This window comes from Mesorhizobium shangrilense (assembly GCF_040537815.1).
In the GTDB taxonomy this organism is placed as follows: Bacteria; Pseudomonadota; Alphaproteobacteria; order Rhizobiales; family Rhizobiaceae; genus Mesorhizobium; species Mesorhizobium shangrilense.
Map to the genome: position 1 here is coordinate 1 of NZ_JBEWSZ010000003.1, position 113,176 is coordinate 113,176.

The window sequence follows — 113,176 nt, forward strand, 5'->3', positions numbered from 1 at the left end:
GGAAAACCTGCAAAAGTCGCCATAACCGCAATCATGCGAAAGCTTGTCGTCCTCGCAAACGCACTCATCAGGGACGACCGAAAATGGGCTCCACACATTCCTTGACCAAGACGGATACTCTAGTCTAGCCTAGCCTAGCAAGCTATTTCTAAGTGCCGGATTTCCTTGTGGAAATGGCACGGGCAGCAGGGCTCGAACCTACGGCCTGCGGTTATGGAGTAAAAGGTGCTTAAATGCGAGGCCTTCAAAAAGCTCGGGCGCTCCATGCTTGTATGCCGCCTATCTGCTCGACAGTCGTGGAGGCAAATCGCAGCTTCGTCGCTCCAGGAAGGGAAGCAAGAACATCGCGAAGCAACTCTGACGCGGTCCCTGCACGAACTGCGGTCGAAGGCTCCTCCATACGTCTGCTTCATGTATGCTTGAAGTGTGGCATCGAGTATTTACATGGATCTGATCACGTCAATCAGTGGATCATGCGGAAGGGCGGTCGATTCTATTGTGCGCGAGAGAGTCTTTCCGTGATGTGAGAGGCTTGCTCGCATTTCGCGATCTGTAATTGCCAGCTCTAAGACCGACGCCAACTCGGCCACGTTGTTGGGGTCTTCGGCGCGCAGGGCGTTTGTCCGATCCGCCAGCTCGGGGGCGAAAGACACCTTCGACCAAATTTCACCGCTCAATATCAGCGGTGTACCACATGCCAGCACCTCACGCGGTATCTGAGGCCCATGAAAGGCAATTGGAAAATTGTTTTCCAGGAACGTGATCACCGAGCAGGACCTTATGAAAGCCGGAACTTCCCACGGAGGAAGCGGTGGCAGAATGATCGTTCGACCCCGCAGCTGTTTCTTTGACGCAAGGTGGTTGAATGCATGAGCAAAGCGATCAGGCGCGGCACTCCACAGAGCGCGATAAGCGACCGGGACGTTTCGATCCGCGAGAAGGTCCAGCGCATCAATTAGGCTGTAGGTTCCTTTCGCTATCCCGATTTTCCCGTAACTGCCGACAATCGGATCTGAGCACCTCAACCCTTCTCTATTCCAATCGGTCAGCATCTTCAGGAAGTCGCGTTCGAAACCGTAGTTGCTGAAGAAAGCCTCCGCCTCTTCGACAAGTGCCTCAAAGTCAAATCGGGCAGGCTCCCAGAAGGAATCATCGAGTCTCCTGCCGCGAGCTTGGACAAGGCTTTCTCGTCTGACGCCCGCATCCAAGACAATCTGCAACGCATCCTGCTTTTTGCTCGCCATCACACGGCTTGCGGACGATAGGCAGTGGTCATAGAGTGGCCCTAAATCGGCAACTTTCCTCAATCGACCCAGGTCGCTTCCGGCATGCCGCAATATGACTGGTGTGTCGGCCAATCGACCAAAGATCGAAGCCGCAACGCCGTAGGGCTCAAGATACCATCCAATCACCAAGTCGGGCGCACGCAACTTTGCGGCTGCCATGGCGTTTCCTAAAAATTGGCTGAGGTACGGCGGTGCCCATGGAATGTAAGAGAGCCGTGGCACCGCCTCAAGCTGCCGAATCTCAAGCTTTCCCGCGAAGCCAGCAACCGTCGCCTCTATGCTGGATGTCGATCCCATTTGCCGGAATCCGTAACCCATACTGTTGGCGTTCGAGATGATGGTTACCGTATGGCCGGCGGTCACAAGATCGGTTGCCGCTACCCAAGTTGCCTTGGAAACACCCCCCTGGATAGGAGGCATCTTTCCGAACATCAAAATATGCATGGCTCGTCCCCCTCGTTCTCAGCTGAGTATTCGGACGAATGGCTCGGCCGATCTGGGGCCGAGCGATTCGACGCGCTCCTTCTAAAAGTGTTGCTTCAGGTAACGCATGCTGCATTGCAGCCGTTGCAGCCGTCGCAGGAACCATCTGTGTTGTGGGGTGAGCGCTTCGGGTTGGGCCAATACGCTGGGGGCGGCGCTTCCCCGTAGACCGTTCTGTAGTCCTCCAGGAAAGCGAGGTACCGGTCGATGGTACCCTGCGTAGCTACGCCATGGGGTTCCGGAATATGGTGCAGGAACATGCCCGCCACCTCTTCGCAAAATCGAGCGTAGTCTCGAGTGAAGATGACGAACATGTGCCACAGCTCATCAACTGCGCCCATCATCCCGTATGAGTGGCCATACTGTCGGGCGGTCGCGCAGAGTGCCAAGAAACGGACGAGTTCGCGTCGATGGTCCTCTGCGACCGCTTGTGAGAAGCCGTACTGTCTCCGGTACCTCGCGAGCACAACAGAAAGATCGAATCGTTCCGCGACTGCGGTTCGACGCAAGGCGCCTTGGATGAACCCGCCCTCTTGGGCGTATCCGTGCGGAGCGCCTGTGGCGGGTTCGTCGTCAATTGATGGCGATTGCTGGACGGCCGCGATGGTTGACACGCCACCTCGGCCTGTAACGAGTGTTGCTTCAGTCATGAAAGTCTCCTTTTCGTCGTACTCTGTTCGCACTCGACGTGTCTGTGAGAACAGCTCTTGATCTGGCGACAGCATCATCGCCGGATGGGTGGCCTCTGACGTCCCTGCAGCGCCTCCGGACCCTCGTACAGATCACAAGCAAGGAATGGCCCAGCGAAGAGTTCAGTACTTTGGGGGGCGCTCTGCGTGAGCGAAGCACGACCCAGCCGTGCATTCTTCATAGGCAGGATCACATCCGCCTTGGCAGTGCCGATCGCCTCGTCGGACATCTGCTTGTAGCCAGAGAAACCCTTGCCCGTATTGACCGCTTGATGATGCCGTCGCCTGCCGTGTCGCTGCCCGCGGCAAGGATCTTGCTGCCAAGTGTCGACAGCACGAACAGGATGCGCTTGCGCTCCTTGATCGTGGCCGTCTGCTTTTCGGCCGCCGTCACCTTTGCATCCATCTCGGCCGCGAACTTTTGGGCTTTGGCATCGACGCCGAGCTCTTGCCGACGACGCGGATCTTTCGAGAATGCCTTTATGGCGGTGGTGCCCCGGCAGCTCGATTAAGGGCCCGTTCGATTTCTTCAACACATCGGCCGCTTCTTTCGCGCCGCTGCCGTGCAAGGCCAGCATGTTGGACGGATTGACCGACAGAACACCCTCCGCCGGCAGCTGACGCATGTAGGCGACATCGGTCACCTTTAGCGCGGCTTTCGGATAGTAGCTCGTCGAATTGCGAGCGACGAGATGACTTTCCTCGCCAAGCGTAGACGATCTCGGTGATGGAGCCGCCGATCCAGCGATCTGTGACGGATCGGAAAAAAAAGCTACGCCCTCATTGGCCTCGGCGGGCGAAGGGGCGGTCAGCAGAACGCCGAGCATCGGCGCGAGCACGGAGCGGAGATGAAAAGCAATACGCATTGGTCTTACCTCACGCGGCGGTCGGGCTGGGAATGCGCGGCAGGTTCTCGGCCATGAACCTCCAGTCGCCGCGCTCGCGTTCGCCTTCCTGGCGCGTGCCGAAGAACTGGATGATCATCTTGCCGTCGGCGCCATAGGCTTCGAGAGACGTGACATGGCCGTCCCTGGTCGGCTTGCGCACGGCCCAGACCTCGCGGATGTTGTGGGTCCTGAGATGCAGGTGGAAGGTGTCGTCGAGGACATTGATCCTGGACCCGATCGGCTTGACCGACTTGATCGGGCCGGAATGGATCTGAATGCAACCACGATTGCCCACAAAGCACATGATCGGCATCTCGCCATCGGCCACATGTTGGAACATGGCGCCAACGGCATCATTGTCGAGCAGCCAGGCGTAATCCTGGCCGACCATGCGCATCGCCTGGCAGCGGCTGAGTTTCAGCGTCTGCAACATGTCGAAGAACTGATGCACGTCGGTCAGCCCGCTCCAGTGCTCGCGCAGGTCCTCGACCGCGGCGGCTTGGTCCGAAATCTCAGCGTCATCGTCGGCTCCGCTCGCCATAACCGAGACGATCGGCTCCTGGCTTGAGGATTCGAGTTCCGCCACCAGCTTCTCGTAGGCATAGAGGTTGGAGGCGGGCCTGAGATGCACCTTGTGCACTGCCTTGCCGGTGGCATCGAAGTATTGCAGGCTGCGGCGGATGTCGTCGCCATCGCGCTTCTCGACGGCGAAGCCATGCGCCCACGCTTTTGGGAAGATGCGCAGGTCGATGTCGTCGCCGAGCACCATGGCATGGTGGTTGCCGGTGAGCACCTTGTCGTAGACGCCGATCTTCTCGTGCACGGCACTTTCATTGCACGTCAGCGCCATCACCTCGCCGACCGCTTCGAGGCCGGTCAGCAGGTCATTGACGCGCGGCTCGATGCGCACCGCGCCGAAACCGCAATGCGCCGCAAGCAGTTCCGCTTCCGAAATGCCCAATTGAGCGGCGAGATCGCGCTCGCGTGTATTCGGAATGTCTTCCCGCGCCCGCCGGATTTCGGCCGGCGAGGGTTTCACGCGCTGGTCCATGTCGTCCACCTGCCTGTCGTCTGTCTGCTCACTTCCGTTACTGATCCGCCTGCTTGTTGAGGATCAGCTGCCCTACCGGGTGATCTTCAGCCGATAGAGTGCGCCGTAATGCTCGATCCCGATCGCGTGCTCGCCCAGAGTATTGCTGGAAAGCGTGCGCATCGCCGTCGGCACCCGCTCGAAACCGGGCGTGCGGCCTGAACGGCGAGACGCAATGACACCGACCGGCACATGCTGGTCGAATCCATCTCACGCCGGTCAATGGCCCACCAGGCGGTGGTGAGCGATTGTGGGTATCGACGCCAATCGGTCGATGGGGCATTCCGCTTTCGCGAGCGGTGCTGCTTTCCCCTAGAAAGCGGATCTGACGCCAGGCCTGACATGTTGCTTTCCTTCCTTCGTTCCATCCATCGTGAGGGGACACCCACGAGACGATTATCGGCCGGCGGTTCTTGCCGCCTCGCGAAAGGGAGCCTCAAAAGTCGTGCCAATTGCGCCGACGCAAGCTCAGAAAAAACCTTCTGCATGCCACTCAACGGTTTACGTCAGAGTGGCGCAGGAACTCAGGCCGAGCAGTCCCGTGTCGCAGACTCGACAAACCCGACAATACGTGTCGGCTGCCCGACGTCTTCCTAGCAATGGCGCACAAGATTCATTGCAGTGTTGGAGAGATCGCGCTGGTGTGAAACGGTTTTTCCATTGGCACGGTCCATGCAGGGTGATCCGCAAACCGTCACGGACTGAGGAGAAATCACCATGATTACGCTCACCGACAACGCCGTTACCGCCGTCAAGACCGCGCTTTCCCGCGCCGACGAACCGGCGGAAGGCTTTCGCATCATGGTCCAGGCCGGCGGCTGCGCCGGCTTCAAATACTCAATGGGCCTGGAGAGCGTCTCGCGCGAGGGCGACGCAATCATCGAGGCAGATGGGGTCAAAATGTTCGTGGACGCAGGCTCTCAGCCCCATGTCGCCGGCACGACCGTCGATTTCGTCACCGGACTCGAATCCTCCGGCTTTGTCTTCGACAACCCCAACGCGCACGGGAAGTGCGGCTGCGGCAAGTCCTTCAGTTGATCGCCCGGATATCGAGAAAGGCCATGTTGGACTATAGCGACAAGGTCAAGGAATACTCCTTCAGGCCGAAGAATGCTGCCGTTCTGGAAACGGCCAATGCAGTCTGTGCGGTCGGCGCGTCGCCTGCGGCAATGCGCTTAAAATGATCAGCACCGATCCGGTGACGGGAACGTTCAAAGCCGTAGAATTCCGGCACTTCGGCCGCGGCGACACTGCAGCAAATTTGACTGATCGAAGACGCTGGCGCGGGCATTGTGAATGTCGGCGGCGACCGGGTCTACGTCAAACCGTCGGCGTCTGTCTGGCCGCCTGCGTCACCAGCAGCGGCATGCGCCAGAGGCTCAATGCGACCGGCCTCGCGCCTCGCATCATTCCGGTCAACTGAGGATTTCACGCATGAGGACTGTCTATCTTGATAACAACGCGACGACACGGGTCGATCCTGAGGTCGTTCAAGCGATGTTGCCGTTCTTTACCGACCAATTTGGCAACCCTTCGTCGACGCATGGTTTTGGCGCCTCGGTTGGTGCAGCGGTGAGAAAGGCGCGACGGCAATTGCAAGCGCTGATCGGCGCGCAATTCGATGATGAGATCACCTTCACCTCGGGCGGGACGGAAAGCGACAATGCAGCGCTTCTTTCGGCGCTTGAGGGGATGCCTGATCGAACGGAGATCGTAACTTCCGCCGTCGAGCATCCGGCCGTGCTGACGCTGTGCGCGCATCTTGAGAAGACGCGCGGCGTCAAGGTGCACACAATCCCGGTGGATCGCCATGGCCGGCTCGACCTCGATGCCTACAAGGCCGCCCTCACCCCACGCGTGGCAATCGTCTCGATCATGTGGGCGAACAACGAGACCGGTACGATCTTCCCCGTGGCCCAGCTTGCTGAGATGGCCAAGGAAGCTGGCGCCCTCTTCCATACCGATGCCGTGCAGGCGGTCGGCAAGCTTCCGATGGACTTGAAATCGACCGCAATCGACATGCTGTCGCTCTCCGGCCACAAGCTGCATGGCCCGAAAGGGATCGGAGCACTTTATGTAAAGCGTGGCGTGCACTTCTGCTCGCTGATCAAGGGGGGTCCCCAAGAGCACGAACGGCGTGCGGGCACCGAGAACACGCCCGGCATAGTGGGGCTCGGCATGGCGGCGGAACTCGCGTTGAAATTCATGGACGACGAGACGACACGGGTAAAGTCGCTGCGCGACCGCCTCGAGAGCGGGGTTCTCCAGCGGATCCCGAACACCTTCGTCACTGGCGATGCGCTGGAACGGTTGCCGAACACCGCAAACATCGCCTTCGAAAATATCCAAGGCGATGCAATCCCACTTCTCCTCAGCCGCGTGGGCATCGCCTGTTCGGCCGGCTCCGCCTGTAGCTCCGGCTGCCTGGAGTCGAGCCATGTCTTGAGGGCGATGAACATGCCACACGGGGCAGTCCGCTTTTCCTTCGCGCGCGACAACGGCGAAGCGGACGTCGACCGGGCGCTCGAGGTCATGCCGGCAATCGTGGAGAGGCTGCGTGGCGTTCGCAATTCTGGGCCGGGTAAGCGAAGTGCCGAAGACCTTCAAGCGGGTCTATGCCCCGGCGCCGGAAGAACCGGCAGTCGCTCATGAACCGTCAGGTCTTTCTCAACGATACGACCTTGCGCGATGGCGAGCAGGCACCCGGTGTCGCCTTTACGACGGCGGAAAAGCTGGAGCTCGCCGAGTCTCTTGCGGCAGCCGGCGTCCCAGAGATCGAGATCGGCACGCCGGCCATGGGCGCCGACGAGATTGAAACAATTCGCGCCGCGGTCGCGAGGCGTCTCCCGGTTCGGCTCACCGCCTGGTGTCGGATGACATCGCAGGATTTCGAGGCAGCAATCGAGAGCGGCGTCTCCGCCGTCAATCTGTCGCTGCCTGCATCGGACATCCACCTCGCCGCCAAGCTCGGCCTCGATCGGACGGGAGCGCTCCAGATCATCGAGCATATGGTCGGGCGTGCAGCCGCCCGCGGCTTTTTCGTTGCCGTGGGCTGCGAGGATGCCTCGCGGGCTGATCCGGATCATCTCGCCCGCGTCATCGAGACGGCCGCGCGCGCTGGCGCGAGCCGCGTCAGGCTGGCCGACACGGTCGGCGTTCTCGACCCCTTTTCGACCTTCGAAATTGTCGGCCGGGTCGCGGCGCAGTCTCCCATCGACCTCGAATTTCATGGCCACAACGATCTCGGCCTCGCCGTCGCCAACACGCTGGCCGCGATCCGCGCCGGCGCGCGCCATGCCTCGGTGACCGTCCTCGGCCTCGGCGAGCGCGCCGGCAATGCCGCGCTGGAAGAGGTAGCCACAGCGATGGCCGTCCTCGACAGCGCAGATACTGGCATCGATCTGACCGCGTTGCCCAATCTCGCCGCCCAGGTGGCGCGGGCCGCCCGCCGACCGACGGCAGCCATCAAGCCGGTCGTCGGCGCCGATGTTTTCACCCACGAGTCCGGCATTCACGTCGCAGGGCAGTTGAAGGACTCGCGTAGCTTTCAGGGGCTCGATCCGGCTCTCCTGGGCCGCTGCCGGCGTATTGTCATCGGCAAGCATTCCGGTGCCACGGCGATCGCCCATGTGCTGAGCGAAGGCGGCCGCGATCTCGACCCGGATCTGGCAGCCGCTATGGTGGCCCGCGTCCGCCGCAAGGCGGCCGAGACCAAATCGACCGTCACTGCAACTCAACTGGTCGAGCTCTACGATAAAATGAGCAGCGAGGCATGCCTGGCTGGTTCATCCCATTTCATTCCTCCAACCGCGGATTGCGCGCAGGTCGGCCCTGCGACGAACGCGCCGACACCACAGTTTTCCGACCAGGGAGAATGCAATGAATTGTTCCGCTGACAACCGCCCCATCGATGTCACGAACATCCTCGCGCGACTGAAGGGCCTGTCGGCTGCCGAGGAGTTCTTCGCCGTCCTTGGCGTCTCCTATGACCCGAAGGTGCTGAATGTTTCACGGCTCCATATCATGAAGCAGATGGGCCAATACCTTGCCGAAGAAGATTTCTCCGGTCTGCCCGACCAGGTGATCGCCGCGCGGGTGCGCGCCACGCTGGAGCGCGCCCACGAGGACTTCGCGATTTCCTCGCCGCTCACGCACCGGGTCTTCAAGGTGCTCAAAGACCACGATCCGAACACGCCTGCCACGCCGGGCCACGCCTTCGTCCCGTTCGACGCTGTCCTGAAGCGGTTCGGAAAGGAATGAGCGCGACACGGTTGCGACGCGACAATGTCGAGAAGCCGACAGATCCCGTCATCACGACGGCGCCCTCGGAAGCAACCAACCGAATTTCTAGCAGCAGGGGTACGCAAAACAGTTGGCACGAATGATGCAACCAAGGAGATGAACTGCCAAGCCCGCATCCGGATAGGAGCCGAGAGAAACCGCCAATGCACATCGTAATCTGCATCAAGCAGGTGCCGGACTCGGCACAGATACGGGTCCATCCGGTGACGAACACGATCATGCGCCAGGGTGTGCCGACCATCATCAACCCTTACGACCTGTTCGCACTCGAAGAAGCACTCAGACTGCGCGACGCTTATGGTGGCGAGGTCACCGTGCTCACTATGGGTCCGCCCATGGCAGAGGACGCGCTGCGCAAGGCGCTCGGTTACGGCGCCGACCGCGCGGTGCTGTTGACCGACCGCTATTTTGCCGGCTCCGACACGCTGGCGACCTCCTTCGCTCTTTCCCAGGCAATCGCGAAGGTTGGCGAGACGTTCGGCACGCCAGACATCGTCTTCACCGGCAAGCAGACAATCGATGGCGACACCGCCCAGGTCGGGCCCGGCATAGCCAAGCGCCTCGATCTCCTGCAACTCACCTATGTGGCGAAGATCGCCTCTGTCGATCTCGATGCGCGCGAAATCAAGGTCGAGCGCCGCTCCGAAGGCGGCACGCAGATGCTGAAGAGCAGGCTCCCTTGCCTCATCACCATGCTGGAAGGCACAAACGAGATCCGCCGGGGCTCGCTCAAGGACGCCCTGTGCGCCGCGCGCACCCGGGTCTTGAAGTGGAGTGCGGCCGACGCCGGAATTGAGGACCTCACCAAATGCGGCCTGCGCGGCTCGCCGACGGTCGTCAAGCGCGTATTCGCCCCTACTGCGCGGGCGGAAAAGGCGGTGCAAATCGATACTGCGGAGAAGATCTTGCGCGATATCGCTGACGAACTGATCGCCGCAATCTTCACCCGCCAGCCGGCGCTGGAACATGAGCTCGCCTTCAACGGCGGCGCGTGACGGCAAGGAGCAAAACGATGTCGACCGCGAACCGAGAAACCCCTCGCCCTGCCGCCGGCCGTGCCGGCATAAAGAAGGAGCTGCCCGAGCGTTTCAAGGACTACCGGCACGTCTGGGTCTTCATCGAGCTCGAACGCGGTCAGGTCCATCCCGTATCATTCGAACTGCTCGGCGAAGGCCGCAAGTTAGCTGACAAGCTTCAGGTCCAGCTTGCGGGCGTCGTGCTCGGACCGCCGGGAGAGGCCATCGGGAGCGCTGTTGCCGAGGCCTTCGCTTATGGCGCCGACCTTGTCTACATTGTCGAGGCGCCACTGCTCGCCGACTATCGGAACGAGCCTTTCACCAAGGCGATGACGGATCTGGTCGATACCCACAAACCCGAGATCCTTCTTCTCGGTGCGACCACACTCGGCAGGGATCTTGCCGGCTCCGTGGCGACGACCTTGCAAACAGGACTCACGGCCGACTGCACCGAACTCGATGTGGATACCGACGGTTCGCTCGCCGCGACCCGTCCGACTTTCGGCGGTTCCTTGTTATGCACGATCTATACCCTCAATTACCGGCCGCAGATGGCGACAGTGCGGCCGAGGGTCATGCCCATGCCGCAGCGGGCAGATAAGCCGGTAGGGCGCGTCATCCGGCAAAAGCTGTCGGCAGCCGAGGACGAGATCGTTACCAAAGTCCTCGGCTTCCTGCCGGATAATCAGTCGGCAAAGGCAAATCTTGCCTATGCCGACGTCGTGGTTGCGGGAGGCCTCGGTCTCGGCGCGGCGGAGAACCTGCAGCTTGTCAAGAATCTCGCGCGAGCAATTGGCGCCGAGCATGGCTGTTCGCGCCCATTGGTCCAGAAGGGCTGGATGCCGGCTGATCGGCAGATCGGCCAAACTGGCAAGACCATTCGGCCGAAGCTTTACATAGCCGCCGGGATTTCCGGCGCCATCCAGCACCGGGTTGGCGTCGAGGGGGCGGATCTCATCGTCGCCATCAACACCGACCCGAACGCGCCGATCTTCGATTTCGCCCACCTCGGGATCGTCACCGACGCGATCCGCTTCCTGCCCGCACTGACAGAAGCCTTCACCCGGCGGCTGTCGCCTCACAGTCGCGATAAGCTTGCGAGCTAAGGGAGATGGACATGATCGAGGAAAAATTCGACGCCATTGTTATTGGGGCCGGCATGTCCGGAAACGCAGCTGCTTACACCATGGCAAGCCACGGGCTGAAGGTGCTGCAGTTGGAGCGCGGTGAATATCCGGGCTCCAAGAATGTCCAGGGTGCCATCATGTATGCGAACATGCTGGAGAAAATCATCCCGGATTTCCGCGATGACGCACCTCTCGAGCGGCATTTGGTTGAACAGCGGCTTTGGGTGATGGACGATACATCCCACACCGGGATTCACTATCGGTCGGACGATTTCAATGAGGCGAAGCCCAACCGTTATACGATCATCCGTGCCCAGTTCGACAAATGGTTTTCGCGCAAGGTGCGCGAGGCCGGCGCCACGGTTCTGTGCGAGACGACCGTGACGGAACTCGTCCGTGATGCCAAGGACCGGGTGGTCGGCGTCCGCACGGATCGGGCCGGCGGAGCGATCTTCGCGGACGTGGTCGTGCTAGCAGAAGGTGTCTCAGGACTGCTTGGCCCGCGGGCCGGCCTGCGCGAGATTCCGAAACCGCAAACCGTGGCGCTCGCGGTCAAGGAAATGCACTTCCTGCCCGAAGAGGTCATTGAGCAGCGGTTCGGCCTCAAGGGCGATGAAGGCTGCGTGATCGAGGCGGTGGGCACGACCTCCCGCGGCATGGCCGGGCTCGGCTTCCTTTACACCAACAAGGAGTCGATCTCACTGGGCATCGGCTGCCTCGTCTCCGATTTCGCCGCAATGATGGAGAGCCCTTACGTCCTGCTCGATGCCTTGAAAAACCATCCTTCGATCCGGCCGCTGATCGCTGGCTCGGAGGTGAAAGAATATGCCGCGCATCTCATTCCCGAAGGCGGCTACAAGGCGATTCCGCAGCTCTTTGGCGACGGTTGGGTCGTGGTCGGCGATGCCGCGCAACTGAACAATGCCGTTCACCGCGAGGGTTCGAACCTCGCCATGACCTCCGGCCGCATCGCGGCTGAGGCAATCGTCAAGGTCAAGAGCCGCAACGGTCCAATGACCAAACGGAACCTCGCCCTCTACAAAGCCATGCTGGACAAGTCCTTCGTGGTCAAGGATCTGAGGAAATACAAAGACATGCCGGCCTTGCTTCACACCAATTCCAGCAATTTCTTCACGACCTATCCCCGGTTGATGTCGCAAGCCGCGCAGAACTTCATGCGTGTCGACGGCACGCCGAAGATTGAGAAGGAAAAGGCGACCACGGCCGCCTTCATCAAGGCGCGCTCGCGCTGGGGGCTGGTCAGCGACGCGGTCCGCCTGGCATTCGCGTGGCGCTGAGGGGAGACGAGATGACGATCGCAGTGACGAAGTCACGTGTCGAGGACAAGCTTTACCAGAACCGCTACCTGGTCGATCCTGGCCGTCCGCACATCACAGTGCGACCGCACGAGAAGCCCAGCGCGAACTTGCTCGCGCTGACCCACGTCTGCCCGGCGAAATGTTATGAGTTGAACGACAAGGGTCAAGTGGAGATCACCCCTGACGGCTGCATGGAGTGCGGCACCTGCCGGATATTGTGCGAGACCAGTGGAGAGATCGAGTGGAACTATCCACGCGGCGGCTTCGGTGTCCTCTTCAAGTTCGGATGATCGGCGCGCGTCTTTTCAAGAGCGTGAATCTTACCAGACCTGAAATTTCGGCACGTCAGCCGCTGCTAGAATGATCTTTCACATTAGAAAGAAGCTAGTGAATACTGTGGTTTTGGAATTCGAATACAAAAAACGGCGCTTGGGAGGAGCCCCCTGGACGACAACCCCTGAGGTGTTTGCATGGCTCACGCACTGCGAGATCGGATCGATGAAATAGGACCTCGGAACATCCTGCCTGAACCACGGATCAACTCCATTCACGAAGCGGATATCTCGCTCAGGGGAATCTACGAGATATCGAAGGTCCTGACCGCCCCCGCCCGGCTCGAGATCACGATTGCCAATGTCGTGAATACCCTCTCCTCAGTTGTGCAAATGCGTCATGGAGCAATCGTTGTCCTGAACGCTAAAGCGGAGCCGGAGATTACCGCAACCGCCGGCAGCTCCCACCCACCTCAATCAGGAATTGGCCGCGCCATACCGCAAGCCGCGATAGACCGGATCGTCGCTACGGGGGCGCCGCTCGTCATACACGATGTTAGCAAGTCCGAACTATTTCAGGCTGACTTTCAACCGGCTTCGAGCGGCGACACAATCCCAATTGCCTTCATCGGTATCCCAGTAAAGGCTGAGCACGAGATCCTTGGGACATTGTCCATCGACCGCGTCGATGACGAGATCAGCTCCCCCTGCGACAAGGACGTACGCTTCCTAACCATCGTCGCCGACCTTATCGGCCGGACCATTCGTCTCCATCGCATCCTGAGTATGGATCAACAGCGGTTCATCGAGGAGCAGAGGAGACCGGAGAAATGGCTCGACGAGGAGAGGATCGACCCAGCCCAGCATGTTAAGGTCGACGGGATCATCGGGGAAAGTCCTGCACTCAAGCAGGTGCTCGAAACTGTAAAGGTCGTGGCAAGGACGAATTCCACCGTGCTTCTGCGGGGCGAAAGCGGCACCGGCAAGGAGTTCTTTGCCCAGGCCATCCACAAGCTTTCACCTCGGGGGAAGAAGGCTTTCGTCAAATTGAACTGCGCCGCACTGTCTGAAAGCGTTCTGGAATCAGAGCTGTTTGGACACGAAAAGGGCGCCTTCACCGGGGCTATCTCCCAGCGCGCCGGCCGATTTGAATTGGCAAATGGCGGAACGCTGCTGCTTGATGAAATCGGCGAGATTTCGCCTGCTTTTCAAGCCAAGCTGTTGCGCGTCCTGCAGGAAGGCGAACTGGAGCGAGTGGGCGGCACGAGAACGCTTCAGGTCGATGTCCGGCTCATATGCGCCACCAACAAGGATCTCGAGACGGCTGTCCTAGATGGGGAGTTCAGGGCCGACCTATATTACCGCATCAATGTTGTGCCAATCATCCTTCCCCCGCTCAGAGAGCGAGCCGGCGATATTCCACGCCTTGCGAACGCCTTCCTCGACCGATTCAACAAGGAGAACCATCGCGAACTCGCCTTCGCGCCATCGGCGCTTGATCTGATCTCGCAATGCTATTTCCCCGGCAATGTCCGCGAGCTGGAAAACTGCGTGCAAAGGACGGCTACACTTGCGCGTTCAAGGACGATCACTCCATCGGATTTCGCCTGCAAGAACAGCCAATGCCTTTCGTCGCTCCTCTGGAAGGCAGGTTACCGTTCGCATGGCCGCAATGCCGTCGACGAACTCTCCCGGCGTGACACGATGCCGGTTCGGCGCATCGGTGCCCCGGAAGGCGAGGTATCGCCCGTCAAGGTCGTCTACCCGAACGATCCCGCTTGCCCTGCAATAGGCCCGCATCTGACGGAACGCGACCGCCTGACCGACGCGATGGAGAAGGCCGGCTGGGTTCAGGCCAAGGCAGCTCGTATCCTCGGGCTGACGCCGCGGCAGGTCGGCTACGCTCTGCGCCGGCATGGTATCGAGGTGAAGAAATTCTAGGCGTCCTGATGACGTCAACCGTCGGGCCTGCGTAGTCTTCCTCACACTCCGGGTGCCCAAGACGCGGTGCCTTTCGCGAGCCGGGTCGCTTGTGCGCTGTCGGAAGCCCGACAAAATTGTGTCGGAGCAAACCGACTGATTCCGACACGGAAAGCCAATTCGTGAACTAAAACCGCTCTTTGAGCTGGCATAGCTCTTGCGCCTTGAACTGCGACGTTACCAGGAACGGAGCCGTTCGATGTCCGCACCGATAATTTCGCTTGAGGGCCTGACCAGCACGACATCCTTCGACCAGTTGCTGGCGACCGCGAAATCCGGTGGCTGCGCATCTTCAACCTGCGGCTTGTCGGGAAAGCCGGACGACATCGATCCGGCCGTCTGGGAGAAGATCAAGGATCACCCCTGCTTTTCGGAAGAAGCGCATCACTATTTCGCGCGCATGCACGTCGCGGTCGCCCCCGCTTGCAACGTCCAGTGCAACTACTGCAATCGCAAATATGACTGTGCCAACGAAAGTCGGCCTGGGGTGGTTTCGGAGAAGCTGACACCCGACCAGGCGCTACGCAAGGTGATCGCGGTCGCCAACGAGGTGCCGCAGCTTTCCGTACTCGGCATCGCCGGACCGGGCGATGCCTGTTACGACTGGAAAAGGACAAAGGCAACGTTCGAACGAGTTGCCAGGGAAATCCCCGACATCAAGCTGTGCATCTCCACCAATGGGCTGGCGCTGCCGGACCATGCCGCCGAGCTTGCCGACATGAATGTCGATCACGTGACGATCACCATCAACATGGTCGACCCTGAAGTCGGCGTAAAGATCTATCCTTGGATCTTTTACGACCATCGCCGCTACATCGGCATAGAAGCTGCCCGGATCCTGCATGAGCGGCAGATGCTGGGCCTGGAGATGCTGACCGCGCGCGGCATCCTCACCAAAATCAATTCGGTGATGATCCCCGGCGTGAACGACGAGCATCTGCTCGAGGTGAATAGATGGGTCAAGGAGCGTGGCGCGTTCGTGCACAACGTCATGCCGCTGATTTCCGAACCGGCGCACGGTACCCACTTCGGCCTGACCGGGCAGCGTGGCCCAAATGCAATGGAGATGAAGGCTCTTCAGGATCGTCTGGAAGGCGGCGCCAACTTGATGCGCCACTGCCGGCAGTGCCGGGCCGATGCCGTTGGCCTGCTCGGCGAGGATCGTGGCCAGGAATTCACGCTCGACAGCATTCCCGGCGAGGTCACCTACGATCCGAGCAGGCGCGAAGCCTATCAAGAGGTGGTCGCGCACGAGCGCCGTGATCACCTGGCGGCCAGAAGCGAGGCGATCGGAATGGTCAAGGCCGCGGGTTCCGGCAAGTCCCTTCTCGTCGCCGTGGCCACCAGGGGCGGCGGCCGTGTCAACGAACACTTCGGCCATGCGAAGGAATTCCAGGTTTATGAGGCCTCGCCGAGAGGGATCAGCTTCGTTGGGCATCGCAAGGCCGAGCAGTATTGCCGCGGCGGCCGGGGCGAAAACGCCACCCTAGACGGCGTCATCGCTGCGCTGGAAGGCATAGACATCGTGCTGTGCGCCAAGATCGGAGACTGCCCCAAGGATCAACTAGCGGAAGCTGGAATCCGAGCAGCCGACGCTTATGGCCATGACTATATCGAGACCGCAATCAGCGCGATTTACGCCGCCGAGTTTGGGGTCCAACCCCTGGCGGCGACGGCCTGAGCCGTCTCATTCCAATCGAACCAGGAGCTAAAATGACTTTCAAGATCATCGCATCCCAATGCACCCAATGCGGCGCCTGCGAGTTCGAATGTCCCTCCGTCGCGATCAAGTTCAAGGGCGAGAGCTACGTGATCGATCCGGACAAGTGCACCGAATGCAAGGAGGCCTTCGACACGCAGCAATGCGCCTCGGTATGTCCGGTGCCGAAGACCTGCGTTCCTGCCTGAATTCGGTTACCGACACGGCCGGGTTCGCCTCCGCAGGGCGCCTGGAACTCCGTTGCCGACAACCTGCAGCCTCGAGAAAAGAAGGAACGGCCATGTGGCTGGGACGCGAACAGGAGGTCGAAATCCGCAAGCCTCCACGATTTATGCCGGGTGAGCGGGTCCGTGCCACACGACACGTAAAGAATGACGGCACCTATCCTGGCAGGGAGATCGGCGAAAACCTCGTGCGGAAGGGCGACGAGGGTTATGTGCGCGACATTGGCACCTTTCTCCAGCAGTTCTTCATCTATGCGGTCGAATGGGTCGATCGCGGCACGATCGTCGGCATGCGAGCGCGTGAACTTATGAGCCTCGACAAAGTCGAGGTTCCTTGCAGTGCCGAAAGCCCTGAAAATCGAGGAGCAGCAAGATGAAAGTAATGATCCGCAGGACCGGTGCTGGCTTGTCGGCATATGTGCCCAAGAAGGACCTCGAAGAGCCGATCGTCAAGCTCGAGAACGAAGACTTGTGGGGCGGGGCCGTAACGCTCAGGAACGGGTGGCGGTTCGTCCTGCCCGACCTTCCACGGGATACGCGTCTGCCGATCACCGTCGAGGCCAGGAAGATCTCCGACGAGGTCTGATGCTGCCGGTTGATAAGGGCGTCGAGAGGAAACGAGCATGAACACCATCCTGAACTGGGGCCACCTCGTCGTCGTCCAGGACAGTTTTGCCGAAAAGCTGCTTGACCTGATGAACGAAGCGCTCGCGGCCGATGCGGTGATCCCATATCTCGGTCCGGGTCTCCTCAGGTTCAGCTGCGAGGAAACGCCTGTACCGCACCGCCCGGAAGCCGTCGCCGCGGCGCTCAACACGCGCGCGCCAGCCCCTTCCAAGATTCGCACCAATATGTGGTCGGTCGCACAGTTCATCGAACAGCGCCGGCATCGCCGGACGCTTCAAGCGTGGATGGCCGAGATATTCGCAGCGCCGGCGGCGCCGACCGTTCTCCACGCCTGGCTCGCAAAGCTGCCGCTCTCCCTCATCATCGACAGCTGGTACGACGGCGCCATGCGCGCGGCCCTCGCAGACGCCGGCCGAACGGACGTCGTCGAGATACAAGGCGTGACGCGAGCGAGCGAATTCGGTGACATTTGGACGAAAACCTATGACTTGGCCGGGAGTGAACTCGAACCCGGATCGGTGGCAAAGACGGTTCTCTATACACCTCACGGCAGCATTAGGCCGGTCGCAAATTTCCTCGTAGCAGATTCGGACTATGTTGAAGTCCTGACCGAAATCGACATCCAGACGCCGATCCCTGACGTGGTGAAGGAGCGGCGCACGAACCGTGGCTTTTTCTTCGTTGGCTGCCGCTTCAACGATCAGATGCTGCGCACCTTCGCCAGGCAGATCATGAAGCGTTCCGAAGGCCCACGTTGCACGATAATGGATGCGCAAACGCTGACCAGAAACGAAGCCCGTTTCCTTGCGGCAAGCGGAATCACAGTGATCGACATGCCCGTAAGTGAAGCCGTGGCTCGGTTTGTCGGGTCAGGCTCCGCAGCAGATGGTGGCCAGGATCAACAAACGCCTTTGATGTGAGTCGTCCGGCTTGCTTCAGAAGGCGCAAAATTCAGTCGGAACACACCCCGTGAGCAGTGATGCTGTTGGCACGACCTCTCCCATTTCGTCCGCACATGTGGAAGTGGCCCGCTTGGGGCGGGGATTGAGTACGCTACTGCGCATTACGCGCATGAATTTGCGGCACCCGCGGCAGGTCGCCTTCGCTTTCGGATCGACGATCGTAGCGGCAATCCTCCAGATCCTCATTCCCCAGCTTCTCGGCCGGGCTGTCGACCAGACCCAGATAGTCATCCGGGGCGGTGTCATGGGGACCGCTGCAGAACAAACGCTCTGGACCACGGCTCTCCTGCTGCTCGCCGTGAGCGCGCTACGCGGCCTCTGCACGATGGCGCAGAACTATTTTGCCGAAGCCGTCGGGCATCACGTCGCGTACGAACTGCGGCTCGCTTGTTACGACAAGATCCAGCGCCTCAGCTTTTCCTTTCACGACCGGGTGCATTCAGGTGATCTGATCACCCTCGGCATGCTCGATCTCGACGGCGTGCGGACGTATTTTTCCACGGCCCTGGTTCGCTTGCTACTGCTCACCATGCTGATCGGGATCGGCGCCTACACGATGATCTCAACCGACCCGGTGCTCGGCGTAGTCGCGCTGAGTTTCGTGCCTTTCGTCGCCTGGCGATCGTCGGTCACACAGCTTAGGCTGCGCGCCACCTGGCTCGAGCTGCAGGAGCGGCTTTCGCTCCTAAGCCGCGTGATGGAGGAAAATCTCGCAGGCATCCGCGTCGTGCGCGCCTTTTCGGCACAGGCTTATGAGATGCTGAAGTTCGACCGCGCCTCGAAGAACGCGCTCGACCTCGCCCACGACCAGGTTGACGTCTACGTGCCCAACACGTCGGCGATGACCCTGTCCTTCTTTTTCGCCCTGGGGTTGGTCCTCTTGATCGGTTGCAACAAGCTCATCGCCGGCGAGATTAGGGTCGGAACCCTCACGACGTTCCTGGCCTTCATGACGATCCTACAAATGCCCGTCCGCCAGGTGGGTCTGATGGTCAATGCCTTTGCCCGCGCTTCCACTTGCGGTTCGCGTATTTTCGGTCTCCTCGACCAGGATATCACGATCAGGGATGCTCCCGGGGCCAGAGCGATCGAGATCAGTGGAGGCACTCTGCGCTTCGACAATGTCTCGTTTTCATATTCCGGCACCGGAAACAGTGCCGTTCTGAAGAATATCACCTTCGAGGCCCGTAGGGGCGAGACGATCGCAATTGTCGGTCCGCCGGGTTCGGGCAAATCGACAATGGCTCATCTGATCCCCCGCTTTTACGACGTTACCGGGGGCACCATCACGCTTGACGGGCAGGACATCCGCGGGGTCACCCTCGCGACGCTTCGCAAGGCTATCGTCGTCGTACAGCAGGATGCATTCCTTTTCACCACCACGATCGAGAACAACATCGCTTATGGCGATCCCTGGGCGAAGGAACAGCGGATTGAGCGCGCTAGCGAATCCGCCCAGTTGCACAACTACATCCTCGGCCTCCCAGCAGGCTACGAGACGGTCGTCGGCGAACGCGGCGTCTCTCTGTCTGGCGGCCAGCGCCAGCGTCTCACGATAGCTCGCACCATGATGCTGCGCCCCTCAATCGTCGTTTTCGACGACTCAACGGCCGCGATCGATGCCGCCACCGAGCAGCGCATCCGCGCGACGATACGACGTCTTGCCAAGGATAGGGTGACGATCGTCATCGCCCACCGGCTCAATTCGCTCATGCACGCCGACCAGATCCTTTTTGTCGACAATGGCGAGATCGTCGAACGCGGCACCCATCAAGAGCTTTTGGCCAAGCGAGGACGCTATAAGGCCCTTTACGATCTCCAGTTGCGCTCAGGTGATGACATCGTGATCGCATATAGAGGCGCGCCCTGATGGCAAAGGGGCACGCCAGTGAATGCGAGACCGAACCCAATAACGACGGTAGACGCCCCCCGCGTGCTGTCGTCGGCTCCCATCGCATCGAGGAGGGGATGTTCGGCCGGGCTTTCGACAAGAACATCATTCTGCGCATCTGGGCCTTCGTTCGTCCCTACCGCGCCATGGTGGTCATCTCGGTTGCCGCATTGCTGATCTTCATCGGCACGCAGCTTCTCATCCCGCTGATCATTCGCTACGCGATTGACCACGCCATGACTCCGGCAGGCGTTGATCGCTCCGCGCTACTTACGGCCGCCGGCGCGTTCGCTCTCGCCATTCTGGGTAATTTCGGCGCCTCCTACGCGCAGGAAACCGTGGTGGGGAAAATCGCCGTGAACGTCCTCTTCGATATCCGCCGCGCCATGTTTGGCCATCTGCAGAGGGTTTCGCTCTCCTTCATGGACAAGACCGAGGTCGGACGCCTGATGTCCCGCCTTCAAGGCGACGTCAACTCCGTCCATGAATTTCTCGAAACCTCAATCTATTCCGTAGGCGATATTGCGCTTCTGTTCGGCATCGTTTTCGTGATGCTGTGGCTCGACTTCCGCCTGGGCCTCCTGACGCTCTCGGTCTTGCCGGCTCTGTTGATCATCCGCATCGTCTGGTTGCCGCGTGCCCGCGAAGCCTTCATGGCTGCACGCGAGACCAATTCGGTCGTCAACGGCGCGCTTGCCGAAGCCATTCAAGGCGTGCGCACCGTCCAGTCCATGGACCGCCAGCAGGTGAATTTCATTCTCTATGACGACAAGGCACATGCCGACCTCAGGGCTCACCTGATCGCTGCCAGATATGCACAGGTCATGGTGCCGATCGTCGATGGCCTCACCGGCCTCGCCATGGCCGTCGTCATCGTGGCCGGCGGCTCCATGGTCATGAATGGTCGCATCGAAGTGGGCGTATTGGTCGCCTACCTATTCTACATCCAGCGCTTCTTTGACCCAATTCGCTCACTCACCCTGCAATATTCGGTCATGCAGCGCGCCATGGCCTCCGGCAGGCGCCTGACCGATGTGCTCGACGTTAAGATCGAGGTCCAGGACAAACCGGATGCTAGGGTGCTTTCGCCGGAAATGGACGGCTCGGTCGAGTTCAGGGACGTCACGTTCGGCTACGATCCCAACCATCCGGTGCTGAGAAATATCTCCTTCCGGGTCAATCCCGGCGAGACGGTCGCATTGGTCGGGCCGACCGGCTCGGGCAAATCGAGCGCGATGGCCCTCGTCCACCGCTTCTATGATGTTCAGCGGGGGCAGGTGCTCATCGGGGGGCATGATGTGCGCGATCTCACTCAGGAATCGCTCGGCCGCCAAGTCGCCATGGTGCTGCAGGAGCCGTTCCTTTTCACCGGGACGGTGTTCGAAAACATTCGCTACCATAAGACGGAAGCCACGCGCGACAAGGTCATCGAGGCCGCCAAGGCGGTCGGCGCCCACGACTTCATCATGAGCCTTGCCAACGGATATGAAGCCCAACTCGGCGAACGCGGTGGCAACCTATCTCTGGGCCAACGCCAGCTTATCAGTTTCGCCCGCGCTCTCGTTGCCGACTCCAAGATCCTGGTCCTTGACGAGGCCACCGCCAACATCGACAGCTACACGGAAATGCTGATTCAGAACGCTCTGAGGAAGCTCCTTGAAGGCCGCACTGGCCTCGTCATCGCCCACCGCCTTGCAACGATCCGCGGCGCCGACCGTATCATCGTACTTCAGAATGGGCAGGTCATTGAGAGCGGCAACCACGACAAGCTGATGGCCATGGGTGGGCTCTATTCCAAACTCTACAATCTTAACTACGCGTCCTTCGACGACATTGCCGAAGAGAAACTCGATACCACCGCACTAGCGGGGTCCCGGACCTGATGTCTGGTCGGCCATGTTGGGGTGACCCGTTCCATTCGGTTGAGGCCAACGAGATCGTTGTAGCTTGTGTGCTTGTCGGCGACACGGTCGGCGGGCGCTACAATCGCGCACGGCCGCCCAGCCTGCCTCGCCATCCTCGTCGCGCATTACGCGATGCGTCTCCGAGCTGATCAGGCTCAACAAGAATGCTGTCCATCCCGACACTGGAGCCATGCGCGATATGTCGGCAAAGGATGGAAGGAACGATGCGCACCACTTTGCAGTCGGCGCTGCTTAAGGACCTGGCCTTCCTCGAGGCGGTGTAAGACCCGAGATTATGCCCGAATGTAAGCGGGGCGGACCCCGCAACCGGCCGCAATTGCGCGTAATTGACGGGTTGCTTTACACAGCCATTCGGCATAGCTCGGAGCGTGGCACAAACCGCCAAGTTCAACGACTTTGAACCCCTTGCACCCGAGCCGGACTTCCCACGACTGTTGCCCCTGCGGGAACATCTCGAGTGACCACGCTGCCAGCGCCCACGACCGCATCATCGCCAATCGTGACGCCCGGGAGAATGATTGCCCCACCGCCGATCCAGACACGGCTGCCAATGCGGACAGGGCGCCCGAACTGCAGCCCACTCTGCCGCTGCTCGGGATCATGCGGATGATCTGCGGTGTAGATTTGCACGGCAGGCCCAATTGCCGTTCCTTGGCCAATCATCACCTCTACCACGTCAAGGATGACGCAGTTGAAATTGAGGAAGACATGGGCTCCGAGGCGGATGTTGAAGCCGTAGTCGCAATAGAAGGGCGGACGGATGACCGCTCCGGGCCCAACCTCTCCTAGCCGCTCGGACAGGAGCGCATGCCCCTGCTCGGCGGTTTGGCCCAACGTGTCATTGTACCGCTTCAGCCAAGCCCCGGTGGCCAGCAGGTCAGCTTGGATCTCCGGATCCGCCGCACTGTACGGCTCACCTGCGAGCATCTTCTCTTTTTGACTGCGTATCATGGTTCCTCGTCAGATCGTGTCCCGTGGTGTGGTGTAGGAGTGCATGGCGGATTGCCCTCGGGAACGTTTGTGTCTTAGTCCTGCCGCGCCCCGGCTCAAAAACCGGGGCGGTAGTCTCGTCGGCGACCAGCTTCGTTCGAGCATTGCTGATGCACCGGACGTAGCTGCCAGGCGGCACTAGCAACCCAGTCGGCAAGTGTCCAGCGGTCGAGGCTCTTCCTTGCCGCTTTTGGATTTGCGCCTGACGATAGAGCGGTATGTGATCGGTGTGTGTGGATCCCAGGGCCTGGGCGACGGTCGCTTAGCCCGTCCCCTTCACCACGCTACGCTCACACATCCCAATGACAGGAGAACACCACCATCGTCGACGGCGCCGGCAAGGAGGCCGAGATCCAGGGCTGCGTCGCCCAGATCAAGCAGCAGATCGAGGAGACCACCTCGGACCACGACAAGGAGAGGCTGGAGGAACGTCTGGCGAAGCTCGCCGGCGGCGTTGCAGTCATCCGCGTCGGCGGTGGCGCGACGGAAGTCAAAGTCAAAGTCAAAGTCAAAGAAAAGAAGACCGCGTCGATAACGAAATTCTTAACCAAATTTTTTGGACCAACTGGCGATGGCAGATCAAGTCTACAGGCATTCGAAGCTCCCGGCTTCTGCCAGCGTATGATGAAGCCCTACCCGGCCGAAGCCGACATCGATCCCGGCGTCGGCGTCATGGACCGCAACCAGGCCGTTCTCACCTTCCAATGGAGACATTGAGAATACACCGGCGGAAGAGGTCAATGTGATGTCAATTGGCTCATCTTCTTTCTTTCTTTCTTTCTGAGACTCGTCAGCTTCTCGAAAGGTAACCCCCCTAGCGTAGAACCTGGATATCTAGACGGCGATGTCGCCAATTGACTGCAACGGAATTGAACGTCGGAGCGCTCGGAGCAATTTGAAATCGGGGTAGGTGGCAGCACCGATGGGTTGCTGTTTGCTATTTCCGACTTCGGCAGTCAATTCCCGCGTGAAACCTGCGCCGCCTTCGATCTGTCGGCTCTATCCCCTTGCGTCAAATCTGAGCGCGGCCGCCTAGACTTGCCAAGAGCCTAAAGTCTCAAATGGAGAGCAGTATGGATGGTTCTCATTTCAGCCCGTTGCAGTTGAGCCCCTTCGCTCCACAAGAATTCGCCCAGCAGGACGCCGACCTCCGGGCGCAGCAGCAGGCGGGGCAACAAACCGGCAACGCGAGCACGCAAGTGAGGTTTGAGCGGTGGCTTGATGAGTTGCAGTTGAGTTCCTCCGATAAGGGCTCCGCAGAGGCTGGTTCGCCAGACGCGAGTCCAGTAGAGCGCGGTGGAGCGATTCGGAGCGGGGACCTCGGCGGTTTGATCGGGGGGCCGCAGCGGGGCGGCCTGTTCGACAGCGCAGGTCACAGCATAGACATCCCTCGCGCCCACCTCGGCGGTTCAACTCAGGTGCCGTCGCGGTCCAACCTGTTCAGCAGCACGCGCTACACCTCGCCGTCTGACGTGCGACCCATAATGCAGACGAAGGATGGCGAAAATCTTGGACTGTGGTCGCGCATTAAGTCAGGGATCGGGAAAGCGTTCCGAGGTTGCAGCGAAAAATCATTCGGCGGCTCAACGTCGGACACGGTCATTTCTTCAAAGCTTCGCATGGATTTCGCCAAGCGCGGCCGCGAGATCGAGCCCTACAGGGAAGACGAAGAACTCATTTCCATGTTCAGGGGCGCAGCCGTGCGCGACCGCCTGGACCCCCGTAATGCCGCGAATACGGCAAGCCATCTTCGCGGCTTCAGTGCCTATCTTCACCTGAGGGGCTGGCCGCCGATAGCCGGCCGGCTTAACGACGAGTCGTTGGATGCCGATGCCGCGCGTTATGCGGAGATTAATCAGGAAATCAGGAGCGCATTGAGAAAGTTGCGGGCAGCCGATGCCGGACAACCGGTGACAGATATCCGACGTCGCACTATGAATTTGGGTCTTCATCCCGAAGACGCGGACTTCCTGGAGAGGTTCAAGGCTTCAGCCAGGCAGCTCAACATTCCCGAAGGGACCATCAAAGCTAATATCTCCCATGTTAAGAAATTCGCTAAGTGGCTCTGTGAAAAGAACAAAGCGTCAATGCATTCTCGGCTTCACGAGGAATCGCTAAGCAGCGATGTTCTGCAGTACAAGAACCACGGCGGTGACCCTGAGGACCGCCTCGTGTCGGCGCTGACTAATCTCCGAAGGAGTGCGCCTGGAAGTGAAGAAATCGAACAACTCGGACCTGGACCCCATTGCATGGGACGCCAGGCCCTGGATCCTTATCCCGATGATGCCCGCCTCATCAAAGACGCGACCATGCAAGCCGTGCACGACCTTGGACCCGGGACGACCGCGAAGCAGAGGATGCCCTTCAACGACCAGGCCAGCCGTTTTCGCAGGTTCAGTGACTGGCTCAAAAGGGAGGCCAAGGGGAACATATTTGACCGGATTAATGGCAGTCAGCAGCACAAAGAAGTGTTAAACCAAGATCTTCGGGATTTCCAGAAGTACCTTGGAACAAGGCGTGGCATCAATTTGTCGTTTCTTCGGAACTACCTACAAGTCGTCGAGCCCAACGCTGAGCGGCCGGGTTCGCCGGTCGGGGGTGCTTGGCAGCCCGATTCGCCGCAGAGGCCGGCCGATTCCACCTCCATATGGTCGTTGCCGTCGGTGCCATCGGATTTCGATTTCCCCGAGCTGCCAGCGCCGTCTGGCAGGGCTCCATCAGACATCTATGGCAGTCTTGAGTCACTGGTTCATCTGAATGCATCCACACCGCATGAGTTGCGTGACGATGCTCGCTCTGCGCCAGCGCCGGACGTTGCCGCACCATCGTCATCTATCAGGGCTGCAACAGGTTACACCGGTCTTGGATCATTGATCGGACCGGGGGGACGCCATACCCTGGATCCTTATCCCGACGATGCCCGCTTAATCAAAGACGCGACCACGCAAGCCCTGCACGACCTTGGACCCGGGGCGACCGCGAAGCAGAGGACGCCCTTCAACGACCAGGCTAGCCGTTTTCGCAGGTTCAGTGAGTGGCTCAAAATGAAAGGGAGGGGGAACATAGTTGACCGGATAAATGGCAGCCAACAACAGCAAGAAGTGCTAAAGCAAGATATGCGTGAATTCCAGAAAGATCTTGGAACAAGGCGTGGCATCAATTTGACGTTTCTTCGGAATTACCTGCAAGTCGTCGAGGCGAACGCGGCGCTGGAGTTGCAAGCCCGTGAGCTGCTGGCTTCGCCCGCCGGGCGCGCTTGGCAGCCCGACTCATCGCGCGGGCCCGCTGATTCGACCCCCACATGGTCGTTGCCGTCGTTGCCCTCGGATTTCGATTTTCCCGAGCTGCCATCGTCGTCTGCCAGGGCTCCGGCAGGTACCTACAGCGGTCTTGGGACATTGAGCGGTATTGGATCAATGGTTGATCTGAATGCGCCCACACCGCATGAGTTGCGTGACGACGCCCACTTTGCGCCGGCGCCGGACATTGCCGCACCATTGTCGTCTGCCGGGGCTCCGGCAGGCACCTACAGCGGTCTTGAGTCATTGAGCGGTATTGGATCAATGACTGATCTGAATGCGCCCACACCGCATGAGTTGCGTGACGACGCTCACTTTGCGCCGGCGCCGGACGTTGCCGCACCATCGTCGTCTGCCAGGGCTCCGGCAGGCACCTACAGCGGTCTTGAGTCATTGAGCGGTGTTGGATCAATCATTGATCTGAATGCGCCCACACCGGATGAGTTGCGTGACGACGCTCACTTTGCGCCGGCGCCGGACATTGCCGCACCATTGTCGTCTGCCAGGGCTCCGGCAGGCACCTACAGCGGTCTTGAGTCATTGAGCGGTATTGGATCAATGGTTGATCTGAATGCGTCCACACCGCATGAGTTGCGCGACGACGCTCACTCTACACTGCCGTACGTCCCGCCGTCGTCTGTTGGGCCATCAGCTCGCGCACCGGATTTACTCGATGTCGGAGAGATCGTCGGCGAGCACTGGCGCCACGGCTCCCAACTGGCCTCGGAGCTTCTGAGCTACATCCTGGAGAGCTACGGTCTCCTGCCGACCCGGTTCGGCAAAGCGACAACTTTCACCATCCACGGTGAGGTCTACGCAGCCAAGCTAGAGGAGGCGGACGGGCGGGTTCATCTCATCCATCATCGAGTTGGGCCGCCGACGGATGGAGGCGGATTATTGAGGCTGGGCGACGAGCAGTGGCTGGGCGACGAGCATATCGCGGCGGGTTACAACCTCCTGCACGACGAGCTGCATCCGGAACTGGCTGCCCGGACGCGACTCGTGGATCCCCTCGTAGCCCATCATCTGCGCTTAGCCGCGGGGGCCGATTGGCTACGCGCATTCCGGAGCATCGTCCATGACCGCCGTGGTGGTAGCGATACAGCCGACTACCTGTTTCTGCCAGTGAACGATGCCAGTGCTGCTGATCCTCATCGCCGCGGCATGCATTGGTCGCTGCTGCTCGTTGATCGCAGCGACCGGGAAAACCCGATCGCCTATCACTACGACTCCTACCGCCCATTCCACCGCACCATCGCAGAAGAGTTCGCGGCAAGGCTGGGCGCCGACCTCCAGCCAGTCGGCATGGCCCAGCAGCAGAACGGTTATGATTGCGGCGTCTTTGTGCTGGATGGCACGCGGGAGCTGGCTCGACGGTTGGGAGAAGAACCGCAGCCACAGCGCAGTCTCGCAAATCTCGTCACCGATCGGCGGGCACTCCAGGAGCGACTCTCGCGAATTTGATGACGCGCTCGGCGGAGCCCGCATGAGGCCCCACCTGGCCATCGTGAGGTTTGCCTGCGATTACTGAAATGAACCCGCGGAGTGGGACGGCTTGAGCCGGTTCGTTAGTTGGAAACTGACCCCTTCTGGTTACTTTCTAGCCGCTGCTAGATGGTTGATCCGGGCCGCTATTCTGGCGCGTGCCAGGGAAGGGTAAAGCTGTCGGCGCAAAGCGGCTGAATGACCAGGAAGTGGCGCGGCTGGTCAAGCCTGCAGCGTTGGCCGCCAGCGTGCGCGGTGATCTCAACGAAGGCGAGCGTGGTCAAAAGTTGTGGCCACTCGCTGCGCGCCGGCCTCGCCTCCTCTGCCGAGGTTGATGAACGCTATGTTCAGAAGCAGCTTGGCCACACCTCGGCAGAGATGACACGCAAGCACCAGCGACGGCGTGACCGCTTGCGTGTTAATCTAACCAGGGCGTCAGGATTGCGGGCGCGGCACTGCAAGAGCTTTTTGCCTACCTCATCCTCGACGCCCTCGACGAAGGTTGCGCTAGGCCAGCATCGGCACGGGCCAGGCGGTGCTGATCGCGGTCGGCACCGACTGGGACGGCAGCGCCAGATTCCGTCGAGATAGCCAATCGAGAGAACCCCCCGACGTGGAAGGATCGCTTGTCGCACTGAAGCGCGGAGCCTCAGGGGCGTCGAGCTGATCGTGCCCACCAACCGTGCCGGTGGATCGGCGATCGGCAAAATGATACAGGAATATCAATCCCGGCATTATACGCAGGGTCGTCCCGCAGACTGCACGGGGAACGTCATGGAGCGCTGCGACAACGCTTTGATCTCCAATCAGACAGCGAATTTCATGGTCAGCCGACTTGAGCCATGATTTCGGATTGAATCGTCGTTGCCGTGTATAGGGAAGCATCTAGCGGCAGATCCCCAAATGCCAGTTGACAAAGAAGGTAATTGGCACCTGCCTCTTCCAACTGACCAAGCAGAGCTTTTCGCACGGAAGCTGCCGATCCTGCTACGCACAATTCACTCTCGATTGCTGCATCGAAGGTCAGCGGCAGGTTTGGTGGAGTCGGGATGGCATTGAGATCGTAAAGGAATTTAAAGCTCTTAAGCCATCGTTCGTAAGCAGGAGCCGCGAGCGAATACGCATCTGCTTCAGAACGCCCAATCACTACCATTCGGAGCAATCCAAGAAATGGTGCTCGATCGTCCGCCTCAGTTTTGTGCTCGCGACCGGCGCGGAAGGCATCAGTAATTCTGCGAACAGAAGAGGAAGGTCCCACGCACGCGATATTTGCGCCATTAGCCGCGGCCCTGCTTGCCGGCTCGGGTCGATTGGTGGCGATCCAGGTCGGCGGATGCGGCCGCTGATGAGGTTTTAGCGTCAAAGGAACGTCATTCAGTTCAAAATGGAGCCCTTGATAAGATAGCGTGCCGCCCTTCATCGCATTCATAAGGATCTCGTTGGCTTCGGCATGCTGGCCTGGCGCCGCGTCCGCACCAATCCCGAAGTAACCCAATTCGGTGGGGAAAGAGCCGCGTCCTATACCGAGTTCGAGCCTGCCACCGCTCAATTGGTCAAGCATACAGATCTCTTCGAATGCTCGCAGCGGATGATAAAGGGCAAGTAGCATTACCAACGGGCCAACACGAAGGCGCTGGGTGCGCTGGGCGACGCTCGATAAGAACAGATTTGGCGATGGACCTCTCCCATGTGGGGTACAGTGATGCTCTGCCAGATGATATGCATAGAAACCGAGGTGATCGCACGCCTCTGCCAACATCAGGCGATCCGCGTAATGTCGGGCGATATCGCCGCCGTCCTCGTCCAGGTGATCGAAGATGCCGAAGGTCAGGGCTGAAGGAAAGGCGTTTGTCACTCGATTTCTCCAAGTTTAACGCGGGAAGTTCTCTTGCGTGCGATGATCAAGAAATTCAAAGATATAGAGGTGTGTGATCGCTTGGATTACCGCCCGCGTGGCGCGGAAGCAGAGTCTGATGCTGCCCAACGTCTGGACCTTGGCGTCTTTAAGCTCCCAGAAATATCTCGCGCGGCCGCAAGAAATGCATCCATCTGTTCTTTTGTACCGATGCTGATGCGAATGTAATTTTGCAAACCGTTGTCAGGAAAGAAGGCAACAAGGAGCTTTTGTCTTTCCAAGGCTGCTTGCCACCATAAGCCGTCCTGTCCCGATGGTACACGGGCGAGCAAGAAATTCGCATGCGAAGGTATTACGGAGAATCCAAGTTGCAACAGCGCCAAGGTCACTCGCTGCCGTTCATGCTTGATGTGTCTGTGGTTCTCCGCATAGGCGGCGCGATGCGCAAGGATGCTGATACCAACCGCATGCCCGATCACATTCATGTTGAAGACGTTCTGGATGTTGCGCAGCCTGCCAATAATTTCAGGGTGACCGAAACCGAAACCGACGCGAATGCCTGCGGCGGCATAGCTTTTCGAAAATGTTCTTAAGACCAGAAGGTTCGAATAACGATCGATGAGGCGCAGACCATTATCTGGTGCAAAGTCGACGTAGGCTTCATCCAGGACGATCAAGCGGTCTGATTGATCTACGAGACGTTCGATATCTGCTACAGGAACAAACGTTCCGGTCGGATTGTTCGGATTGGCCAACAGTATGAACTTGGCGTCTTTGGCAGGACCGAAAAGCAATTCTGCTATTGGCAAGGAAAGAGCTTCGCCCCATTCGATTTCGAGAAATTGAGCGCCCTGCAACATGGCAAGTTTGCCGTTGAACGAAAACCCTGGCGACATCATCGCCACGCTGTCGCCTGGGGCAAGGAAAGCTCTGTAGATAAGCCCGAGCAGTTCAGACGATCCGTTACCGGCGATCACCTGATCCTTGGAGACGCCGTAGGCATTGGAGGCTGCTTCCCTCAAGCTGATGTTGTCGTCTTCTGGATATAGATGCTGCCGTTCGAGGGCTGCAATCGCGCTTTGCATTATGATTGTCGGCAACGGAAATGGGTTCTCATTCTTGTTTAGCTTGATGCAACTTGCATCCGTCGCCAGCCTGCCTGACAGCAGAGCCTCTAACTGTCTCGCCACTTCCGAAAGAGACGAAAGCACACTTTGCAGTTTTGCATCGGACATATTTTTCTCCAATTTCAGCCGCGAAGGGGATCCGGCATCAGCTGATGGCTTGAGAGCAACACGGCCAACAAACCGGCGTCACAGCGCTGCTTCACGCCACCTTTGTCGGGACGCCGACTGCCGTGAGGTCGGGCGGGCTGTCCTCCATCGGATCGAATTGGCGCCGACGCGCGGTCTGCATCCCCTCGTCATCGGGCAAAGGCCTGCCAAACCACCAACGCTTGGATTTGTCCCAGCTATTCGCCTCAGTCGTCCTTTCACAGACGCTTGATCTCGATGCCGTATTTCCTCAGCACATAGCCAATCTGGCGCGGCGTCAGTCCAAGCAGGCGTGCCGCCTTTGCCTGCACCCAGCCACATCTTTCCATGGCCGCAATGACACCCTCGCAATCGATGATCCTCGCACCATTTAAGTGGGCTGCGCCGGCAGGCGCTAGCGGTGGCTGCCCAGTGATCGCTGGCGAGACTGCCACGGCGGCAGACCTGGCGGCCGCAGCCGGCTGTGTGGCCGGATTCACTGGCACCGGCACGATCGGCCCCGTTTGCAGCGCGATATTGCCCGATCTGGTCTTCCACAGGGCCGCCGCAAAGCATTGGCCGTGGCAGCAGGAAAAGTCGTTTCTCCCGATTGATGGTCCCGCCGCCATGATCGCTGTCCGGTGCACGCAATTTTCGAGCTCGCGAATGTTGCCGGGAAAATCACAGTTCATCAGTACCTCAATCGCGCTCGGATCGAAGGTCAGCGTACGGCCGTTCTCATCGTTGAAATTCTTGAGAAACTCAGCCGCGAGGAGCGGAATATCACCGCGCCGTTCGCGCAACGCCGGCACCAGCAAGGGAACCACGCTGATGCGATAATAGAGGTCAGCGCGGAACTCGTTCCGTGCAACCGCCTCTTCCAGGTTTTTGTTCGTGGCGGCAATGACGCGAACATCGACCTTAATGGTCTGGTTGCCGCCGACGCGCTCGAACTCCTGCTCCTGCAGCACGCGCAGCAATTTTGCCTGAAACGAGGCCGAGATCTCGCCGATCTCGTCCAGGAACAACGTCCCCTTGTCGGCGAGCTCAAAGCGCCCCTTGCGCGAATTGAACGCGCTGGTGAAGGCACCCTTCTCATGACCGAACAATTCGGATTCCAGGACTGTCTCTGGGAGCGCCGCGCAATTGAGCTTGATGAAGGGCCGCTTGGCACGCGGCGACAACTCGTGAATGGCCTTGGCGATCAGTTCCTTCCCGGTCCCGGATTCGCCTCGCAACAGAACCGTAATCTTCGCCTCGGCCACCACCGCGACCTTCTCGAGCAGACTGTGTAGCGCCGGACTGTCGCCAATCATCCCTTTGACGAAACCCTTCTTACGCTCCCGCGCAGGATGCTTGAGCTCGCCGAATTGCTTTTGCGGCCGCTCCTTCTCCGCCATCGATTGCTCGCGGTCGCACGCGAACGAGCGATGCAACTTCACTGTCTGTCCCACCAGGTTAGCGATCACGGGTAGCAGACGGAGGTTGTAATCGAGCCAAGATCTTGACCTATTGTCCAGCACGCGGTCGATGGTCAGCGTGCCCACGACGTTCGCATCGACGCGAATGGGAACGCCGATGAACGACACTCGGATGGAGTCGGAGGCTCCGAGCCCATCCGTGTCGGCGGCACTGAAGGCCGAATGCACCGCTATGTTCTCGGCGACGAGGGGCGTGTCCGTCGTCACAATCTGGTCGATTGCCTTCCGCGGCACGTACATCCGGCAGCGTTCATCGCAGCTCTCGCTCCAGCCGGCGCCTACGGTGATGTCCAGTTCGCCATCACCGTCGAGGAGAGAAATGATGCCGTGCCGCATCTGCACAAACGATCGCAGAAGATCGACGACCTTGGCCAACGTGACTTCGAGCCGGGAGGGGGCGGTGAGTACTTTCGATATTTCGAAGATCTCGGTAAGCGCGCTCTCGTGCGACGGCACAATGGGGATCGCGTTGTTCGTCTCGGGCTTTGAGCTAGCCCTTGTCGCGTCCTGAAGCGATGTGCAGCATGGCGGCGCCTCCCCGGCACTCTGTTCGGATTCGCGAGTATTGTCTGAGTCTAGCATGTCATCCTCGATCTCGCGCCGCGAAATCAATGCTCGCGGCATGTGCGCCTGCAACGTCGTCGGCGCGTAGACACTCTCGGCAAATGGCATTGTCGCCCGAGCGGTCGTTGACCGGCACCAGCACGAGCGTCTTCGCCCCGCAGGCCGCCGCATATTCGGCGAGCTAGCTCGCGCGTGGGCGTCTACTCATTGAATCGCTGCAAGGCGTTGACAGAGATAATCGAGACGCCGGCTTCTGTGGCGGCAGACTGGACTTCCGCCGCCGGCATGCCGCTTGCAATAGGATTGCTGAAAAGGCGGTCACGATTTGGGCGGGGGTCAGGCCCCTGGTCAGGGGCAAGCGCGAAAAATGCCCGAAGATCAAGTCGGGGCGCCGCCATGTGGTCGAGTGCAAAGCGAGGCGATACCGGACGCATGGCTTGGCTCTCCTTCCTGAGTGTGGCCGCCGTTCTAGGCTTCTGCCGGCGCAACCGTACGTTGCTTCAACAGACCGGAATGAGGGCTGCTAGTCAATCGAGCTTTCTTTCATTTGTGATAGGAAACTTGTCGCCGATGATAGAATTCCCTCAGTGCTATTTGTCGTCGAGCAGATAAAATGTCGAACAACAGCAATGTCGCCCCGGCGGATCCGCGGTCTCTGGCGCGCTGACCGTACAGAGGCGTTGCGTGCCATTCGCCATCAGCGTGAAGTGATCGGAAGCGGCAACCGCAGCCGATGACACTGGTCGGCTCTTGAACTGCACGTCGCGGGTCAGGATCACCGGAAACACTCTCTGCTTCTCGACGTCTCCTTTCAAATCGTCGGCGGCTGCGGGAGCGCGGCAAGATACGGTCGCGTAGAGAATACTCCGCACTCGTGCGGGCCAGTGCGGCCTGTCGCAAAGACGACAAAACCGAAAGGCACACCAAGAAGGCCAGAGATACGACCGGCGACCGATCTGCCAGGAAATATCAGAGGGCGTGCGGGGCGCCCCGTCCCGTCTTCTGCCATCCCATTCTTAAGACCCGACCGCTGGCGGACCTTAGTGTGCGGGATTCCGCCAGACCGAAGGTTGCCGGTGCGGAAATCCGCACAAGGCCATTGGCGCGATGCCACGGAAAACTTGGGAAAAGGCGTGGCTGGTGAATCTCCCCATTTTGGCACGGCGCTTGCGGCGGCGTTGGTGCAGCGTTCGACCGGAGCGCCGCGATGGGAGAAGCCTGGGATGGGAGGAAGAGCCCGGCCCCTATCCGGTTGGGGAGAGAAATGGTGTTAGCTCCACATGTCCGCAGCGCGAGTCGCGCGCCTCGCAAAGCCCTCTACGCCAAGCCCTACGTGCAGGTGCTTGCCGCCATCGCCCTCGGCGTCGCACTCGGCTATTTCTATCCGGCGATCGGCGAGAGCGTGAAGCCGCTGGGGGATGCCTTCATCAAGCTTGTCAAGATGATCATCGCGCCTGTCATCTTCCTGACAATTGCGACCGGCATCGCCGGCATGAACGATCTCCAAAAGGTCGGCCGAGTTGCCGGCAAGGCGATGGTCTATTTCCTCACCTTCTCAACGCTTGCACTTATCGTGGGCCTTGTCGTCGCCAATGTCGTTCAGCCGGGCGCCGGCCTCAACATTGATCCGGCCTCGCTCGACGTCCAGGCCGTGAATACCTATACCGTAAGGGCGCATGATCAGTCGGTCACCGGCTTCCTGATGAACATCATCCCGTCGACGATCGTCGGCGCCTTCGCGCAAGGCGACATCCTGCAGGTCCTTTTCTTCTCGGTTCTGTTCGGCATCGCCCTGGCCATGGCCGGAGAGACGGGCGAGCCTGTCGTTTCCCTCCTTCAGGCGCTGATCGCCCCTATTTTCAAGCTCGTCGGACTGCTGATGAGAGCCGCCCCGATCGGCGCTTTCGGCGCAATGGCCTTCACCACCGGCAAATATGGCATCGGGTCGATCGTCAACCTCGCGATGCTGGTCGCGACGTTCTATTTCACCGCCTTCCTCTTCGTGTTCGGTGTTCTCGGCGCGGTCTGCCGTTACAACGGCTTCTCGATCTTTTCTCTCATTCGCTACATCAAGGAAGAGCTGCTGCTTGTTCTGGCAACGTCCTCCTCGGAGGCCGCGCTGCCCTCGCTCATGGAGAAGATGGAGAAGGCCGGCGCCAAGCGTTCGGTCGTGGGGCTCGTCATCCCGACCGGATATTCTTTCAACCTGGACGGCACCAATATATACATGACGCTGGCGGCCCTCTTCATCGCCCAGGCGACGAACACGGATCTGTCAATTGGCGATCAGGTCCTCCTGTTGCTCGTTGCGATGCTTTCCTCGAAGGGTGCAGCAGGTGTAACAGGTGCGGGATTCATCACGCTGGCCGCTACGCTCGCCGTAGTACCCAGTGTTCCCGTTGCTGGCATGGCGCTGATCCTTGGCGTCGACCGCTTCATGTCCGAATGCCGGGCGCTGACGAATGTTGTCGGTAACGCGGTGGCATCGCTCGTCGTCGCCCGCTGGGAAGGCGAATTGGACCAAGCGCAGATGAAAGCCGCCTTCTGCGGTCATCGGTTTGCCGAGCATTAAACCGGCCACGCCCCGCCGAGTAATTCACAGCTTCGCGACCTGTAAACTCGGCGGGCTGGTCATAAGCACCAAGCGATCGACTCCCAGGCTCCAAACCGCGCCTCGCGAGGCGATGAAATCAGAAGCGCTAAATGCGATGAGTGCAAAATACGGGCTCCCTAAGCAAGCGAACTGTACATCGATACGCGCCGGGCTACGCCTGGATTGCTGTTCGTCGAATACGCCGTCGATCATGGAGTATGCGGACGTCTTCACTTTGCCGCCCGGAACCTTCGCCAAGACGCGCCGGATGACAGAGGGTTAGCCGGCGTTAAAACTAATCAGAATTGGACCCATGACCAAGCGCCCCACAATTACCGATATCGCCCGCGAAGCCGGAGTCAGCGTAGCAACGGTCGATCGCGTTCTGAACGCCCGCCATCCGGTGCGGGAGGAGACCGCGCGGCGGGTCCACGAGGCCGCACACGCCATCGGCTATCATGCTGCCGGTCTCATCAAGCAGCGCTTGCAGTGTGACCTGCCGCACTATCGGCTGGGCTTCATCTTGAGAAAACCGGCGCACCATTTCTACCAAGACTTCGCGCGCGAGGTCGAAGCGTCGGTCAGTTTGGCCCAGTCCTTCCACGGCATTCCGCTCATCGAATTCGCGCCGTCAAATGTGCCGGGCGACCTGATTGCGCGGCTCAAGGATTTGGGCGCGCGCTGCCAAGCGATTGCCATGGTGGCACCGGACCACCCGAAGATTACAGCGGCGGTTGAGGAGCTCCAGGCCAAAGGCATTCCGGTTTTCTCGCTGCTTTCCGACTTCGCCGCCGGCGTGCGTCAGGGCTATATCGGCCTTAACAACCGCAAGGTGGGGCGCACGGCCGCTTGGATGTTTTCCAAGATCGCAAAACGCCCCGGAAAGGTCGCGGTGTTTGTCGGCAGCCACCGTTTCCAGGGGCACGAGCTCCGGGACATCGGCTTTCGCTCCTATTGCCGTGAGAACGCGCCGACATTCGAGGTGCTCGATCCGCTCGTGAACCTCGAGAAACGGCAGATCACCTACGAGGCAACACTCGATCTCATGCAGCGGGAACCCGAGCTCGTCGGCTTCTATGTGGCCGGCGGGGGCATGGAGGGCGCCATCTCTGCGCTCCGGGAAGAGGGCAAAGGTCTGGATCTCATCGCGATCGTGAACGAAATCACGCCGGAGTCACGGGCGGCGCTCGCAGATAACATCATCACGATGGCTGTCGCCACGCCACTGCGCCGGCTTTGCCAGGAACTGATGACGCTGATGGCGCGGGCCATCGAGAACGGCACGGTGGAGACGCCGGGGCAGACATTTCTGCCGTTCGACATCCATCTTCCGGAAAATATATGACGCTTGATGGATTCTATCATGAACGTCGAGTTTCCTTTCACAGATGAAAGAAAGTTCGATTGACTGTTCTGCCTCATTTCGGTCTGTTCAATCAACGAGCGGTTGCCACGCGCGGCAGAAGCCGAACAGCCGAGAACGGCACGACCCCGCTTCATGAAAGGTAAAGCCAAGTCATGCGCCTGGCGTCGCCCCGTTTTGCACTGGACCACATGGCGGCGCCCCGACTTGATATTCGGGCTTTTTTCGCGCTTGCCCGCGACCAGGGTCTGACCGACGTTCTTTTCAGCAATTCTTTTGCACCTAGCATGCCGGCTGCGGACGTCCGGTCTGCCGCCGCTGAGGCGGGCGTCACGATTATCTCTGTCAACGCCTTGCAGCGCTTCAATGAGTGGACTCCCGCGCGCCAGGCCGAGGCGAGGAAGCTCGCCGATTATGCGGCTGACTGCGGGGCGAAGGCGCTCGTGCTGGTGCCGGTCATTGACCGCTCGTGGCCCGCGAACGGCGAGCGCCGCGAGAATCTGCCCGTCGCCTTAAGCGCGCTCCAGCCGATCCTCCAGTCGCGGGCGTTGATCGGTCTTATCCAGCCGCTGGGCTTCCAGACCTGCTCGCTTCGCTCTAAGAAGGAAGCGGCCAAGGCCATTGCCGCGGTTGATGGCCAGTCCGTCTTCCGCCTCGTGCACGACACGTTCCACCACACCCTCGCCGGGGAGACGTTCTTCTCCTGCGAGCTAACCGGTCTCGTGCACATTTCAGGCGTGAACGATCCGGCCTTCTGGATTTACCCGGATCGCGTCCTGGGAGGTTTCGACAATGGCAGCCAGATCCGGGCGCTGCTTGATGGCGGCTATGCCGGTCCCTTCTCGTTCGAGCTAGTTGAGGAAATCCACCTGCTAGACGACCTCGCAGGCGCACTTGCCGCCAGCATCGATCTCATCCGACGCGAGGCTATTGACGCGAGAGCCGATGTGAGGCGCTGAGCAGATCTAGGAGAGCCCGCGAGGTCCCGAGGTCTTGCTTAGAGTAGCCGTGCGAGACGCCTCTAGCAACATTATCTCCCGCATCCAGATGCTTGCCGGATCACTATTGTGAAGGGCCGGCCATTGGAGGGCCTCGGTAAATCCGGGAAGTGGCAGCGGAAGGTCGATGATCTGCAGGGGGAACGTTTTTTCGAAATGCTTGACCAGCCGCAAGGGCATAGTCGCTATACGATCTGTGCCTGAGACCATAGGCGGGATCATGCTAAATGCCTGCACGACGACCTCGACACGTCTCTTAAGACCATGCTCAAGCAAAAACCATTCCTCGATGGAGGGCTTCTGCGTACGCCCGAACTTGACCGAAACGTGCTTCATCGACATGTATCTCTCGAACGTAAGCTGCCGTGGCAGCTGTTTGGTCATGGCGCAGCCCACGCACACGAGCGTCTCGTCGAACAGCGGCATTCTTGGATGCGTGCTCGACATGAACAGTTCCGGAAGAATTAGAAAATCGACATCACCGCGCCGGAGAAGCTCATCTGGGCTGTCGTCGAGAGGCAGCAATTCGAAGCTGACGGCGGGTGCTTCCCGTGCAACACGCTCGACGACTTTTTCAAAAAACACGAGTGTGACGAAATCGGAAACAATGATCCTGAAGCGGCGGTCAGATTGAGCCGGGTTAAACGGATCCCAAGAAATAATCGAGCACTGGATATGCAGGAGAGCGTCGCGAACCGCGGGGGCGAGTGTTTGCGCACGCGGTGTCAGAATACGTTCGCGACCGCTCATCGTAAATAGTTCATCGTGGAAATAGTCACGCAGCCGGGCGACGGCCGCACTCATGGCCGGCTGACTTAGGTTGATGCGGCGTGCAGCTGCCGTGAGGCCGCGCTCGCTCAGCAGCGCGTCGAGCACGACGAGAAGGTTCAGATCAAGCCCTTTGAAACGCATGTCTTCAGCTATCCATAGCGTGAATGCGCTTCATCGAAACAAACGATTTTATCAATCTTCCTGAATCCTACATTGACGGCAGCATCTGACGCGCACCGATCACCACACTGCCTCTATCGCGTGACGAGTGCGTTAAAAAGAGCCCGAAAGGAGAAATCTTTCCATGCGCTCTGACGTGCGGTGGAGGTTGTGCTGGGAAAAATGAGTTGCAACTGGCCGACCATGTCGAACTCTCCGACTTCTTCCGAAAGACCTATGGACGGACTGGAGCCTTCGAGGAAAAGCCATTCGAAAGTGGCCGCAGTTGGGCGTGCGGGGCCAGAATTCCGTGCAATCGGCTGCGACGCGCATGGCATAGCGGCCCACATTGGCATGCCGCGCCGCTTCATCAACTGGGGTTGTACGGGGTGCGTCCGGATCTTGAGGGATTCGGAATCAGCATTTTCAATGCCGGGCGTCCGCGTACGGTCGCCCCACCCAGAAGTGTATCTCGACCTGCCGCCCACGCGCCTGGAGGGCGTGCTTGTCTTCGTTGTGCCGATTGGACGCTCGATGAGCGAGTGGCCGTCCGGCACCTGATTGACCGGAACGGTCCGGAACCATGAAACACTTGGACTACATCTGCGAAGTGCCGAGCGACTGCGCTGACGGCACCGAAGATCGCAGCGTCTATTTGACGTGCTAGCGCAACATCGGGTGCCGGCGACGTTCTTCGTCATCGGTGCCTACGCCGCAGACCAGCCGGAACTCACCCGATCTCCACAAGCAGTTGGTCTTGGTGAGTCGCACAAGCTGGCGAGGGGCAGATTTCGCAACGCGGCGCGGCTCTGGCATTGAGCCACGTCGAAAACGCAAGCTGGAAAGGAACAAGATGGCTGATCAACTGACCAACGAAATAATCGCGATGATCAAGAATCGCGCCGCGTCGGAGGGCGGCAATATAGCGCCTGCCTCGAGCGGCGAAATAACGGCTGCCACGGGACTGACTTCGCTCGGTATCGATTCACTGGGATTGGCGGACGTTCTCTGGGACCTGGAGCAGGCCTACGGCATCAAGATCGAGATGAACACGTCCGAGGCCTGGTCGGATCTCCAGAATGTCGGCGACATGGTGGAAGCCGTGCGTGGCTTGCTCGCTAAGGTGGCGTGAATGGACAGGCGTGTCGTGATTACTGGGATCGGAGGGCTTTGCGGGCTTGGGACCGACGCCGCCTCCATCTGGAAAGAGATGCGCGAAGGCCGCTGCGCCATCGGGCCGATCGTCAACTCCGAGCTCCATGAATTGAGGGTCAGGATCGGGGCCGAGATCAAAGCGCTGCCGGAGCATAACATCGTCGGCAGGCAGCTCGTCTCCATGGACCGCTTCAGCCTGCTCGCTGTGCTTGCAGCGCGCGAAGCCATGCGTCAGGCTGGACTTTCCTCCAAAGAAGGAAATAGCTATCGCTTCGGTGCGACGGTGGGCGTTGGCGGCTGCGGCTGGGATGCGATCGAGCAAACCTACCGCGCCATGCTCCTGGGCGGTAAGCGTGCCGCTCTCTTGACTGTACCCAAGGCGATGCCGGGCGCCGCCGCCGGCCAGGTCAGCATGAGTCTCGGCCTGCGCGGGCCGGTCTTCGGCGTCACGTCCGCCTGTTCCTCGGCAAACCATGCGATTGCCTCCGCGGTGGACCAGATCAGGCTCGGCCGGGCCGACGTGATGCTTGCCGGCGGCAGCGAAGCGCCGCTCATATGGGGTGTGCTGAAGGCATGGGAAGCGATCCGCGTGCTTTCGCCCGATACGTGCCGGCCATTCTCGGCCGATCGCCAGGGCCTGTCGCTTGGTGAAGGCGCCGGCATGGCGGTGCTGGAAAGCTACGAGCATGCCATGGCTCGGGGCGCCACCATCCTTGCCGAAATTGTCGGTGCCGGCCTTTCCGCCGATGCCTCCGACATCGTCGCGCCGACTGTCGAGGGGCCGGAGGCAGCAATGCGCGCTTGCCTTGCCGACGCCGGGCTCAATCCCGAGGATGTCGACTACCTCAATGCCCATGGCACCGGCACCAAGGCCAACGACCAGATCGAGACGGCGGCGATCAAGCGCGTTTTCGGCGACCACGCCTACAGATTGTCGGTGTCGTCGACCAAATCCATGCATGCCCACTGCCTTGGCGCATCGGGCGCGCTGGAGATGATTGCCTGCGTGATGGCTATCCGCGAGAGCGTCGTGCCGCCGACTGCCAATTATCGTGAGCTGGACCCCAATTGCGATCTCGACGTCACGCCCAATGTGCCCCGCGAGCGCAAGGTGCGCGTGGCACTGAGCAACTCCTTCGCCTTCGGCGGCACGAACGCTGTTCTGGCATTCAGGCAGGTGTAGAGGCCATGAGAGATACCTCCTGTAACTTATCTCTCGCATCCAGATGTTTGCCGGATAACTATTGTGAAGAGCGGGTCATCGGCCGCCTCGGCGAATGCGGGTAGTGCAGCGAAGCTCGACGATCCGCGGGGTATCGACTTTGCGAAATTCTTAACTGTTGAAGCCGCGTTACCGCTACCCGTAAAAGGGAAGCGAGGCCCTGCGGGATCGGCTTGAGGGTCTGTCTAAAGCTGTACGCGACAAATCTCTGGAAGGCGCAGGGCCGGCCGCCTGGGTGCTGCCGGCAAGAAGCCACCGGTGGTCATGGCCGAGATCGTGCATGAGATGGCCCCTTCTTGTGAGCCATCGGGCGAGAGCTCTCACCGTCGTTGCGGTCTCGAGCCAACCTGCGGCACAGCGCCGGGGCGAGCCACGGTGGGGAACTCCCGTCGGTAGTTATGTGGGCGAGCCAGTCCGCCCCGCGCCTGCTCGATGGTGGTAGAAGAATTCAGCAAGAAACTCTGAAGAGAGAAGAGCGACCGCTCTGAAGGTGAGTTGCGTGCGTCAAGTTCTGCAAAAGCGTCATGATGGGGGCGGGTATCCCTTTGTTCGACGGCGGCGACCATCCCTCGTCCCGACCTCACCGCATTGCGGCGCGTCGCGCGCAGCGCGGTCAAGGCTGGCCGCAGGCCACCGCCGAAGGCGGCGCGACAGGCGGCCTTGACGGTGCGAGCACGACGCTCACGCTAAGCATGTGAGGAACGAAGCGGTTCAGGCCGCCTGTCGCAGCACCTCCTTCTTGTGTTCGCGCAAATGCTTCATGTTGAGATTGCGGGTGCCTTCCAGACGGTTCTCGACGGAGCTGTCCGAGCCAGCAGCGCTCGAAGAAAGCGTTGGTATCGGCGTTGGTGGAGAGTGCAATGCGAGCCGAAGGCAATCACCGAGGAGCTGTTCGGCCACTCTTCTTGGCCTTGACGGTGAACGAGGACCCTGCGCGGCGAACGCACGGCCGACGTCAATGCCAGGCCATTTTGCCGAACTTGACGCACAACTCGCGCTCTAGACCAAGGATAGCCCCGAGCTGAAAACGCGGAAGGCGGTACCCAACCCGCGAATGGGAGACTGATCAACCGTCGTTCTGAGCTCCACTTCTCGCCGCGTGCAGGTTCAACCGATCTCTCGCCCTAAGTCTTGACAGTGAACATGAGAGCCGGTGTGAGGCGCTGAGCGGATCTAGCAGGCTGTTGAAGAAGTATCCCTTTTGGCTTTGAGGATAGCCTCGTCGCCGTTGTGATAGGCGAATGTGATCTCGATCGAGCCGTCGTCGAGTAGTTCGGCGGAGCCATCGCCAGTGACTTCGTCCATCTCATCGAATCCGGCCCATGTGAAGAAGACCATCGAAGGGCTGTAACCGAGGTCGAGGCCGGCTTGCAGGGCGCCAAAGGCTATCTCGCCGTGGTTGTCGGCGCCGATGGAGATCATGGCGGGCCCGCCGAAGTTGAGATAGCCGCGATCCCACAGATCGGCTTCGACGATCCGCCAGCGGCCGATCAGTTGGCAGCCCGCGGGCTCGGTCATGCCGGCACCGCCAACAGCTTCGGCAGCCGCACCAGATTGTAGGCGGCAGCGCTGAAGGTGAACGCCCATCCGACGCGGTCGCGGCCACGCAACTTCGTCTTCGCCTGTCCGGCGACCATCTTGATCCATCCGAACGCCTCCTCAATGCGCTTGCGAATGCGCTGGCTGACGGCATAGCCGCCATGCCGGGTCGTGCGCCCGTCGATCGCCGAACGGCGGCCGTTGGTGTTCTGCGCCACGTGCGGTGTCACCGTCATCGTGCGCAGCTCATTGATGAAGTCTTCTGCGTCGTAGGCCTTGTCGGCGCCGAGCGTGATTGCTTGCGGCCGGTCGGCGCGGGGCTCGATCATGTGCAGTGCCGCCACCCGCTCGGCATGTCCGTCGGCCAGCGTCAGGCAGGCGTCAACCAGCAGGCCGTGGCGGTTCTCCATCAGCCCATGTCCCATGAAGCACAGCTTCGTCTCCTTGCCTTTACCCTTGCGGTAGAGCCTGGCGTCCGGATCGGTGGTCGAGGCATGCGTATCATTCGACCGCTTCTGGCCATGGAAGTCCGCTTCCGCGTTGCGCCCGCCGCCCTCTGCCGGCGGCTCGCCCGAGCCGTTCCCCGGGTCGGCGTCCGACGACGGGCTCTTCGGCTTGACGCTCTTCATCGACGCCCAGGCCTCGACCAGCGTGCCGTCGACCGAGAAGTGATCCGTGGAAAGAAGCCTCTTCACCTTGGGTTGCGCCAGGACCGCGCTCAGGAACTTCGCGGCGATGTCGCCCTCTAGCAGCCGGTCGCGGTTCTTCGAGAACACCGAATGGTCCCAGGCCGCGTCATCGACGCCGATCCCGACGAACCAGCGGAACAAAAGGTCGTATTCCAGCCGTTCCATCAAAAGCCGCTCCGAGCGGATCGAGTAGAACGCCTGCAGCAGCATCGCGCGAAGCAGCTTCTCAGGCGGGATCGACGGCCTCCCGATCGGCGAGTACAGCGCCGCGAACTCGCGTTGCAGAGCCGACAGGGCTTCATTCACGATCGTCCGGATCGCCCGCAACGGATGATTGCGCCGAACCCGCGCTTCAAGGTCCACGTAGCTGAACAGTTCGCCCGTCTGTCCGTCGTCGCCCCGCACGATTCACTCCCACCTCTTCGTGGTCAGAGTGAATCACGAACCTGGGACCGTCGCGAGCCCTTTTTCAACAGCCTGCTAGGAGCGCCCGCGACGTCCCGAGGTCTTGCTTGGAGTAGCCATGTGGGACGCCTCCTCCAACATTATCTCCCGCATCCAGATGCTTGCCGGATCACTGTTGTGAAGGGCCGGCCATTGGAGGGTCTCGGTAAACCCAGGAAGTGGCAGCGGAAGGTCGATGATCTGCATGGGGAACGTTTTTTCGAAATGCTTGACCAGCCGCAAGGGCATGGTCGCTATACGATCTGTGCCTGATACCATCGGCGGGATCATGCTGAAGCCCTGCACGGAGACCTCGACACGTCTCTTAAGACCATGCTCAAGCAAAAACCATTCCTCGATGGAGGGCTTCAGCATACGCCCGAACTTGACCGAAACGTGCTTCATCGACATGTATCTCTCGAACGTAAGCTGCCGTGGCAGCTGTTTGTTCATGGCGCAGCCCACGCACACGAGCGTCTCGTCGAACAGCGCCACTCTTGAATGCGCGCTCGACTTGAACAAATCCGGGAGAATTAGAAAATCGATATCACCGCGCCGGAGAAGCTCATCTGGGCTGTCGTCGACAGGCAGCAATTCGAAGCTGACGGCGGGTGCTTCCCGTGCAACACGTTCCACGACCTTTTCAAAAAACACGAGTGTGACCAAGTCGGAAAGAAGAATCCTGAAGCGGCGGTCGGATTGAGCTGGGTTAAACGGATCCCAAGAAATAATCGAGCCCTGGATGCGCAGGAGTGCGTCGCGAACCGCCGGGGCGAGTGCTTCGGCACGCGGTGTCAGAATACGTTCGCGACCGCTCATCGTAAATAGTTCATCGTGGAAATAGTCACGCAGCCGGGCGACGGCCGCACTCATGGCCGGCTGACTTAGGTTGATGCGACGTGCCGCTGCCGTGAGGCCGCGCTCGCTCAGCAGCGCGTCGAGCACGACGAGAAGGTTCAGATCAAGCCCTTTGAAACGCATGTCTTCAGCTATCCATGGTGTGGATGCATTTGATCGAAACAAACGATTTTACCGATTTTGGTGAACGTCGCATAGGAGATTTCAACGATGTAAGCCTAAAGGTAACTGTCAATGTTTGCGTTGGCTCCGAGAAGCATTTTCCAGTGTACGCCGAATATCAACCGAGTCGTATGTCCATTGCGGCTAAGTGTCATCGGTGATTTGCGCAAGCTAAATCGCGTCGGCTCGCCACGACAAGCTTCCCTACTAGACGCTTACCTCAAGAAAACACCAACAAAGACGAGGTCTTTCCATGCACTCTGACGTGCAGTGGAGGTTGTGCTGGGAAAATGAGTTGCAACTAGCCGACCATGCCGATCTCTCCGACTTCTTCCGAAAGACCTATGCTGGGGCCTTCGAGACAAAGCCATTCGAAGGTGGCCGCAGTTGGGCCGGTGCGAGGCCGGAATTCCGCGCAATCGGCTACGACGCGCACGGCATAGCGGCCCACATTTGCATACTGCGCCGCTTCATCAAGGTGGGCGATGTCGATTTATTAGTGGCCGAACTGGGGTTGTACGGGGTGCGTCAGGATCTTGAGGGATTCGGAATCAGCTTTTCAATGCGCACCGTGTATCCAGTGCTGCAGCAGCTCGGGGTTCCATTCGCTTTCGGCACGGTTCGGCACGCGATGCGGAACCATGTTGAGAGGTTCTGCAGAAACGGTCTGGCGACCATCGTACCGGACGTTCGCGTACGGTCGACCCACCCAGAAGTGTATCTCGACCTGCCGCCCACGCGCCTGGAGGACGTGCTTGTCTTCGTTGTGCCGATTGGACGCTCGATGAGCGAGTGGCCGTCCGGCACCCTGATTGACCGGAACGGTCCGGAGCTATGAAAAACCTGGACTACTTCTGCGAAGTGCCGAGCGACTGCGCTGACGGCACCGAAGATCGCAGCGTCTATTTGACCTTCGACGACGGTCCACTTTGCACACCGGAGATCCTCGATGTGCTGGCGGAACATCGGGTGCCGGCGACGTTCTTCGTCATCGGTGCCTACGCCGCAGACCGGCCGGAGCTCATCCGACGAATGATTGCAGAAGGGCACGAGGTTGCCAACCACACGATGACTCATCCGGACCTGTCCAGATGCGGACCCGGCGAAGTCGAACGTGAAATTCTTGAGGCGAACAGAGCCATCAGGATGGCGTGCCCCCAGGTCACCGTGCGGCACATGCGCGCGCCGTATGGGATCTGGTCCGAAGAAGTGCTCACTACGTCGGTGAGCGCTGGACTGGCGCCCGTCCATTGGTCGGTGGACCCGCGAGATTGGGCTCGCCCCGGCGTCGACGCGATTGTCGACGCCGTGCTCGCCGGCGTCCGGCCGGGCGCAATTGTCCTCTTGCACGACGGGTGCCCTCCCGACGAGTTGAAACCCGGTACTCGCGCCACTCTGCGCGACCAGACGGTCAAGGCGCTGTTCCGCCTGATTCCAGCATTGCATGACCGCGGATTTGTAATCCGCTCGCTTCCTCAACTTCACTGAAAATTGAGAGATCCTATGGACCTGCTTGCCACAGCCAGTACTGTCGCCGTCTCGTGCTATGCGCTGCTCTCGGCTGCTTATAAAAGCATGCAGATGGCTTATGCTTTGCCGATGGACCGTTCACCGGAATCGGACAATTTGGTCGATTTCGACCTTCTGCCGAGCGTGGATGTCATTGTCCCCTGCTTCAACGAGGATCCGAGCGCGCTCTCCGCGTGCCTGGCCTCCATTGCAAGCCAACAATATGCCGGAAAACTGCGGGTCTATGTGGTTGATGACGGTTCCTCAAATCGCGACGCTGTCGTACCGGTACACGGTGCCTTTGCGGGCGACCCGAGATTCAGCTTCATTTTGCTCGACAAGAATGTTGGCAAACGCAAAGCGCAGATCGCCGCGATACGCCGCTCGTCTGGAGATTTGGTGCTGAACGTCGACTCGGACACGACACTCGCGTCCGACGTCGTCACAAAGCTTGCACTGAAGATGCAGGATCCAGCCGTCGGCGCGGCCATGGGCCAGTTGACGGCCAGCAACCGGAGCGACACCTGGCTGACCCGGTTGATCGATATGGAGTACTGGCTGGCTTGCAATGAGGAGCGAGCGGCACAGGCTCGCTTTGGTGCCGTTATGTGCTGCTGCGGCCCATGTGCGATGTACCGTCGCACCGCACTCCTTTTGCTGCTGGATCAGTACGAGACGCAACTGTTTCGTGGGAAGCCAAGCGACTTCGGTGAGGATCGCCATCTCACGATCCTCATGCTGAAAGCAGGCCTTCGAACCGAATACGTTCCCGACGCCATCGCCGCAACCGTCGTTCCGGATCGGCTAGGGCCGTATCTGCGCCAACAACTCCGCTGGGCTCGAAGCACATTTCGGGACACGTTGCTTGCGCTGCGCCTATTGCCAAGCCTCAATCGCTATCTCACGTTGGATGTGGTCGGACAGAATCTCGGCCCGCTTTTGCTCGCCCTGTCGGTATTGGCTGGACTCGCGCAGCTCGCACTGACAGCCAAAGTGCCTTGGTCGGCAGTCCTGATGATTGCATCCATGACCATCATTCGGTGCAGCGTGGCAGCGTTTCGTGCTCGCCAACTTCGATTTCTCGGTTTTTCTCTGCACACATTCATCAACGTCTTTCTCTTACTTCCCTTGAAAGCCTATGCGTTGTGCACATTGAGCAATAGCGATTGGCTGTCGCGCAAGGCGCCTACCCTACCCAATGGAGGGGAAAAGCAGATCCGCATCAAAAACCCGATCGCCGAACCAAACGCTACAGGAGGTTCGGAAGTTGCTCACTCAATTCGCAGGACGGATCTTTCGCGCGGTTCTTCAGGCTTGGCGGAGTCTGAGAGCGTGCTCAGTGGCGAGTGATAGTGTACTGCGCAGGGCACAAGTCGTGAGTTGGACAACATTTCAATTGTTAGAACGGGAAGTGGCCGCAGACGATCCGTAGCGGCTCGACGGCAATCCCTAGAGGGGGAGAGCGTCACATACAAATGCTCCGGCGTCGCTCCCCAAGGGCCCTCACAGCGATGGCCTGCTCTGGACCAGAACGCTCACAAGTGAACTGCCGGCCGGCCGATCGGCTTCTTTCGGCCTGAGATAGACGCATGTCAAACATAGCAATCGACCTTACCGGCGTAAACAAGTCCTTTGGCAACAAGCTCGTTGTGAATGGGCTCTCGCTCACCGTTGCGTCGGGAGAGTGCTTCGGCCTGCTGGGGCCGAACGGTGCGGGCAAGAGCACGATTGCGCGTATGGTCCTCGGCATGACAAGGCCTGACGCGGGTAAGATCACCGTGCTCGGAGTGCCAGTGCCGGCACGGGGTCGCTTGGCACGCAAGGGCATCGGCGTGGTTCCCCAGTTCGACAATCTTGACCTGGAATTCACGGTACGCGAGAACCTGTTGGTGTTCGGGCGCTACTTCGGCATGAGCACACGCGCGATCAAAGCGGTCATCCCATCGCTCCTCGAGTTCGCCCGCCTTGAGAGCAAGGCGGATGCCCGTGTCGCCGAACTGTCCGGCGGCATGAAGCGGCGCCTGACGCTGGCACGTGCGCTGATCAACGACCCCCAGCTACTCGTAATGGACGAGCCGACTACCGGCCTCGACCCGCACGCTCGCCACCTGATCTGGGAGCGTCTGCGTTTCCTGCTGGCGCGCGGCAAGACGATCATTTTGACTACCCACTTTATGGAAGAGGCTGAGCGGTTGTGCGATCGGCTGTGCGTTCTCGAGCATGGACGCAACATTGCCGAAGGCAGCCCTCATGCCCTGATTGACGAACATATCGGGTGCCCCGTGATCGAGATTTTCGGCGGCAATCCACAGGAGCTGAGTTCGCTGATCAGGCCATACGTTCAGCGCATCGAGGTGAGCGGCGAGACGCTCTTTTGCTATGCGCCCGATCCGGAGCAGGTGCGCGTGCAGCTGCGCGGGCGCGCCGGTCTGCGTCTTCTGGAGCGTCCACCTAATCTGGAGGACGTTTTCTTGCGGCTGACCGGACGCGAGATGGAGAAGTAAACGATGGGTGAAGATTTTGCGGCGGCTCTACCCGCCAACGCGTGGAACTGGATTGCGGTGTGGCGCCGCAACTATCTGTCATGGAAGAAGGCTGCACTTGCGTCAATTCTCGGTAACCTCGCCGATCCTATGATCTATCTTTTCGGACTGGGCACTGGCCTCGGAATGATGGTAGGTCGCGTTGAAGATACGTCGTACGTTGCTTTTTTGGCAGCCGGCATGGTCGCGACAAGCGCGATGACCGCGTCGACCTTCGAAACAATTTATGCGGCTTTCCCTCGCATGCGCGAACAGCGCACCTGGGAAGCAATCCTGTACACACAACTTACCCTCGGCGACATCGTTCTCGGTGAATTGGCGTGGGCAGCCACCAAGGCCTTTATGGCAGGTACGACAATTACGATCGTTGCCGCCATGCTGGGCTATGCGGCATGGCCATCCGTCCTCTATGTGCTGCCCGCCATCGCTCTCACTGGCTTCGCGTTTGCGAGCCTGGCGATGACCGTCACCGCGCTTGCGCCCAGCTACCACTATTTTGTCTTCTACCAGTCGCTCTTCCTCACACCCATGCTGTTCCTGTCAGGCGCGGTCTTTCCGGTCACCCAATTGTCAGGCACCTTTCAGCAGGTAGCGCACTTTTTGCCGCTGGCACATTCGATCGACCTTATTCGTCCGGAAATGCTTGATCGCCCGGCTGGCGGCATCGCCCTGCATATCGGTGCGCTTTGCATGTACGCGGTGTTGCCGTTCTTCCTCTCGATGGTGCTGCTTCGCCGGCGCCTGATGCGTTGAGATAACTTCCGAGAGAAGGAGATCGGTAATGCAGTGCCACGAAGTTCGCGCGGAGGCGCATGATCATCCGGCCATAGTTGGCCATTCGCTGCAAGCACCTCAAGGACTCCGTGTTGCAGCTGACGTGCGACATTTCCAGCAAGAAAGTCCGCCTTACGGCGAGCGACATTGCAGCCCAGTCAGGTGGAACGGTCTTGAGACAGGCAATTTGACTTTCTTGTCACGATAAATGGAGAACGAGATGATAGGACCGCGATCCCAGATGATCGGTTCGGGCGAGGATCGGTTCGTCGTTTCTCGACGGCGTACCGGTTTTGGCGATTGCATGTGGTCGCTAGCGGCAGCTTGGTCCTACGCGCAGCGGACAGGGCGGACGCTAGCGATAGATTGGCGTGGCTCCTGTTATCTCGATCAACCCTTCACGAATGCGTTTCCGATGTTCTTCGAGCCAATTCAAGACATCGCTGGCGTACCGGTTATTTGCGACGATCAAATCAACGAGCTCTCATTGCCTGGGCCTTTCTTCCCGCCGTGGTGGAATAAGCCATCGATCGACTGCGTTTTCCGCCCAGATGAACAGATTTTCCGAGAACGTGAAGAGCTGAGAGAGCTTTTCGAGGCCCAAAGTGACACTGAAGCCAACACAGTAGTATGCGATGCTTGCTTGATGTGGCGTTGCGATGTGGATGCCGAACGACAGATTTTTCGGAGTATCAAACCGAGGCCTGAAATTGAAGCTCGGATTGACGCCATCTACCAGGAGCACTTCAAGGAGCATAGCATAATCGGGGTGCATGTCCGGCACGGCAACGGCGAAGATATTATGGAGCACGCTCCCTACTGGGCTGATCCGGCACTCGCCTTCCGGCAGGTATGCACGGCCATTCGCAAGGCTAAAGCGCTACCGCATTCAAGACCTGTGAAGGTGTTATTGTGTACTGACAGTGCGCAGGTGCATCATGACTTGTCTGGCGTGTTTCCCGATCTTTTCACTATTCCAAAACACTTCCAAGCGGATCGGGCCGGGCCACTACACAGCGCGGCACTGGGCGTTAACGGCGGTTTTTCTGCGCTCGTCGAGATGTACCTCCTTGGGCGGTGCGATACCGTCATTCGCTTTCCGCCGACCAGCGCCTTCTCGCGCTATGCCCGCCTCTTCGCGCCACGTATTATTGAATTCGATTTGAACGAACCGGGTCGTTTGAGCTTAATTGACAACTCCTCCGAACATCTCCCGACTTGGTGATAGTCTTGGCACCCCGTCGACTCTGGTTCTGATGGGTGGAGGCCCCTCGGCGATTCGGCGCTTTTGGTTTTCCGGCGACACCAAGACCCGCCAGAAGAGGCGGAAAGCGAGAGTAAGCCATTGTGCCTATTGTCGAACTCCGGTCCCCTGTTTGCCTGGAGCCGCCTGACCCGTGATGATCAAATCCGTTGACGAGGCCCGACCCAACAGCTTCGAGTTTGAAACTTCGGCGCTGATCAAACCGTCCGGCTTTCGCGAATACGATGCCCGCTGGTGGTTCGGCCAAACGGGTTCGGCGGAGCCGCCGGAGCTCAACCTGATCGGCGTCCAGGCGCTCGGCATGGGGCTCGGCACGCTGATCCGCCGTCTCGGTGCCGGACCCGACATCGTCACCGGGCATGATTTCCGTTCCTATTCGCTTGGCATCAAGCTGGCGCTGGTCTCTGGGCTGATGGCCGCCGGAGCAAAGGTGAGGGATATCGGCCTGGCGCTGTCGCCGATGGCCTATTTCGCCCAGTTCGCCTTCGACACCCCCTCGGTCGCCATGGTCACTGCCTCGCACAACGAGAATGGCTGGACCGGTGTCAAGATGGGCGCGGCGCGGCCGCTGACCTTCGGCCCCGATGAAATGAGCGCGCTGAAGGCGATCGTGCTGGCCGGTGACTTCGATCTTGCCGGCGGCGGTTCCTATAACTTCATCCGCGATTTTCGCGCGACCTATCTCGACGATCTGATCCGCGACAAGCGCATCACGCGAAAGCTGAAAGTGGTCGCCGCTTGCGGCAACGGCACCGCCGGCGCCTTTGCGCCGGAAGCGCTGCAGCGCATCGGCTGCGAGGTCATCCCGCTCGATGTCGAGCTCGACCACACTTTCCCGCGCTACAACCCCAATCCCGAGGACATGAAGATGCTGCATGCCATCAGGGACAAGGTGCTGGAGACCGGCGCCGATGTCGGGCTCGGCTTCGACGGCGATGGCGACCGTTGCGGTGTCGTCGACAATGAAGGCAACGAGATTTTTGCCGACAAGGTCGGCGTCATGCTCGCGCGCGATATTTCGCTGCTCCACCCGGGCTCGACCTTCGTCGTCGACGTCAAGTCTACTGGCCTGTTCAACACCGACGCAGTGCTGCGCGCCAATGGCGCCGTCACCGACTACTGGAAGACCGGCCACTCCTACATCAAGCGCCGCGTCGCCGAGCTCGGCGCTGTCGCCGGCTTCGAAAAGTCAGGCCATTTCTTCTTCAACCCGCCGATCGGGCGCGGCTACGACGACGGGCTGGTCACGGCAATCGCCATCTGCCAGATGCTGGACCGCAGTCCCAGCAGTTCGATGGCCGATCTCTACCGCGCATTGCCGCTGACCTTCGGCACGCCGACCATGTCGCCGCACTGCGCCGACGATGTGAAGTATGGTTTGGTCGAGCGAGTGGTTGCCGATTTTCAGGCGATGCAGCGCGATGGCGCCAGCTTCGCTGGCCAGAAGATCGTTGACCTGATCACCGTCAACGGCGTACGCGTCGTCGCCGAGGACGGCACCTGGGGGCTGGTGCGCGCCTCGTCGAACAAGCCGGAGCTTGTCGTCGTCGTCGAAAGCCCGGTGTCGTCGGATCGTCGCCGGCAGATGTTCGACGCCGTTGACGCGGTGCTGCGTCGCAGCCCCGAAGTCGGCCCCTACAACCAGACTTTTTGACAGGGCGTCCATGACCGAGCGGATCGTCAGTTTTGTCATGAGCGGCGGCGTCGGCTCGCGGCTCTGGCCGCTGTCGCGCCAGGACAATCCCAAGCAGTTCCACGACTTTTCCGGCGATGGTTCGATGCTGGCCAAGACGTTGCGCCGGCTGACTGCAAGACCTAATGGCGAAACACCGATCTTCCTGATCGCCTCGGAGCGGCATGCAGACCGCGTCCATGCCGATCTCGCCGGCCTCGACCTTTCCGGGGGCGGGCCGCTGTTCGAGCCGACCGGCCGTAACACGGCGGCCGCTGTCGCGCTGGCCAGCCTGCGCACGCTCTCCGAATATGGCGACGAGTTGGTGCTGGTGGTGCCCTCCGACCATGAGATTTCGACGCCTCGACAGTTCTGGGAGAGCATCGAGGCGGGCGCAGCGGCGGCCAGCGCCGGCCGGCTGGTGGTGTTCGGCATCAAGCCGACGCAGCCCGAAACAGGTTACGGCTATATCGAGGTCGCGACCGACCGGGACGGCGTGTTCGATGTCTCGCGCTTCGTCGAGAAGCCCGATCTTGCAACGGCCCAGACCTATCTCGAGGCCGGTAATTTCTACTGGAATACCGGTATCTTCCTGTTTCGAGCCGGCGCCATGCGCGATGCCTTCGCCGCTTTCGCGCCGAAAATCTGGCAGGCGACCGAAGCCGCCTACAAGTCGGCGACCAGCGATCTGTCCGGCCTCTATATGCCGCTGGAACTCTATTCGGCCATCCCTTCGACTTCGATCGACTACGCCGTCATGGAGCGTGCGAAGGATATCGCCATGGTGCCTGCCGGCTTCCGCTGGAACGATCTAGGCTCCTGGCAATCGCTGCTCGATGTCGGCCCCTCAGACAAAGAGGGAAACGTCATCGTCGGCGACGTCGTCGCCATCGATTGCGAGAACTCCTATATCCGCAGCGACGGTCGCCTGGTGTCGGCGATCGGGATGAGGGACGTCGCCATCGTCACGACGGTGGACGCTATCTTCGTTGCGCCGGTCAGCCACAGCCAGCACGTCAAGAAGATCGTCGAGCAGTTGGAAAAATCCGGCCGGTTGGAGACGAGGTTCACGCCGGCGCATGACCGCGTCATCGACAGCGGTGCCTGGCGCCGTCGCGTACATCACTGGCTGTTCGAGGAGACGCTGCCGCTGTGGTCGACATTGGGCGTCGATGAGCGCCACGGCGGCTTCCACGAGGCGCTGGCCTTCGACGGCTCGCCGCTGATGAAGCCGAAACGCATGCGCACGCAGGCGCGCCAGGTCTACGCCTTCGCGGTCGCCAAGGCGCGCGGCTGGGACGGCCCGGCCGAGCGGCTGATCGCCCACGGCATTGACTTCATGGCCGGAAAGGGTCGCACCGATAGAGGCGGCTGGGTGCGCACGCTCAATGTCGACGGCTCGGTCGCCGATCCGGTTGAGGACGCCTACGATCATTCCTGCGTGCTCTTGGCGTTGGCGCATGCCCATATGTCCAACCATCCCGATGCCTTGCGGCTCGGCGAAGAGACTTTCGCTTTTCTTGATGCGCATCTCGAGGACAGCCGCATGACCGGTTCCTCGAAACCTTGGACGGTATGGGCGAACGGCGCTCCAACCCGCATATGCATCTGCTCGAAGCCTTCCTCGCTTGGCACCGGGCGACTGGCGAGCGCGCCCATCTGCGCCGTGCCTCGCGCATCATCGATCTCTTCCGCAGCCATTTCTTCGATGCCGAAAGCTGGACTGTCGGCGAATATTTCGACGACGGCTGGAAGTCGGCAAACAGCGAGAAAGCCACCTGGACCGAGCCCGGCCATCATTTCGAATGGGCTTCGCTGCTGGTCGATTTCGCCGACCGCAGTGGCCAGACTGAACTCACCGACTTTGCCCGCAAGCTATATGCCTCGGCCGTCGCCAACGGCCTCAACCGCGCTACCGGCCTTGCCTACGGCGCCGTATCGCGGCAGGGCCTGCCGCTCGACCGGGTGTCGCGCAGCTGGCCGCAGGCAGAAGCGATCAAGGCGGCGATCGCGCTCGATGGTTCAGGCGGGCCCGACCTTAAGCCGGAGATCGAGGAGCGTGTCGGCCGCCTGTTTCGCTGGCACATCGACCCAGCGCCGCTCGGCCTGTGGATAGACCGCATCGACGAACGCGGCCGCTCGCTGGCGTCAGATGTGCCGGCCAGCATCTTCTATCATTTGGTCTGCGCACTGACTCAGTACCTGGACGGCACGGTAGAGAGGGAGAGCTGAGGGGCTGGAGTTGCCGATCTCCCCCGCAAAGCATTCCCACGGTGACGGCCGCCTTGCTGAGGTAGCCCTGAAATCTGCGAGCCTGGTGCAAGCACTGACGAAGCAGACGCGCTATACCGCCAAGCTGGTGGTCCAGCTCCGCGACGCGCGAAGCGATAAGGCCTCGGCGCTCGGCGCCTTGATCTCTTCTTCCACAGCGACGACAACCGCATCGAGGCGATCCGCGTCGGCACGGCGCAGCCCCTGCGCGAGCCGAAGTGCCCGGCCCCTCCACTCCGACAAGATCGCCAAGGTCGATTCCGGCATCGGCATCGAACGCCTTGGGGCGACAATCACCGAGCCACTCGTTTCTGACACGCTCTTCACCGCTCGTTGCGGAGCAGAAGGCGGACGTTTCCACTCTCATCGATTCGATCGCCAATCGCATCGGCGCGGATCGTCTTTGGCGCATGGTGCCCGTTGAGCGGCGTGCCGGAACGACCCGTAAGGCGCATGGCGACGGCACGAATATCGATGACACCTGGCCCGGTGATTTGGCCGCGGCCGGCACGCCTCCTGCCCAGGCCGGAGGCGATCGAGACGGTGGCTGCTTCCGCCCGATCACCGTTCCGTCCCCTTTACCTGGCGCGGCGTGCGCCGAGGCGCAAATTAGGCCGACGGCCCAGAACACATTTCGGGCGAGTGGTAGAAGCGTGACGCCTAGCGACGCCGCCGTCTGCGATTATTTCCGCGTCGAGGACGAAATTTAGGTCAAGCCGTTGAAGCTTGTCCGCGGCTATCCAACTCGTGGATGCGCTTCATCGAAACAAACGATTTCACCAATCTTGCGGAACGTTGCATAGGAACAATTCAAGGATGGGCCCTAAGAATAGTTATTAGTATTCGCGCTCGCTCCGAGGAGTGTTTTCTCGTGTACGCCGAACATCACCGAGGCGCATGTCCATGCGGCCGGGTTCTTCCGCGCTCTGCGCAAGCTACATCGCGTTGGCTCGACGCGACGAGGTTCCCCAAGTGCATAGGCGCTTACCCGATTTCTCTGGCAGCCGGCGGTGAACGTGACATGCAGGCTGCCCAGCTCCATCCGAAATACAAACGTAAGCAGATGAGAATGAAGACATGAAAAAAGTCTATGTAGCGGGCCATCGCGGCCTTGTTGGATCCGCCACAGTGAGAGCCCTCGCGGCCTTAGAATCGTATGAAATAATAACGCGGACCCACGACGAACTGGATCTCTCCGATCGGACCGCGACCCGCGAGTTCTTTATGTCGCAAAGACCGGATTACGTCATTATGTGCGCCGCAAAGGTTGGTGGAATTCTTGCCAACGCAAGCTTTCCGGTTGATTTCCTTCACAACAATCTCGCGATTCAAGTCAGCGTTTTTGATGCCGCCCACGCATCCGGCGTTGAGCGGATGATCTTTCTTGGTAGCTCGTGTATCTACCCACGGGATTGCCCGCAACCGATACGAGAGGACTACCTTCTGTCCGGTCCGCTTGAAGCGACAAATCGACCCTACGCTTTGGCAAAGATAGCCGGCGTTGAATCATGCTGGTCTTTCAACCGACAGTACCGGACGCGCTATCTCGCGTTGATGCCGACCAACTTGTACGGTCCCGGAGATAATTATCACCCCGACAACTCTCACGTTCTGCCCGCTCTGATGCGACGTTTTCATCAGGCCAGAATGAACGGTGACTCCTCGGTCGTGGTTTGGGGATCCGGAGGGCCCCAGCGAGAGTTCATGTACTCTTTGGATATAGGGGATGCCATTGCATTCCTGCTTGGCCTGCCGGATTCGGATTTTGGCGCCTTGACGGCTCCCGCGACCGCGCCGCTGATCAATGTTGGCGTTGGAGAGGACGTTACAATTCGCGAACTGGCGGAACTGATTAAGACGACGCTCAGCTACGAGGGCGATTTGGTGTTCGACACGACGAAGCCAGACGGCACACCGCGCAAGCTGCTGGACGTATCGCGCTTGCATACTCTTGGCTGGAAAGCCAAAACGTCTCTTGGTGTCGGGTTGCAAGCGACGTACGAGGATTTTCTCCGCCATCATAAAGCTTGACGTTGATGCTCACAGCCTGGCTGGCTGCATGTTCGATCTGGTTCCAACTTTCCTGCGCCATTCAAATCTGGCATTGCCGCCGCGAGAGGTGCGTGAAGCACTTATATACCGGCTAACGGCCTGGTTCGCCCAAATTAGGCCGCTAGCACACGCCAGGGACATCATCGTGGGCATATTGCGGACGGCGACCGGCGTGGGACCGCGTGCGACCTGCCACGACGTTGAAGGCGGCAGGACTCCGGGTTCACGGCGCCGACCGGCGCGGCCGGGAGCGCACCATGTTCGCATTGGCTCGCCTTATCCAAATTCAGGACGGAGGCGCCACCCGCCAAGTCCACTGTATGGCGCAGATGATCTGAAACGCGCTCAACGCCCGGCTGACGCGTCGAATCCTCAGATCCGATGCCCGGGCGACCAGCGTCGCCCGCCGCCACCAAAGAGGCCCGCAATTGCTAACCCAAAACATGGTTCGCAATGGCCTACTGGAAGCAGCACGCCGCAATGCCGAGGTCGTGCAAGCTCTCGGTCTCGGAAAGGCCCCAGCGATCGACTCATCGTTCTGCGTGTTGGCGGTTTATCCGGATGCGCACGATTTCCGGTTGGACATGGCACAACGTCTAACTGAGAGATTGGCCGCGAGGTCCCGCCCTCGAGCATTGGCAGATGCTAACGACAACATTGCTTACTGTCCCGGACCATACAGGGGCCAAAGCCCATGAAGCCGGAGGTCGGTGGTGCCCTTGCTGTCAATCGCCCTTAGCCGCCTTTGGCGAAGCCGTCGGAATGTCACCTCCGCGGAATGGGTCGAAGTCAGCGTTGTGTTTGCTCACTACACTGGGCCTGGAAGAAATGCGCCCTTAGTCCATCCTCGAAGCGTGATCGGATCCGCGTAAGCGCCACCCGGCGAACCGTAGTCCTCTCCCGGCCAATCACAGGGCGTGGCTTGCCATACATCCATCGTGCGGATGCGTTCCATCAATACAATCGATTTTACGAATTTTAGAGAATGCGGATATGAGTCGGCCGGGAGAACAGGTCTACTGAGAATGCGAGCTGCCACTCGCCGACCAGTCAAACTGTCCAACTTCTTCCGAAAGATTCATGGACCGACCGGCGCGGTCGAGGCGGGATCATTCGAAACAAATCGCAGTTGGCTGGCGCTAGCCCCCGGAGTTCCGGTTGATACCTTCCAGGGATGTCGCGTGCGCAATTGAGGCGTTGAGGGTAAAGTTCGATGGAAATACATATGCAGGAACCGATCTCTTCATTAAAAGTACATCAGCATATCGTTTCACTACTGCAAAAACCCGATCCCGTCATCTTGGACATCGGCTGCAATGACGGAACCGATGCGCGACGTTTTCTCAGGCTTTGCCCGAAGGCTCAGCTCTACTGCTTTGAGCCAGACCCTCGTGCGGCTGCTCGCTTTAAGAAAAACATGAATCCGTACCTGGACAAGATGAAACTGTTTGAAATCGCGCTCAGCAACCGAAATGGCACGATTGATTTCCATCCAAGCAATGGAGAAGGAAGCGCAAAGGAATGGGACCAATCTGGCTCGATACGCCGACCCAAGAATCATCTTGTCGAACATGCTTGGGTTCGGTTCGATCGCCCCATCCCAGTTGAAACTCGAAGGCTTGACGACTGGTGCAGCGAAGCGAACCTGAACAAGATCGACTTCATCTGGATGGATGTGCAGGGAGCCGAGTCAGATGTCATTGCTGGCGGCAGACAGACCTTGAGCAACACGCGCTTTATCTACACGGAATATAGCGACCACGAGCTCTATGAAGGGCAGCTGTCCCTGCAAGCCATTCTTGATCTTTTGCCTTCGTTCGAATTGGTGACCCGCTATCCACGCGGAGTGGAGGGCGATGTTTTGCTCAGGAATACGAGCCTCTAGAACAGGCCCGTTCTGCTTCTGTCCTGCTGCAGCCCTCCATCCTCATTGGAGATCCACAAGCGGCTGGATTTGGGTGCGAGGATCGCACCGTGAGCGGTCGCAGCATGCTTGATTGGACCGAAGCCTTGGTGCCCTTGCAGATCCGCCGGAAACAGGTTCTGCGAGGCGAGGCAAGGGAAATTGGTCCCCGTGAAGGACTCCAACTTTCAGCTTTAGGCCACCTGAACCGCCGCCTTCGCCGAGCTCGATGAATCGAACGGAATCATGGATGAGCCGCCGCAAGGCATCTTTTCACTGACCAGGCGCAATCGCGAGAGGATGTTGCCACACATGATTTCGACCGCCGTTGCGCTCGACTTTTGCGACCAGGCATGGGGATTTCGTCCGCTCGGTTGCAGCCAGTGGGCCCTGGATACCGCCGCGATCCGCGCAAACATTCGATACTTTGCGCCGACTCTGGCGCGCTCGCCGTGCCCCTACCTAATACCCATCATTTCCAGCGAATATCCCAACGGCGGCGCCCTGTCGCCCGAGGAGAGCCCGGCACGTGCGGATCCAGAAAGCCTAAGCGCCGCTCGAGAGATCTCGCTTTCTCGCGAAAGCCTTGACTGTGAATGTGCACCGCTCCGTGAAATTAACCGGTCCAGCAAGTCACCAACCGGGAATCTTCCGTTAAGAACACCAGAGGGCGGAAAGTAGTGATCCGCGGGACAATGCATGGACGCAAAGATACCTAGAGGCCTTATGCTTGATCACATGCCGTCGGGGCGAAAGAGTGCCGGCTCGCGCTCAGCAGGGACAAACAACCGAGACCTAGTCTTTGATTTCGCCAAAGGCGTACTCATTATCTTGGTAATAATTGGACATCTTTTGCAGTCAGTAATATATAGAGACACTGACAACTTTTGGATGTCGCCATATTTCAAGTCAATTTACATGTTTCACATGCCTCTCTTTATGGCGATAAGCGGATATCTTTCTTCTGGAGCAATTTTGCGAAAATCGTTCACTCGAGGTGTCAGCGATCGAGCGATGCAATTACTACTTCCAATGCTGGTTTGGTGTGCGTTAATCTGGATATCCAAGTCCGCCGTGGTTTCTCAAACGGGCGGTTTAGCTGGTGGAATGTTGGATTTTTCGAAGGAGTTCATTGGCACATACTGGTTCATGTGGGCGGCATTCGCTTCTTTCCTTCTTATTAAGCTTCTTACCACTTTCAATCACTTATCGATGTGGATTATAGGAGCATCCGCAATTGCGGTCGCATTCTTGCCCCTCACATCGTCGATAATGCCGTTGGTGAGATACACTTACCCGTTCTTCTGTTTTGGGTTCTTGTTTGCCCAGTCGACCGCATGGCTGACGAGTATCATTCTGCGCCCCAAAACTCTTTTGATGGCCTTACTCTCGATGGCAACTTTCCTGTGCTTCCTTGCTTGGGGAAAGGAGACTTACGCCTACAACAATCTTGTTCTAGTTCACGATGGACAGTCAGCTAAACAAGTGTTGCTGATGTTCGCTGGCTCTGCAGCGGCTTCTGCAGTGGCGATGCAGTTTATGTTCCAATGCTGGAGAGCCGGCTGTTCAGCTCGAGTAGCTCGCTTCGTCGCGGTGGAGCTTGGTCAGAGCACGCTGCTGCTCTACCTGGTCCAGGGTGCCGTCTTTCGCCTCATGGATTTGATACAGTTCGGACAACTCTGGGGTCTCACGACCAGAATCGCGGTCGCAAGTGTGCTTGGAGTGGCGATTGTTGTCATAGCGATGACAATTCGCAGGATGGTGCGCGACCTTGGTTACGTGTCGCGGGTTGTCGGGGCGCCACCACGCCCAAGTCTGCTCAAACCTCAATCTGTGATCAGTTAGCCATCTGAACTCAACGCGCGGCTGCGGGCGCGGCAGGAGCCTGTGAGCCGAGAGCGACAGCCGCACTTCATGGGAGGAAAGAGTTGTGTTCGTCAAGTTCAGTAAAAAGGATCATAGCGGGAGCGGGCATCCCTTTGTTCGTCCCAACCTCACGGCGTGCGGTGAGCAGCGCGCTACGCGCGGTCAAGGCTGGCCCGCAGGCGGCCCGCAGGCGGCGCGACAGCGGCCTTGACGGCGCTAGCACGACGCTCACGCTGACCCCGTGAGAACCGAAGCGGTTCAGGCCGCATCGGGGAAATGCACGCCCCCAGAATAATGCGATGCGCCGATGGATCCGAAGGCTTGTTCGGTCACGATGATTTCGGAGAAGGCTCCGGCCTTCGCCGCAGCGGAGGCGGACATCATTCCTAGGATGCCTCCGCCGATGATCAGTAGTCGACGAGTCATATCCCGCTGCCCATTTCTTCGGCCACGGGTTCGGGCCAGTTCTCGATGGAGGTGCGGCTGATGAAGCCACGGTGCTCGGGTTTCGTGCATCGCGCTCGCCCCAGAAGGCTGTCGAGGATGCGACGCGCGCGCCAGGCCAGCAGACTTAGGTTCGGATCAGCCAGCCCGCGCTGCCCGAGGCTCGCGTTCTGTACGAAGATGCGTCTGCCATGCGGTCCGTCCCAGCGCACCGAAAAATCCTGGCGAATGGCCAACTCATTGTCGATCTGCTCCAGCCGGCCCGCGATCGGTTCCAAGAAGTCTGGGAGGGCCTTCTGGTAACCAGTAGCCAGGATGACGATGTCGGCCGTAACTTCACCGACATCGTCCATTCCGCGCTGCAGGGTCAGCCTGTGACCCGCTCCGGCGTTGATGCAGCGCGAAACGTTGCAACCCGGCCGTAGCGTGATGTCGCATTGGTTTGGCTCGATAAATGCGTGGCGGTACAACGCCTGATAGATTGCGCGTAACGAGGTCTCCGAAACGCCGTCCGAGGCAAGCACGAAACGACGCAAGAGCAGCTTGCGCTGCGACTCGCTCATCGCCGCGAAACGATCCGAAACGCAGGGCATGAACAACTCGTTTGTGAACGGGCTGTTGTCGATGGGCAGGTAGTTTTCGCGCTGCGAGACCCAAGTGATCGATCGAGGCCGCCGTTCTTTCGACAGGCCGACAAGGTGCAACAACACCTCGGCTCCCGACTGGCCTCCGCCAACCACGCAGACATGCTTTTTCCGCACCTCAGGATGGATGTGCAGTAAAACAGATGAATGGAACAGGTTGCGTCCAGTCCAGCCCTGAAACTGAGTTGGAATTTGCGCCTGCTTGCCAATGCCGACCACGACGTTTCTGGTGCCGAGAACCGCGTTATCCGTCCGCACCCGAAACTCGCCGTCAAAGCGGATTTCGCGCACCGTCTCGCCGCCACGGACAAGCGGGTTCCTGTGGAAGGCCCAGTTCAGGTATTGCTCGAACTCAGCTCTGAGCACGGCCTCGAACTGTGCGTTCAGGAAGTGGTACAGACGCCCGTTCTCGTACAGGTAGTTTACGAAGGTGTAGGCTGATCGCGGATTCACCAGCGTGACCAGATCCTTGAAGTGGCTGACCTGGAGCTCCGAGGAAACGAATGCGATGCCTGGATGCCAACGGAAGTCGACCTGCCGATCCAGGAACAGCGCCCCTTGCCCCATTTCTTCGTGTATCTGACACGCAAGACTCAAATTAGACGGCCCAGCGCCGACCCCAATGCAAGAAAGCTCCACTTGCTTTGCTCCTATTGGTGTTTCCCAAACTAGCGGCATGTTCGCGGCGAATATCGGCCATGGGCTTACTCCGCCTCTCACGGGCATTCTCAAGTCGCGGTCCCGACCGGATGTGGGAGTAAGCCAAAGGCCTGCGCCTCCGAGCCGTCGGTCTCAAGATCGGTTGCATCGACAGCGGGGCGCGGCGTCATCCGGGTCTGGCACTCCACCTGTCGGGCGCATCTTACGGGGCTACTGGCGGCTCCCCGACCGTAGGAATGGCTGTTTCCTCGCGACGGAAGCGGCCCTATCCATGTACAGGCCCTGTATTCGGCCTTCCGCCGGCCTGGCGGCACCCGAGAGGGCAGTCTTCACGGCGGCGACGGCATTTTCGGTGAGCATGATCATGGGACGACGTCTCGCTGATGCGTTCGGAGACTCCCGTGCAAAGACCGAGCCAGAGACGAAAATTATATTAAAGCAATGAGTTAGCGTATTGATGTGCAATCGGAAATCCGACACTGTCGGAAATCCGACATTGATCAGATGGCGGACGCCTCACAGCGGCGCCTCCCCCTCCCCCGCTGCCGGGCATACGGGTCGCGAACCACGGGGGTCGACCGAATTAAGCTTGGGCGGAGACATAGAGACGGGAAGACGGAACTCGTCGAAGCGCAGGGCTTGTTGGACCGCCGGGTGTCCTGACATGCGCCAGACCCCCGTTGGCGAACCGGTGGCAACCGCTGCACTCACGGCGGCGGACCTCGGCAAGCCGTCGATTGATCGACGGGCTCCGCAAGCGATCTCGCCGAAGAAGTTCGGCCTGCCCGAGGACTTCAGGACTGTGACGGCCGCCCGCATTTGGCTGGCGCGCCTCTCCTGAGGTGCAACTCCGGGTGCGAGGAGTCAGCCACCCGGACATGATGGCGAAGCAATCGGACAGCTTGCGGTCTCACTCTCTCGGACTCTCATCCGCGCGGCGGGATGGGAGCCTTCTTCCCGCGGCCCCAAAGGATGAACATGGAAAGGGCGAGTAGGATGATGTTGAGTGGCACGACCGAGGCTTCACCACGAGACAAATGAAAGATTATCGCAGCGATTTGCAGCAGCACACAACCAAGTGCAGCCAGAACGGTGAGTCGTGGCTGAATCCGAGTCAGTGCAGGTAAAAGCACGCCAAACCCGCCCGCAAAGTCGATGAAGCCCATAAGGTGCAGGAACCATGGGGGCACTGCACCGGGCCAGACCCACATTGCCGCCAATTGATCGACCGGCATGAACAGCTTCATGCCGCCAAACAGGGTAAAGGACGTGAAAACGAGCAATTGGGCGACCCACAGCCCGGCTCGCAGCGGCTTCCTTGCCGGCTGTGTAGGCGCAAAACTCAACGTATTTGACATCCGATAACTCCATAAGGCTGAAAAGCACCAGTCGGGGCGCAGGCAAGGTAGCCAGCACATACGCCGGCTGGGCGCGTTACTTCCTGCCTGTTCGGATGATTTTAGGCCGCAGCACCACCAAAGAAAGCGATCAAATTTCGGTGTAGTCATTCAAATAAACTGATATAGTCGCTGTACATGGCGATCCGAGCCTTATGCCGACGGTCTGCGCGCTGGTCCTTGCAGAGGCTTCTGGCCAACAATCGATGGAAGCGAAGTCGGGGATGACCGGGGCTGTGGGGCAGATGGCTACGCGCACTCGGCATCGGGAATGGTGGATCGCGGGAATCTCGGATGGTCTCTGAAAAACGTTCAGATCTTTGGGCATGACTATGGACGCGCTCACCCTCGATCAATTCTTGGTATTCGTCACGATCGTCGAAGAAGGCAGCTTTGCCGCTGCTGCTCGCCGCATGAATCGGGCGCAGTCGGCGATCACCTATACAATTCAGAAATTGGAGGAACAGAGCGGGTTCCCTCTTTTTGATCGCTCCGCCTACCGCCCGGTTCTCACGGAAGCGGGTAAAGCCTTGTTACCGCGCGCACGGCGGATTCTTGACGACGTCGCAGATTGGCGGCACCACGCGCAAGGAATTTCAAAGGGGCTCGAGGCAGAACTCACCCTGGCCGTTGTATCCTACACGCCAGCGATCCTGCTGAGCCGTGTGCTTGGGGAATTCACCCAGGCTTTCCCTTTCGTTGAAATTCGCATCTTGACCGAAACCTTCGATGCTGCGGCCAAAGCATTGCGCGACGGAACTGCTGACCTGGGTTTGCTTGCCGAGCGCCAACCTGATGAATTCGAACGGCGGGTGTGCGGTCGAATCGATCTGGTCCCGGTCGCGGCACCAACGCATCCGCTTGGCAAAATTGATGGGACGTTCAGCGCAACGATACTGCGTGACTACACCCAATTGGTTATCAGCCCGGCTCCCCAAGTTGACAGTGGGCGAGACTATGGCGTGCATGCAGCCAACCGGTGGCGCGTCAACGACCTTCAGACGAAATACGACCTCATACTCGCGGGCGTCGGCTGGGGTTCGATGCCACGGTCACGGGTTGAGGGGGATATTGCCGCCGCACGGTTGATCGAGCTGAGACCAGACAGGTGGGAGGGCTCTGATTTGATGCCAAGCTTCCCATTGGTTATCGCCTACCGGAAGGAAAAGGCACTGGGTCCCGCTGCAGTGTGGCTGATCGAAAAATTCGTTTCCCACAGATGGTAGCGCGAATTGGAGTCAGTCCGTGAAAAGGTGGCTTATTCTGATGCTCGTCTGACCGCGACGGCCGGCGGATCGAGACGGCTTCCTCTGGGGCGATGATGTCGGGCAGGCTTTCAACCGAATAGATGGCCCGTCCTCACATCGCGCGAGCCTCGGCGACTGGCGCGGCGGGCGATATCGGTTCGCGCTCGACAGTGTCACCGGAGCGCGCCATGGGCCTGCGCCGTTCTGCACTCTGGGCCGTTCTGCTCCCCGTACCAATGGTCCTGCTGTCGCACCCCACGAGAGGATTGGAGATATTCGCCGCTTTGACTACCTGGTGGTCGTTGGCGGAATTCTTGAGGAGGAGAGTCTCCGGGTCGACACGCGTTTCGACGAACATCTACGAAACGCTGCCGATGCAGGCATTCCGCGCGAGGCTTATCTTCCGCTCATTGACCCTGCGGATCGCATCCATCACCGTTAGCGACGTGGGTGAGACAATGCTAAATCCGTCTTAGGGCGAATAAAACGGCAGCAAGATAGAAAGTGTGCGCATCGTCGCATCGAAATGATGCGAATTACCATCGATTTCCTGGAAGCGAATAAATCACTGCGCCCCTCGGATGAGCAAACGTCCGATTGAAAAGGGGCATCTTGCGGAGCCGATCGGCTCATATCGTTGATATCAATCCTTGACCTTGCCGTTGGGCGGCACGGTGGTTGGGTGTCGACCAACAGGCCTATCGTCATGCTGGCTTAAGCTGGCTTCCCAAAGGTGGCCCGTGTCCTAAACAACACGAGAGATGGATGCGCCGATCCGCTTCGTTTCGAACCGCGCCATGGGGCATGTGCAGGCGCTGAGCCTCATCGGATGCCCTCCAGCGGTTGTCCACTGTCCCGTTGACATCGGGGCGAGGGCCTCCAGCGCTGGCCACATGGCGCGGGTATTTGATTGATGGCACGGGTACTTGATTTCATTCCGTCCACGTGCGGACGCGGCGCACGATCTCGGCGGTTGAGATCCCGTAGCGGTCGTGAAGTGTCGGCAGCGCGCCGGCATCGAGGAATTCGTCGGGCAGGCCGATTTGCCGAAAGATCGGGGTCACGCCTTCGCGCATCAGCAGGGCGGCAACGCCTTCGCCCAGCCCGCCGATGATCGTGTGGTTCTCGGCGACCACCACCAGCCGTCCCGGCTGGCGCGCGGCGGCAAGGATGGCTTCCGTGTCGAGCGGCTTGATCGTCGGCACGTGCAGCACGGCGCAGCCGATCCGGTCAGCTTCCAGCACCTTTGCGGCCTCCAGAACACGCATGGTCATCAGGCCGCTGGAAATGAACAGCACGTCCGCACCGTCGCGCAGCAACCGCGCCGTTCCGATCTGGAATGTGTAGTCATACTCGTCGAGCACGAGCGGCACCTTGCCGCGCAAAAGCCGCATGTAGACCGGCCCCTTGTGGTCCGCGATCGCCTCCGTGGCCTGTTCGATGTCGAGCGCGTCGCAAGGATCGATGATCGTCAGGTTCGGCATGCCGCGGAAGATCGCGATGTCTTCCGTCGCCTGGTGGCTGGGACCGTAACCGGTGGTCAGCCCCGGCAGGGCGCAGACAATCTTGACGTCGAGATTCTCCTCGGCAATCGCCATGCAAATGAAATCATAGGCTCGTCGCGATGCGAAGACGGCGTAGGTCGTGGCGAAGGGCGTAAAACCCTCCCGCGCCAGTCCGGCGGCAGCGCTCATCAGCACCTGCTCCGCCATGCCCATTTGATAGAAACGGTCCGGATACTCCTGCGCAAAGACATGGAGGTCGGTGTATTTCGCGAGGTCCGCTGTCAGCCCGACGATCCCCGGCCGCTGATGCGCCAATCGGGCAAGGGTCTGTCCAAACGGCGCGTTGCGAGTCGGAATGCCATCCGGTGCGATCGACGCGATCATCGCCGACGTGGTTTTGCGCTCACCCGCGTTGACGGCTTGGCGCGGCGCGAACTTTGACAGCCTCACTGCGGACGTCCTTTTTCCAAGGCATCGAGGGCCAGTGTCCATTCGTGTGGCTCGACCCGAATGAAATGCGCGATGTCGCGGGATTCCAGGAACGGCACGCCCTTGGCTATGCGAGTGTCGCAGACGATGACGCGGGGGCGAGGTTCCTTAAGTCCGCGCGCCAGGTCGAAGGCCACGCGTACCGCTTCGATGTCGTTGCCGTCGACGCGCTGTGCGTGCCAGCCGAACGCCTCGAACTTGTCCGTTACCGGCTCGGAGGAGAGCATGGCTGTCGATGGACCGTCGGCCTGCAGGTTGTTGAAGTCGACGATGGCGATGAGATTGTCGAGCTTGTGGTGCGCGGCCGACATCGTGGCTTCCCAGGTCGAGCCCTCGCCGAGCTCGCCGTCGGACAAAAGATTGTAGACGAAACTGTCGCTCCGCTTGCGTTTCAGCCCCAGGCACATGCCGACCGCAATGCCGAGGCCGTGGCCGAGCGACCCGCCGGTGATCTCCATGCCGGGCGTATACGCCGCCATGCCGGACATCGGCATGCGGCTGTCGTCGGTGCCATAGGTTTCGAGCTCTTCTTCAGGCAGCACGCCCGCTTCGATCAGTGCCGCGTAAAGTGCGATCGCGTAGTGTCCGATCGACAGCAGGAAGCGATCGCGTCCTTCCCACAATGTGTCATCCGGCCGGTAGCGAAGCGCATGGAAATAGCAGACGGCGAGCACGTCGGCGATACCGAGCGCCTGTCCGACATAGCCTTGGCCCTGGACTTGACCCATGCGCACGGCATGCCGACGGATACGATAGGCTCGTTCGGTAAGGCCGACATTGCTGCCAGCGCGAGGCATCTCAATCTCCGTTGTCCCGTCAACCATGGATCAGCATCCCGCCGTTGACGTCGATCACGGCGCCGGTGATGTAGCTGGCCAGATCGGATGCAAGGAAGAGGTAGGCGCCCGCCACGTCGCGCGCATCGCCCAGCCGACTGAGCGGGATACCCTTGATGATGTCGGCGCGCATGGCGTCGGTCAGTTTGCCGCCGGTGATGTCGGTCTGGATCAGGCCCGGCGCGACGCAGTTGATGCGGATGCCTTCCGGACCGAATTCGCGCGCCATCGCCTTGGCAAGCCCGAGCACGCCCGCCTTGGCGGCCGAATAATGCGGGCCGCCGAAGATGCCACCGCCACGTTGGGCCGAAACCGACGACATGCAGATGATCGAGCCACCGCCATTTTCGCGCATATTCGGGATGAAGGCCTGGCTGAGATAGAGGACGCCGCGCAGATTGACATCGAGGATGCGGTCCCAATCAGCGGGGCCGATATCCAGTGTCTTTACTGGCTGCGTGATCCCGGCAATGTTGCAGAGCACGTCGACCTTGCCGAAGGCTTCGGTCACCTCCCCAGCAGCCTTCTTGCAGGCATCGAGGTCGGCGACGTTGCAGGCGAGGCCAATGTGCTCGGCGCCGAGCGAAGCGGCTGCGTCACGGGCTTGTTCCTCATCGAGGTCAAGAATAGCGATGCGCGCGCCTTGCTCCGCCATCAGCATTGCCGTGGAGCGGCCAATTCCCCGAGGGCTCGCGGCACCCGAAATCACCACGGCCTTGCCCTTAAGCAACATGTCAAAGTCTCCTGCTATTTCACTTGTTTCGGCGGATGATCTAGAGCCGATAATACCGGGCCGCATTGTCATGGAACAACGCAAGCCGCTCCTGTGCGGGTAGTATCGCGTGATCTCCTTGAAGGCGTTCATGATCGTGTCGAAGCTCGAGAACAGCTTGTCGACCGGAAAGTTCGTCGCGAACATGCAGCGGTCGACGCCGAAGGCCGCGATCGCTTCCTCGACGTAGGGACGGATAGACGCCGTGGTCCAGGACCAGTCGCCCATGCCCAGGCCGGAGATCTTGCAGGCGACGTTCGGCGCCTGCGCCAATCGCTGCATGCCCTTTTTCCAGGCGTCGAAATGCTCAGGGCTGTCGACCTGCATGCCGGTGTGGTTGAGAATGATCTGCACGTCGGGAAAATCGCGCGCGAGCTCGAGAAACTCGCCCATCTGCGGGTAGTAGACTTGCAGGTCGAAACTCAGCCGGCGCTTCGTCAGTTCCCGGAAGCCACGCCGCCATTCTGGCGTCCGGCTGACCTTTGGCCGCGCCTGATAGGTCTTGGCGGGGTCAGCATGATAATTCATCGACTGCCGGATGCCGCTCCGGTGACCCAGGACTTGGCCTTGGTCATGCACCACAGCGATGATCGGGTTGGTGCGGCCGGCCTTTGACGAGCGCAAGCCAATGTCGCCGGCATCGCGAGAGGTCAGCCCCGTGATGCGCCGTTGCCGCCCAGGAGCGCGTGGATTTCGCCAGCCCGGACCTGAAAACTCACCCGGCGAAGGACCCGTGTCGCGCCGTAGCTCTTCTCGACATTGGAAGCTTCGATCAGCGGTTTCCTGGTTAATGCCTGTCCAACTCCCGGCACATTGCCGGCACTGCCCAAGCTTTGGGCTGAACCCGGTTCCATCCTGTATCTCCTCCCGAGACCGCAGGATCATGCGACCGATTGACATTCGGCTCAATTCTCGTTTCTTAACATTCTGTGTAGCTGAACTTAACTGACCAGAACGATGTCGGACCTCAAGTTCAATTCGATGACCCATTTCGAGGCGGTTGCGCGCCTCGGCGGCGTGGCAAAGGCCGCGCAGGAATTGCGGGTGACACCTTCGGCGGTCAGCCAGCAGCTTCGGCTGCTTGAACACCAACTCGGGGTGCGGCTTTTTCAGCGCGAAAAGCGCCATCTCTCCCTGACCATCGACGGCGAACGGCTTTTCCAGACCACCACACAGGCCTTCGAATCCATACGCGAGGTGCGAAACGCCATCGTGCGGCAGCGCGAAAGCTTCCAGCTCAGTATCCGCGTCAGTCCTTCTTTCGGCGAGAAGTGGCTGGCACCTCGGTTGGCCGAATTCAGCAAGGACTATCCGAGCTGGAACTTGCGAGTGGACGCCACGCCCAACTTCTCGGATTTCGAAACGGAGGTTATCGATCTGGATCTGCGTTATGGCGACGGAGGCTGGGCCGGTCTCTACTCGAACTGCGTCGTCAACGACCTGATCCTGCCGATGTGTTCGCCGTCCTATCTCGCCGAACTGCGCGCGAACTCACCGGATCCGCGCGAGCAGCTTCGCCATGCGCGGTTGATCGACAGTGTGAAGGCCTATTTCCGGTGGGACTATTGGCTGCCGCGCAACGGCGTCCAAGGCGCCCGCATGACGTATCCCTATCGGTTCGATCGGTCGTCAATGTCGGTTCAGTTGGCGAAGGATGGCGCAGGCGTCGTCCTGGAAAGCACGTCGATCGCATTCGAGGATCTTGTGTCGGGCTCGCTGGTGCCAGTCTCAACCGAGTTCGACGTCATAGAGTTTCCGGGATATTGGCTGGTCTGTCCTTCGCGGCACATGAACCGGCGCGCGGTTCGCCTGTTTTCGGAATGGGTGTCCCGGGTCGGCAAGCGCGATACCGATCTGGCTCGCCAGTTTCTGTCGGATAAGGAACTCCGCATATCGTTCGAACGACGACCGCATTTCGGCACATCCATGTAGCACGACAAGCTGGGCAGCAACGATTTAAAGGACAGCGCCGGACGAAGGGATTTCAGAGACGCCGCCGGGGCATGTTCCATGTCGACGAGGATCCAGTCTGCGCCCGAATGAGCGGCGATCTCAGACGATGCCGGCGAGCAGAAGCTGACCCAAAGACCAGATTGAGCGCGGCGGTCTTCCAGGCCGCGTTTGAAACTGTTGCCGGGTTTCAGCATGCTAGACCCCTTGGCGCTGGCGCTTCCGCCCAGCCTGATGATCTTGCCTGGCCGTCCTCACCTCGAAGCGTTCGCTAACCTCGGGCACGCCGACGTCCCACCAGGCATCGCCCGGCGTCCAGCGATCGGCAGCGACCTTGATGGAGAGCACCGTGGCCCGATCCTGCTCCCTAGCCCAGGCGATCGCAGCGGCCAGATCGGCAAGCGCGTCGACCCGTTGCACCGCGGCACCCATCGCTTGCGCATGCGCGGCGAAATCGACAGAAAACGGCTCCTTGACGCGGCAATCGGCAATCAGGTTGTTGAACGGACGATTGCCCTTGAAGGTCTGCAGGCGGTTGATCACCGCATAACCGCCATTGTCGCAAACGACGACGATGATCTTGTGGCCTGTCAGGACGCTCGAATGGATGTCGGAATTCATCATCATGTGGGAACCGTCACCGAGCATGACGAAGACGTCGCCATCCTCGCGCGCCATGGCGGCACCCCGGCCGCCGGCGATCTCGTAGCCTATGGTCGACGAACCCATCTCGCAGTCGAAGCCATAGGTGCTGGTGACCTGCCATCCCTTGGTCAGTTCGCCGACAAGGCATTGTCAGGCGCTTGATGTTGGTCGACAAGCGCATTCCATTTCGCCATGTCAGCCTGGCCTTGCGCCAGCCACTCCGGGTTCGCCCGCCAGTTGCCAAGGCCATCGTCGATGTCGGCGAGGCCCTCGCGCACGTCGCCAACGATCGCGAGCGCACGATGTTTGACGGCGTCAAAGCGAGCGGTATTAAGCGAAACGAACCGTGTTTCTGGCGCGAACACGGTCCACGACCCGGTGATGAAATCCTGTAGCCGCGTTCCGAGAGCAAACACCATGTCGGCACCCGCCCGGCGGCGGCATGGCTGCGGCGGTTCCCGGAACCCCGAGAACACCCAACGAAAGTGGATCGCCATGGGCCGGCGTTCCCTTGCCGGCAATGGTTTCGGCAACCGGAATTCCACGACGGCGGGCGAAATCCAGCACCTCGCGCTCCGCAAGGGAGTAGCGCACGCCGCCGCCGGCGAGGATCAGCGGCCGCTCGGCCGCAGACAACGCCGCGACGGCATCGGCGACCGAGGCCTTGTCGGGGCGTTGGCGCGAAATGCCATGCACTGTGCGCGTGAAGAATGCTTCCGGATAATCGAAAGCATCTCCTGAACATCCTGGCAAAGGCCGATGAATGCCGGGCCGGCCGTTACCGAATCGAGCATGACGGAAACTGCCTGAGGAGAGAGCCCAGGATCTGCACGGGATGAATGACGCGGTCCCAATAGCGCGAGATCGACTTGACTCCGTCATTGACGGTGAGCGTCGGATCGCCGAAATTCTTGACCTGCTGCCAGACCGGATCGGGCCGGCGCGCGGCAAAAACATCGCCTGCTCATCTCCGTGCCGGCATCGAACGCATATTCGGCAAGCGAAGCTGGTAGGCTAAGCGCAGCATTGCTGCATCGGCCTTCCACAATGGCCCAAGGACAAGCATCCCTTTGAGTTAGTGACCGGACGAGCTTCGACGAATTGCAGGACATCGGCGCGCACCAATCCGGACATGACAGTTCGCGAACCAAGCGGAGCAAAAAATTGCGGCGCGATGAACGCTCTTGCACACCGAATTGCGCGGTCACGCTTCAATCAGCACGTTAATCGAAGCGTCCAGTTTGCAAAATTCGGCGAAGATTTACGCTTCTCGAGCGTGTGTTGTCATAACAAAGCCGTCCTCTGAGGGCGCCAACGTGATCTTTACATCACCGATATCCGAAAGCCTCTCTACATGGGTCCCTCCGCAAGGGATGATGACCTCGGTGCCATCGAGGTTGCATCGCCACTGCCGAATTTCATCAAGCGATCCCTCGGAAGGCGTCAAACTGACCAACGCGTTCGTTTCCAGCCAGCGATCTGTCGTTCCGCTAATTTCCGCACCGACGATATCAAGTTTGCTGAGGAAAGCGTCACGGTCAAAGCCCTTTTTCTTGAGCGACTTGCCCAAACGAAAGACATCCGTGGACACACCCGGCTCGATCAAGGACTTCTCTATTGCGGCCTTGTCGAGATTTGGCCGCCCAAGCGCATCGCGATCCGCAAAATCCTTCGTCCAGAAAGGAACTGAAGCCGCATTCAGTGCCAACGCGGCAAGATGCGCCGCCGTATGCGGTACCGATAGCGCCTTACGTCTACGCGGTTCAACCGTGAAGCGTGCTTCCTCACCGATATAGGCACCGAGGTCACGATCTGACTGAACGATATGAATTACTACGCCCTGCCACTCCCCCTCGCCCTTCCTGACGGCTTTTGCTTCCTCCCCAATCACCAGCACCCCGGCGCCCGCATCGACCAGGCCTGTCCAGGCATCCGCAATCTCAACCACTACTCCATCCGCGAAAGTGATCTGACCTAGATCGGCGGGTTGGTCCGGCCAACGAAAGCTGACAGGATGCACTGGCGTTCGGTCCGCGACGACGAGCCAACCATCTGCACAAGGCGCTGCAAATTCGATCCTGCCTTGTCCGGTAAGCGCACCACCCGGGAAGGTCACGAAGGTGCCGGCCTTCATCGAAGTGTCGAATTTCATGCTTCTGCTGCCTTTCCGATACGCCGGATCCAGTTTTTATTTTGGTCTAAGAATGAGACGCGCCCTGCCTCAAGTTCGGTAAGAGGCGAGATTAGTGAAGGCGCTCATCCTAGCCGGGAAGGTGCTTGCCGACTTCCCGCAATCAGTCTTATCCCGATGCGATGAAGACTCAGTCCTGTTCGGACTTCCGGGCAGCGGCGGCAAGCATGGCCTCACCGAGGCGCCGGTCGCCTTGGGCGTTCAGCATTTCGCCGGCTTTGCTGATATCGCGGACCTCTTTGTTCTGACTGAGCTTGGTCTTGCCGACAAGACTGGTGATCTCGATCTCGAGACCGACGATCGCCTTGACCATTGTGTCGATAAAATCCCTAGGCGCGTCCCCCATCTTCCACGGGACAGGCTGGGTCGCCTCGTGCCTGTGAGTCAGTTTGGCAACATTGCGGCGGACATAGCGTTCATCGTCGTGGATTGTGATCCGTCCATATGCATGTGCGACGATGTAGTTCCAGGTCGGCACCTGCTTGTGGAACTCCTGCTTGCTTGGATACCATTGCGGCGAGATGTAAGCGTCGCCGGCGCGGAACACCACAAGCACCTCATCGCCGGTCGCCACGTCCTGCCAAACCGGATTGTTGCGTGCGACGTGGCAGCGAAGGGTACCGTTTTCTCCTTGCGACGTGTCGAGTACGAAGGGGATGTGGTTGGCGTCAAGCCCGCTGCGTCCATGGGTTATCAGCACGCCGAGCGCGTTGTTCTCGATCAGTTCGTAAAGGGCTTCTCGGCTGGGTTCGTCGAAATGCGGAGGTATATACATGAAGGTTCCTTCACTGTGGATCGGGTTCGCGGTTTATCGGAAAATGCCCGTCGGCAGGCGTTCCAGCGCCTCGACGATCTGACGCTTTGCTACAGCGGAGAGCGGCAGGATCGGGCGCGGGGGTTCCGCGCGGCAAATGTCGAGCAATTCGGCGAGCACATAGACGACGCGGAGGCTGGAGAACTGCTTGAAGAGATCCCAGATTGGCGTCAATGCGGCGTCGAGGCGACGTGCTTCGGCCGCATCGCCCGCCTGCGACGCCCTGACAATCGTCATGCAGACCTCCGGCAGGATGCCACCCAGCACGCTATACCAGGTGTCGGCGCCGGCGATCATGGCTTCGGTGGCATTCCAGTCGCCGCTATAGCCGATCGAAAAGCGTTCCGGCACGATGCTCCTCTGCCCGGCTAGATGGCCCTTGATGGCTTCGCTCTTGTCGGTTGGATTCTTGATGGCGACGATCCCTGGCACCCTGGCCAAGCGGCCGACAAGCGTCGGCGTGAAATGGAAATGCGTCGTTCCGGGATTGTCGTAGATGACAACCGGAAGGCCGCCTTCGCGCGCCACAGTCGAGAAATGTTCGAACACCTCGTCATCGGTGAGCGGAGCGTACGAGACAGCCGCAAGCAACCCCGCGGCAGCGCCGAGGGCCTTGGCGTCCTGCGCGAGCTTTACCGCCTCGTCGGTGCGTAGCGCGCCCACGCCCACCACGACCGGCGCCAGCCCACCGGCTTCCCCCAAAGCTTCAGCCAGGGCCCGCCGGCGTTCCTCGCGCGATAGATACATGTAGGTGCCGGTGCTGCCGAGCAGGCCGATGGAATCGACCTTTGCAGCGCAAAGCCGTGTAACCAGCTTGCGCAGGGCCCTGGTATCGACGCGGCCGTCACGATCACTCGGCGTGATGGGGAATGCGGAAAGCCCGCTCAGGAATGCCATTGCGTTGCTCCAGATTCCCGCATGAATGCGCCAGTACGCCAGGATGGGGACCGGCTCATTAGAGCAGGTCCAGCGCCTGCCTCAGATCGGCGATCAAGTCGCCGGCGTCCTCCAGACCGACCGAGAGACGCATGAGGTCCTCGCCTACGCCATCGGCAAGATGGGCATCCTTGCGGAGGTTCTTACGGGCACGTGTCAGACTGGCCGGATGGTAGATGAGGCTATCGGCGTCGCCGAGGCTGACCGCTCGGGTGACCAGGTTGAGCCTATCCATCATGCGACGCGCGCCCTCGAACCCCGCTTGGAGGCCGAAAGCCAACATGCCTGATCCCTCGGACATCTGCTTTCGGGCAATCGCCTGATCGGGATGCGAGTCGAGAAACGGGTAGCTCACCCAGGCCACCGCAGGATGCGCCTCAAGCGCTTGCGCGATCGAAAGAGCCGTCGCGCTGTGTCGCTCCATGCGGAGCGTCAGCGTCTTCAGTCCGCGCAGGATCAGGAACGCCGAGAGCGGTGACAGCGCCGCTCCGGTGATGTAGCGCAAGCCGGTTTCGTGCAGCGTATGAAGTGTCTGTGCGTCACCAAGGATTGCCCCGCCGAGAGCATCGCCATGGCCATTGATATACTTCGTCAGTGAGTGGATGACGATATCGGCGCCGTGTTCCAGCGGTCGCTGCAGCGCCGGCGAGGCGAAGGTGCTGTCGACCGCCACCTTCACGCCGCGCGCGTGTGCGCGTTCGGCGATTGCCGCGATGTCGAGGATGCGGCTCAGCGGGTTGACCGGGGTCTCGAAGAAAACAAGCCGGGTCCGGTCAGTGATCGCGCCATCGAGATTGTCTGGCTCGGACAGATCGACCGCCACGACCTTGATGCCAAAACGCGGGACCGCCTGTTCGACCATGGCAAGCGTGTTCGCGTAGAGCGTCTGGTGCACGACGAGTTCATCACCCTGGGACAGCAGCGACAGGATCAGCGTACCAAAAGCCGCCATCCCGGATGCCACGACCAGACCCGCCTCGGCCCCCTCCAGGTTGGCCAGCCGTTTCTCGAGGATTTCCGTTGTCGGATTGTATTCGCGAGCATAGAGCCTGCCACCGAGCGCGGCCGCCGCCTCATTTGCCGCCACGCTCTCGAAGCCGTATGTGGAGGTCAGGAAGACCGGAGGCTGGACTGCGTTCGAAAATCCGACCGGATCGTAGCCAAAATGGATCGCGCGGGTGGCGAAGCCGAGGTCAGCGCCGCTCTGCGACCGCTCCGGAGCATACATTTTAGTTGGATCGGTCGTGCGGGTCATCGGTCTGTGGTGTCCTCTTGGATTTTCGGCAGGATGCGCTCAGACTGGTTTATATGAAATGTCCAGTTGGCGATGATTGAAATGGTCCAGTCTCAAGATCCCAGCTCTGCGGGCCGTGAGCATTCGATGGGTGCGCGCCAGATTTACATGGCGCTTCGAGACCAGATTCTGGGCGGTGTTTATGAAACCGGCAGTCCCTTGCCGTCCTCCCGGAGTTTGGCCAATGAGCTCGGCGTTTCGCGAACCACGGTCACTGTCGCTTACGAGCAGCTGGCTGTGGAAGGCTTCATCGAAGTTCGACAAGGCGCACGACCCCGCGTTGCATCATCATTGCTCGAACACAGCCCGAGCAGCGCGCGCTTGAAACGAGCCGGCCCGGTTAGACTGTCCGCTTATGGGGGGCGCCTGCGCGCCAGTCCGCCCTGGCCGGATTACTTGCCGAACGCGCTGAAGATTGATTTCCGCTATGGTGATCTGGCGCCGTCCGATTTCCCCGCGCTGATCTGGAAGCGCGCCATGAACGTGACGATGGCGCAGCGTCCCGTGCGGCTGGCCTATGACGATCCTCGCGGATCGCGCCGCCTGCGGCAGGCGCTGCAGAGCTATCTCTGGCGCGCCCGAACGTTGAGCTGCGACCTTGAGCAGATCATCATCGTCAGCGGCTCGCAGCAGGGCCTCGATCTGTGCGCGCGCCTGATGCTCGATCCCGTGGACCGCTTCGTAATCGAAGACCCGTGCTACAGGATGGCTCGCCAGGTCTTTGCTAGCACAGGGGCCTCGCCTGTCTCGGTCGCTGTCGACCAGGATGGGATGAAGACAGAGTTACTCGATGGAGTCGAGGCGCGGCTGGCCTATGTGACGCCCTCGCACCAGTTCCCGCTGGGCGGCGTCATACCGATTTCGCGTCGGCATCAGCTCCTGGAATGGGCGCGGCGCAACGACGCCTATGTGATCGAGGATGATTACGACAGCGAGTACCGCTACGACATCAATCCGGTGCCTCCACTGCACAAGCTGGAAGACCGCGGTTCTGTGATTTATCTCGGCACGATTTCCAAGACGCTCTCGCCGATGCTGCGCATTGGCTATCTCGTTGTCCCCCCGGAATTGCAGGACGTCTTCGCGACGGCCAAACAACTCCTGGACAGGCACTCTCCGGTGGCCGAGCAGGAGGCTTTAGCCATGCTCATCGAGAGCGGCGCCTATGAAAGCCATGTGCGCCGCGTGCGCCGGCTGAATGGTGAGCGCCGGCAGACCCTGTTGAATGCCCTGCGACACCGATTCGGAGATCGCATCGCCATAGAGGGCGCCGATGCCGGGCTACATGTTGTCGTCTGGTTCAAGGAGCTGTCGCGATCACTGGAAGCACCGCTGATTGAAAAGGCGCGACGCTCAGGTGTGGGCATACACTCCGTTTCCCCCCTATACGATTGCGAAACGGACGAAGGCCGTGCTGACCAGGTCGGGCTGGTCATGGGCTATTCCGCGTTGAGCATACAGCAGATCGAGAAGGGTGCTCGAATTCTGCTGGAGGCTGTCGAACAAGTGAAAGGAGAATTCCTCGAGACATATGGCAACGGTGGCTTGGGGCGGGGCGATGATAAGCCGGTCTTGTGACATAAGCAGCCAGCCACCTTCAGCGTACTGGACTGGAAAAATATCAAAAAACTGGCACTGTTGATCAGACCAGTTCCTGTGCACAGTCTCGTGGGATTGGGCTATTGCCATGACTCCCCGAAGGGTCGGGGGCAGAGATATAACAGCCCGTGCATATCCTAAATCCTGGCTCTCACTTTAAGGCTGCGGCCATGGTTTCGGAGAACAATGCATGACTTGGCGGGGAACGCTGCTTCACATCCACGTTGCACCTGCGGCGTCCTATGAGATGGAAGAGTTGACGGAGGCACAACTCGTCGCCGGGCGCGGCATTGTCGGGGATCGGTATTATCTTGGAACGGGGACCTACTCTCCGAAACCCGATGTGCGCGAAGTGACGCTGATCGAGATCGAAGTCCTGGAAGCCATGGCACAGGGCGAGCCCAGGATTCCGGGTTTCAAGGCCAGGCTCGCGCCCGAAGATCATCGGCGGAACCTGACCACGCGCGGCGTACCGCTGGGTCATCTGGTCGGTAAGCGTCTCCGGATCGGCGAAACCGTCCTGCGGGCGGCGCGGATGAATTTCCCCTGCAAGTATATCGAACAACTGCTCGGCATTCCCGGTCTCTACGAGGGGCTCCTGAACCGCTCTGGCCTGAACTGCGCGATCGAGGTTGGCGGCGTGATCCGCCCCGGTGATCCGATTCTTCCAATTGACGGGTAATCGATATGGCCTCGCCCCGCATCATCATGAAGCTGACCGTGACCGCCGCCCGCAAGGAGCCAGGCGACGTCCTGGTCATCGACCTGAAGCACACGCGCAAACCCCTGCTGCCGCCCTTCGAACCGGGCTCTCACGTCGATGTTCATCTGCCTGATGGGAAAGTGCGCCAGTATTCGCTCTGCGGCGATCCGACAGATCTGAGCCGCTACACAATCGCGGTGAAGCGCGAAGACGTGGGTCGCGGCGGCTCGGCGTGGATCCATGACGCAGTGGCCGTCGGATGCACACTCCCGGTCTCTGCTCCTCGCAATCATTTTCCGCTTGCCCAACGCGAAGGGCCAACCGTGCTGCTGGCGGGAGGCATCGGGATCACCCCGATCCTGGCAATGGCGCGCGCCCTGGAACGACAGGGCAAGCCATACAAGCTGCACTACTTCACTCGCAGCCGAGCACTCATGCCTTTGTTGTCGGTCATCGAGCGGGAGCTCGACTGCAGCACTGTCTGGCTGCATTTCGACGACGAGCCGGAGACCAGGGAGGATCTTGAAGCCTTGCTATCGACCCCTTCCTCCGACGCACAGCTCTATTATTGCGGTCCACCTGGCTTCATGGCGGCCGTGGACCGGGCAACTGCGCACTGGCCGGAAGGAACCGTGCATTTCGAGGCCTTTCAGCCGCCGGAACACAACGATGCGCCACCCGAACCTTTCACGATCACCCTTCGCGACGGGACAGTGGTTCCTGTCGCGGCCGATACTTCGGCACTCGCAGCGCTGCGCGCCGCCGGCGTTCTGCTCATGGCGTCGTGCGAGAACGGGGTTTGCGGGACCTGCGAATGCGGAATTCTGGAAGGGCAGCCGATCCATCGGGATGCTGTCCTCTCCAAGGAGGCTCGGACTCATCGGTTCATTCCGTGCATATCGCGCGCAACCGGCGTGCTGAGGTTAGATCTGTGAAGACAGTTCAATCTGGAGACACCCGTGTGACGCATCAATTGTGGGGAATTGGATGACATCGAAAATTGTCTATTTGAACCAAATCGAGCGGTGTGTCTCCTGGCTTGCCGCCTGGACAGTACACAATGCCAACCACGTGCGGGAGGCCGACGAGATCAAGGTTGGTGGCCACCAAGCCTCCTCCGCCTCTCTCGGGACGATCATGACCGCGCTTTATTACGCTGCACTGCGTCCGCAGGACCGGGTGGCGGTCAAGCCCCATGCCGCACCGATCTTCCATGCGATTCAGTACCTGTCAGGGAATCAGACACGCGAGAAACTCGAAAACTTCCGCGGCTATAAGGGCGCCCAAAGTTACCCCTCGCGAACCAAGGACGTGGATGATGTCGACTTCTCGACCGGCTCGGTGGGCCTGGGTGTCGCACAGACGCTCTTTTCCTCCCTCGTACAGGACTATGTATCCGCCCACGGCTGGATGAAGGGTCGGCCCGAGGGGCGCACGGTCAGCCTGATCGGCGACGCCGAGATGGACGAGGGCAACATCTACGAGGCCCTGATCGAGGGTTGGAAGCACGGGTTGCGGAACTGCTGGTGGATCGTGGACTACAACCGTCAGTCGCTCGACGCGGTCATCCGCGAAGGTCTCTGGCAGCGCTTCGAGCAGATCTTCAAGAACTTCGGCTGGGACGTGGTGATCCTGCGCCATGGCTCCCTCCAGCAGGCCGCCTTTGCCGAGCCGGGAGGAGAGAAGCTGCGCGATTGGATCGAGCGGTGCTCCAACCAGCTTTATTCGGCGCTCACCTTTCAGGGTGGCGCGGCCTGGCGCAAGCGGCTGCTCGACGAGATTGGCGATCAGGGGCCGGTCACCGAGCTAATCGAACGCCGTTCTGACGACGAGTTGCAGGCGCTCATGGTCAATTTGGGCGGTCACGACCTGCCGAGACTCCTCGAAGCCTTCGAGGCTGCCTCGCAGCATGACCGACCGGTCTGTTTCATCTGCTACACGATCAAGGGTTATGGCTTGCCGCTGGCCGGCCACAAGGACAACCATGCCGGCCAGATGACGCCCACCCAGATGGAAGGCTTCCGCCAGCGGATGGGAGTCCGGCCCGGCAAGGAATGGGATAAATGGGCCGCGGCGACGTTGCCTCCGGCAGAACTAGAGGCTTTCATCGCCCAAGCGCCGTTCTTCAGCGAGGGCCGGCGCCGGCTTACCGCGCCCGGGATTCCGGTTCCCGAGGCACTGCCCGCGCCGGCACAGGGGGGCAAGCAGGTCTCAACCCAAATGGGTTTCGGTCAGATCCTCAACGAGATTGCGCGCAGTGAAACGCCGCTCGCCGAGCGCATCGTCACGACTTCCCCGGACGTCACGGTGTCGACCAATCTCGGCGCTTGGGTCAATCGACGCGGACTCTTCGCCCGCGAGAGCATGGCCGATACCTTCAAGGCCGAGCGCATCCCTTCAACCTACAGCTGGGAGTTCGGGCCGAAGGGGCAGCACCTCGAACTCGGCATCGCCGAATCCAATCTCATGATTATGCTCGGAGCGCTGGGGCTGTCGCATTCCGTGAATGGCGTGCGGTTGCTGCCGATCGGGACTGTGTATGATCCGTTCATCTACCGCGCGGCCGATCAGCTGAACTATGCCTGCTACCAAGATGCGCGCTTTCTGCTGGTCGCCACGCCCTCCGGCGTGACTCTTGCCCCCGAGGGAGGAGCGCACCAGTCGATCGGCACGCCGCTGATCGGCATGGCGCAGGACGGGCTTTGCGCCTTCGAGCCGGCCTTCGTGGATGAGCTCGCGGTGATCATGCGTTTCGCCTTCGACTACATGCAGCGGAACGGCGAAGGCGATCCAGACGAGACGACATGGCTGCGTGACCAGACCGGCGGATCAGTCTATCTGCGCCTGTCCACTCGGCCCTTGGAGCAGCCTCATCGCGACATGGGTGCGGAGCTGGCGCGCGACATCGTCAACGGTGCCTATTGGCTGCGCCCGCCCGGACCGAACGCCAGCGTTATCGTCGCCTATCAGGGCGTCGTCGCGCCGGAAGCGATTGCCGCGACAGGTCTTCTTGCGGAAGACCGGCGCGATGTCGGGCTGTTGGCGATTACGTCCGCGGATCGTCTCAATGCGGGCTGGCAGGCCGCGGAACGTGCCCGGCAGCGCGGAACAGTCGACGCGACGTGCCACATCGAGCGCCTGCTGGCATCGCTGTCGCGCGATTGCGGGATCGTCACCGTGATTGACGGCCACCCCGCGACGCTCGCCTGGATCGGTGGCGTGAACGGTCATCGCGTCAAGGCTCTGGGGGTCGAGCATTTTGGCCAGACCGGCACGATTTCAGACCTCTATCGCCATCATGGCCTCGACTCGAACGCCATCGTGCATGCAGCGCAAGCAGTCAGTGCCGGACGCGGCATTCGCTATTTGAAGTCGCTCCCTTGAGCCGCCGCCGGGTGTCTTGCGCGGTTCCCACGATGTCGGTTGCGCAAGAGCCAGATTGATCCGAAGCCGATCACGACGGAAGGGTCATGTTTCCTCTGCGCGTTCGAGCACAGCCATTGAAAACGAAACCGGCTGATCGTCCCCTGCGGCATAGGAGTGCGGCTGATCGGTGACGAGCCGCGCGGCTTCGCCGGCCTGCAATGTCATCGTCTGCGAGCCGACGGTGATCTTGAGGCTTCCTCGCACGACCGAAAGAAGCTCACGAGTGCCCCGGCTGTGAGCGTCCGAGTGATGAACGTCGCCGGGCACAATCGTCCAGGACCAGATCTCGAACATCGTCCGGCCTGAGGTCGAGGCTTCCAATTTCGCCTCGCTTCCATGTGGCGTTTTCCAAAGTGTAGCGGGATTGGTGCGTTCAATCGGACCACCCGAGACCTCCTCGGATGACGCGCCCAACAGATCGGTAACTGACAGAGAGAAGGCGACCGCCAGACGGCACAACACTCCAATGCTCGGATTGGCCTTTCCCTGTTCGATGGCCACGACTGTGCCCTTCGACAGGCCCGAGAGCGCAGCAAGTCCATCTAGGCTCAAGTTCTGGGTCCGGCGCAGATGCTGCACCCTCAATGATAGTGCGGTCCCAAGTTGTCTCTCCGTTGCCGCCGCTGTTTCATCGTCGGTCATTATATTGACTTCCACTGACACATCGCATACGGTCAGTATAATGACCGGCGTAAAAAGTTCAACCGCGCTGTCTCAAACTCCAGGATCGATGCCGTGGCCATTCTGATCGCCGACAAAGCTTTTGCCGCTCGCGGGCGGCCGATCCTGTATCTGCCATGCGAGCTCCCGCTTGGCTCCGTGGTCCCCACATGAGCATCCTGACTGCAAGCCTGGCCGCGGCCGCTTTCGGCGGCGGGGATTTCCTGGGCGGTGTCGCCGCGCGCGACTCGGATTGGCGGCAGGTCGTCTCGGTGGCGCTCGGCGTTGGCTTGCTCGTGCTCGGCGCAGCGACATGCTTCGGCGGTGAACCCGCCGGCACGCTCCCCCTGGCGTGGTGCCTGTCGGCAGGCACGGGGTTCGCGGTCGGCGTCTCCCTCCTCTATCGCGCTTTGGCCGAGGGGCAGATGACGCAGGTCGCGCCGATCACGGCCGCCATCGCCATAGCCGTGCCGGCGCTCGTGGATATTCTGGCGGGCAAGGCGGTGACCGGTCCTCTGGTCCTGGGGCTGGTGGCGGCCAGCTTCAGCGCAGCTCTCCTGTCAGGCCTGGTCGGCGGCTGGCGCGACGGCATGCGGAACCGTTCGACCCTCATTGTCGCCCTCGGGGCCGGACTCGGCCTGGCCCTATTCTACATTGGCCTCGACAGGGTCGAGGCCAATGGGGGAGGTATCAGGGGCGCGCTGCTCGTCCGCGCTACGGCGTTTGTGGCGATGGCCGCCGTGACGATGAGGTGCCGAGGCGAGGCGTTGCATCCGCGCTCACTGGGCATTGCCGCCGGGGCCGGTGTTCTCGATGGAACGGCAAACCTGCTGCTCATGATGGCATTTGCCACGGGAGGGCTGGCGGAAACCTCGGCCATCGCCTCGCTATATCCCGTCGCGACGATTTTTCTGGCCATCGCCTTTCTGCGGGAGCGGCCTTCGAGATCCCAGGCAATCGGGCTGCTCCTGGTCATCCCTGCGATCTTCCTTCTCAAATCCACCTAAGGAGCTCTCGATGCACATAGAAACCAAGGCAATACATGCGGGTCGGCGCGTCGACCCTTCCACCGGGGCCATCACCCTTCCGTTCCATCCCAGCACGACCTTCGAGCGGAGCGCGGACGGCTCCTTCCCGTCGGGCTACGAATATATCCGGGATGACAACCCGACGCGGCAGGCGTTCGAGACGGCGATGGCCGCACTCGAAGGCGGCCAGGCCGCTGTCGCCTTTTCCTCCGGCATGGCCGCGATCACCGCGGTGTTCGAGGGGCATGCTGGCAAGGGCAATCGCATCGTCGTACCGGACGACATGTATTTCGGCATCCGGTCGCTGATCGATGAAACCGACATCGGGCACCGTTTCGACTTCGTCGCCGTTGACATGCGCGACATGGACGCCTTGCGCGCGGCCGTCGGGTCCGCGCCCACCGGCCTCGTCTGGATCGAGACCCCCTCCAACCCGCTTATCCGCGTCGTGGACATCCGGGCGACTTGTGACCTCGCGCACGAGGCCGGTGCGCTCGCCGTGGTGGACAATACCTGGGCGACACCGATCCTGCAGCGCCCATTCGATCTCGGGGCCGATGCTGTCGTGCATTCGGCAACGAAATACATCGGCGGCCATTCCGACCTGATGGCAGGGGTCGTCGTCCTGCCGGAGGCTTCGCCGCTCGAACGCCCCTTGCGCATGATTCAACATCACAAGGGAAGCGTTGCGGCCCCCTTCGACTGCTGGCTGGCGCTGCGCGGGCTGCAGACCTTGCCGGTTCGTATGCGAGCCCATTGCGAGGGGGCTCAAAAGGTCGCCGAAGCGTTGCGAAGGCATCCCGCTGTTGAAGCTGTCCTCTTTCCTGGCCTACCGGGCGACCCGGGGCACGGGTTGGCCGGGCGGCAGATGTCGGGCTATGGCGCCATGCTTTCCTTCATCGTCGGCGGCGGCGCCGAGGCAGCCATGGCGGTTGCTGGCCGGCTCAAACTCGTGGTGCGGGCCACGAGCCTCGGGGGCACGCACTCGCTGATCGAGCACCGGGCTTCGGTCGAAGGGCCGAAGTCGATGGCGCCGTCGGGGCTCCTGCGAATGTCCGTCGGGCTTGAGCATCCGCAGGACCTCATCGACGATCTCGATCAGGCTTTGTCGGTGGCCGGATGACTCGGCGGCTTTGTGCAGCAGGCACGACCGGACTCCCACAAGTCCGGGGCGTCCGCCTTACCCGCCATGTTGGATATCGCCCTGAATGAACCGCAACGCAGAGCCTTCCCGCAGGACGGAGCAGCCCATGTCTTTCACCCCCATGATCGCCCCCGAGATTTACGCCCGGCATCCGAACTTTCATTTGCAGAGCATCGTCGTGCGAAACGCGGAAGTCGGCGTGCCTCAGGCCTCGGCGCTCGCTGACGTGATCGCGGCCGCGGAGCAAGCCGCGCTTGGCGACGATGCCCAACGGGATGCCCATCTTGCGGCCTGGGCCGAAGCCTACAGGGCCTTCGGTGCCAACGCCAATCGAACACCATGCTCGGCTGCGGCGCTTCTCAAGCGGATTCGCAAGGATGGCTCATTGCCACGGATTTCCCCGCTGGTGGATGCCTACAACGCCGTCAGCGTGCTTTATGGCATTCCGGTTGGCGGTGAAGACCTCGATCACTATCAGGGTCTTCCGAGACTTCTGATCGCGACGGGCGCCGAACCGTTCGACACCGTCCAGCAAGGCGAACCGGTCACCGAGCATCCTGAGCCGGGCGAAGTCGTATGGTGCGATGACGCCGGAGTCACCTGCCGCCGCTGGAACTGGCGGCAGGGGCGGCGGACTATGGTAACGGCCGATTCGCGTTCCCTTTGGCTTGTACTCGAGGCGCTCGAGCCCATGCCTTCGGAGCGGCTGAGGGCCGCTGGGGCGCAACTAACCGGGGTGATTGAGGCCCTGTGCCCAAATGCCCAGATCGAAATCGCTGGCAGATCGAAATCGCTGGGTTGAATACGTCCACCCGCTGCTTAAGCCGCGCAATCGAGAGAAACTAAATGTACCGGCCCCGTCGATCAGTCGAAGACCGCCCCGATGTGCTTCTGGCCGCGATCCGCGAGATCGGCTTCGCCACGATCGTGACGCCGACGCCTGCAGGCATCGAGGCCACGCATGTGCCGACCATCGCGCGGCAGGCTGCGGATGGAGGTATGATCCTCGCGGCCCACGTCGCGCGTGCCAACGCGCATTGGCGGGTACCAGCGGGCAGCGCCAGTCTCGCGATTTTTCAGGGCCCTCACACCTACATGTCGCCGCAGTGGTATCCGACCAAGCGCGAGACGGGAAAGGTCGTTCCCACATGGCTCTATATCGCCATACACGCGCACGGAAGCTTGACGGCGATTGAGGATAGGGCTTGGCTGCGGCGCCAGGTTGAACACCTGACCGACCGGCACGAGGCCACACGCACAACGCCCTGGAGCGTGTCGGATGCGCCGCAAAAATATATCGACAGCATGATGCGGGGTATTATCGGTTTGGAATTTCGCGTCGAGCGCCTCGAGGGAGCATGGAAACTGAATGAGGAAGAGAACGCCGCCGACCTGGACGGCACACGCCTGGGGCTTGAGACCGCCGGTCATGCAGGCGAGCTCTTGGCACGAGCCCTCGCCGAGCGGTGAATGTCGTAGAGAAGTGCCCGCCGGGGCGCGGCCTCGACCTGTAAGATCCAAGGAGGCGGACAGCGCGCTGATCCGCCTCGAGCGCAGCAAGAGGCGAAAGGGGCTACCACGACCCCGACCGGCCGGAAGCCTAAATCAGCTTTCGGACCCCTTGCGGCCCTTGACAACCAATACGATCGACGACGCGATGGATCCACAGCTGCCATTGACCGGCAGGCAGATGAGCGTCCGTCAAGTTAAAAGGTCGGCCTTCTGAAACGAGATGTCTCCATGCGCATGTATCAGGTAGATGCCTTTACCGACCGGCTTTTTGCGGGGAACCCTGCTGCTGTTCTCGTGCTCGACCATTGGCTGCCGGATGACCTGATGCTTGCGATCACCCAAGAGAACAATCTTGCCGAAACTGCTTTCGTCAAAGCGCGTTCGGATGGCGCGTGGGATCTGCGGTGGTTTGCCCCAGCGCATGAGGTCGATTTCTGCGGCCATGCCACCCTGGCGACCGCACATGTGTTGCTGACCGAGGCCAAGGCGGAAGCTCCGCTTGTCTTTCACACGCGCGTCGGCGAGCTGCGAGTTACACAAGGCTCGCATGGCTACCGACTGGACATTCCCCGTCTGCCGCCGGAGCCATTGGAGACGCTTCCCGCGGAAATCGCACGTGTTTTCGACAATCCACCTGTCCGCATCTTCCGAAACTTCGAGAACATCTTCGCCGATCTCGGCAGCGCGGATGCTGTGCGTAGCTTTGTCCCTGACCTTGCCTCGGTTGCCCGCCTCGGGTCTGTGGGCCTTGTCGTGACGGGGCAGGAAGCCGACAACGAGCGAGCGCATTTCGTGTCCCGTTACTTTGCCCCCGGAGCGGGTATTCCTGAGGATCCAGTCACTGGTTCAATTCATGCCACGTTAGTTCCTTACTGGGCCGAGCGGCTGGGTCGCGAAAGGCTGATGGCCTATCAGGCCTCGGCGCGCGGCGGCTGGCTTGATTGCGAATTGACCGAAGATCGAGTCTTTCTGCTCGGTAATGCCGTGACCTTTATGAAAGCCACGATTTCCATCCCCAATGGCGCTGCGTGGGCGCTTTCAGAAACGGCGCCAGAGTCCATTGGCGGACGTTCGAACTTCGCGCGTCGGGCTTCCGCTCGCCACCCGAAAACGAACTCGACCTGAAGAGCCATCCATCGTAGCAACCCAAACGGCTGTGCCGGCGATGGCATATGAGCGTACGATTTTGAACAGATCTTGCTCCGATCCATTCTACTCTTAAGCTCTTCACAGGCGAATTATACTGTCATTCTGAAGTATAGCATCGGCAATTTTTCCGGCAACGCCTCAATTTTCTGAATCGTGACGAAGCCTCGCCTGCCAAAAATGCGCGGCAGATAATTCTCTCCACCGCTGTGGACGAGGTCGACGCAGAACACGTCGATGCCGCCATGCGCCAGATCCTGCACGGCCTTTCGCGCATCCTCCACGAGGTAGTTGCGGTCGGCGATGTCGACGTCGGACGGTTCGCCGTCGGTAACCACGAGAATTAGCCGGCGGTGCGAGCGCCGATACGCCACTTCGGCGCCGGCATGTCGCAGTGCCGCGCCAAGGCGGGTCGACAGTCCGCCGCGTAGTTCCGCCAGCCTCGCGCGCGCCGCGTCATCGTAGGGTTGGCGGAAATCCTTTACGCAGTAGGTCCGCACTTCTTCGCGCCCGTTCGAGCAGAAGGCGTGAACGGCGAAGGGGTCGCCGAGATCGGCGATGGCTTCGGAGAGCAGCGCGACGGCGGCGCGCTCGACCTGGATCACGGTCGACGTAGTGTCCTTGATGCGGTCGTGGGTCGATTCGGAAATGTCGAGCAGCGCCAGCACAGACAAGTCGCGCGCACGCATGATGCGTGTCTCATAGACGCGGGGATCGGGCCGAACGCCGATCCGATGATCGATGGCGGTGAGGATGCATGCGTCCAGGTCGAGTCGGTCGCCCTGCGCTTGCCCCCTGAGCCTTACCGGCCGGCTTACCTTGGCATTCTTCACCAGCCGGGCGATGCGGTTGGCTACCCCCGGGCCGAATGTCTTGCCCGACGCAACGCCCGCCAGCGCGAAATTGATGACAGCGCCGCAACCGATCTCGGCCGCGATCAAGCGCTCCAGACCGTCGAGCCAGCGATCGAAATCCGTATCATCGGGAAAGGTCTTGCGGACCTGCGCCAAGGTGGTTTCGCCGATCAGCTCGGGCAGGCGCGCCCGGCGAAACATTTCCTCGATCGCGCCACCTTGCCTGGACATCGCCGGTCAGACGCAGGCGGCGATGGCTTCGGTGAGCGCGTCGCGCATGTCGCGGTCGTCGGTGATCGGCAGGACCAGCACGACCTCGCAGGCATCGGCGAGCGAAACGGACGCCGAACGAGCCGGCCCGCCTGGACGAGCATCCGCGTCGACGCGCCTTCGTCGAGGCCGTGGCCCTTCAGGTTGCGCGTGCGTTCGGCGATCCTGACCAGCGTGTCGGCAACTTTGGGCTCGACGCCGGCCCATGGCGGATGATCTCGGCCTCGACGACCGGGTCGGGAAAGTTGAAATCGAGCGCCGCAAAACGCTGCTTGGTCGATTCCTTCAGATCCTTGATGACGCTCTGGTAGCCGGGATTATAGGAGATCACCAACTGGAAGTCGGCATGGGCGTGGATCAGCTCGTTCTTCTTTTCGAGCGGCAGGATGCCCCGGTCGTCGGCGAGCGGGTGAATGACGACGGTCGTGTCCTGCCTCGCCTCTACGATCTCGTCGAGGTAGCAGATCGCGCCGTGGCGTACCGCGAGCGTCAGCGGCCCGTCGTGCCAGACGGTGCCGTCCGCGTCGAGCAGATAGCGCCCAAGGGTCGGAGGTTGTCCGCCATGATCAAATGTTTTGCCCGTTCGATGTCGCGCAACGAACGAATAGTTTCATCAAGGCGGGCGATCCTGACCCTTTGCCGACGACAAAAAGAGAAGTGGTCCCAGGCGATCGAAAGGGCTGTCAGCACGGCGTGAGGCAGATAGGCACGGTGGAGAACGGCGTCCGGAAGAGCTGCCTCAAGGGGGCGCATGTCGTAAAGGCCGTTCTGCGGCAAAAGAGCGATCCCGGCGGCGTTTGCCTCGCCGGGCATCCATGTATAGCGGCGCGAAAGATCGGGCACGAACTGGCAGAGCACGATGTCGGTGTCTTCGCCGATGTGCTCGGGGATCGGCCAGCGATGGTTCACGCGCGCCCGCGTCCGCTGCAACTCGCGCAACAGAAAGTGGCCTTGTTCGTCGAGTTCGCCGACCAGCGTGATGGTTATCCGGGAGAACTGATCGGGCGATCCGCCGGCCATCGCCACTCCAACCTTATGCTGGTTTCTGCATGCCGACCATGAACGGGTCGGCGGTCACCTGGGCTTTCGACTGCATCATCACGATACCGCATTCAGCCCCTGAGACGGTTTTGCAGTGCCCGCCGATCTGCGACGAGGTTGTCGAGGTTCAGCAGGTCTGGCTGCCGTCTTACGGCCAATCGCCTAATCAGCGCCCGCGTGCCATCCACTACAAAGACGCCGCAATCATAACCGTTCTTCTGCTGGCGCATGCTGGCGTCTTGCAGGTTGGCGCCAATCCGTGCTGCGAGCAGTGCTGCAGGCTCATCATTGTGTCCCTGGGCGGAGTCGTAGTGATAGGCGACCGGCCTTTCCCGCTCGCGGCGGTCAACCAGCAGCAGCGACCAATGGTCGCCATCGCGATTAGCACTGGCATTGTTCACTGGCAGGAACACGAAGTCGGCCGTATCCCCACCATTCCTAAAGACGATGCGATGGAGTGCACTTAGCGAGTCGCTATCGGCGCCGTGGCTAAGCTGAAAGGCTATCAGAGGATCAACGAACCGCGTCCGGGTGGCGAGATCCGGATTAGTCCCTCGCAACTCCTGCGCCAGGAGCTCGTAATCCCGCTGAATATGGTCGTCGCCGAGCCATTCCCTGGCTCCGAGCACCCGTCCGCTGCGGCCGCCGGAAGAGGCACTCGTAGCCGAAGCGTTGATCTGAGCATCTGGAACCGAGGATGGGCGAGGATGATGGATAAATTGAGCATCGCGGCTCCCTCGCGGCCCCAACGTGATTGAGTAGGTCTCACCGTTGATAGAGACCGGCTGCGTAACCATGCGCAAACTCGGCAAGAGCATTTTGTTGTCCAGTACATCGAGCAGGAAATCCGGGACCGGCTGGGAGCCATGCTGCCAATCCTCACCGACGAGATGTCCGATATCCTCTAGCTCCTGAGGCTCGCCTGATGGCCCGATAAAGAACGGCGGTCTGGCGGCCGGACTAGGCACCGGCGCTGACTGAGCATCGTCACGTGTCTCCTGCGGTGTGGACGGCAGATCAAGGAAAAAATCGAGGCCGCCGTAGCTATCTGACGACATAGCCGGCGGGCCTTCCGGCGTCGGCCACTCACTTGGGTCAAAGTCGGACGGGATCCGTGGCGACCACGATAAGCTCGACCTAGCCGCTTCCGGCCATCCGGCCTGCGAGCCTTCAAACGTCGGCCACTCATTCGGGTCATAATCGGACGGCATTCGCGGCGACCAGGTCGAGCTCGACCCAGCCGTTTCGTGCCGTCCGGCCTGCGGGCCTTCCGGCGTCGGCCACTCACTTGGGTCAAAGTCGGACGGGATCTGTGGCGACCACGATGGGCTCGACCCGTCAAGCCGCGGTTCCCGACTCGGCTGCTTAGGGAAGGCCACACCCAGCGCTCTGTTTGCCTCAACGACTCGTAGGTACTGCCCAAGCTGCTTGAGCCTCATGCCAATTTTTCCTTTGGCTTTGGTGAAGTCCCGGTAATCTACGTCCAATGACCGTTGCTGCTGATCACTGCCGTTGATTCGGCTCACTATGCTCTCCCTACCGGTAGTTTGGAGCCAGTCACTAAACCTACGTTGCCCCGAAGCATTATCCTGGATAGGTTTTCTTCTCTGTCGGGAGGTCCGGTCGGATCCGAGCTTGCTCAGCTCGTCGTTGGCCAGGCCATTGATGATGCGGGCGTCATCGGGATAAGGACGAAGCAGGGGTTGGGGCTCGACGCCTAGGTACTGCCGAAGCTGACCGAGTGAGGCCTTCCGTTTTGTGGCTTTGGTGAAGTCCACATGATCTGATTTCAACGACGCTTGCTGCTGAGCACTGCCGTCGATTCGGCTCACTATGCTCTCCCTGCTCTCCCTTTGGAGCCAATCACTAAACGCACGTAGCTTGGAAGCCATGATTGAGACGGCGGCTTTCTGTTCGCGAGTCGCGTCGGGTCCAAGCTTGGCCAGGGCTTCGTCTTGTAGGCCATCGATGGTGGGGACGTCCTCCGGATGAGCGTACAATGTTCCGCGCCCCATCAGGCGGGGTCCGGCACCGACTGCTAGGGGCCTCTCAGCCCCGACCCTCCGGAGATGAGATAGTGCCGCGTCGAGACGGTCCCGACCGTCCCCACCAATTGCGGTGTACTCCTCGATGTCGATGGCTAGTGACCTTGGCTCGTTAAAAGCCCGAGTAGTCAGTGGACCCTTGTTCTCATTTCGAAGCCAACGAGCAAACGCCTTAAGAACCTGCACATTGGACTTGACGGTAGGCGCGGGAACCCTTCCGGTCCCTCGACCTCTGCTACCATCTGGAACAATATTGTACGCTTTGACTTCTTCCGCGAACTGTCGGATGATCCGCTCGTCTTGGGGATGCATCGGTTGGTCTTGCGCATCCACCCACGCGGGGGTGGATATGGGATTTCCGGCTCGGAAAAGCTGGAGTGTGTCCAATGCTCCACCCAAATAATTGCTGCTATTGGCGCTCGCCACTTTCATAAAGCCAGCCTTATAGGCTTCCAGCATTTCAGCGTCGCCAAGCAGGTCTTCCAGTGTCACGCCTTCGGGCTGAAGGAATTCGCTAAACATTCTGAGAGCGGTCACGTAGTTCTGAATGGTCTTAGGCCTACGGTTCTCGCCCTCCAACGCCACCTTGAATTCTCCAATGAGCTCGAGGTCCGCGTCGGACGGGCGGCTCCGCTTGGCGAAATCCATGCGAAGCTCTGAATACACGTCCGACGCCGAGCCGCCGGACGACTTTTCGTAACGACTGCCCCCGAAGGCTTTGCCGAGCCCCGATTTAACACGCGACCAAAGTCCTCCGCTCTTCTTATCCTTTGTCCGCGCGACAGGCCCCGGTTCCGATGGCACTGTGTAGCGCGTGCTACTAAATGGCCTGTCACGCAAGTCAGACTGCGAGGCCTTCGCAGTCGAGCCAAGGTGAGCGCGAGGAATATCGACGCTGTACCGCGTACTGCTGAACCAATTGTCCTGCAGGTTGGATTGCGGCGGCATCCGCATCGAACCGCCGACGTCAGTACGCTGGATACTTCCATGCGCCTCTTCGGGTCGAGTGTTGGGCGAACCAGCATCACCGGAGCTCTCATCCGAGGAACTGAGCTGCAAGTCGCTCAGTTGCCGCTCAAAGCTCGCTTGACCGGCAGGCATATTGTCCGACTGTTGCCTCGCCCGCTGCTGCTCTTGCAGGGCAGCGTATTGGTGCATCCAAGCGTTGGTATTGAATGGATCGTAATTGGATTCCACGCTACTCTCCCTAGATACGATAGCCTTGCGTTGGTCAGACATCCGCGTCTCCTAAACACATAGCAGCGCCAGCTTTCGACAAGCTGACGAACCTCCTACGGGGGCATGTCGCAAGATCCGGGTAGCAAGAAGCGGTGGCAGGTCGATGTGCCTTTGCCGCGAGGTGAACGATGGAAGCGGCGCCTGCCATGGGTGCTACCCCAGCGCCGGCGTTAGCGCTAGGATCGACTGCGTCAGGATTGAAGCTGCCTTTAGCGAACTGCCTATGACAGGCCGGGAGTGCCACAACGAAATAAGGAAGGCCTTGAAGGGTACGGTAGGGGTTGCCTATCAGCCGCTCTCGGATTTTGGTGCGAGAATGAAATCGAAAACTGGCTCAGGCTGACCAGGCATCGACTCCCGCAAAACAGCCGGGGAAGTTTTGGCCGCTTCGGCATATACTGCAAGCGCGGCAGTTTTCATTCCGAGTGCGGCCTCAAAGCCCCGGTTCGGCAGATCCGTCACTTGGCGAAAAAGCGTCGCAGCCCTTGTCGCATGGCGCGCGGCAGCGACCCGCTTTCCCTCGCGGAGTTTCACCCCGGCCGCCGCTAACAGGATTAATCCCTTGAAGAGCAGGCGATGCTGAGTGCTTTGTTTCGCAGCGTGCCAAATGGGCTCCCAAGCCTCGTGAGCTTCCCAGTAATAGCCGTGGTTGAAAAGGTCGATACCCCATCGAAACTCGTTTGAGCTGAGTGCTTCGTCAATGGCAACGGCCACCGGGTCGCTTTGGTAACTGTGACCCAGGGGTCGCGCACAGGATGCGGATGTTTGCCAGGCAGGTATGCGTAGCTGGGGAAATTCTTTTCGGGCAGCAAGCGAGAACGTGACATACACCCAGCAATCATGAAAGCCACGTCGATGGCAATTCATGTCGCATGGAATTTGATGGGATAGCTGCGCGCGCCCGTTCCACAGGACCTATCTCCCCGGCGCCCCCTCCTGACGCTTAAGTTGCCAGTGATCGAAGCGGTGACGTGGTCAGCGAGCACGAAAACTTGCGGCACGCACGTGGAGATTAAGTCGCAATTTGGTCGATTATACCTCCATCGCGCCCTATTGGAACCGCGCAGGAATTTGGCCGCCAGGTAAGAGCAGCGCCGGGTCGGCTAGAGACGGGCGAAGTGACCTGAGCGACGAAGCTTCGCTAGCAGGATGCTGGCCGTTCCGCAGTGGTCAAGCCTCGCTTGCTCACGCAGCGGAGACGCATTCCAGGCAGCCAATTCTGCCACCAGAAGTGCGGTGTCTCCGTTTATCGATGCGCATCTAAGGTGTCCGTTCTTCTCCATCACGATTATCGCCGTGCCGGTTTCGCCGTAGCCAATCGCAGCCATCCGCTGGACCCAGGTATCGCCGTCGACGCGAACATCGAACAGAACCGACCCTGCGGTTTTTTCCGCGGCGTCAGCCACACGATCATAGAACGGTCGATTGAGGCCCTCGATATTGCCGAGTGACTGTTCGAACAGGGCCAATTCAACATGCTCCGCCACCATGGCTGGGAGAGTGCGCGCCGGCTGGCTCGATCGGCAAGACGCCAACGCTGATTATCCACACACCAGCCGCCTACACGGCTTTTTTATAGTCAACAACAGGCGCGCCTCCGCGTAAGCACCGTTGTGCCGGCGACTGAGAGCAAGATCTACTCGACGCGCTCGAAATGGGTCAGGGCGCACGACAATCCCGTCGAGACAATGCGCACGATCGCGGAAGGTCAGTCTTTCTGATCGGCAACGGGCAGATTGGTGCCCGTGGACGTCTGGAAACACAGCGCGACACAACCTCGAGCGATTTTGCGACCCGCTCGCGGGCGTTCCGTCGAGACCAGCCCGTAAATTGTGTATTGCAATATCTTCGTAAGGGCCGTGGGCAATGCGCCGTCTAGGCGAGGCGAATGCTCCGGACTTCCAAGCCTTTCTTGCCTTGCCCGCATTCGACAAAAACCTTTTGTCCCTCCACCAGCACGCTGAGCCCTGAGCGGGTCAGGGTGCTGGCATGAACGAAGATGTCCTTCTCACCGTTGTCAGGAGCAATGAAGCCGAAGCCCTTTTCGGGTTTGTACCACTTGACCCTGCCACGGCGCTCTAGCTGCGCTCCCGTCTCGACCATGGTCCCGCCAGCGACGCGCGTATGTGACGGAGTTTTCGCGATCTGATCGCCGATCTCCAGCACCTGCGCGACTTGATGACCTTTTGGACTTTTTTCGACCGTGATCTTCAGAAGCGTCCCCGCGGTAACATCTCGGCTTCCGGCCGCCTCCAACACTCGGGCGTGCAGATAGGCCTCCGTGCCGTCTGACAGTTTCACGAAGCCAAAACCCTTGCTGGCTGTGAACCACAATACCTCGGCGTCGACGGGGTGCGCAGTCACGGTCGCCGGGCGCTGAAAGTAGCTTGGCTCGGAGGTCCGTTCCGAAAAGGAAACGGGGTCATCGTCATGGCGATGCCCGCGTGGCTCGCGATGGTCTCGATATTTGCCCATGATCATCTCGACTGGCATGGATGGCGAACTACGCTACCGTCAAGATAATCTCAATCGGGCGACGCGTTTATGTCAAATGGCCGTGATGGCCGCATCGGTGCCCGGCCTATCGGTCGAACCCTTTGAAACTAGATTCATTTCACCTGAAACAATAGTGCCGGCGAGTCGATTTATTGACTCGCATAGGCTGTGCTGGAGTGCGAGTGCGATGATGGCGGCGCGGCCGAACTGGAAGGGCTTTATCAAATTCGGAGAGGTTGCCGGCGCGTTGCGCCGTGCGCGAAGCCGGCTGTTTGTATTCGAGAAGCCTCCGAAGAATGCAGCCACATGACAGCGAATGATTTTGCAGTGGTTTGCCGATCACTCGCAACGGCTGGGCTGGCCCTTCTCCAACGAAAGCGAGTTCCAGCGCTTTGCAAAAAACGGAAGAGCTCCCGTTTCCTCTTTTCGGAATCCGCTGAAAAGTCTTCAGCCAAAACCTGACAATTGTGGTCCTCCTATCGTATTTCCCAAGGCCATCGCACGGTAGAGTGACGGCGCTTCGCCGCGCGCGGCAGGGAATGGCAGAATGCCATGCCAAACACGGCAAGACGGCGTAGACCGTCAGGCTCTTCAAGCAAGAATATTCTCCAGGGGATTGTCATCATTGATCCGGCTGTCGGGAGGCTCGGGAGGCTGAAAGTGGGCGAGGGCTATGATATGGTCAGGGACGGGACGCATTGTTTCCGCCAGTCACCTGCACGGATCACCTCCCAAAAATGGCGGGCCGGTTCCGGCATAGAGACGCCGTCGCGGGATTTTCGCGACCCTGGAGGCTTCGCTGTCTGTTGCCCGCAGGGCGAAGCTCGCAGCCGATGAGGGACCTGCCGGGGGCAGCCCGAACCGTGCGCGACGAGAACCGCGATCTTTGCCGCTCTCTAAGAGGATCTCCAGCGCGACGGCCAACCGTTGTTCGAGGCGCTACGTCGGCTCGATGTAGCGTAGTGCGGGCGATCGCGGCCGGTTGGCCGAAAAGCCAGCTGTGCGACACCATCTCAAGGCGCCTTGGTGGATTTGAGAGGCTCGGCGCTGACATCGGCTGAGGGTGCCGAATTTAGCAGCGATGCCGAAAGCGTGGTGCGGGCGACCACCGTCTTGCGAGCGAGCTTGTCGAGCTCTCCCTCATCCGTGACGCCGACCCCCTAGTGATAGATGATTTCGGATGCATGCTACTCGCGATCCGCCTCGGTTTCGTCCGAAACATTGATCAAATACGCGCCCGAGTAGCGCGATTTCTTCGGCAGGGAGCACCTCCCCGCTAAAGGGCATTGGGTCTCCTCAAAACAGGTGGCAGTGACAAAGGCGCGCTTGCGAAGCTATGACGACCGCCGTCCTGTCTTTCAGCATGATTTTCCGAGCGATCTTCCGCGCGTCGGGCGCCGTCAGACTGCTCGTCGATAAGTCCAGAGCTGTGCGGGCGGGATGTTGCGGACGACGAAATCATAGTGAGACACGACGTAGCGGTCGGGCATTTTGATCACCGGCGACAAGGGCCCGTAGGTGATTTGAATCACAGGTCGCCCAACAGGAATGCGGGCCAGCAAATCCTCGAGCAAGGCAATGCGCTGTTCCATCGGAAAGCTCAACATCGGCACCGCACTTATGACACAGTCGAATTGCTCCCCGCTCCGCTCGGCAAGCACTTCCCCCAGCGCGAACGCATCGCCCAATCGAAAATCCACGCCTGGAAAGCCTCGCGTCAAGCGATGATAGAAATCTTTCGAATATTCGACCGAAATCAGCTGATGCGGCTTGATGCCTCTTTCCAGGATAGCCTTGGTGATGACGCCTGTTCCGGCGCCAAGTTCAAGAACCGGCATTCCCGATGCTGGATTAATCACGCTTGCCATCCGGCGCGCGGCATGCACAGACGTTGGCATGAGCGCGCCAACACGTTTCTTATCCTTCTGCCAGCCCTTGAAGAATTGCACTTCCTCTTCAAACTTCCTGCCGAGGCGCTCCTTCAATCGAAAGACCATATCCACTCCCTGCTACGGCTATTTGCCTGGGTCATGTTGACGACGCACGTTTGTACAAGCCTTGCGGCATTTTCAAGCCTGGCTACGACGGGTTTCTCTCTCCTGAGAGCGTAGTTTCATCTGATGATCTGCCTGTTGGCTTAGACTCCGGCGGGGAAAAGCGCACTGGAATATCATCGCACCAGCAGGATTGCCAGCGCGTCATAAGGCCCGCTATGTCTCCCATCCAACCCCCGAATGGCAACTCGCTTTGACGAGGGCTGGACCTTGCAGTCCGTATGCGGCTGCCCCAGGTGACCCGTCTCATTCGATGGAGGCTTTCGTGCGAGAAAGCCCGGCACGTCCCGTATGCGTGATCGCCCGGGCGCATTGGGCTGCTAATTTCTTTATCCGTTCGCTTCCGCAGCGATGCCCCCCGGTAGGCCAGCAGGCCGAGTCCAAACATACTGCTGCAAGAGGGGCTCACCAGGTGGCAAAAGAACCTGCATCGTTCCGACCATTGCGTACGAAACGCTTGATGCATCTTCCGGCCTTGACCCGCCACCAGGAAGCGGCTCCGCCCTCTCCCGAAAAGCTGGCTCATAAGAATGCCGGTCGATCGCGCAACCTCCAAACACTGGCCCCGGCCTCAACGTCGCTGCGACCAGCCGTCCCCTCCCCTCTCGAGACCAGCTTCGGCGCTGCTCGACCGACGTGATCACCTCGATCTGATGCTTCGTCAAATGACTACTTCCCAGTGCTTGCACTAGGACTTGCGGCCTACAGCTTACCCGAGCAAAGCGGCCGTCACCGTCGGGATGCGAGACAACCAGACCATCGCTCCCAAAGTGCCGGTTCTGCTATTCAAACACCTAGCTCCTGACCAAACTGCTTCGCAGCAATGCCAGGAATGTCGCCGATCCGGACAGGCTTCCCAATTAAATAGCCTTGAGCTTCATCGCATCTGACGCGGCGCAGATAGTCGAGCTGGTCGAGAGTTTCTACGCCTTCGGCTGTTACCTCAATTCGAAGCTCATGCGCCAGTTCAACCAATGATCGTACAATCGCGGCGCAGTCCGCATCGATGAGCATATCCTGGACAAAAGATCGGTCGATCTTGAGGCGCGAAAGAGGCAATTTACGAAGATACGTCAGGGATGAATAGCCAGTGCCAAAATCGTCAAGAGCAACTGTGACGGATAGAGAAATTAACGATTGTAATAATGAAATCGTTTCTTCAAAATTCGAAATCAGCACAGTTTCTGTGATTTCGACCTCCAGGTCTTCGGGGCTCCAAACCGGCTTCAGCTAAGGCCACTACAATTCCATCCAGCAAGGCCTTGTTCTTAAGCTGCACTACCGACAAGTTGACGGAGACCCGCAAGTCGCGCGGCCAGCGCGCCGCTGCCAAACAAGCCGTTTTGACAACCCAGTGTCCGATGGAGTGAATCAAACCCGTTTCTTCAGCGAGGGGTATAAACTCCGACGGAGGGATCGGACCAAGGGTCGGATGCTGCCACCGCAGAAGCGCTTCAAAACCTCGGATGCGATCGCTCCCGAGGTCGAGAAAGGGTTGAAATGCGAGCCAAAGCTGGTCGTTGGCGAGCGCAGATGCCAGATCGCGTTCAAGGGCATGGCGCCTTGCAGCGGCTTCATCGTCGCTTGGGCTGAAAAACTGGATGGAGCTCGCCGCCAGCGTCTTAGCCCTGTATAGCGCGGTGTCGGCGCTCCGCAGGAGTTGGTTGGCATCCAAACCGTCAGAGGGCGCCAAAGCGATACCGATAGAGGCCCTGCAATATATTTCACGCCCTTCGATTAAGAAAGGGGCGCGCGGAGCATCTATGATCTGTTTGGCCAAGGACCTGATTTGATCTGGCCTGATATCGCGCGTAGCGATTATTGCAAATTCGCCGCCCTCCAATCTCGCAATGCCATCGCTCTCCCGCGTCGATTTCCGAAGTCTCGCAGCCACTTCGACCAAAAGAGCATCCGCCATGGCTCGACCAAAGCGATCATTCACCTCGTCAAAATTGGTCAGATCGAACAAAAGCAACGCAAAGTGCTGGTCAAACTGCTTTGCGTCCACCAACGCGTTCTCCAGCCGCTCATTGAAGCTGAACCGATTAGGCAAACTGGTTAGAACGTCCCTGCGAATGGCATTTTCGCTTTCCGCTTGCAGAATGAAGCGTTGGCTAAATTCGACCGCGTGAGCAAGCACTGCACGAAACAGCGTGATGGCGTAGCTTACTATCAGGATTGCGACGGGCAGATTGACGGGGCTTTCCATCCACACAATCGCAACCGCCGAACCGACGAAGATCGGTAGCGTATACGCGATGGCCGCAATAGGAATCGTGGAGAAAGAAGCGGCACCGCCTGCGATCATCCCCGCGCTCAGGCAGGTAATGACGACCTGGGCTGCGCCTGTTGCCCCACTGAAGAACAGAACGGGAAGTGCTCCCCACAAAGTGCCGAACAAGAAGGCGTTCCGCACCAGGTTTTGCGTTGTTCGGCGAGACACTGACCTTGGTTTGACTGACTGAAACGATGATCTCGCTCTTAGGCCTACGAACCCAGCAGCGGCGATGATGATACTCGCCCAGAGGATGGCTTTCGTTTGGTCGGGCGAGCCCCAAATCGCCATAATAAAAGTGGCCGCATTGAGTATGTTTGCAACCATGCCAAGAGGCGTGTTGCGAAGCACGATACTGACCTGCTGCGCCCTGATTCGGCCGGCAAGTGGTTCGACTGTCGACGGCCCGCCAAAAACTCGCAGGTCTCCCGCCAGAAGATCACCAAACCTTGCTGCATACAGACGCTGCATCACTCTTTCACTCCCCCACGCTAGAGTAGTAGCTGCGTGTTGGTCCCCTAGCATCGAACACTTCGGAAAAAGTAAATTTCAACCGCAAAATTGGACAGCCCAGTTGGGAAACCGAGGGCTTCGGAAATTCGAAGGTAGCGAAAAACGCGATGCTCCCTTTGCACATCGCCGACCTAACGTGACCCATGTTTTCACAATTGTGGCACTTGGCGAGCGATCGCGCTTTCTATTTCGACGCCGGTTAGGCTAAGCCGGCTCAATGAGCCGGCCCATAGGCTGATGCGCTTTGCAATCCGGTCAGGGTCATTGTTCGGCAATCCACGGATTGTCACATAACTGCGTCCGCGGTCACTGGTCGATTCAAGGATCTCGAGTGGATAGATCTCAAATGCCTTCACCACGGACTCGACGATTTGAACCAGTACGAGCGCAGACTGAATCACCTCGGTACGCCCAATTTCTGCACCGTCCTTAGAATCAGCGAAGGCACTACAGTCGAGAACATCGGGTCCCATTGCTGCACGGAGTTCTCGCGCCCGACGGATGCCAGCAAGTGCAATGGGTTGAAGGATTGGGTGTTCAAAAAAATTGCCGACACCGATTGCGCCACCACGCGGCTCGGCATTACGGCAGAACGCGATATCCCAGACCGCCATCGTCCTGAAATGCCGTCAACGTGTACGTCATCGCTTCGGTTACGAGGGTCAAGCGGTCACTCTTGGGATCGAACGGCGTCGGCATGAGCAGGGTCGCCCCGCCAGCCATATCGGCCTGGAGCCAATCCACCTGCTTCCGAGACTCATCGACAGGCACTTGGCCACTGGTCGCGGCAAAAATTGCTTCGGCTATTCGTGACGGAACCGGCAATGCCGGTACAAAGGTTCCAGCCCTCTCACCAACGGATCGCGCCACGTTCGATGTAATGTCTGATAACACCGGCTGACTGCTTGCGCCATTCTCTCCTGCGGTTCATCGGCGATGCGGCGGCGAAGACGATATGCCGCCGTTCTGAACTGAGATTCAGTTACTTCCGAAGCGCTATTGCAGCCCCAGTTTCCTCTTCAGCTCGGCGTTCTCCTCGCGCAGGCGTCCCGCAAGCAGGCTCTTCAGTCGCTTGTTTTCTTTTTCGAGCGCGACCAGATCCATTAGTTCGTCACTAGCTGCCGGGAGCGCCCCAGCCTTCTTCCAGTGATAGTAGGTCTGCTCCGAAATGCCGGCCTGCTTCACGGCGCTCTTGAGAGTGGCGCCGCCACTCGTCGACTTCGCGATCTGACTAAGCTTCTGGGCGCGCGCCTTTTCGGAGTGGACCTTCCGGCCAGAAGGCACGGCCGCTGCTGGAGCTTCCCCCGCTGGCGGTCCCGCATCGGCGCTATTCTTCCGAGCCCGCGGCCTCGGCTCAGCCTTTGCCTTTCGCGATCGTGAGGTTTGATTCTTCCCATCAGGCGTCGCAACTGTGGTTGCAGGCTCGGCTGCCGTTTCTCCTGATTCAGTTGCTTTAGGATCTGCCATGAGAGTCTCCGCTCCGGGTTGATGCACGTGTGCAGCATCAAGGGCCACGACATTAGAGTCAACAAGATGCCGATTTGGCAGCTCCATCTCCTTGAGCTCTCTTGTTGTCTCGGCCATCGCTGCTGACAAATCAATGTCACCCCAAATCGAGTGACCCCGTCTTTGAGCGCTGCGCTTCTGTTTGATCTCCACAGTGAACGGTCGGGTCGGCCGCCTCATGATTGCTTCCTTGTTGAACGCGAATTGCACTGAAAGTTGCTAATGCGAGGATTGAACGGTCTGACGCTTCCTCTCTGGCGCAGAGCTTTATCGGATGACACCACCCGGGAGCAAGCGACGCTGATTGTGTTGCAACGCCATCGACTACACTCCTGATGGGATGGATGTGAAGGCCTCGCTGCGTTGTCCGGATTTCAGCGAGTTCGCGCGCATGGACCAGAAGTTGCCGCAACATCATGGTCACGAGCCAACGCCACCTCGAAAATGTCCGCCTTCTTGGCGAGCAGCTTGCCTTGATGCCCTTTCCAAGCCTCGTCGCGCTCACGTCGTACGGCCATTGCCGCTTCATCATCAGCGACGTCGACCGAGGATCGAAGGGTTTCCAATCGCGCCAGCAGCGAGGCACGCGTTTGCTCCTGCTCCGCCAGACGTTCGCAAAGGACGGCTTTGTTCTTCTGGTGCTCTGCCGAAAGTGTCTCGTAGTATAGAAAATCGTTATAAAACTGAAGTCGCATTCCTTTGACGACGCGAATAGTAGGAACGAATTCTTTTTTCGCGTGAATGTCACACAACTGTAAATTAGCGGCTGCTACTGACCCGACAAAATCGCCGTTATCGGGGGAAAAAAGTGCCGCTAGTGATCAAAGCCTACGCGAATGCGGACGACGTGATGTCGAGCTTCTCCTGGACGCTGCCGACCGGAAGGCCGTCATCCCCGGCACGGACCAGAATGCGGTAGAGCTGAAGCCGGATTGCCGAGCGCTTCGAGTTGAGAGGCTGCTTTTTCGAGTTTCATGGAAATAAACTACGCGACACGTACGAACCGTCAAACATAATTTCGAAAAATGCGGAAATATGGGATTCCATCGTGCCTCATTCAGGCAAAATGATGCCTTTTCAGGGATATATTTCACGTAACATGCCTTAACAGGAATGTTTTGTTTTAGTCATGAATGTCACTCCGACCTCATTGGTCAAGGCGAGTTTAGCGGTGCGCTCCAGTAATTTGTCCCTGTAGCCTTCGGGCATCGGCAGATCGCGGATCGATATCGGCCATTCGTCCGCCGCTTGCTCGACCGTCGCGACTATTTCTTTCCTTGCTCGTTCCGTGGGAATTCCACAGAGCTCGGCAGCTCGCTCGAAGGTGCTCAGGCCAATGATTTCTGAATTTCTGCTGTTGCGGAATTTCAGGGCCATTTCGTTCGAATGGTCGTAGACGTAGGCAGCCACGATGTCATAGGCAGGGCTCAATTCGCCGCGGGTCGGCACCGGATACCAGAGCGACCAGTTTTTCAGATGGGAGTCGTTGTTGCCCAGAAGCAAGTTGACCGCGACGCGCTTAGCAGCTTGCAGGAACGGCTTGGTACCGCCTCCGCCCAATCGAGTGGCGATGTTCAACACGGTTTCTTCGTTGGCGGCGAAATATTTCTGGTCACCGCTGACGCCCATCACCTGGGAAAAATCCTCCATATGCACGCGCATGCCGTCGTCTGTGCGGTCGAAACGCTTTACCGCAAGCACCTGAGAACCCGCTTGGAGGAACTCTTCCTTGATGCCGTGGACCGACTCTGTCGGCAGCAGTTCGAAAAACGGCACGGTTACACCTACGGCTTCGGCGAGTTTCATCGAAGTGTATTCGACCTCCGGCAAATACGGGAATTTTTCGCTTGGAAGCTTCGCTATAATGTCGCCGTTCCGGCCCGTCGCGGGGAAAGTCAGTCTGTCGCCCTGCTTCAGCATCGACATCTTCAACTGCACTCCGGCCAGCGAGAACCTGATCGGGGTCTGATCCCCGCGGATTTCCCGCACCCTTTGGAGATTCGGATCGAGCGCTTCCTCCGCCCTTACGACAACCGCACCTGGCAGATCCTCGCCAAGCCAATTGAGCACGTCGAAATTCGACGTCTTGCCGGTCGGCAGTCCCCTGTTCACCAATTCGCGCAACGCACCTTCCGGAAGCAAGTTCAGGAACCACGGGGGCAGGCCTGAAAGCATTTGTCCCGATCGTAGTCGCTGCACTGTTTTCGCCTCGTCGCCGATGCGCAGCAAGGCAGAACTGAGGATAGGGCGATCCTGGCCGAGTTCGATGTAGGATTGATCAATGTCGAGGTGGACCATCGATCCGGTGTCCCGGACCAACGACCCCACTCGGGTCAACGAACCTCCAGCTTCAAGATAGACCCCAAGCAGCTCAATTTTCTTGGCCATAATCAGAGTCCCGGCCTTTTTCGTTGGTCATCATCATCATCAGCAGCATCGGGGATAAACAGTTCGTCGATCACGCTGTCGGCCTGGCGCGCGACAGTCGGATTGCGCTCACTATCCAAACAGGAAGACACAATGTTTCTTACCTGGACGAGAGCCTTGCGCGGAACGAATACGATCTCGGAGTCCAGGGCGGCAGCGATCGCGTGAAGCGTCGCGCTTTCTGGGTTGATCCTTCCGCTTTCCACCTTTGAAACATACGCCTGGGTGGTACCGACGAGATTGGCCAGTTCCACTTGCGTCATGTTCCGGCTGCGTCGCAAATCCCGGATGGCGGTCAGAAATCTGAAAATCATGGTCGACGTCCCTTCTGCTGCAAACCCATTACAGGCGAGTCGCCTCGACAACATAATATACCTATTAAGGCATAAATTTCACAAAACATGTCTCGATAGGCATATTTTCTGAATGATTTGGCCGAAATGCCTGCGCAGCGAGCCGCAAAACGTTGGAATGGGCGGCCTTATGGATCGAACACGGACGGCGAAAACTGCCCCCGCTTTGGAATATGAATCCTTCGACATCCGGCTCGAGTCAAACGACGCGCCTGCCCATAGCTAATTTCGAATAATGCCTAAGTACCTGCCCGCCCGCTCTAAGCGGCCCGCAGTCGGCGCGCGGACGACCAAGCCGAGGCCGATCAGGATCACGGCCCCTCCGGCCGGCACCGAGGGCGAAGGGCGTTCGTTCAAGAACAGGAAGGCTATGAGCACGCCGATGATCGGCATCAGCAACGCGAACGGCGCGACCTGGTCGATGCGATATCGGCGAAGCAGGCCATACCAGATGGTGTAGGCCGCCACGAAGCCGCCGAGAGCCAGCACGGCGATGGCCGCCCAGTGTCGAAGAGGCCTGCGCTGAACAGGGCCTGGCGCTGCCCGGTTTCGAGAACGAACGACATCGCCAGCACCTGAGGGGCCGCCATGGCGGACATCGTTCCCATGAGCTGGCCGCCAGAATCCTTCGACGTCGCCCGTATTATCCCTTGCGAGATTCCCCAGCAGAGCATGCCCAGAACGATGAGGGCAGTCCCCTGAATTCGCCGACCGTTTGCAGCAAGCCGACGACAAGCGCCACGCCTGCGAGCGAGAGCGCGATTCCGCCTAGTCGGCGGCCGTTCATGCGCTCCTGGCCGATCGCCCAGGCTGCCAGGACAGCGAAAGGGATCTGCACTGGACTGGAATGTAAGGACCGCCATCGTCGCGGGCACGAGGGCAATGCCGGAGAATATGAGCGCGCTTTGCAGGCTTCCGCCGAGCGTTGCCGCGGCGACCAGTGCCCATAGCGCTGCCTGCTCGATGGCCGGAACAGCACGAGTGCCGTGACCGCATAGACGATCGCAATCAGGAAATGGGAGGGAAGGTTAGCATGGCAGGCTTGGCGATCGTGTAGGTGATCGCCCACAGCGCGGGAGGCAGGGTCGCCATTGCAACGTCGCGGGGTCTCATTGCCCCCTCGCCCGGTCGCCAAATCTGTGGCGCGGTTCAGTTGCCATCCATAAGCGAGACCGTTTCCCTGTATCGAACAGGTTTGGCGAGCGCGACCACTTTCGCCACCACCGTCTCGAACGGGAGAGCTTCGCCACCTTGCCCCGGCAGAGCAGTCGGCCTTCAAAACACACCTCGCGGCGTGAAACACGATCGCTCCGCCCTTGCGTTGGTCTCGAAACGCAACGGCCTAAGGTTTTCTAACCTGACACACTCTTGAGATAGACGATGACGTTTTTGATATCGTCGGGATTCTTGAGGCCAGGGAACCCCATTTTATTCGTCGGCACTTTCGCCTTGGGATTGGCCAGATATTCCGTCAGGTTCGGCTCATCCCAGACGAGTCCCGCAGCACCGGCATCCTTCATGGCTTTCGAATACGAATAGCCAGGGACGGTTCCCGCTGTCCGGCCTACAACGCCTTTCAGGGTTGGCCCGACTTTGTTCGTGTCGGTATCAGCGTTGTGGCAGGCGGCACACTTTTTGAAGACTGCCTTTCCGGCCTCGATATCCTGGGCCCGGGCGACCGGAGGCAGTAACGCTAAGACCATTGTGGCGCCGACGAACAGGTATTTCATGCGGGAACTCTCCGTTTTTCCATACGATTGAAGACAAGGCAGCTGCCGCGACCGGATCAGATCGCGGCAGAATACGTCGGGCTCAGCCCGCCTGATATTCCGTCGACTTGAAGGAAAGGTGCTTCACGCCTTCCGTTGCATCCGAGATCTTGCAGATGTTCGCCCACGTCTGCTTGTAGTTGGGCAGGATCAGCTCGTTCGTTCCAGCGTTGATGACGGTGCCCACCACCCCCGTCGGGAATCCGAACAGCATGACGAGTCTCGCCCTTCCTGGCGGTCGGAGTGGGATGGACCATTGCCTGCGTCGAGTCGCTCTCGTTGTAGACTTCGACGAGATCGCCGTTCTTCAAGCCCAGCTCGCCCAGGTGCATGACGTTGTCCTTGCCAGCCTCGGCCTTGGCAGCGTTGACCGAAACCGTGAGGCGCGGGTCGACGAAGATGATGCGGCCGTTGGCGTGGGGCTCGCCCGGCAGCTGCGCCTTCTCTTTGTCCATCGAAGTCCCGCGCAGGGTTCGGGATCCAATGATTGAGGAAATAGTTGGTCTGGGTTTCGAGCGGGTTGTTGCCGACCAAGACGATGGTTGTCGGCCAGTTCGGCGTCCTCGTAGCAGTTGTTGAGCTCACCGACGCCCATGTCGCGCGTGGCATGGACTTCGGAGTCATAGGCTGGCCGGTTGTGAATCCGGCTATTCTTCACCTTCATGGCGCCGAAATAGAGCTTGCCCGTGCCCCAGGTGTTTTCATATCCGCCTGCCGAACCGCCATGGTCGAAGACGGAGACGAACAAGCCGTCCTCTCCCCGGTCCTTGACCACCGCTGCAGTCACGCGGGCAACCAGATCGAGGGCATCGTCCCGCGAGGTGGGCTGCATCTGGCCATACCGCCAGACCATGGGACTGGTGAGAGGCTGCTGCTGCGAGCCGCGCGCCGTCGAAAACCGCAGTTCGCCCATGCGGGCGCCCCGGACTGACCCGAGCCCGGAATTCACCACGCAATCGTGGTTGGGCTTGATGACGATGTGCACGTCCTGGCCGTCTGCTTGACGATTTTGTACATGGAGGGCGCATACCAGGCGTCCGTTTCCGCGGCCTGCTGCTGGGAAAGGTCGACCCCGAAAGCGTTGGAAGTGGCGGCGGTGCCGCCCTGCTTGTTGGTCGGCCAAGTGTAGGCGTGATAGCCGCATGCGACGATGCAGTAATCGCAGGTGACGTTGTGTTTCTTCGCGTCGGCCGGGCTGATCGGCCGGGCGGTCGATGTGACGTTTGTAAGCCATGATACGATCCTCCCTTAGAGTACGTTGCTCAGGCGGCCATAAAGAAGCTCGTCGAGACCCTCGGCGTAGATGTCGCCCTTGGTGTCGATCCGCAGCGCGTATTGGGGAAGGTCGGCCGTCGACTGCCACCAGATCTCCTGCCCTCCGGCCTCCGCGTCGAAGCGCGAGTAGTGGCCGGGACAGTTGAAGGAGTGGTCATCGGCGTTGTAGTTGAGCGGGAATCCCTTATGTGGGCACGTGGTCGAGAACCCGACGATGTCGCCATCCGGACCCGCGCCGCCTTCCACTTTGGTTCCAAGCTTCAGCAACACCCCGGGCGCGTTTTCATCAGGATAGCTGACATCGAGAGATTCGTTTGCCTTGAGGTCGGCAACGTTGGCCAGCTTATTCGAAGGGTATTCTACCAGAGCCAGACCGGGAGCAGCCTTGGTTTGAGCTTGCGCCGGCAAGGCCACCGATGTGGCCATTCCTGCTGCGGCAACTGCTCCTCCCCTTAAAAATTGGCGGCGGCCGACGTCGACCAGCTTGTTGCAACGATCCATACGTTCCTCCCATTGGCGAAGCTCGTTGCCAAGGGCTTCGCAACGCCTGTGCCAACCGGAAAACCGTCGGTTACATTAGATAAAGTGAAGGAAAGCCACAGCCCAAGGATCCGCCATGTCCGGAAATCCGGACATGCTGCGCTGCCGAAGGTTCAGGAAGTCGAACGGTCTAAGGATCCGCGCATTCCCGGGGCATGCCGGACATCCAGCAACTACCGAGGCAGAAAAGCGTATTGTCATTCCGTGTTCAGAACCACCGAAACGGCCGTCAATTTGGTACGTCATCGCCGCTTAGCGCAGCCAGCCAAAAGCCCGGCCGGGAATTAATCGGTACAGGTGGCCGGCTTCGCGTCGGAATATCCCGCCGGCTTCGGTCGGAATCCGGCACATCCAAAAGCGCTTCTGCCACCGCCGGAGCCGATGCGTTCTCATATGTCGAACAGATTCATCACTTTCGTGTCGTGAGGCGTCGAGGGATGACCGGCGGTAATTCTGTCGGCTGGGGCATCAGGGCTTGCCTCGTTCCGGGCTTGTGCCAAGAGCAAGGTGAACTCGGGATCGGGAACCGGCTCGAGCACCTCGCCGGTTTCGAATGCATCGTGGGGCCACTCACCGTAAACGAACTCGCTTCGGGCTGGATAGGGCAATATCGCAAGATCAGCGCTTTGAAGGACCATCAACGGTGCACGAGCAGTTGTTTAGACGGGTTGCATGGGCGCCTCGATGTCGGGCTTTCCCCGCCTATACAAATGCCTCCCCAGACCATATTGCGTGCCGCAAACCGCGGCCGATCTTCTTGGCACTCCATCACAGTGGTCTTGCCGGAAGTCGATACAAAATGATGCGTCCAGTCGGAATGATCTGAGAGAGATAATCGAAATCCCGGATGTTTCCGGTCAGGACGCTCGCACCCAATTGCCTTGCCTGCAGGAAGATCAAAGCATCATTGATAAAGCGTCGCTCGTGGCCCTCGCCTTTCGGCATCTTGCTCAGCCGCAAAAGCAAGCCAGCAATGATGCCGGCTTGCCCCCAAGCCATCGCGTCAGGCACGTGAAGTCTGTGCCCCGGTACGTCTTCCACCGTGTGCTGGATAATTTCCAGGACCGATTTTGTCGACGCATGGTTCGGATCAAGGCGGCCAAACGCGTGGGTCAGCTCGGAAAGACAAACAGCCGAGTGGTGACAGAGCCGATACCTCAGCAGGGGGTCCACTGCTGCCGGCGATCGTCCCTGCAGGACATCCAAATAGACGCTCGTGTCCAGAAACAATGGCCCACCGATCGTGGGCTCGTCGTCTGCCCAGGGTAAATCTTCATCGGCTCGGCGTTCAAGCGTTTCCCACCGCTTCTGGGGCTTTAGTAATCGCAGTGCTTCGCGAAGATCAAACCCCAAGATCGACATCCGCCGGAATGCTGCCTTTCCGGCCAACAAGGCGGGCGCCAAAGTCGTCCTCTAGTGCCAGCCGCGACAACGCCAGTTCCAGCAGTTCAGTGTCGGACGTGACGTGAGCTCGCTTTTTGGCAGCGTCGATCAACTCCGACGGCACACGGCCCGATAAACGTGTATTCTTCGCTGCCCCGAGAAGCCCAACGGCACGGGCCTGCTCAAGCACAAGCTTGTTGCGGGTTAGCGCAATCTGCTCCTCATTGTCTTTAGCAGAACGGATCTGGGCAACCATACTGGCCTCCTGTGTTGAACGTAACATAGATATCGTTCAACACAAAAGCAAGGTGTCGCCAGCTCAACCCTGATCCTCCAGCGCCGAAAATTCTGTCGGTACGACGACGAATGAATTGGACGGTTGTGATGAAGGCGAACGTCAGCTGCTTACCGCTCGTCATCCAAGCTGACGTCCATCGGCTCTTCGTCGTCACCATCACTCGCGCCCGATAACCCTGCTGGAATATCGCCCGCCAGCAGCTTTGCCTTTGACAGCAGCCCGGCATCCTCAAGCGCTTCGAAATCGGGCAGGTCACGGAGAGTGTCGAAGCCAAACTGGGACAAAAACGTCTTCGTGGTGACATAGGTATAGGGGGCGCCGGGCTGCGGCGAACGCGGCCCTGACGCGATAAAATCCTGCGAGCGAAGCGTACCGATCAGATCGCGAGACACCTCCTTGCCGAAGAAGCTCGAAAGCTCGCCGCGCGTGATCGGCTGGAAATAGGCGATGCACATCAGCACGAGAGCCTCCGCCTGCGACAGGTCTTTTTGGCCCTGGCTGCCTTGCTGTGCACCCCCGAGTGCAGTGCGAACGACATCGGCAAAGGCCTTTTTGGTCCGGTGCTGCCAGCCGCCGGCTACGGCGACCAGTTCGTAGGGACGTCCGCGCAGCTCGTCGCGAATGTCGTCGATGAGGAGGTCGATGTTGCAACTGGCCCCAACCACCCGCGCGAGGACACTACGTGTCACCGGTTCGCTGGCGGCAAAGATCACCGCCTCGACGCGTCCCATCCATTCGCGCCAGCGCAGTTCTGGCGGCAGATTTTCCAGCTCGGTGTCGAGTAGCGCTAGCTGGTCGCTTTGCTTTCGGCGGGCGGACGGTTCTGCCATCACTACAGCCCGAAAAGCCGGAAGGTCGGGCGGCCGGAGAGCTCCCGCACCGCCTCGAACTTTTGCAGCCGCTCGAACAGGCGGCGTGCCCCAAAGCGCGACAGGTTTTTTGTCACGAGCGAGCCAGAGACCGCGTCTTCATTGAGGAGCAAGAAAATCACCTCGCCGGCGCCCTTGGCGCGCAGCTTTGGCGCTACCGCCATCAATCGATCTGCGCGCCTGCCGAGTTCAGTCCCCAACCGGCAGGACTCAGCGGCGCCTTGCGCCACCGCCAGGCACACCGCGCGCGTCCCTTGGGACCGCAATGCCGGCGCAAAAGCCTGCGCCATCAGCAGCGGCACCGGCCGTGGCCAGCGCAGATTTTGCGCCACCACCATGTCGGCGAGCCACCAGGCCAGCACCTCCGATCCCGGCGACAGCGCAATAACGTGGCTGGCGATTGCCGCCGCGGCGAACGGCGCCGGCCGGCGCTCGCCGAGCACGTCGCCGATCATCCCGGGCAGATCGGCGAAGGCGTCATCCCAACGCAGGCCGAGCAGTTCCACCACTTTGACCAGCCTCTCGCCATCGATCACCGGTGGCTGCGAAGCGAGTCGTCGCCACGCGTCCAAAATTGTGCCGGCAGGCCCGGGATCGGCGCCGGGCTGGCGCAAGTGCCAGACATCGCGCAGGGCCGCCTCGTCCTCGCCCCGGCCGGCCAGGCGCACTGCGGCAACCGCGGATTTGAGCGCCAGCCGCTGGCGCCAGGCGCCGGCCCAGGGGGGATCACTACGCACCAGCTGATCGAGCGAAGTCAACGCCGCGCCGGCATAGAACGCGGCGTCGGGTTGGTGTTCGACCGGCCCGTCCGGCAGCGCCCAGGCCGGCACGCGGGGCAGAAGGGGCGAGGCAGAGGGCAACGGGTCGGCGCGAATCATGGCGACAAGGATAAATGAGGCGTGCGCTTTATACCATCTGCAACGCATTAAAACGCACCGCCCGTCGCAGGCCAATCATGTCCGGTAATCTTGCCTTATCGGACATATGCCGCTAGCCTGCCAAATCATGGAAGATCCCCCATCGAACCCCCCCAAAACCGACCTCCCGCCCGTCGACCACCTCGATGGCGAGATGCCGGATATCGTCGACCTGGTGAAGGACATGGGCGCCGCGCCGCCCCCGGCTCGCCTGGAAGCCCTCGCCGAGACCGCGACGGCCTACGCCAAGGCCGCCAGTTCCGATAACACTCAAAATGCCTACGCGAAGGACTGGCGGCATTTTGCCTCCTGGTGCCGCCGGGAAGGGTTCGATTCGCTGCCGCCTTCGAGCAAGGTCATCGGCCTCTATATCAGCGCCTGTGCCTCAGGCACCGCCGCCGGTGATCCGAAACGCGGCCTGTCATCGCTCTCCGTCGCGACGATCGAGCGGCGGCTGTCCGGCCTTGCCTGGAACTTTACCCAGCGCGGCGTGCCAATGGATCGCTCCGACCGCCACATCGCCACGGTCCTCGCCGGCATTCGCAGAAAACACGCAAAGCCGCCCCGGCAGAAGGAAGCCGTGCTCGGCGACGATCTCATCGCCATGATTGCGACGCTCGGCCATGACCTGCGCGGCCTCCGGGACCGCGCCATCCTGCTGCTCGGCTTCGCCGGTGGCCTGCGCCGCTCCGAGATCGTCGGTCTAGACGTCGTGCGCGACGACCACAGCGACGGCACCGGCTGGATCGAAATCTTTCCGGACAAGGGCGTGCTCGTCACGCTCAGGGGAAAAACCGGCTGGCGCGAGGTTGAGGTCGGCCGTGGCTCCAGCGACCTCTCCTGCCCCGTCGTCGCGCTGGAGACCTGGATCCGGCTGGGCCGCATCGCCAGAGGCCCCCTCTTCCGCCGCATTTTTCGTGACAACAAGACCGTCGATGTCGAGCGGCTCTCCGACAAGCATGTGGTTCGCCTGGTCAAGCAGACTGCGCTCGCCGCCGGCGTCCGCGCCGATCTTCCCGAAGGGGAGCGCGCGCTGCTGTTCGCCGGACACTCGCTGCGCGCCGGGCTTGCCTCGTCGGCCGACATCGAGGAGCGGTACGTGCAGAAGCAGTTCGGCCATGCCTTGACCGAGATGACCCGCAAATATCAACGGAGACGCGACAGATTCCGGACCAACCTGACCAAGGCGACAGGGCTCTGAAAAGCCCCTCCCCTTCCCCGTTTGAAGCCGTAAGGTGGAACCGTGGTTCGAAATTTCAACCTAGCGCTTCGAGGCGCTGCGTCACTTGGCGAAGGAAGGTATCGGCGACAACACAGTGCGCGCGCTTGCCTCCGACCTCGCCTACCTCGTGGCCTGCTGCAAGGCCGCGGTGGGCTGTTCTCTCCCCTGGCCAGCGCCGGAGCCGCTTTTAATAATGTTCGTCGCGCATCACCTGTGGGATCCCGTCAAACGCGAGAAGGATGTGGGCACACGGC

Annotated in this window: 101 protein-coding genes and 12 pseudogenes (1 of these 113 cut by a window edge); 55 read left to right on the forward strand and 58 right to left on the reverse strand. The window is 60.0% G+C overall.

Going from position 1 to position 113,176, the window contains the following annotated elements:
• Positions 1-105 (forward strand): annotated as a pseudogene (locus tag ABVQ20_RS29105) (IS110 family transposase); the annotation flags it as partial.
• Between the two features lie 335 nt (positions 106-440).
• Here the strand turns inward: ABVQ20_RS29105 and ABVQ20_RS29110 are convergent.
• The 5 genes from ABVQ20_RS29110 to ABVQ20_RS29130 all read right to left on the reverse strand — a co-directional run bounded on the left by ABVQ20_RS29110 (position 441) and on the right by ABVQ20_RS29130 (position 4,627).
• On the reverse strand, positions 441-1,730 hold the full coding sequence (locus tag ABVQ20_RS29110; protein WP_354463174.1) for a glycosyltransferase family protein: 1,290 nt from the start codon (positions 1,728-1,730) through the stop codon (positions 441-443).
• 95 nt (positions 1,731-1,825) lie between these two features.
• Positions 1,826-2,419, reverse strand: coding sequence for a glycine-rich domain-containing protein (locus ABVQ20_RS29115; RefSeq protein WP_354463175.1), 594 nt, complete (start codon positions 2,417-2,419; stop codon positions 1,826-1,828).
• Positions 2,420-2,493: 74 nt separating this feature from the next.
• Positions 2,494-3,324, reverse strand: a complete 831-nt coding sequence (locus ABVQ20_RS29120; protein WP_354463176.1) for a TroA family protein — start codon at positions 3,322-3,324, stop codon at positions 2,494-2,496.
• 10 nt (positions 3,325-3,334) lie between these two features.
• A complete protein-coding gene (locus ABVQ20_RS29125; RefSeq protein ID WP_354463177.1) occupies positions 3,335-4,396 on the reverse strand; it encodes a hemin-degrading factor in 1,062 nt (353 codons plus the stop codon).
• A 72-nt stretch (positions 4,397-4,468) separates the two neighbouring features.
• Positions 4,469-4,627 (reverse strand): hypothetical protein, encoded by a 159-nt coding sequence (locus tag ABVQ20_RS29130; protein ID WP_354463178.1) that lies wholly within the window; start codon positions 4,625-4,627, stop codon positions 4,469-4,471.
• A 525-nt stretch (positions 4,628-5,152) separates the two neighbouring features.
• Here ABVQ20_RS29130 and ABVQ20_RS29135 point away from each other — a divergent pair.
• Positions 5,153-5,473 carry a HesB/IscA family protein gene (locus ABVQ20_RS29135; RefSeq protein ID WP_354463179.1) on the forward strand — a complete coding sequence of 107 codons (321 nt, stop codon included), beginning with the start codon at positions 5,153-5,155 and terminating at the stop codon, positions 5,471-5,473.
• Between the two features lie 31 nt (positions 5,474-5,504).
• Here the strand turns inward: ABVQ20_RS29135 and ABVQ20_RS29140 are convergent, their stop codons facing one another.
• Positions 5,505-5,726 carry a hypothetical protein gene (locus ABVQ20_RS29140; protein WP_354463180.1) on the reverse strand — a complete coding sequence of 74 codons (222 nt, stop codon included), beginning with the start codon at positions 5,724-5,726 and terminating at the stop codon, positions 5,505-5,507.
• 143 nt (positions 5,727-5,869) lie between these two features.
• Here ABVQ20_RS29140 and nifS point away from each other — a divergent pair, with 143 nt between their 5' ends.
• The 15 genes from nifS to ABVQ20_RS29215 all read left to right on the forward strand — a co-directional run bounded on the left by nifS (position 5,870) and on the right by ABVQ20_RS29215 (position 21,758).
• Positions 5,870-7,087 (forward strand): cysteine desulfurase NifS, encoded by a 1,218-nt coding sequence (nifS, locus tag ABVQ20_RS29145; protein ID WP_354463450.1) that lies wholly within the window; start codon positions 5,870-5,872, stop codon positions 7,085-7,087.
• Positions 7,084-8,331, forward strand: coding sequence for a homocitrate synthase (nifV, locus tag ABVQ20_RS29150; protein WP_354463181.1), 1,248 nt, complete (start codon positions 7,084-7,086; stop codon positions 8,329-8,331). The genes nifS and nifV overlap by 4 nt, the downstream gene beginning before the upstream one ends.
• Positions 8,315-8,695 carry a nitrogenase stabilizing/protective protein NifW gene (gene nifW / locus ABVQ20_RS29155; protein WP_354463182.1) on the forward strand — a complete coding sequence of 127 codons (381 nt, stop codon included), beginning with the start codon at positions 8,315-8,317 and terminating at the stop codon, positions 8,693-8,695. Before nifV ends, nifW begins: the two co-directional genes overlap by 17 nt.
• Positions 8,696-8,880: 185 nt before the next feature.
• A complete protein-coding gene (locus tag ABVQ20_RS29160) occupies positions 8,881-9,732 on the forward strand; it encodes an electron transfer flavoprotein subunit beta/FixA family protein (RefSeq protein ID WP_354463183.1) in 852 nt (283 codons plus the stop codon).
• A 17-nt stretch (positions 9,733-9,749) separates the two neighbouring features.
• A complete protein-coding gene (locus ABVQ20_RS29165) occupies positions 9,750-10,859 on the forward strand; it encodes an electron transfer flavoprotein subunit alpha/FixB family protein (RefSeq protein WP_354463184.1) in 1,110 nt (369 codons plus the stop codon).
• An 11-nt stretch (positions 10,860-10,870) separates the two neighbouring features.
• Complete coding sequence (locus ABVQ20_RS29170) at positions 10,871-12,178, forward strand: FAD-binding protein (protein ID WP_354463185.1); 1,308 nt, start codon at positions 10,871-10,873, stop codon at positions 12,176-12,178.
• A gap of 11 nt (positions 12,179-12,189) precedes the next feature.
• A complete protein-coding gene (locus ABVQ20_RS29175) occupies positions 12,190-12,489 on the forward strand; it encodes a ferredoxin family protein (RefSeq protein ID WP_354463186.1) in 300 nt (99 codons plus the stop codon).
• A 180-nt stretch (positions 12,490-12,669) separates the two neighbouring features.
• Positions 12,670-14,412 carry a nif-specific transcriptional activator NifA gene (gene nifA, locus ABVQ20_RS29180; RefSeq protein WP_354463187.1) on the forward strand — a complete coding sequence of 581 codons (1,743 nt, stop codon included), beginning with the start codon at positions 12,670-12,672 and terminating at the stop codon, positions 14,410-14,412.
• Positions 14,413-14,650: 238 nt separating this feature from the next.
• Complete coding sequence (gene nifB, locus ABVQ20_RS29185) at positions 14,651-16,132, forward strand: nitrogenase cofactor biosynthesis protein NifB (RefSeq protein ID WP_354463188.1); 1,482 nt, start codon at positions 14,651-14,653, stop codon at positions 16,130-16,132.
• A 32-nt stretch (positions 16,133-16,164) separates the two neighbouring features.
• The gene (locus tag ABVQ20_RS29190) at positions 16,165-16,359 is read left to right on the forward strand and encodes a 4Fe-4S binding protein (protein ID WP_354463189.1); all 195 of its coding nucleotides are present in this window, start codon (positions 16,165-16,167) and stop codon (positions 16,357-16,359) included.
• A gap of 92 nt (positions 16,360-16,451) precedes the next feature.
• The gene (locus tag ABVQ20_RS29195) at positions 16,452-16,772 is read left to right on the forward strand and encodes a nitrogen fixation protein NifZ (protein ID WP_354463190.1); all 321 of its coding nucleotides are present in this window, start codon (positions 16,452-16,454) and stop codon (positions 16,770-16,772) included.
• A complete protein-coding gene (gene nifT, locus ABVQ20_RS29200) occupies positions 16,769-16,981 on the forward strand; it encodes a putative nitrogen fixation protein NifT (RefSeq protein WP_184878085.1) in 213 nt (70 codons plus the stop codon). Before ABVQ20_RS29195 ends, nifT begins: the two co-directional genes overlap by 4 nt.
• A 37-nt stretch (positions 16,982-17,018) precedes the next feature.
• Positions 17,019-17,942, forward strand: coding sequence for an SIR2 family NAD-dependent protein deacylase (locus ABVQ20_RS29205; protein ID WP_354463191.1), 924 nt, complete (start codon positions 17,019-17,021; stop codon positions 17,940-17,942).
• 49 nt (positions 17,943-17,991) lie between these two features.
• Entirely contained in the window at positions 17,992-19,854 is a 1,863-nt protein-coding gene (locus tag ABVQ20_RS29210) for an ABC transporter ATP-binding protein (RefSeq protein ID WP_354463192.1), read from the forward strand.
• Complete coding sequence (locus tag ABVQ20_RS29215) at positions 19,854-21,758, forward strand: ABC transporter ATP-binding protein (RefSeq protein WP_354463193.1); 1,905 nt, start codon at positions 19,854-19,856, stop codon at positions 21,756-21,758. The genes ABVQ20_RS29210 and ABVQ20_RS29215 overlap by 1 nt, the downstream gene beginning before the upstream one ends.
• Before the next feature lie 429 nt (positions 21,759-22,187).
• Here the strand turns inward: ABVQ20_RS29215 and ABVQ20_RS29220 are convergent, their stop codons facing one another.
• Positions 22,188-22,751 carry a sugar O-acetyltransferase gene (locus ABVQ20_RS29220; RefSeq protein WP_354463194.1) on the reverse strand — a complete coding sequence of 188 codons (564 nt, stop codon included), beginning with the start codon at positions 22,749-22,751 and terminating at the stop codon, positions 22,188-22,190.
• Positions 22,714-23,037: pseudogene (locus ABVQ20_RS29225) on the reverse strand (IS66 family transposase); the annotation flags it as partial. The pseudogene ABVQ20_RS29225 and the gene ABVQ20_RS29220, both read right to left, overlap by 38 nt.
• 59 nt (positions 23,038-23,096) lie before the next feature.
• Here ABVQ20_RS29225 and groEL point away from each other — a divergent pair.
• The 3 genes and pseudogenes from groEL to ABVQ20_RS29240 all read left to right on the forward strand — a co-directional run.
• Positions 23,097-23,297 (forward strand): annotated as a pseudogene (groEL, locus tag ABVQ20_RS29230) (chaperonin GroEL); the annotation flags it as partial.
• Positions 23,298-23,863: 566 nt separating this feature from the next.
• Entirely contained in the window at positions 23,864-27,553 is a 3,690-nt protein-coding gene (locus tag ABVQ20_RS29235) for a Ulp1 family isopeptidase (protein ID WP_354463195.1), read from the forward strand.
• Between the two features lie 161 nt (positions 27,554-27,714).
• Positions 27,715-28,018 (forward strand): annotated as a pseudogene (locus tag ABVQ20_RS29240) (site-specific integrase); the annotation flags it as partial.
• Between the two features lie 382 nt (positions 28,019-28,400).
• Here the strand turns inward: ABVQ20_RS29240 and ABVQ20_RS29245 are convergent.
• The 3 genes from ABVQ20_RS29245 to nifA (ABVQ20_RS29255) form a co-directional block, all read right to left on the reverse strand.
• A complete protein-coding gene (locus ABVQ20_RS29245; protein ID WP_354463196.1) occupies positions 28,401-29,429 on the reverse strand; it encodes an LLM class flavin-dependent oxidoreductase in 1,029 nt (342 codons plus the stop codon).
• An 86-nt stretch (positions 29,430-29,515) separates the two neighbouring features.
• Positions 29,516-30,664 carry a histidinol-phosphate transaminase gene (gene hisC / locus ABVQ20_RS29250; RefSeq protein ID WP_354463197.1) on the reverse strand — a complete coding sequence of 383 codons (1,149 nt, stop codon included), beginning with the start codon at positions 30,662-30,664 and terminating at the stop codon, positions 29,516-29,518.
• A 257-nt stretch (positions 30,665-30,921) separates the two neighbouring features.
• Positions 30,922-32,745: a nif-specific transcriptional activator NifA gene (gene nifA / locus ABVQ20_RS29255; RefSeq protein ID WP_354463451.1), complete on the reverse strand. Its 1,824-nt coding sequence runs from the start codon at positions 32,743-32,745 to the stop codon at positions 30,922-30,924.
• A 1,246-nt stretch (positions 32,746-33,991) separates the two neighbouring features.
• Between nifA (ABVQ20_RS29255) and ABVQ20_RS29260 the strand changes: the two genes are divergently transcribed.
• The 3 genes from ABVQ20_RS29260 to ABVQ20_RS29270 all read left to right on the forward strand — a co-directional run bounded on the left by ABVQ20_RS29260 (position 33,992) and on the right by ABVQ20_RS29270 (position 37,642).
• Positions 33,992-35,299, forward strand: coding sequence for a dicarboxylate/amino acid:cation symporter (locus tag ABVQ20_RS29260; protein WP_354463198.1), 1,308 nt, complete (start codon positions 33,992-33,994; stop codon positions 35,297-35,299).
• A 334-nt stretch (positions 35,300-35,633) separates the two neighbouring features.
• On the forward strand, positions 35,634-36,665 hold the full coding sequence (locus ABVQ20_RS29265) for a LacI family DNA-binding transcriptional regulator (protein WP_354463199.1): 1,032 nt from the start codon (positions 35,634-35,636) through the stop codon (positions 36,663-36,665).
• Between the two features lie 173 nt (positions 36,666-36,838).
• Complete coding sequence (locus ABVQ20_RS29270; protein WP_354463200.1) at positions 36,839-37,642, forward strand: TIM barrel protein; 804 nt, start codon at positions 36,839-36,841, stop codon at positions 37,640-37,642.
• A 6-nt stretch (positions 37,643-37,648) separates the two neighbouring features.
• Here the strand turns inward: ABVQ20_RS29270 and ABVQ20_RS29275 are convergent, their stop codons facing one another.
• Entirely contained in the window at positions 37,649-38,593 is a 945-nt protein-coding gene (locus tag ABVQ20_RS29275) for a LysR family transcriptional regulator (RefSeq protein WP_354463201.1), read from the reverse strand.
• Between the two features lie 163 nt (positions 38,594-38,756).
• Between ABVQ20_RS29275 and ABVQ20_RS29280 the strand changes: the two are divergent.
• From ABVQ20_RS29280 to ABVQ20_RS29295, 4 genes and pseudogenes are all read left to right on the forward strand, one after another.
• Positions 38,757-39,198, forward strand: a pseudogene (locus ABVQ20_RS29280) (GNAT family protein).
• Positions 39,195-39,367, forward strand: a pseudogene (locus ABVQ20_RS29285) (polysaccharide deacetylase family protein); the annotation flags it as partial. The pseudogenes ABVQ20_RS29280 and ABVQ20_RS29285, both read left to right, overlap by 4 nt.
• A gap of 97 nt (positions 39,368-39,464) precedes the next feature.
• On the forward strand, positions 39,465-39,743 hold the full coding sequence (locus ABVQ20_RS29290; protein WP_354463202.1) for an acyl carrier protein: 279 nt from the start codon (positions 39,465-39,467) through the stop codon (positions 39,741-39,743).
• Positions 39,744-40,949, forward strand: a complete 1,206-nt coding sequence (locus tag ABVQ20_RS29295; RefSeq protein WP_354463203.1) for a beta-ketoacyl-[acyl-carrier-protein] synthase family protein — start codon at positions 39,744-39,746, stop codon at positions 40,947-40,949. It begins immediately after the preceding gene.
• 750 nt (positions 40,950-41,699) lie between these two features.
• On the opposite strand, the gene ABVQ20_RS29300 is transcribed toward ABVQ20_RS29295, so the two are convergent.
• The 4 genes from ABVQ20_RS29300 to ABVQ20_RS29315 form a co-directional block, all read right to left on the reverse strand.
• Complete coding sequence (locus ABVQ20_RS29300) at positions 41,700-41,888, reverse strand: hypothetical protein (protein ID WP_354463204.1); 189 nt, start codon at positions 41,886-41,888, stop codon at positions 41,700-41,702.
• A gap of 273 nt (positions 41,889-42,161) precedes the next feature.
• On the reverse strand, positions 42,162-42,506 hold the full coding sequence (locus tag ABVQ20_RS29305; RefSeq protein WP_354463205.1) for a hypothetical protein: 345 nt from the start codon (positions 42,504-42,506) through the stop codon (positions 42,162-42,164).
• A complete protein-coding gene (locus ABVQ20_RS29310; protein ID WP_354463206.1) occupies positions 42,503-43,621 on the reverse strand; it encodes an IS5 family transposase in 1,119 nt (372 codons plus the stop codon). Before ABVQ20_RS29310 ends, ABVQ20_RS29305 begins: the two co-directional genes overlap by 4 nt.
• 75 nt (positions 43,622-43,696) lie before the next feature.
• Positions 43,697-44,641: a LysR family transcriptional regulator gene (locus ABVQ20_RS29315; protein WP_354463207.1), complete on the reverse strand. Its 945-nt coding sequence runs from the start codon at positions 44,639-44,641 to the stop codon at positions 43,697-43,699.
• A gap of 292 nt (positions 44,642-44,933) precedes the next feature.
• Between ABVQ20_RS29315 and ABVQ20_RS29320 the strand changes: the two genes are divergently transcribed.
• From ABVQ20_RS29320 to ABVQ20_RS29370, 11 genes and pseudogenes are all read left to right on the forward strand, one after another.
• Positions 44,934-45,518: a NodA family N-acyltransferase gene (locus tag ABVQ20_RS29320; protein ID WP_354463208.1), complete on the forward strand. Its 585-nt coding sequence runs from the start codon at positions 44,934-44,936 to the stop codon at positions 45,516-45,518.
• Positions 45,515-46,168 (forward strand): chitooligosaccharide deacetylase NodB, encoded by a 654-nt coding sequence (gene nodB / locus ABVQ20_RS29325; protein ID WP_354463209.1) that lies wholly within the window; start codon positions 45,515-45,517, stop codon positions 46,166-46,168. Before ABVQ20_RS29320 ends, nodB begins: the two co-directional genes overlap by 4 nt.
• A gap of 15 nt (positions 46,169-46,183) precedes the next feature.
• Positions 46,184-47,539 (forward strand): chitooligosaccharide synthase NodC, encoded by a 1,356-nt coding sequence (nodC, locus tag ABVQ20_RS29330; RefSeq protein WP_354463210.1) that lies wholly within the window; start codon positions 46,184-46,186, stop codon positions 47,537-47,539.
• 239 nt (positions 47,540-47,778) lie between these two features.
• Positions 47,779-48,693: a nodulation factor ABC transporter ATP-binding protein NodI gene (gene nodI / locus ABVQ20_RS29335; RefSeq protein ID WP_354463211.1), complete on the forward strand. Its 915-nt coding sequence runs from the start codon at positions 47,779-47,781 to the stop codon at positions 48,691-48,693.
• Positions 48,694-48,696: 3 nt separating this feature from the next.
• Entirely contained in the window at positions 48,697-49,485 is a 789-nt protein-coding gene (locus ABVQ20_RS29340; RefSeq protein WP_354463212.1) for an ABC transporter permease, read from the forward strand.
• Positions 49,486-49,714: 229 nt separating this feature from the next.
• Positions 49,715-50,731 carry a nodulation protein NodZ gene (locus ABVQ20_RS29345; RefSeq protein ID WP_435528444.1) on the forward strand — a complete coding sequence of 339 codons (1,017 nt, stop codon included), beginning with the start codon at positions 49,715-49,717 and terminating at the stop codon, positions 50,729-50,731.
• A gap of 175 nt (positions 50,732-50,906) precedes the next feature.
• Entirely contained in the window at positions 50,907-52,424 is a 1,518-nt protein-coding gene (locus ABVQ20_RS29350; protein ID WP_354463214.1) for a phosphomannomutase/phosphoglucomutase, read from the forward strand.
• A 10-nt stretch (positions 52,425-52,434) separates the two neighbouring features.
• Positions 52,435-54,674, forward strand: a pseudogene (locus ABVQ20_RS29355) (mannose-1-phosphate guanylyltransferase/mannose-6-phosphate isomerase).
• Between the two features lie 10 nt (positions 54,675-54,684).
• Complete coding sequence (locus ABVQ20_RS29360) at positions 54,685-55,137, forward strand: hypothetical protein (protein WP_354463215.1); 453 nt, start codon at positions 54,685-54,687, stop codon at positions 55,135-55,137.
• Between the two features lie 653 nt (positions 55,138-55,790).
• Entirely contained in the window at positions 55,791-56,744 is a 954-nt protein-coding gene (locus ABVQ20_RS29365; RefSeq protein WP_354463216.1) for a GDP-L-fucose synthase family protein, read from the forward strand.
• A gap of 1,258 nt (positions 56,745-58,002) precedes the next feature.
• Complete coding sequence (locus ABVQ20_RS29370; protein ID WP_435528453.1) at positions 58,003-58,650, forward strand: FkbM family methyltransferase; 648 nt, start codon at positions 58,003-58,005, stop codon at positions 58,648-58,650.
• Between the two features lie 212 nt (positions 58,651-58,862).
• Here the strand turns inward: ABVQ20_RS29370 and ABVQ20_RS29375 are convergent, their stop codons facing one another.
• Positions 58,863-59,087: a hypothetical protein gene (locus ABVQ20_RS29375; protein WP_354463218.1), complete on the reverse strand. Its 225-nt coding sequence runs from the start codon at positions 59,085-59,087 to the stop codon at positions 58,863-58,865.
• Positions 59,088-59,394: 307 nt separating this feature from the next.
• Between ABVQ20_RS29375 and nolL the strand changes: the two genes are divergently transcribed.
• Entirely contained in the window at positions 59,395-60,513 is a 1,119-nt protein-coding gene (gene nolL / locus ABVQ20_RS29380; RefSeq protein WP_354463452.1) for a nodulation factor fucose acetyltransferase NolL, read from the forward strand.
• A 279-nt stretch (positions 60,514-60,792) separates the two neighbouring features.
• Here the strand turns inward: nolL and ABVQ20_RS29385 are convergent, their stop codons facing one another.
• Together ABVQ20_RS29385 and ABVQ20_RS29390 are read right to left on the reverse strand one after the other, a co-directional pair.
• Positions 60,793-61,050 carry an FAD-binding protein gene (locus tag ABVQ20_RS29385; RefSeq protein WP_354463219.1) on the reverse strand — a complete coding sequence of 86 codons (258 nt, stop codon included), beginning with the start codon at positions 61,048-61,050 and terminating at the stop codon, positions 60,793-60,795.
• Complete coding sequence (locus ABVQ20_RS29390; RefSeq protein WP_354463220.1) at positions 60,957-62,189, reverse strand: lysine N(6)-hydroxylase/L-ornithine N(5)-oxygenase family protein; 1,233 nt, start codon at positions 62,187-62,189, stop codon at positions 60,957-60,959. The genes ABVQ20_RS29385 and ABVQ20_RS29390 overlap by 94 nt, the downstream gene beginning before the upstream one ends.
• A 757-nt stretch (positions 62,190-62,946) precedes the next feature.
• Here ABVQ20_RS29390 and ABVQ20_RS29395 point away from each other — a divergent pair.
• Complete coding sequence (locus ABVQ20_RS29395) at positions 62,947-63,123, forward strand: hypothetical protein (protein WP_354463221.1); 177 nt, start codon at positions 62,947-62,949, stop codon at positions 63,121-63,123.
• An 85-nt stretch (positions 63,124-63,208) separates the two neighbouring features.
• Here ABVQ20_RS29395 and ABVQ20_RS29400 read toward each other — a convergent pair whose 3' ends face one another.
• Positions 63,209-63,640, reverse strand: coding sequence for a DoxX family protein (locus ABVQ20_RS29400; RefSeq protein ID WP_354463222.1), 432 nt, complete (start codon positions 63,638-63,640; stop codon positions 63,209-63,211).
• 371 nt (positions 63,641-64,011) lie between these two features.
• Here ABVQ20_RS29400 and ABVQ20_RS29405 point away from each other — a divergent pair, with 371 nt between their 5' ends.
• On the forward strand, positions 64,012-64,905 hold the full coding sequence (locus ABVQ20_RS29405; protein WP_354463223.1) for a LysR family transcriptional regulator: 894 nt from the start codon (positions 64,012-64,014) through the stop codon (positions 64,903-64,905).
• Positions 64,906-65,858: 953 nt separating this feature from the next.
• Here ABVQ20_RS29405 and ABVQ20_RS29410 read toward each other — a convergent pair.
• The 5 genes and pseudogenes from ABVQ20_RS29410 to ABVQ20_RS29430 form a co-directional block, all read right to left on the reverse strand.
• Positions 65,859-66,881: a transketolase family protein gene (locus ABVQ20_RS29410; RefSeq protein ID WP_435528445.1), complete on the reverse strand. Its 1,023-nt coding sequence runs from the start codon at positions 66,879-66,881 to the stop codon at positions 65,859-65,861.
• The gene (locus ABVQ20_RS29415) at positions 66,878-67,717 is read right to left on the reverse strand and encodes a transketolase (RefSeq protein ID WP_354463224.1); all 840 of its coding nucleotides are present in this window, start codon (positions 67,715-67,717) and stop codon (positions 66,878-66,880) included. The genes ABVQ20_RS29410 and ABVQ20_RS29415 overlap by 4 nt, the downstream gene beginning before the upstream one ends.
• Before the next feature lie 19 nt (positions 67,718-67,736).
• Entirely contained in the window at positions 67,737-68,489 is a 753-nt protein-coding gene (locus ABVQ20_RS29420) for an SDR family NAD(P)-dependent oxidoreductase (RefSeq protein WP_354463225.1), read from the reverse strand.
• A 40-nt stretch (positions 68,490-68,529) separates the two neighbouring features.
• Positions 68,530-69,074, reverse strand: a pseudogene (locus ABVQ20_RS29425) (amidohydrolase family protein); the annotation flags it as partial.
• Positions 69,075-69,178: 104 nt separating this feature from the next.
• Positions 69,179-69,382: a hypothetical protein gene (locus ABVQ20_RS29430; protein ID WP_354463226.1), complete on the reverse strand. Its 204-nt coding sequence runs from the start codon at positions 69,380-69,382 to the stop codon at positions 69,179-69,181.
• 103 nt (positions 69,383-69,485) lie between these two features.
• On the opposite strand from ABVQ20_RS29430, the gene ABVQ20_RS29435 reads away from it, so the two are divergent.
• Positions 69,486-70,460 carry a LysR substrate-binding domain-containing protein gene (locus ABVQ20_RS29435; protein ID WP_354463227.1) on the forward strand — a complete coding sequence of 325 codons (975 nt, stop codon included), beginning with the start codon at positions 69,486-69,488 and terminating at the stop codon, positions 70,458-70,460.
• Positions 70,461-70,522: 62 nt separating this feature from the next.
• Here ABVQ20_RS29435 and ABVQ20_RS29440 read toward each other — a convergent pair.
• The 4 genes and pseudogenes from ABVQ20_RS29440 to ABVQ20_RS29455 form a co-directional block, all read right to left on the reverse strand.
• A pseudogene (locus tag ABVQ20_RS29440) lies at positions 70,523-70,675 on the reverse strand (aldolase/citrate lyase family protein); the annotation flags it as partial.
• A 1-nt stretch (position 70,676) separates the two neighbouring features.
• Positions 70,677-71,255 carry a thiamine pyrophosphate-dependent enzyme gene (locus ABVQ20_RS29445; protein ID WP_354463454.1) on the reverse strand — a complete coding sequence of 193 codons (579 nt, stop codon included), beginning with the start codon at positions 71,253-71,255 and terminating at the stop codon, positions 70,677-70,679.
• Positions 71,252-71,542 (reverse strand): hypothetical protein, encoded by a 291-nt coding sequence (locus tag ABVQ20_RS29450; protein ID WP_354463228.1) that lies wholly within the window; start codon positions 71,540-71,542, stop codon positions 71,252-71,254. Before ABVQ20_RS29450 ends, ABVQ20_RS29445 begins: the two co-directional genes overlap by 4 nt.
• A complete protein-coding gene (locus ABVQ20_RS29455) occupies positions 71,454-71,738 on the reverse strand; it encodes a hypothetical protein (protein WP_354463455.1) in 285 nt (94 codons plus the stop codon). Before ABVQ20_RS29455 ends, ABVQ20_RS29450 begins: the two co-directional genes overlap by 89 nt.
• On the opposite strand from ABVQ20_RS29455, the gene ABVQ20_RS29460 reads away from it, so the two are divergent.
• Complete coding sequence (locus tag ABVQ20_RS29460) at positions 71,619-71,864, forward strand: hypothetical protein (protein ID WP_354463475.1); 246 nt, start codon at positions 71,619-71,621, stop codon at positions 71,862-71,864. The genes ABVQ20_RS29455 and ABVQ20_RS29460 overlap by 120 nt on opposite strands.
• A 520-nt stretch (positions 71,865-72,384) precedes the next feature.
• Here the strand turns inward: ABVQ20_RS29460 and ABVQ20_RS29465 are convergent.
• The 4 genes from ABVQ20_RS29465 to ABVQ20_RS29480 all read right to left on the reverse strand — a co-directional run bounded on the left by ABVQ20_RS29465 (position 72,385) and on the right by ABVQ20_RS29480 (position 76,292).
• Positions 72,385-73,275 carry an alanine-tRNA synthetase second additional domain-containing protein gene (locus ABVQ20_RS29465; protein WP_354463229.1) on the reverse strand — a complete coding sequence of 297 codons (891 nt, stop codon included), beginning with the start codon at positions 73,273-73,275 and terminating at the stop codon, positions 72,385-72,387.
• A 169-nt stretch (positions 73,276-73,444) separates the two neighbouring features.
• A complete protein-coding gene (locus ABVQ20_RS29470) occupies positions 73,445-74,089 on the reverse strand; it encodes an FMN-binding negative transcriptional regulator (protein ID WP_354463230.1) in 645 nt (214 codons plus the stop codon).
• Positions 74,090-74,122: 33 nt separating this feature from the next.
• Positions 74,123-75,025, reverse strand: a complete 903-nt coding sequence (locus tag ABVQ20_RS29475) for a dihydrodipicolinate synthase family protein (RefSeq protein ID WP_354463231.1) — start codon at positions 75,023-75,025, stop codon at positions 74,123-74,125.
• Positions 75,026-75,083: 58 nt separating this feature from the next.
• Positions 75,084-76,292: a trans-sulfuration enzyme family protein gene (locus ABVQ20_RS29480; RefSeq protein WP_435528454.1), complete on the reverse strand. Its 1,209-nt coding sequence runs from the start codon at positions 76,290-76,292 to the stop codon at positions 75,084-75,086.
• Positions 76,293-76,391: 99 nt separating this feature from the next.
• On the opposite strand from ABVQ20_RS29480, the gene pdxR reads away from it, so the two are divergent.
• From pdxR to ABVQ20_RS29500, 4 genes are all read left to right on the forward strand, one after another.
• Positions 76,392-77,936 carry a MocR-like pyridoxine biosynthesis transcription factor PdxR gene (gene pdxR, locus ABVQ20_RS29485; RefSeq protein WP_354463456.1) on the forward strand — a complete coding sequence of 515 codons (1,545 nt, stop codon included), beginning with the start codon at positions 76,392-76,394 and terminating at the stop codon, positions 77,934-77,936.
• Positions 77,937-78,147: 211 nt separating this feature from the next.
• Complete coding sequence (locus ABVQ20_RS29490) at positions 78,148-78,639, forward strand: MOSC domain-containing protein (protein WP_354463233.1); 492 nt, start codon at positions 78,148-78,150, stop codon at positions 78,637-78,639.
• A gap of 26 nt (positions 78,640-78,665) precedes the next feature.
• A complete protein-coding gene (locus tag ABVQ20_RS29495; RefSeq protein ID WP_354463234.1) occupies positions 78,666-79,595 on the forward strand; it encodes a PDR/VanB family oxidoreductase in 930 nt (309 codons plus the stop codon).
• 52 nt (positions 79,596-79,647) lie between these two features.
• The gene (locus ABVQ20_RS29500) at positions 79,648-82,044 is read left to right on the forward strand and encodes a thiamine pyrophosphate-binding protein (protein ID WP_354463235.1); all 2,397 of its coding nucleotides are present in this window, start codon (positions 79,648-79,650) and stop codon (positions 82,042-82,044) included.
• 84 nt (positions 82,045-82,128) lie between these two features.
• On the opposite strand, the gene ABVQ20_RS29505 is transcribed toward ABVQ20_RS29500, so the two are convergent.
• Complete coding sequence (locus ABVQ20_RS29505; RefSeq protein ID WP_354463236.1) at positions 82,129-82,728, reverse strand: helix-turn-helix domain-containing protein; 600 nt, start codon at positions 82,726-82,728, stop codon at positions 82,129-82,131.
• A gap of 188 nt (positions 82,729-82,916) precedes the next feature.
• Here ABVQ20_RS29505 and ABVQ20_RS29510 point away from each other — a divergent pair, with 188 nt between their 5' ends.
• The 5 genes from ABVQ20_RS29510 to ABVQ20_RS29530 all read left to right on the forward strand — a co-directional run bounded on the left by ABVQ20_RS29510 (position 82,917) and on the right by ABVQ20_RS29530 (position 87,555).
• On the forward strand, positions 82,917-83,753 hold the full coding sequence (locus tag ABVQ20_RS29510; protein WP_354463237.1) for an EamA family transporter: 837 nt from the start codon (positions 82,917-82,919) through the stop codon (positions 83,751-83,753).
• A 10-nt stretch (positions 83,754-83,763) separates the two neighbouring features.
• A complete protein-coding gene (locus ABVQ20_RS29515) occupies positions 83,764-84,897 on the forward strand; it encodes a trans-sulfuration enzyme family protein (protein WP_354463238.1) in 1,134 nt (377 codons plus the stop codon).
• 85 nt (positions 84,898-84,982) lie between these two features.
• Entirely contained in the window at positions 84,983-85,720 is a 738-nt protein-coding gene (locus ABVQ20_RS29520; RefSeq protein ID WP_354463239.1) for a B3/B4 domain-containing protein, read from the forward strand.
• Positions 85,721-85,764: 44 nt separating this feature from the next.
• Positions 85,765-86,388, forward strand: coding sequence for an FMN-binding negative transcriptional regulator (locus tag ABVQ20_RS29525; RefSeq protein WP_354463240.1), 624 nt, complete (start codon positions 85,765-85,767; stop codon positions 86,386-86,388).
• 270 nt (positions 86,389-86,658) lie between these two features.
• Positions 86,659-87,555 carry a PhzF family phenazine biosynthesis protein gene (locus ABVQ20_RS29530; protein WP_354463241.1) on the forward strand — a complete coding sequence of 299 codons (897 nt, stop codon included), beginning with the start codon at positions 86,659-86,661 and terminating at the stop codon, positions 87,553-87,555.
• Between the two features lie 113 nt (positions 87,556-87,668).
• Here the strand turns inward: ABVQ20_RS29530 and ABVQ20_RS29535 are convergent, their stop codons facing one another.
• From ABVQ20_RS29535 to ABVQ20_RS29570, 8 genes and pseudogenes are all read right to left on the reverse strand, one after another.
• The gene (locus tag ABVQ20_RS29535) at positions 87,669-88,661 is read right to left on the reverse strand and encodes a nitric oxide reductase activation protein NorD (RefSeq protein WP_354463242.1); all 993 of its coding nucleotides are present in this window, start codon (positions 88,659-88,661) and stop codon (positions 87,669-87,671) included.
• Between the two features lie 6 nt (positions 88,662-88,667).
• Positions 88,668-88,873: pseudogene (locus ABVQ20_RS29540) on the reverse strand (CbbQ/NirQ/NorQ domain-containing protein).
• Positions 88,840-89,232: an AAA family ATPase gene (locus ABVQ20_RS29545; protein WP_354463457.1), complete on the reverse strand. Its 393-nt coding sequence runs from the start codon at positions 89,230-89,232 to the stop codon at positions 88,840-88,842. The pseudogene ABVQ20_RS29540 and the gene ABVQ20_RS29545 overlap by 34 nt, the downstream one beginning before the upstream one ends.
• Positions 89,190-89,720, reverse strand: a complete 531-nt coding sequence (locus ABVQ20_RS29550) for an ANTAR domain-containing protein (RefSeq protein ID WP_354463243.1) — start codon at positions 89,718-89,720, stop codon at positions 89,190-89,192. The genes ABVQ20_RS29545 and ABVQ20_RS29550 overlap by 43 nt, the downstream gene beginning before the upstream one ends.
• Before the next feature lie 92 nt (positions 89,721-89,812).
• On the reverse strand, positions 89,813-92,983 hold the full coding sequence (locus ABVQ20_RS29555; RefSeq protein ID WP_435528446.1) for a Ulp1 family isopeptidase: 3,171 nt from the start codon (positions 92,981-92,983) through the stop codon (positions 89,813-89,815).
• A gap of 330 nt (positions 92,984-93,313) precedes the next feature.
• Positions 93,314-93,739 carry a DUF309 domain-containing protein gene (locus ABVQ20_RS29560; RefSeq protein ID WP_354463244.1) on the reverse strand — a complete coding sequence of 142 codons (426 nt, stop codon included), beginning with the start codon at positions 93,737-93,739 and terminating at the stop codon, positions 93,314-93,316.
• 389 nt (positions 93,740-94,128) lie between these two features.
• Positions 94,129-94,515, reverse strand: coding sequence for a hypothetical protein (locus ABVQ20_RS29565; protein ID WP_435528447.1), 387 nt, complete (start codon positions 94,513-94,515; stop codon positions 94,129-94,131).
• A gap of 385 nt (positions 94,516-94,900) precedes the next feature.
• Positions 94,901-95,500 carry a cold-shock protein gene (locus ABVQ20_RS29570; RefSeq protein ID WP_354463246.1) on the reverse strand — a complete coding sequence of 200 codons (600 nt, stop codon included), beginning with the start codon at positions 95,498-95,500 and terminating at the stop codon, positions 94,901-94,903.
• On the opposite strand from ABVQ20_RS29570, the gene ABVQ20_RS29575 reads away from it, so the two are divergent.
• Positions 95,499-95,831: a hypothetical protein gene (locus ABVQ20_RS29575; protein ID WP_354463247.1), complete on the forward strand. Its 333-nt coding sequence runs from the start codon at positions 95,499-95,501 to the stop codon at positions 95,829-95,831. The genes ABVQ20_RS29570 and ABVQ20_RS29575 overlap by 2 nt on opposite strands.
• 1,090 nt (positions 95,832-96,921) lie before the next feature.
• On the opposite strand, the gene pmtA is transcribed toward ABVQ20_RS29575, so the two are convergent.
• From pmtA to ABVQ20_RS29655, 16 genes and pseudogenes are all read right to left on the reverse strand, one after another.
• Positions 96,922-97,518: a phospholipid N-methyltransferase PmtA gene (gene pmtA / locus ABVQ20_RS29580; RefSeq protein ID WP_354463248.1), complete on the reverse strand. Its 597-nt coding sequence runs from the start codon at positions 97,516-97,518 to the stop codon at positions 96,922-96,924.
• An 843-nt stretch (positions 97,519-98,361) separates the two neighbouring features.
• The gene (locus tag ABVQ20_RS40540; protein ID WP_435528448.1) at positions 98,362-98,754 is read right to left on the reverse strand and encodes an EAL domain-containing protein; all 393 of its coding nucleotides are present in this window, start codon (positions 98,752-98,754) and stop codon (positions 98,362-98,364) included.
• Entirely contained in the window at positions 98,735-100,321 is a 1,587-nt protein-coding gene (locus tag ABVQ20_RS29585; RefSeq protein WP_435528455.1) for a putative bifunctional diguanylate cyclase/phosphodiesterase, read from the reverse strand. Before ABVQ20_RS29585 ends, ABVQ20_RS40540 begins: the two co-directional genes overlap by 20 nt.
• 191 nt (positions 100,322-100,512) lie before the next feature.
• Positions 100,513-100,977 carry a hypothetical protein gene (locus ABVQ20_RS29590; RefSeq protein WP_354463249.1) on the reverse strand — a complete coding sequence of 155 codons (465 nt, stop codon included), beginning with the start codon at positions 100,975-100,977 and terminating at the stop codon, positions 100,513-100,515.
• A 382-nt stretch (positions 100,978-101,359) separates the two neighbouring features.
• Positions 101,360-102,049 carry a transposase gene (locus ABVQ20_RS29595; RefSeq protein WP_354463250.1) on the reverse strand — a complete coding sequence of 230 codons (690 nt, stop codon included), beginning with the start codon at positions 102,047-102,049 and terminating at the stop codon, positions 101,360-101,362.
• Between the two features lie 194 nt (positions 102,050-102,243).
• A complete protein-coding gene (locus tag ABVQ20_RS29600) occupies positions 102,244-102,621 on the reverse strand; it encodes a hypothetical protein (RefSeq protein WP_354463251.1) in 378 nt (125 codons plus the stop codon).
• A gap of 352 nt (positions 102,622-102,973) precedes the next feature.
• On the reverse strand, positions 102,974-104,257 hold the full coding sequence (locus ABVQ20_RS29610; protein ID WP_354463252.1) for a type II toxin-antitoxin system HipA family toxin: 1,284 nt from the start codon (positions 104,255-104,257) through the stop codon (positions 102,974-102,976).
• Between the two features lie 2 nt (positions 104,258-104,259).
• Complete coding sequence (locus ABVQ20_RS29615; protein ID WP_354463253.1) at positions 104,260-104,610, reverse strand: helix-turn-helix domain-containing protein; 351 nt, start codon at positions 104,608-104,610, stop codon at positions 104,260-104,262.
• Positions 104,611-104,871: 261 nt separating this feature from the next.
• Entirely contained in the window at positions 104,872-105,384 is a 513-nt protein-coding gene (locus tag ABVQ20_RS29620; protein ID WP_354463254.1) for a DMT family transporter, read from the reverse strand.
• 617 nt (positions 105,385-106,001) lie between these two features.
• Entirely contained in the window at positions 106,002-106,379 is a 378-nt protein-coding gene (locus tag ABVQ20_RS29625; RefSeq protein WP_354463255.1) for a c-type cytochrome, read from the reverse strand.
• Positions 106,380-106,741: 362 nt separating this feature from the next.
• A pseudogene (locus ABVQ20_RS29630) lies at positions 106,742-107,652 on the reverse strand (arsenate reductase (azurin) large subunit); the annotation flags it as partial.
• 14 nt (positions 107,653-107,666) lie between these two features.
• Positions 107,667-108,194, reverse strand: a complete 528-nt coding sequence (locus ABVQ20_RS29635) for an arsenate reductase (azurin) small subunit (protein WP_354463256.1) — start codon at positions 108,192-108,194, stop codon at positions 107,667-107,669.
• A gap of 807 nt (positions 108,195-109,001) precedes the next feature.
• Entirely contained in the window at positions 109,002-109,586 is a 585-nt protein-coding gene (locus ABVQ20_RS29640) for a type II toxin-antitoxin system VapC family toxin (RefSeq protein WP_354463257.1), read from the reverse strand.
• Positions 109,576-109,872, reverse strand: a complete 297-nt coding sequence (locus ABVQ20_RS29645) for a hypothetical protein (RefSeq protein WP_354463258.1) — start codon at positions 109,870-109,872, stop codon at positions 109,576-109,578. Before ABVQ20_RS29645 ends, ABVQ20_RS29640 begins: the two co-directional genes overlap by 11 nt.
• A gap of 149 nt (positions 109,873-110,021) precedes the next feature.
• Positions 110,022-110,744 carry an SMC-Scp complex subunit ScpB gene (gene scpB / locus ABVQ20_RS29650; RefSeq protein WP_354463259.1) on the reverse strand — a complete coding sequence of 241 codons (723 nt, stop codon included), beginning with the start codon at positions 110,742-110,744 and terminating at the stop codon, positions 110,022-110,024.
• Between the two features lie 2 nt (positions 110,745-110,746).
• On the reverse strand, positions 110,747-111,661 hold the full coding sequence (locus tag ABVQ20_RS29655; RefSeq protein ID WP_354463260.1) for a DUF1403 family protein: 915 nt from the start codon (positions 111,659-111,661) through the stop codon (positions 110,747-110,749).
• Positions 111,662-111,788: 127 nt separating this feature from the next.
• Between ABVQ20_RS29655 and ABVQ20_RS29660 the strand changes: the two genes are divergently transcribed.
• Both ABVQ20_RS29660 and ABVQ20_RS29665 read left to right on the forward strand, forming a co-directional pair.
• On the forward strand, positions 111,789-112,901 hold the full coding sequence (locus ABVQ20_RS29660) for a tyrosine-type recombinase/integrase (RefSeq protein ID WP_354463261.1): 1,113 nt from the start codon (positions 111,789-111,791) through the stop codon (positions 112,899-112,901).
• Positions 112,902-112,977: 76 nt separating this feature from the next.
• Positions 112,978-113,176 (forward strand): annotated as a pseudogene (locus ABVQ20_RS29665) (integrase) (its annotated part continues 6 nt past the right edge of the window); the annotation flags it as partial.

What these genes read in the sequence shown, in the direction of transcription:
- ABVQ20_RS29110 (WP_354463174.1), bottom strand. Translation starts at nt 1,730, where the DNA reads ATGCATATTTTGATGTTCGGAAAGATGCCTCCTATCCAGGGGGGTGTT.
- ABVQ20_RS29115 (WP_354463175.1), bottom strand. Translation starts at nt 2,419, where the DNA reads ATGACTGAAGCAACACTCGTTACAGGCCGAGGTGGCGTGTCAACCATC.
- ABVQ20_RS29120 (WP_354463176.1), bottom strand. Translation starts at nt 3,324, where the DNA reads ATGCGTATTGCTTTTCATCTCCGCTCCGTGCTCGCGCCGATGCTCGGC.
- ABVQ20_RS29125 (WP_354463177.1), bottom strand. Translation starts at nt 4,396, where the DNA reads ATGGACCAGCGCGTGAAACCCTCGCCGGCCGAAATCCGGCGGGCGCGG.
- ABVQ20_RS29135 (WP_354463179.1), top strand. Translation starts at nt 5,153, where the DNA reads ATGATTACGCTCACCGACAACGCCGTTACCGCCGTCAAGACCGCGCTT.
- ABVQ20_RS29140 (WP_354463180.1), bottom strand. Translation starts at nt 5,726, where the DNA reads ATGCCCGCGCCAGCGTCTTCGATCAGTCAAATTTGCTGCAGTGTCGCC.
- nifS (WP_354463450.1), top strand. Translation starts at nt 5,870, where the DNA reads ATGAGGACTGTCTATCTTGATAACAACGCGACGACACGGGTCGATCCT.
- nifV (WP_354463181.1), top strand. Translation starts at nt 7,084, where the DNA reads ATGAACCGTCAGGTCTTTCTCAACGATACGACCTTGCGCGATGGCGAG.
- nifW (WP_354463182.1), top strand. Translation starts at nt 8,315, where the DNA reads ATGAATTGTTCCGCTGACAACCGCCCCATCGATGTCACGAACATCCTC.
- ABVQ20_RS29160 (WP_354463183.1), top strand. Translation starts at nt 8,881, where the DNA reads ATGCACATCGTAATCTGCATCAAGCAGGTGCCGGACTCGGCACAGATA.
- ABVQ20_RS29165 (WP_354463184.1), top strand. Translation starts at nt 9,750, where the DNA reads ATGTCGACCGCGAACCGAGAAACCCCTCGCCCTGCCGCCGGCCGTGCC.
- ABVQ20_RS29170 (WP_354463185.1), top strand. Translation starts at nt 10,871, where the DNA reads ATGATCGAGGAAAAATTCGACGCCATTGTTATTGGGGCCGGCATGTCC.
- ABVQ20_RS29175 (WP_354463186.1), top strand. Translation starts at nt 12,190, where the DNA reads ATGACGATCGCAGTGACGAAGTCACGTGTCGAGGACAAGCTTTACCAG.
- nifA (WP_354463187.1), top strand. Translation starts at nt 12,670, where the DNA reads ATGGCTCACGCACTGCGAGATCGGATCGATGAAATAGGACCTCGGAAC.
- nifB (WP_354463188.1), top strand. Translation starts at nt 14,651, where the DNA reads ATGTCCGCACCGATAATTTCGCTTGAGGGCCTGACCAGCACGACATCC.
- ABVQ20_RS29190 (WP_354463189.1), top strand. Translation starts at nt 16,165, where the DNA reads ATGACTTTCAAGATCATCGCATCCCAATGCACCCAATGCGGCGCCTGC.
- ABVQ20_RS29195 (WP_354463190.1), top strand. Translation starts at nt 16,452, where the DNA reads ATGTGGCTGGGACGCGAACAGGAGGTCGAAATCCGCAAGCCTCCACGA.
- nifT (WP_184878085.1), top strand. Translation starts at nt 16,769, where the DNA reads ATGAAAGTAATGATCCGCAGGACCGGTGCTGGCTTGTCGGCATATGTG.
- ABVQ20_RS29205 (WP_354463191.1), top strand. Translation starts at nt 17,019, where the DNA reads ATGAACACCATCCTGAACTGGGGCCACCTCGTCGTCGTCCAGGACAGT.
- ABVQ20_RS29215 (WP_354463193.1), top strand. Translation starts at nt 19,854, where the DNA reads ATGGCAAAGGGGCACGCCAGTGAATGCGAGACCGAACCCAATAACGAC.
- ABVQ20_RS29220 (WP_354463194.1), bottom strand. Translation starts at nt 22,751, where the DNA reads ATGATACGCAGTCAAAAAGAGAAGATGCTCGCAGGTGAGCCGTACAGT.
- ABVQ20_RS29235 (WP_354463195.1), top strand. Translation starts at nt 23,864, where the DNA reads ATGGATGGTTCTCATTTCAGCCCGTTGCAGTTGAGCCCCTTCGCTCCA.
- hisC (WP_354463197.1), bottom strand. Translation starts at nt 30,664, where the DNA reads ATGTCCGATGCAAAACTGCAAAGTGTGCTTTCGTCTCTTTCGGAAGTG.
- nifA (WP_354463451.1), bottom strand. Translation starts at nt 32,745, where the DNA reads ATGCTAGACTCAGACAATACTCGCGAATCCGAACAGAGTGCCGGGGAG.
- ABVQ20_RS29260 (WP_354463198.1), top strand. Translation starts at nt 33,992, where the DNA reads ATGGTGTTAGCTCCACATGTCCGCAGCGCGAGTCGCGCGCCTCGCAAA.
- ABVQ20_RS29265 (WP_354463199.1), top strand. Translation starts at nt 35,634, where the DNA reads ATGACCAAGCGCCCCACAATTACCGATATCGCCCGCGAAGCCGGAGTC.
- ABVQ20_RS29270 (WP_354463200.1), top strand. Translation starts at nt 36,839, where the DNA reads ATGCGCCTGGCGTCGCCCCGTTTTGCACTGGACCACATGGCGGCGCCC.
- ABVQ20_RS29275 (WP_354463201.1), bottom strand. Translation starts at nt 38,593, where the DNA reads ATGCGTTTCAAAGGGCTTGATCTGAACCTTCTCGTCGTGCTCGACGCG.
- ABVQ20_RS29290 (WP_354463202.1), top strand. Translation starts at nt 39,465, where the DNA reads ATGGCTGATCAACTGACCAACGAAATAATCGCGATGATCAAGAATCGC.
- ABVQ20_RS29295 (WP_354463203.1), top strand. Translation starts at nt 39,744, where the DNA reads ATGGACAGGCGTGTCGTGATTACTGGGATCGGAGGGCTTTGCGGGCTT.
- ABVQ20_RS29305 (WP_354463205.1), bottom strand. Translation starts at nt 42,506, where the DNA reads ATGACCGAGCCCGCGGGCTGCCAACTGATCGGCCGCTGGCGGATCGTC.
- ABVQ20_RS29315 (WP_354463207.1), bottom strand. Translation starts at nt 44,641, where the DNA reads ATGCGTTTCAAAGGGCTTGATCTGAACCTTCTCGTCGTGCTCGACGCG.
- ABVQ20_RS29320 (WP_354463208.1), top strand. Translation starts at nt 44,934, where the DNA reads ATGCACTCTGACGTGCAGTGGAGGTTGTGCTGGGAAAATGAGTTGCAA.
- nodB (WP_354463209.1), top strand. Translation starts at nt 45,515, where the DNA reads ATGAAAAACCTGGACTACTTCTGCGAAGTGCCGAGCGACTGCGCTGAC.
- nodC (WP_354463210.1), top strand. Translation starts at nt 46,184, where the DNA reads ATGGACCTGCTTGCCACAGCCAGTACTGTCGCCGTCTCGTGCTATGCG.
- nodI (WP_354463211.1), top strand. Translation starts at nt 47,779, where the DNA reads ATGTCAAACATAGCAATCGACCTTACCGGCGTAAACAAGTCCTTTGGC.
- ABVQ20_RS29340 (WP_354463212.1), top strand. Translation starts at nt 48,697, where the DNA reads ATGGGTGAAGATTTTGCGGCGGCTCTACCCGCCAACGCGTGGAACTGG.
- ABVQ20_RS29345 (WP_435528444.1), top strand. Translation starts at nt 49,715, where the DNA reads ATGGAGAACGAGATGATAGGACCGCGATCCCAGATGATCGGTTCGGGC.
- ABVQ20_RS29350 (WP_354463214.1), top strand. Translation starts at nt 50,907, where the DNA reads ATGATCAAATCCGTTGACGAGGCCCGACCCAACAGCTTCGAGTTTGAA.
- ABVQ20_RS29365 (WP_354463216.1), top strand. Translation starts at nt 55,791, where the DNA reads ATGAAAAAAGTCTATGTAGCGGGCCATCGCGGCCTTGTTGGATCCGCC.
- ABVQ20_RS29375 (WP_354463218.1), bottom strand. Translation starts at nt 59,087, where the DNA reads ATGTTTGCGCGGATCGCGGCGGTATCCAGGGCCCACTGGCTGCAACCG.
- nolL (WP_354463452.1), top strand. Translation starts at nt 59,395, where the DNA reads ATGCTTGATCACATGCCGTCGGGGCGAAAGAGTGCCGGCTCGCGCTCA.
- ABVQ20_RS29385 (WP_354463219.1), bottom strand. Translation starts at nt 61,050, where the DNA reads ATGCACGAAACCCGAGCACCGTGGCTTCATCAGCCGCACCTCCATCGA.
- ABVQ20_RS29390 (WP_354463220.1), bottom strand. Translation starts at nt 62,189, where the DNA reads ATGGGGCAAGGGGCGCTGTTCCTGGATCGGCAGGTCGACTTCCGTTGG.
- ABVQ20_RS29395 (WP_354463221.1), top strand. Translation starts at nt 62,947, where the DNA reads ATGCGCCAGACCCCCGTTGGCGAACCGGTGGCAACCGCTGCACTCACG.
- ABVQ20_RS29400 (WP_354463222.1), bottom strand. Translation starts at nt 63,640, where the DNA reads ATGTCAAATACGTTGAGTTTTGCGCCTACACAGCCGGCAAGGAAGCCG.
- ABVQ20_RS29405 (WP_354463223.1), top strand. Translation starts at nt 64,012, where the DNA reads ATGGACGCGCTCACCCTCGATCAATTCTTGGTATTCGTCACGATCGTC.
- ABVQ20_RS29415 (WP_354463224.1), bottom strand. Translation starts at nt 67,717, where the DNA reads ATGCCTCGCGCTGGCAGCAATGTCGGCCTTACCGAACGAGCCTATCGT.
- ABVQ20_RS29420 (WP_354463225.1), bottom strand. Translation starts at nt 68,489, where the DNA reads ATGTTGCTTAAGGGCAAGGCCGTGGTGATTTCGGGTGCCGCGAGCCCT.
- ABVQ20_RS29430 (WP_354463226.1), bottom strand. Translation starts at nt 69,382, where the DNA reads ATGGAACCGGGTTCAGCCCAAAGCTTGGGCAGTGCCGGCAATGTGCCG.
- ABVQ20_RS29435 (WP_354463227.1), top strand. Translation starts at nt 69,486, where the DNA reads ATGTCGGACCTCAAGTTCAATTCGATGACCCATTTCGAGGCGGTTGCG.
- ABVQ20_RS29450 (WP_354463228.1), bottom strand. Translation starts at nt 71,542, where the DNA reads ATGGTGTTTGCTCTCGGAACGCGGCTACAGGATTTCATCACCGGGTCG.
- ABVQ20_RS29460 (WP_354463475.1), top strand. Translation starts at nt 71,619, where the DNA reads ATGGGCCGGCGTTCCCTTGCCGGCAATGGTTTCGGCAACCGGAATTCC.
- ABVQ20_RS29465 (WP_354463229.1), bottom strand. Translation starts at nt 73,275, where the DNA reads ATGAAATTCGACACTTCGATGAAGGCCGGCACCTTCGTGACCTTCCCG.
- ABVQ20_RS29470 (WP_354463230.1), bottom strand. Translation starts at nt 74,089, where the DNA reads ATGTATATACCTCCGCATTTCGACGAACCCAGCCGAGAAGCCCTTTAC.
- ABVQ20_RS29475 (WP_354463231.1), bottom strand. Translation starts at nt 75,025, where the DNA reads ATGGCATTCCTGAGCGGGCTTTCCGCATTCCCCATCACGCCGAGTGAT.
- ABVQ20_RS29480 (WP_435528454.1), bottom strand. Translation starts at nt 76,292, where the DNA reads ATGTATGCTCCGGAGCGGTCGCAGAGCGGCGCTGACCTCGGCTTCGCC.
- pdxR (WP_354463456.1), top strand. Translation starts at nt 76,392, where the DNA reads ATGATTGAAATGGTCCAGTCTCAAGATCCCAGCTCTGCGGGCCGTGAG.
- ABVQ20_RS29490 (WP_354463233.1), top strand. Translation starts at nt 78,148, where the DNA reads ATGACTTGGCGGGGAACGCTGCTTCACATCCACGTTGCACCTGCGGCG.
- ABVQ20_RS29495 (WP_354463234.1), top strand. Translation starts at nt 78,666, where the DNA reads ATGAAGCTGACCGTGACCGCCGCCCGCAAGGAGCCAGGCGACGTCCTG.
- ABVQ20_RS29500 (WP_354463235.1), top strand. Translation starts at nt 79,648, where the DNA reads ATGACATCGAAAATTGTCTATTTGAACCAAATCGAGCGGTGTGTCTCC.
- ABVQ20_RS29505 (WP_354463236.1), bottom strand. Translation starts at nt 82,728, where the DNA reads ATGACCGACGATGAAACAGCGGCGGCAACGGAGAGACAACTTGGGACC.
- ABVQ20_RS29510 (WP_354463237.1), top strand. Translation starts at nt 82,917, where the DNA reads ATGAGCATCCTGACTGCAAGCCTGGCCGCGGCCGCTTTCGGCGGCGGG.
- ABVQ20_RS29515 (WP_354463238.1), top strand. Translation starts at nt 83,764, where the DNA reads ATGCACATAGAAACCAAGGCAATACATGCGGGTCGGCGCGTCGACCCT.
- ABVQ20_RS29520 (WP_354463239.1), top strand. Translation starts at nt 84,983, where the DNA reads ATGAACCGCAACGCAGAGCCTTCCCGCAGGACGGAGCAGCCCATGTCT.
- ABVQ20_RS29525 (WP_354463240.1), top strand. Translation starts at nt 85,765, where the DNA reads ATGTACCGGCCCCGTCGATCAGTCGAAGACCGCCCCGATGTGCTTCTG.
- ABVQ20_RS29530 (WP_354463241.1), top strand. Translation starts at nt 86,659, where the DNA reads ATGCGCATGTATCAGGTAGATGCCTTTACCGACCGGCTTTTTGCGGGG.
- ABVQ20_RS29535 (WP_354463242.1), bottom strand. Translation starts at nt 88,661, where the DNA reads ATGTCCAGGCAAGGTGGCGCGATCGAGGAAATGTTTCGCCGGGCGCGC.
- ABVQ20_RS29550 (WP_354463243.1), bottom strand. Translation starts at nt 89,720, where the DNA reads ATGGCCGGCGGATCGCCCGATCAGTTCTCCCGGATAACCATCACGCTG.
- ABVQ20_RS29565 (WP_435528447.1), bottom strand. Translation starts at nt 94,515, where the DNA reads ATGGTGGCGGAGCATGTTGAATTGGCCCTGTTCGAACAGTCACTCGGC.
- ABVQ20_RS29575 (WP_354463247.1), top strand. Translation starts at nt 95,499, where the DNA reads ATGATCATCTCGACTGGCATGGATGGCGAACTACGCTACCGTCAAGAT.
- ABVQ20_RS29570 (WP_354463246.1), bottom strand. Translation starts at nt 95,500, where the DNA reads ATGGGCAAATATCGAGACCATCGCGAGCCACGCGGGCATCGCCATGAC.
- pmtA (WP_354463248.1), bottom strand. Translation starts at nt 97,518, where the DNA reads ATGGTCTTTCGATTGAAGGAGCGCCTCGGCAGGAAGTTTGAAGAGGAA.
- ABVQ20_RS29585 (WP_435528455.1), bottom strand. Translation starts at nt 100,321, where the DNA reads ATGCAGCGTCTGTATGCAGCAAGGTTTGGTGATCTTCTGGCGGGAGAC.
- ABVQ20_RS29590 (WP_354463249.1), bottom strand. Translation starts at nt 100,977, where the DNA reads ATGGCGGTCTGGGATATCGCGTTCTGCCGTAATGCCGAGCCGCGTGGT.
- ABVQ20_RS29595 (WP_354463250.1), bottom strand. Translation starts at nt 102,049, where the DNA reads ATGAGGCGGCCGACCCGACCGTTCACTGTGGAGATCAAACAGAAGCGC.
- ABVQ20_RS29610 (WP_354463252.1), bottom strand. Translation starts at nt 104,257, where the DNA reads ATGGCCAAGAAAATTGAGCTGCTTGGGGTCTATCTTGAAGCTGGAGGT.
- ABVQ20_RS29615 (WP_354463253.1), bottom strand. Translation starts at nt 104,610, where the DNA reads ATGATTTTCAGATTTCTGACCGCCATCCGGGATTTGCGACGCAGCCGG.
- ABVQ20_RS29625 (WP_354463255.1), bottom strand. Translation starts at nt 106,379, where the DNA reads ATGAAATACCTGTTCGTCGGCGCCACAATGGTCTTAGCGTTACTGCCT.
- ABVQ20_RS29635 (WP_354463256.1), bottom strand. Translation starts at nt 108,194, where the DNA reads ATGGATCGTTGCAACAAGCTGGTCGACGTCGGCCGCCGCCAATTTTTA.
- ABVQ20_RS29645 (WP_354463258.1), bottom strand. Translation starts at nt 109,872, where the DNA reads ATGGTTGCCCAGATCCGTTCTGCTAAAGACAATGAGGAGCAGATTGCG.
- scpB (WP_354463259.1), bottom strand. Translation starts at nt 110,744, where the DNA reads ATGGCAGAACCGTCCGCCCGCCGAAAGCAAAGCGACCAGCTAGCGCTA.
- ABVQ20_RS29655 (WP_354463260.1), bottom strand. Translation starts at nt 111,661, where the DNA reads ATGATTCGCGCCGACCCGTTGCCCTCTGCCTCGCCCCTTCTGCCCCGC.
- ABVQ20_RS29660 (WP_354463261.1), top strand. Translation starts at nt 111,789, where the DNA reads ATGGAAGATCCCCCATCGAACCCCCCCAAAACCGACCTCCCGCCCGTC.